General features: G+C 51.8%; 106 protein-coding genes and 2 other annotated features (2 of these 108 cut by a window edge). Of the genes, 93 read left to right on the forward strand and 13 right to left on the reverse strand.

Going from position 1 to position 115343, the window contains the following annotated elements; all coding sequences use genetic code 11:
• The 6 genes from hemA to hemB form a co-directional block, all read left to right on the forward strand.
• Positions 1 to 886, forward strand: the 3' portion of a protein-coding gene (gene hemA / locus ACZYR9_RS04120; RefSeq protein WP_488977397.1) for a glutamyl-tRNA reductase. The gene continues 515 nt to the left of window position 1, outside the view; only the last 886 of its 1401 coding nucleotides appear in the window; its start codon lies off the left edge, out of view; the stop codon is at positions 884 to 886.
• Positions 887 to 901: 15 nt separating this feature from the next.
• A complete protein-coding gene (gene ccsA / locus ACZYR9_RS04125; protein WP_488977197.1) occupies positions 902 to 1726 on the forward strand; it encodes a cytochrome c biogenesis protein CcsA in 825 nt (274 codons plus the stop codon).
• 15 nt (positions 1727 to 1741) lie between these two features.
• Complete coding sequence (locus tag ACZYR9_RS04130) at positions 1742 to 2506, forward strand: precorrin-2 dehydrogenase/sirohydrochlorin ferrochelatase family protein (RefSeq protein WP_488977198.1); 765 nt, start codon at positions 1742 to 1744, stop codon at positions 2504 to 2506.
• 136 nt (positions 2507 to 2642) lie between these two features.
• Positions 2643 to 3587, forward strand: coding sequence for a hydroxymethylbilane synthase (gene hemC, locus ACZYR9_RS04135; RefSeq protein ID WP_488977398.1), 945 nt, complete (start codon positions 2643 to 2645; stop codon positions 3585 to 3587).
• A gap of 13 nt (positions 3588 to 3600) precedes the next feature.
• Positions 3601 to 5142, forward strand: a complete 1542-nt coding sequence (gene cobA / locus ACZYR9_RS04140) for a uroporphyrinogen-III C-methyltransferase (RefSeq protein WP_488977199.1) — start codon at positions 3601 to 3603, stop codon at positions 5140 to 5142.
• A gap of 31 nt (positions 5143 to 5173) precedes the next feature.
• Positions 5174 to 6169: a porphobilinogen synthase gene (hemB, locus tag ACZYR9_RS04145; protein ID WP_488977200.1), complete on the forward strand. Its 996-nt coding sequence runs from the start codon at positions 5174 to 5176 to the stop codon at positions 6167 to 6169.
• Positions 6170 to 6240: 71 nt separating this feature from the next.
• Here hemB and ACZYR9_RS04150 read toward each other — a convergent pair whose 3' ends face one another.
• Positions 6241 to 7770, reverse strand: coding sequence for a glycine betaine uptake BCCT transporter (locus tag ACZYR9_RS04150; RefSeq protein ID WP_488977201.1), 1530 nt, complete (start codon positions 7768 to 7770; stop codon positions 6241 to 6243).
• Positions 7771 to 7953: 183 nt separating this feature from the next.
• Here ACZYR9_RS04150 and hemE point away from each other — a divergent pair, with 183 nt between their 5' ends.
• From hemE to hemL, 4 genes are all read left to right on the forward strand, one after another.
• Positions 7954 to 9027, forward strand: a complete 1074-nt coding sequence (hemE, locus tag ACZYR9_RS04155; RefSeq protein WP_488977202.1) for a uroporphyrinogen decarboxylase — start codon at positions 7954 to 7956, stop codon at positions 9025 to 9027.
• A 1-nt stretch (position 9028) separates the two neighbouring features.
• A complete protein-coding gene (gene hemH / locus ACZYR9_RS04160) occupies positions 9029 to 9973 on the forward strand; it encodes a ferrochelatase (protein WP_488977203.1) in 945 nt (314 codons plus the stop codon).
• 4 nt (positions 9974 to 9977) lie between these two features.
• The gene (hemG, locus tag ACZYR9_RS04165) at positions 9978 to 11396 is read left to right on the forward strand and encodes a protoporphyrinogen oxidase (RefSeq protein WP_488977204.1); all 1419 of its coding nucleotides are present in this window, start codon (positions 9978 to 9980) and stop codon (positions 11394 to 11396) included.
• Between the two features lie 154 nt (positions 11397 to 11550).
• Complete coding sequence (gene hemL / locus ACZYR9_RS04170) at positions 11551 to 12852, forward strand: glutamate-1-semialdehyde 2,1-aminomutase (RefSeq protein ID WP_488977205.1); 1302 nt, start codon at positions 11551 to 11553, stop codon at positions 12850 to 12852.
• A gap of 149 nt (positions 12853 to 13001) precedes the next feature.
• Here hemL and ACZYR9_RS04175 read toward each other — a convergent pair whose 3' ends face one another.
• Positions 13002 to 14513, reverse strand: coding sequence for a phosphodiester glycosidase family protein (locus ACZYR9_RS04175; RefSeq protein ID WP_488977206.1), 1512 nt, complete (start codon positions 14511 to 14513; stop codon positions 13002 to 13004).
• A 200-nt stretch (positions 14514 to 14713) separates the two neighbouring features.
• On the opposite strand from ACZYR9_RS04175, the gene ACZYR9_RS04180 reads away from it, so the two are divergent.
• From ACZYR9_RS04180 to ACZYR9_RS04210, 7 genes are all read left to right on the forward strand, one after another.
• Positions 14714 to 14875, forward strand: a complete 162-nt coding sequence (locus ACZYR9_RS04180; protein WP_488977207.1) for a hypothetical protein — start codon at positions 14714 to 14716, stop codon at positions 14873 to 14875.
• Position 14876: 1 nt separating this feature from the next.
• Positions 14877 to 15749, forward strand: coding sequence for an RluA family pseudouridine synthase (locus ACZYR9_RS04185; protein ID WP_488977208.1), 873 nt, complete (start codon positions 14877 to 14879; stop codon positions 15747 to 15749).
• A 103-nt stretch (positions 15750 to 15852) separates the two neighbouring features.
• Positions 15853 to 16950 (forward strand): LysM peptidoglycan-binding domain-containing protein, encoded by a 1098-nt coding sequence (locus tag ACZYR9_RS04190; protein ID WP_488977209.1) that lies wholly within the window; start codon positions 15853 to 15855, stop codon positions 16948 to 16950.
• A 162-nt stretch (positions 16951 to 17112) separates the two neighbouring features.
• Positions 17113 to 17367: a binding site (T-box leader), on the forward strand.
• A 103-nt stretch (positions 17368 to 17470) separates the two neighbouring features.
• The gene (locus tag ACZYR9_RS04195; protein ID WP_488977210.1) at positions 17471 to 20143 is read left to right on the forward strand and encodes a valine--tRNA ligase; all 2673 of its coding nucleotides are present in this window, start codon (positions 17471 to 17473) and stop codon (positions 20141 to 20143) included.
• Between the two features lie 7 nt (positions 20144 to 20150).
• The gene (locus ACZYR9_RS04200) at positions 20151 to 21530 is read left to right on the forward strand and encodes a bifunctional folylpolyglutamate synthase/dihydrofolate synthase (protein WP_488977211.1); all 1380 of its coding nucleotides are present in this window, start codon (positions 20151 to 20153) and stop codon (positions 21528 to 21530) included.
• An 8-nt stretch (positions 21531 to 21538) separates the two neighbouring features.
• A complete protein-coding gene (gene murC / locus ACZYR9_RS04205; protein ID WP_488977212.1) occupies positions 21539 to 22924 on the forward strand; it encodes a UDP-N-acetylmuramate--L-alanine ligase in 1386 nt (461 codons plus the stop codon).
• A 140-nt stretch (positions 22925 to 23064) separates the two neighbouring features.
• Positions 23065 to 24366, forward strand: coding sequence for an SPOR domain-containing protein (locus tag ACZYR9_RS04210; RefSeq protein ID WP_488977213.1), 1302 nt, complete (start codon positions 23065 to 23067; stop codon positions 24364 to 24366).
• Positions 24367 to 24454: 88 nt separating this feature from the next.
• Here ACZYR9_RS04210 and ACZYR9_RS04215 read toward each other — a convergent pair whose 3' ends face one another.
• Complete coding sequence (locus ACZYR9_RS04215) at positions 24455 to 25753, reverse strand: N-acetylmuramoyl-L-alanine amidase (protein ID WP_488977214.1); 1299 nt, start codon at positions 25751 to 25753, stop codon at positions 24455 to 24457.
• Positions 25754 to 25909: 156 nt separating this feature from the next.
• Here ACZYR9_RS04215 and ACZYR9_RS04220 point away from each other — a divergent pair, with 156 nt between their 5' ends.
• The 22 genes from ACZYR9_RS04220 (at position 25910) to ACZYR9_RS04325 (ending at position 46500) form a co-directional block, all read left to right on the forward strand.
• Positions 25910 to 26152, forward strand: coding sequence for a DUF4321 domain-containing protein (locus ACZYR9_RS04220; RefSeq protein WP_488977215.1), 243 nt, complete (start codon positions 25910 to 25912; stop codon positions 26150 to 26152).
• A 181-nt stretch (positions 26153 to 26333) separates the two neighbouring features.
• Positions 26334 to 26945 (forward strand): Maf family protein, encoded by a 612-nt coding sequence (locus ACZYR9_RS04225; RefSeq protein ID WP_488977216.1) that lies wholly within the window; start codon positions 26334 to 26336, stop codon positions 26943 to 26945.
• Between the two features lie 56 nt (positions 26946 to 27001).
• The gene (radC, locus tag ACZYR9_RS04230; protein ID WP_488977217.1) at positions 27002 to 27691 is read left to right on the forward strand and encodes a RadC family protein; all 690 of its coding nucleotides are present in this window, start codon (positions 27002 to 27004) and stop codon (positions 27689 to 27691) included.
• An 81-nt stretch (positions 27692 to 27772) separates the two neighbouring features.
• A complete protein-coding gene (locus tag ACZYR9_RS04235) occupies positions 27773 to 28807 on the forward strand; it encodes a rod shape-determining protein (protein WP_488977218.1) in 1035 nt (344 codons plus the stop codon).
• 33 nt (positions 28808 to 28840) lie between these two features.
• The gene (gene mreC, locus ACZYR9_RS04240; RefSeq protein WP_488977219.1) at positions 28841 to 29707 is read left to right on the forward strand and encodes a rod shape-determining protein MreC; all 867 of its coding nucleotides are present in this window, start codon (positions 28841 to 28843) and stop codon (positions 29705 to 29707) included.
• A complete protein-coding gene (gene mreD, locus ACZYR9_RS04245; protein WP_488977220.1) occupies positions 29704 to 30228 on the forward strand; it encodes a rod shape-determining protein MreD in 525 nt (174 codons plus the stop codon). Before mreC ends, mreD begins: the two co-directional genes overlap by 4 nt.
• Before the next feature lie 70 nt (positions 30229 to 30298).
• A complete protein-coding gene (gene minC, locus ACZYR9_RS04250) occupies positions 30299 to 30964 on the forward strand; it encodes a septum site-determining protein MinC (protein ID WP_488977221.1) in 666 nt (221 codons plus the stop codon).
• Positions 30965 to 30983: 19 nt separating this feature from the next.
• Positions 30984 to 31781, forward strand: a complete 798-nt coding sequence (minD, locus tag ACZYR9_RS04255) for a septum site-determining protein MinD (RefSeq protein WP_488977222.1) — start codon at positions 30984 to 30986, stop codon at positions 31779 to 31781.
• A 6-nt stretch (positions 31782 to 31787) separates the two neighbouring features.
• The gene (locus ACZYR9_RS04260) at positions 31788 to 32939 is read left to right on the forward strand and encodes an FtsW/RodA/SpoVE family cell cycle protein (RefSeq protein ID WP_488977223.1); all 1152 of its coding nucleotides are present in this window, start codon (positions 31788 to 31790) and stop codon (positions 32937 to 32939) included.
• Positions 32940 to 33139: 200 nt separating this feature from the next.
• Positions 33140 to 34450 (forward strand): sensor histidine kinase, encoded by a 1311-nt coding sequence (locus ACZYR9_RS04265; protein ID WP_488977224.1) that lies wholly within the window; start codon positions 33140 to 33142, stop codon positions 34448 to 34450.
• On the forward strand, positions 34425 to 35189 hold the full coding sequence (locus tag ACZYR9_RS04270; protein WP_488977225.1) for a response regulator transcription factor: 765 nt from the start codon (positions 34425 to 34427) through the stop codon (positions 35187 to 35189). Before ACZYR9_RS04265 ends, ACZYR9_RS04270 begins: the two co-directional genes overlap by 26 nt.
• A gap of 155 nt (positions 35190 to 35344) precedes the next feature.
• Entirely contained in the window at positions 35345 to 36232 is an 888-nt protein-coding gene (locus ACZYR9_RS04275) for a peptidoglycan DD-metalloendopeptidase family protein (RefSeq protein WP_488977226.1), read from the forward strand.
• Complete coding sequence (locus tag ACZYR9_RS04280; RefSeq protein WP_488977227.1) at positions 36225 to 37130, forward strand: M50 family metallopeptidase; 906 nt, start codon at positions 36225 to 36227, stop codon at positions 37128 to 37130. The genes ACZYR9_RS04275 and ACZYR9_RS04280 overlap by 8 nt, the downstream gene beginning before the upstream one ends.
• 36 nt (positions 37131 to 37166) lie before the next feature.
• Positions 37167 to 38405: an Rne/Rng family ribonuclease gene (locus tag ACZYR9_RS04285; RefSeq protein ID WP_488977228.1), complete on the forward strand. Its 1239-nt coding sequence runs from the start codon at positions 37167 to 37169 to the stop codon at positions 38403 to 38405.
• 51 nt (positions 38406 to 38456) lie between these two features.
• Positions 38457 to 38543: a sequence feature (ribosomal protein L21 leader region), on the forward strand.
• Between the two features lie 11 nt (positions 38544 to 38554).
• The gene (gene rplU / locus ACZYR9_RS04290; RefSeq protein ID WP_488977229.1) at positions 38555 to 38866 is read left to right on the forward strand and encodes a 50S ribosomal protein L21; all 312 of its coding nucleotides are present in this window, start codon (positions 38555 to 38557) and stop codon (positions 38864 to 38866) included.
• Positions 38867 to 38872: 6 nt separating this feature from the next.
• The gene (locus ACZYR9_RS04295; RefSeq protein ID WP_488977230.1) at positions 38873 to 39199 is read left to right on the forward strand and encodes a ribosomal-processing cysteine protease Prp; all 327 of its coding nucleotides are present in this window, start codon (positions 38873 to 38875) and stop codon (positions 39197 to 39199) included.
• A gap of 19 nt (positions 39200 to 39218) precedes the next feature.
• Positions 39219 to 39530, forward strand: coding sequence for a 50S ribosomal protein L27 (gene rpmA / locus ACZYR9_RS04300; RefSeq protein WP_210022186.1), 312 nt, complete (start codon positions 39219 to 39221; stop codon positions 39528 to 39530).
• Positions 39531 to 39726: 196 nt separating this feature from the next.
• Positions 39727 to 40368, forward strand: a complete 642-nt coding sequence (locus tag ACZYR9_RS04305) for a Spo0B domain-containing protein (RefSeq protein WP_488977231.1) — start codon at positions 39727 to 39729, stop codon at positions 40366 to 40368.
• Entirely contained in the window at positions 40358 to 41659 is a 1302-nt protein-coding gene (gene obgE / locus ACZYR9_RS04310; RefSeq protein ID WP_488977232.1) for a GTPase ObgE, read from the forward strand. The genes ACZYR9_RS04305 and obgE overlap by 11 nt, the downstream gene beginning before the upstream one ends.
• Before the next feature lie 311 nt (positions 41660 to 41970).
• The gene (locus tag ACZYR9_RS04315) at positions 41971 to 43203 is read left to right on the forward strand and encodes an MFS transporter (protein ID WP_488977233.1); all 1233 of its coding nucleotides are present in this window, start codon (positions 41971 to 41973) and stop codon (positions 43201 to 43203) included.
• A gap of 43 nt (positions 43204 to 43246) precedes the next feature.
• Entirely contained in the window at positions 43247 to 45376 is a 2130-nt protein-coding gene (gene nasC / locus ACZYR9_RS04320) for an assimilatory nitrate reductase catalytic subunit NasC (protein ID WP_488977234.1), read from the forward strand.
• A 68-nt stretch (positions 45377 to 45444) separates the two neighbouring features.
• On the forward strand, positions 45445 to 46500 hold the full coding sequence (locus tag ACZYR9_RS04325; protein ID WP_488977235.1) for an anthranilate phosphoribosyltransferase: 1056 nt from the start codon (positions 45445 to 45447) through the stop codon (positions 46498 to 46500).
• 75 nt (positions 46501 to 46575) lie between these two features.
• Here ACZYR9_RS04325 and ACZYR9_RS04330 read toward each other — a convergent pair whose 3' ends face one another.
• Together ACZYR9_RS04330 and ACZYR9_RS04335 are read right to left on the reverse strand one after the other, a co-directional pair.
• On the reverse strand, positions 46576 to 47364 hold the full coding sequence (locus ACZYR9_RS04330; RefSeq protein ID WP_488977236.1) for an ABC transporter ATP-binding protein: 789 nt from the start codon (positions 47362 to 47364) through the stop codon (positions 46576 to 46578).
• Positions 47365 to 47556: 192 nt separating this feature from the next.
• Positions 47557 to 48060 (reverse strand): NUDIX domain-containing protein, encoded by a 504-nt coding sequence (locus ACZYR9_RS04335; RefSeq protein WP_488977237.1) that lies wholly within the window; start codon positions 48058 to 48060, stop codon positions 47557 to 47559.
• 144 nt (positions 48061 to 48204) lie between these two features.
• Between ACZYR9_RS04335 and ACZYR9_RS04340 the strand changes: the two genes are divergently transcribed.
• The 6 genes from ACZYR9_RS04340 (at position 48205) to ACZYR9_RS04365 (ending at position 54903) form a co-directional block, all read left to right on the forward strand.
• Positions 48205 to 48678, forward strand: coding sequence for an ACT domain-containing protein (locus tag ACZYR9_RS04340; RefSeq protein ID WP_488977238.1), 474 nt, complete (start codon positions 48205 to 48207; stop codon positions 48676 to 48678).
• Positions 48679 to 48695: 17 nt separating this feature from the next.
• Positions 48696 to 49982, forward strand: coding sequence for a homoserine dehydrogenase (locus tag ACZYR9_RS04345; RefSeq protein WP_488977239.1), 1287 nt, complete (start codon positions 48696 to 48698; stop codon positions 49980 to 49982).
• A 124-nt stretch (positions 49983 to 50106) separates the two neighbouring features.
• Positions 50107 to 51087: a homoserine kinase gene (gene thrB / locus ACZYR9_RS04350; RefSeq protein WP_488977240.1), complete on the forward strand. Its 981-nt coding sequence runs from the start codon at positions 50107 to 50109 to the stop codon at positions 51085 to 51087.
• Positions 51084 to 51968, forward strand: a complete 885-nt coding sequence (gene pheA, locus ACZYR9_RS04355; RefSeq protein WP_488977241.1) for a prephenate dehydratase — start codon at positions 51084 to 51086, stop codon at positions 51966 to 51968. The genes thrB and pheA overlap by 4 nt, the downstream gene beginning before the upstream one ends.
• Before the next feature lie 6 nt (positions 51969 to 51974).
• Positions 51975 to 52853: a branched-chain-amino-acid transaminase gene (ilvE, locus tag ACZYR9_RS04360; protein ID WP_488977242.1), complete on the forward strand. Its 879-nt coding sequence runs from the start codon at positions 51975 to 51977 to the stop codon at positions 52851 to 52853.
• 208 nt (positions 52854 to 53061) lie between these two features.
• The gene (locus tag ACZYR9_RS04365; RefSeq protein ID WP_488977243.1) at positions 53062 to 54903 is read left to right on the forward strand and encodes a LysM peptidoglycan-binding domain-containing protein; all 1842 of its coding nucleotides are present in this window, start codon (positions 53062 to 53064) and stop codon (positions 54901 to 54903) included.
• Between the two features lie 91 nt (positions 54904 to 54994).
• Here ACZYR9_RS04365 and lepB read toward each other — a convergent pair whose 3' ends face one another.
• Complete coding sequence (lepB, locus tag ACZYR9_RS04370; protein ID WP_488977244.1) at positions 54995 to 55543, reverse strand: signal peptidase I; 549 nt, start codon at positions 55541 to 55543, stop codon at positions 54995 to 54997.
• An 81-nt stretch (positions 55544 to 55624) separates the two neighbouring features.
• Here lepB and ACZYR9_RS04375 point away from each other — a divergent pair, with 81 nt between their 5' ends.
• The 10 genes from ACZYR9_RS04375 to yajC all read left to right on the forward strand — a co-directional run bounded on the left by ACZYR9_RS04375 (position 55625) and on the right by yajC (position 65129).
• A complete protein-coding gene (locus tag ACZYR9_RS04375) occupies positions 55625 to 56380 on the forward strand; it encodes a BofC C-terminal domain-containing protein (protein WP_488977245.1) in 756 nt (251 codons plus the stop codon).
• A gap of 120 nt (positions 56381 to 56500) precedes the next feature.
• Entirely contained in the window at positions 56501 to 57169 is a 669-nt protein-coding gene (locus ACZYR9_RS04380) for a hypothetical protein (RefSeq protein WP_488977246.1), read from the forward strand.
• A 136-nt stretch (positions 57170 to 57305) separates the two neighbouring features.
• A complete protein-coding gene (locus tag ACZYR9_RS04385; protein WP_488977247.1) occupies positions 57306 to 57971 on the forward strand; it encodes an HNH endonuclease in 666 nt (221 codons plus the stop codon).
• Between the two features lie 178 nt (positions 57972 to 58149).
• On the forward strand, positions 58150 to 58653 hold the full coding sequence (gene ruvC, locus ACZYR9_RS04390; RefSeq protein WP_488977248.1) for a crossover junction endodeoxyribonuclease RuvC: 504 nt from the start codon (positions 58150 to 58152) through the stop codon (positions 58651 to 58653).
• Positions 58650 to 59288 carry a Holliday junction branch migration protein RuvA gene (ruvA, locus tag ACZYR9_RS04395; RefSeq protein ID WP_488977249.1) on the forward strand — a complete coding sequence of 213 codons (639 nt, stop codon included), beginning with the start codon at positions 58650 to 58652 and terminating at the stop codon, positions 59286 to 59288. Before ruvC ends, ruvA begins: the two co-directional genes overlap by 4 nt.
• 63 nt (positions 59289 to 59351) lie before the next feature.
• Positions 59352 to 60356 (forward strand): Holliday junction branch migration DNA helicase RuvB, encoded by a 1005-nt coding sequence (gene ruvB / locus ACZYR9_RS04400; protein ID WP_488977250.1) that lies wholly within the window; start codon positions 59352 to 59354, stop codon positions 60354 to 60356.
• A gap of 50 nt (positions 60357 to 60406) precedes the next feature.
• Complete coding sequence (locus ACZYR9_RS04405; RefSeq protein WP_488977251.1) at positions 60407 to 62551, forward strand: SpoIID/LytB domain-containing protein; 2145 nt, start codon at positions 60407 to 60409, stop codon at positions 62549 to 62551.
• A 9-nt stretch (positions 62552 to 62560) separates the two neighbouring features.
• Positions 62561 to 63610, forward strand: coding sequence for a tRNA preQ1(34) S-adenosylmethionine ribosyltransferase-isomerase QueA (gene queA, locus ACZYR9_RS04410; RefSeq protein ID WP_488977252.1), 1050 nt, complete (start codon positions 62561 to 62563; stop codon positions 63608 to 63610).
• Positions 63611 to 63635: 25 nt separating this feature from the next.
• On the forward strand, positions 63636 to 64775 hold the full coding sequence (tgt, locus tag ACZYR9_RS04415) for a tRNA guanosine(34) transglycosylase Tgt (protein WP_488977399.1): 1140 nt from the start codon (positions 63636 to 63638) through the stop codon (positions 64773 to 64775).
• 39 nt (positions 64776 to 64814) lie between these two features.
• Positions 64815 to 65129: a preprotein translocase subunit YajC gene (yajC, locus tag ACZYR9_RS04420; RefSeq protein WP_488977253.1), complete on the forward strand. Its 315-nt coding sequence runs from the start codon at positions 64815 to 64817 to the stop codon at positions 65127 to 65129.
• Positions 65130 to 65217: 88 nt separating this feature from the next.
• Here the strand turns inward: yajC and ACZYR9_RS04425 are convergent, their stop codons facing one another.
• Complete coding sequence (locus tag ACZYR9_RS04425; RefSeq protein WP_488977400.1) at positions 65218 to 65577, reverse strand: TIGR04086 family membrane protein; 360 nt, start codon at positions 65575 to 65577, stop codon at positions 65218 to 65220.
• A 239-nt stretch (positions 65578 to 65816) separates the two neighbouring features.
• On the opposite strand from ACZYR9_RS04425, the gene ACZYR9_RS04430 reads away from it, so the two are divergent.
• Positions 65817 to 66491 carry a DUF421 domain-containing protein gene (locus tag ACZYR9_RS04430; protein ID WP_488977254.1) on the forward strand — a complete coding sequence of 225 codons (675 nt, stop codon included), beginning with the start codon at positions 65817 to 65819 and terminating at the stop codon, positions 66489 to 66491.
• A gap of 9 nt (positions 66492 to 66500) precedes the next feature.
• On the opposite strand, the gene spoVB is transcribed toward ACZYR9_RS04430, so the two are convergent.
• Positions 66501 to 68066 carry a stage V sporulation protein B gene (spoVB, locus tag ACZYR9_RS04435; RefSeq protein WP_488977255.1) on the reverse strand — a complete coding sequence of 522 codons (1566 nt, stop codon included), beginning with the start codon at positions 68064 to 68066 and terminating at the stop codon, positions 66501 to 66503.
• Positions 68067 to 68247: 181 nt separating this feature from the next.
• Between spoVB and ACZYR9_RS04440 the strand changes: the two genes are divergently transcribed.
• The 19 genes from ACZYR9_RS04440 to ACZYR9_RS04530 all read left to right on the forward strand — a co-directional run bounded on the left by ACZYR9_RS04440 (position 68248) and on the right by ACZYR9_RS04530 (position 91082).
• A complete protein-coding gene (locus tag ACZYR9_RS04440; RefSeq protein ID WP_488977256.1) occupies positions 68248 to 68769 on the forward strand; it encodes a post-transcriptional regulator in 522 nt (173 codons plus the stop codon).
• Between the two features lie 112 nt (positions 68770 to 68881).
• The gene (gene secD, locus ACZYR9_RS04445) at positions 68882 to 70114 is read left to right on the forward strand and encodes a protein translocase subunit SecD (protein ID WP_488977257.1); all 1233 of its coding nucleotides are present in this window, start codon (positions 68882 to 68884) and stop codon (positions 70112 to 70114) included.
• Complete coding sequence (gene secF, locus ACZYR9_RS04450) at positions 70104 to 71018, forward strand: protein translocase subunit SecF (protein ID WP_488977258.1); 915 nt, start codon at positions 70104 to 70106, stop codon at positions 71016 to 71018. Before secD ends, secF begins: the two co-directional genes overlap by 11 nt.
• Positions 71019 to 71093: 75 nt before the next feature.
• Positions 71094 to 72038, forward strand: coding sequence for a cation diffusion facilitator family transporter (locus tag ACZYR9_RS04455; protein WP_488977259.1), 945 nt, complete (start codon positions 71094 to 71096; stop codon positions 72036 to 72038).
• Between the two features lie 17 nt (positions 72039 to 72055).
• Positions 72056 to 74488: a single-stranded-DNA-specific exonuclease RecJ gene (recJ, locus tag ACZYR9_RS04460; protein WP_488977260.1), complete on the forward strand. Its 2433-nt coding sequence runs from the start codon at positions 72056 to 72058 to the stop codon at positions 74486 to 74488.
• Positions 74485 to 74997 (forward strand): adenine phosphoribosyltransferase, encoded by a 513-nt coding sequence (locus ACZYR9_RS04465; protein ID WP_488977261.1) that lies wholly within the window; start codon positions 74485 to 74487, stop codon positions 74995 to 74997. Before recJ ends, ACZYR9_RS04465 begins: the two co-directional genes overlap by 4 nt.
• 255 nt (positions 74998 to 75252) lie before the next feature.
• Positions 75253 to 76317 carry a CotH kinase family protein gene (locus tag ACZYR9_RS04470; RefSeq protein ID WP_488977262.1) on the forward strand — a complete coding sequence of 355 codons (1065 nt, stop codon included), beginning with the start codon at positions 75253 to 75255 and terminating at the stop codon, positions 76315 to 76317.
• Between the two features lie 202 nt (positions 76318 to 76519).
• Positions 76520 to 78712, forward strand: a complete 2193-nt coding sequence (locus ACZYR9_RS04475) for a RelA/SpoT family protein (RefSeq protein ID WP_488977263.1) — start codon at positions 76520 to 76522, stop codon at positions 78710 to 78712.
• Positions 78713 to 78752: 40 nt separating this feature from the next.
• Positions 78753 to 79199 (forward strand): D-aminoacyl-tRNA deacylase, encoded by a 447-nt coding sequence (gene dtd / locus ACZYR9_RS04480; RefSeq protein ID WP_488977264.1) that lies wholly within the window; start codon positions 78753 to 78755, stop codon positions 79197 to 79199.
• 103 nt (positions 79200 to 79302) lie between these two features.
• Positions 79303 to 79485 (forward strand): hypothetical protein, encoded by a 183-nt coding sequence (locus ACZYR9_RS04485; RefSeq protein ID WP_488977265.1) that lies wholly within the window; start codon positions 79303 to 79305, stop codon positions 79483 to 79485.
• Positions 79486 to 79735: 250 nt separating this feature from the next.
• A complete protein-coding gene (locus ACZYR9_RS04490; protein WP_488977266.1) occupies positions 79736 to 81703 on the forward strand; it encodes an FAD-dependent oxidoreductase in 1968 nt (655 codons plus the stop codon).
• Positions 81704 to 82195: 492 nt separating this feature from the next.
• Positions 82196 to 83452 (forward strand): histidine--tRNA ligase, encoded by a 1257-nt coding sequence (gene hisS, locus ACZYR9_RS04495; RefSeq protein ID WP_488977267.1) that lies wholly within the window; start codon positions 82196 to 82198, stop codon positions 83450 to 83452.
• A 45-nt stretch (positions 83453 to 83497) separates the two neighbouring features.
• A complete protein-coding gene (gene aspS / locus ACZYR9_RS04500) occupies positions 83498 to 85282 on the forward strand; it encodes an aspartate--tRNA ligase (protein ID WP_488977268.1) in 1785 nt (594 codons plus the stop codon).
• A gap of 30 nt (positions 85283 to 85312) precedes the next feature.
• Positions 85313 to 86065, forward strand: coding sequence for a tRNA threonylcarbamoyladenosine dehydratase (locus tag ACZYR9_RS04505; protein WP_488977269.1), 753 nt, complete (start codon positions 85313 to 85315; stop codon positions 86063 to 86065).
• A 152-nt stretch (positions 86066 to 86217) separates the two neighbouring features.
• Positions 86218 to 87006, forward strand: a complete 789-nt coding sequence (locus ACZYR9_RS04510) for a hypothetical protein (RefSeq protein WP_488977270.1) — start codon at positions 86218 to 86220, stop codon at positions 87004 to 87006.
• A gap of 3 nt (positions 87007 to 87009) precedes the next feature.
• The gene (locus tag ACZYR9_RS04515; protein WP_488977271.1) at positions 87010 to 87471 is read left to right on the forward strand and encodes a hypothetical protein; all 462 of its coding nucleotides are present in this window, start codon (positions 87010 to 87012) and stop codon (positions 87469 to 87471) included.
• Positions 87472 to 87600: 129 nt separating this feature from the next.
• Complete coding sequence (locus ACZYR9_RS04520) at positions 87601 to 88920, forward strand: replication-associated recombination protein A (RefSeq protein ID WP_488977272.1); 1320 nt, start codon at positions 87601 to 87603, stop codon at positions 88918 to 88920.
• Positions 88921 to 89004: 84 nt separating this feature from the next.
• On the forward strand, positions 89005 to 89511 hold the full coding sequence (locus ACZYR9_RS04525; protein ID WP_488977273.1) for a PCYCGC motif-containing (lipo)protein: 507 nt from the start codon (positions 89005 to 89007) through the stop codon (positions 89509 to 89511).
• Positions 89512 to 89744: 233 nt separating this feature from the next.
• Positions 89745 to 91082 (forward strand): hemolysin family protein, encoded by a 1338-nt coding sequence (locus tag ACZYR9_RS04530; protein ID WP_488977274.1) that lies wholly within the window; start codon positions 89745 to 89747, stop codon positions 91080 to 91082.
• Positions 91083 to 91165: 83 nt separating this feature from the next.
• On the opposite strand, the gene mnmA is transcribed toward ACZYR9_RS04530, so the two are convergent.
• A complete protein-coding gene (gene mnmA / locus ACZYR9_RS04535) occupies positions 91166 to 92251 on the reverse strand; it encodes a tRNA 2-thiouridine(34) synthase MnmA (protein WP_488977275.1) in 1086 nt (361 codons plus the stop codon).
• A gap of 287 nt (positions 92252 to 92538) precedes the next feature.
• On the opposite strand from mnmA, the gene cymR reads away from it, so the two are divergent.
• The 17 genes from cymR to ACZYR9_RS04620 all read left to right on the forward strand — a co-directional run bounded on the left by cymR (position 92539) and on the right by ACZYR9_RS04620 (position 110464).
• On the forward strand, positions 92539 to 92961 hold the full coding sequence (cymR, locus tag ACZYR9_RS04540; protein ID WP_488977276.1) for a cysteine metabolism transcriptional regulator CymR: 423 nt from the start codon (positions 92539 to 92541) through the stop codon (positions 92959 to 92961).
• Between the two features lie 70 nt (positions 92962 to 93031).
• Positions 93032 to 94183, forward strand: coding sequence for a cysteine desulfurase family protein (locus tag ACZYR9_RS04545; protein ID WP_488977277.1), 1152 nt, complete (start codon positions 93032 to 93034; stop codon positions 94181 to 94183).
• A 34-nt stretch (positions 94184 to 94217) separates the two neighbouring features.
• Positions 94218 to 94739, forward strand: coding sequence for a PRC-barrel domain-containing protein (locus ACZYR9_RS04550; protein ID WP_488977278.1), 522 nt, complete (start codon positions 94218 to 94220; stop codon positions 94737 to 94739).
• Between the two features lie 10 nt (positions 94740 to 94749).
• Positions 94750 to 94947 (forward strand): hypothetical protein, encoded by a 198-nt coding sequence (locus tag ACZYR9_RS04555; protein WP_488977279.1) that lies wholly within the window; start codon positions 94750 to 94752, stop codon positions 94945 to 94947.
• Positions 94948 to 95193: 246 nt separating this feature from the next.
• Positions 95194 to 96264, forward strand: a complete 1071-nt coding sequence (locus ACZYR9_RS04560; protein ID WP_488977280.1) for an AI-2E family transporter — start codon at positions 95194 to 95196, stop codon at positions 96262 to 96264.
• A gap of 176 nt (positions 96265 to 96440) precedes the next feature.
• Positions 96441 to 97721 (forward strand): ArsB/NhaD family transporter, encoded by a 1281-nt coding sequence (locus ACZYR9_RS04565; RefSeq protein WP_488977281.1) that lies wholly within the window; start codon positions 96441 to 96443, stop codon positions 97719 to 97721.
• Positions 97722 to 97749: 28 nt separating this feature from the next.
• Positions 97750 to 98031, forward strand: a complete 282-nt coding sequence (locus tag ACZYR9_RS04570; RefSeq protein ID WP_488977282.1) for a hypothetical protein — start codon at positions 97750 to 97752, stop codon at positions 98029 to 98031.
• 425 nt (positions 98032 to 98456) lie between these two features.
• Positions 98457 to 101078, forward strand: a complete 2622-nt coding sequence (gene alaS, locus ACZYR9_RS04575; RefSeq protein ID WP_488977283.1) for an alanine--tRNA ligase — start codon at positions 98457 to 98459, stop codon at positions 101076 to 101078.
• Between the two features lie 86 nt (positions 101079 to 101164).
• On the forward strand, positions 101165 to 101428 hold the full coding sequence (locus tag ACZYR9_RS04580) for an IreB family regulatory phosphoprotein (protein WP_010497096.1): 264 nt from the start codon (positions 101165 to 101167) through the stop codon (positions 101426 to 101428).
• A 27-nt stretch (positions 101429 to 101455) separates the two neighbouring features.
• A complete protein-coding gene (gene ruvX / locus ACZYR9_RS04585) occupies positions 101456 to 101878 on the forward strand; it encodes a Holliday junction resolvase RuvX (protein WP_488977284.1) in 423 nt (140 codons plus the stop codon).
• A gap of 6 nt (positions 101879 to 101884) precedes the next feature.
• Positions 101885 to 102208 (forward strand): DUF1292 domain-containing protein, encoded by a 324-nt coding sequence (locus ACZYR9_RS04590; protein ID WP_488977285.1) that lies wholly within the window; start codon positions 101885 to 101887, stop codon positions 102206 to 102208.
• 30 nt (positions 102209 to 102238) lie between these two features.
• A complete protein-coding gene (locus ACZYR9_RS04595; protein WP_488977401.1) occupies positions 102239 to 102538 on the forward strand; it encodes a DUF1292 domain-containing protein in 300 nt (99 codons plus the stop codon).
• Between the two features lie 116 nt (positions 102539 to 102654).
• Positions 102655 to 103713 (forward strand): endolytic transglycosylase MltG, encoded by a 1059-nt coding sequence (gene mltG, locus ACZYR9_RS04600; RefSeq protein WP_488977286.1) that lies wholly within the window; start codon positions 102655 to 102657, stop codon positions 103711 to 103713.
• A 27-nt stretch (positions 103714 to 103740) separates the two neighbouring features.
• Positions 103741 to 104682 carry a peptidase U32 family protein gene (locus ACZYR9_RS04605; RefSeq protein ID WP_488977287.1) on the forward strand — a complete coding sequence of 314 codons (942 nt, stop codon included), beginning with the start codon at positions 103741 to 103743 and terminating at the stop codon, positions 104680 to 104682.
• Between the two features lie 33 nt (positions 104683 to 104715).
• On the forward strand, positions 104716 to 106002 hold the full coding sequence (locus ACZYR9_RS04610; RefSeq protein ID WP_488977402.1) for a peptidase U32 family protein: 1287 nt from the start codon (positions 104716 to 104718) through the stop codon (positions 106000 to 106002).
• Positions 106003 to 106353: 351 nt separating this feature from the next.
• Positions 106354 to 108528: a methyl-accepting chemotaxis protein gene (locus ACZYR9_RS04615; RefSeq protein ID WP_488977288.1), complete on the forward strand. Its 2175-nt coding sequence runs from the start codon at positions 106354 to 106356 to the stop codon at positions 108526 to 108528.
• 124 nt (positions 108529 to 108652) lie between these two features.
• Positions 108653 to 110464: a peptidoglycan D,D-transpeptidase FtsI family protein gene (locus ACZYR9_RS04620; protein WP_488977289.1), complete on the forward strand. Its 1812-nt coding sequence runs from the start codon at positions 108653 to 108655 to the stop codon at positions 110462 to 110464.
• A gap of 2 nt (positions 110465 to 110466) precedes the next feature.
• Here ACZYR9_RS04620 and ACZYR9_RS04625 read toward each other — a convergent pair whose 3' ends face one another.
• The 4 genes from ACZYR9_RS04625 to ACZYR9_RS04640 all read right to left on the reverse strand — a co-directional run bounded on the left by ACZYR9_RS04625 (position 110467) and on the right by ACZYR9_RS04640 (position 113992).
• Positions 110467 to 111471, reverse strand: a complete 1005-nt coding sequence (locus tag ACZYR9_RS04625; RefSeq protein ID WP_488977290.1) for an ATP-binding protein — start codon at positions 111469 to 111471, stop codon at positions 110467 to 110469.
• Positions 111468 to 111737: a hypothetical protein gene (locus ACZYR9_RS04630; RefSeq protein WP_488977291.1), complete on the reverse strand. Its 270-nt coding sequence runs from the start codon at positions 111735 to 111737 to the stop codon at positions 111468 to 111470. The genes ACZYR9_RS04625 and ACZYR9_RS04630 overlap by 4 nt, the downstream gene beginning before the upstream one ends.
• Positions 111738 to 111930: 193 nt before the next feature.
• Positions 111931 to 112863, reverse strand: a complete 933-nt coding sequence (locus ACZYR9_RS04635) for an NAD-dependent epimerase/dehydratase family protein (protein WP_488977292.1) — start codon at positions 112861 to 112863, stop codon at positions 111931 to 111933.
• A 67-nt stretch (positions 112864 to 112930) separates the two neighbouring features.
• The gene (locus tag ACZYR9_RS04640) at positions 112931 to 113992 is read right to left on the reverse strand and encodes a metallophosphoesterase family protein (protein ID WP_488977293.1); all 1062 of its coding nucleotides are present in this window, start codon (positions 113990 to 113992) and stop codon (positions 112931 to 112933) included.
• A gap of 239 nt (positions 113993 to 114231) precedes the next feature.
• Here ACZYR9_RS04640 and ACZYR9_RS04645 point away from each other — a divergent pair, with 239 nt between their 5' ends.
• Positions 114232 to 115343: the 5' portion of a DUF2157 domain-containing protein gene (locus tag ACZYR9_RS04645; protein ID WP_488977294.1), read on the forward strand. 115 nt of this gene lie beyond the right edge of the window; only the first 1112 of its 1227 coding nucleotides appear in the window; the start codon lies at positions 114232 to 114234; the stop codon falls past the right edge of the window.

The following is a 115343-nucleotide window of genomic DNA, read 5'->3' on the forward strand; positions in this document are numbered from 1 at the left end:
CGGCAAACGCATCTTCGGGAGCTACGAGCGCAAGAAAGTGCTTATTATCGGCGCCGGGAAGATGAGTGAGCTTACAGTCAAGCATCTGTACGCGAACGGGGCCGACAAAGTCATTGTCGTGAACCGGACGCTAAGCCGGGCGCGGGAGCTGGCAGATAAATTTAGCGGAATCGCAAGCACGATGGACCATTTGATGACTCATCTCGAAGAGGCCGATATTGTCATCAGTTCTACAGGGGCGTCCGGTTATGTATTAACTGCGGAACAGGTGTCTCCCATCTTACAGCGCCGCCGTTCGAGACCTTTGTTTATGATCGACATCGCCGTTCCGCGTGACCTGGATCCGCGTTTGGGCGAGATGCCGAATGTATTCCTGTATGATATTGACAATCTTCAATCTATCGTCAACTCCCATTTGGAAGAACGGCGTAAAGCGGCGGTACAGATTGAAGAGATGATTGGCGCGGAGATCGCAGCTTTTGGGCAGTGGACAAAGACGCTGGGTGTCAGCCCTGTCATTCAGGCGCTGCAAACCAAAGCGGCCTCCATTCATGAAGAAACGATGGACAGCTTGATGAAGAAGCTTCCCGAATTGGATGAACGCGAATTGAAGGTGATTCGCAAATTAACCAAAAGCATTGTCAATCAAATGCTGCGCGATCCCATTGTCCGCATTAAAGAAATGGCGGCCGAGCGTCATGGGGATGATGCGCTCGAAATGTTCACGAAAATTTTTGCCTTGGAAGAGCAATTGGCCGAGCAAAAGCGGATGGAGCAGGCGGCGCAGCAGCAGGAAGCGGATGCTGCGCAGGAGCGGATGAAAGAAGAGCTTCTTTCCAAGGTAAGGGCAACCGCGACGCCTGTTGACGCTTTGGCCAAAGCCTGACCGGAAAGGGAGGCCATGGTGACGCAAACTTGGTTGTATGATGCGATTATTTATATTTATGCCCTGAGCCTCCTGTTTTACTTCTCGGACTTTGTCGGTTCGAACCGAAGTGCGAAACGGATGGGAACAGGGTTGCTTTCTTTTGTATGGGTGTTACAAACCGCATACTTGATTTACAGTCTGATAGAACATAGAAATTTATCAACCTTTTCGATGTTCGAAACCTTGTTTATATTTTCTTGGCTGCTTGTTACCGTGTCTATCATCATCAACCGTTTTTTTCGGATCGAGCTGTTTGTTTTTTTAGTTAATGTATTAGGATTTGCCGTGCTGGCGGCCAACTTTTTCAGTAAGCCCGGGATTTCTCCTACACTTTCCCATTGGAATATTAATGACGAGCTTTTGTTCATTCATATTACTCTGGCGGTGGGAGGCTATGCGGCCTTTGTCGTCTCAGCGGTGTTTTCCGGCATGTATCTGTTTTTGCATCGCAAATTGAAGGAAAAGAAGTGGTCCCAACAGATGCTGCGGCTGCCGAGCTTGGAAAAGACGGATCACTATGCATTTGTTGCTGCGGTCATTGGCGCTCCGCTGCTGCTGCTGAGCATCTCCCTCGGGATTGTATGGATTGCGCTGGAGGGTGACCTCACACTCTTCTTTGACTCTAAAGTTGTGAACTCATGGTTTGTCCTATTGGCTTATATTTTTTATTTATTTCAACGGATGCTGTTGAGAGCACCGGGCAACCGTCTTGCGCTGTGGAATTTGGCGGCGTTCGGGATCACCCTGCTTAATTTTTTGCTGGCGAATTACTATTCCGGCTTTCACCAGTGGTCCTAAGGGGAGTCGTTGCGGATGACGGCAGATTCGGAAGGGCTTGTGACGGACTCGAAAAATGGCGTCAAAATATGGTATCCGGTGCTTCTTGATCTCGAAGGCAGGCCGTGTCTAATTGTCGGCGGCGGAGGGGTGGCCGAACGTAAAACACGTACCCTTTTGGATGCCGGCGCGATCGTAACTGTGATCAGCCCGCAGCTTACGCCGCAATTGAAAGCTTGGGCGGAGAAAGGGCTAATACGGACGCGCCGCGAGGCATATACGCCCGGTCTTCCCCTGTTGGCGGAAGCGCGGCTCGTGTTCGCAGCTACCGGTGATGCCGAGGTGAATGCGCAGGTATGCGCCGAAGCGGATGCGCTCGGCAAGCTTGCAAACTCGGCAGACGATGCGGAGGCCGGCGGGTTTATTGTTCCTGCGACATTGAGGCGCGGCCGATTGACGGTGGCGGTATCGACGGCCGGTGCTAGCCCTGCACTGGCTGCTGAGGTGCGGCGCCGGCTCGAGGATATGTTTGGCGAAGAGTACTCGCCGTATCTTGAATTGATGCATGAGCTTAGGATGACAGTCCAAGCTATCGTTTCGGATACGTCTGTACGACAAAAACTGTTTAGGGCCATGCTTGCATGGGAGCTCCTTCCCTTGTTCAAGTCAGGGCAGCTGCCTGACGAACGTATCAGGTCGGAACTTCTGGGGCGCTTGGCTGAAAATCCGACGGCCGATGGGATTCGCAGCATCGGAGACTGGCTGCGGCGTCTACAAGGCTCTTGGGATGGGCATGAATGAAAAGTGAACAAACATTGCGAATTGCATACAGCGAACCATGATTTAACGAAAAGGCTTCGATCAGAAGCTTTTCTTCATTTACATTAAGTCATCAGCTATAGAGGCTGACGGAATGGACAAGGGGTTGACCGAACGCATGCGAAAAATCGTTGTAGGTACCAGACAGAGTGCGCTTGCTTTGACGCAAACCGGACAAGTCATCGAGCAGCTTAAGCAATTATGTCAGAAGAACGGCATCGATGTGGAGTTCGAATTGAAAAAAATAGTGACCAAAGGTGATCGGATTCTCGATGTAACGTTATCCAAGGTTGGGGGTAAGGGGTTATTCGTTAAAGAAATCGAGCAGGCGCTGCTTGACGGTGAAATCGATCTGGCGGTACATAGTATGAAGGACATGCCTTTTGAGCTTCCGGAGGGATTGGTCATTGGCGCTATCCCTGAACGTGAAGATCCAAGAGACGGATTGATTACCCTCGGAGGACGGGGGTTGGACGACCTTCCCGAGGGCGCAAAGGTCGGAACAAGCAGCTTGCGGCGCGCAAGCCAACTGCAGAACTATCGGCCGGATCTCCAAATCGAACCGGTTAGAGGCAACATCGATTCAAGGCTGCGCAAGCTGGAGACGGAAGGCTTTGATGCCATCGTTCTGGCGGCCGCCGGCTTGCGCCGGGTTGGCTGGGAGGATCGCATCAGCGTTTACTTGCCTCCCGAGCTGTGTCTGCCGGCTGTAGGGCAAGGAGCGCTGTGTATCGAGTGCCGCAGCGACAACCAGTTCGTGCTGAATCTGCTGACCAAGTACCGCCATGAGCCTACGGCGATTGCCGTAGCTGCGGAACGAAGCTTTCTGGGACGTTTGAATGGCGGCTGCCAGGTTCCGATCGGCGCATACGCCCGGCTGGGCGGAGACCATGCCGAAGGAAAATCGGAAATCACGCTGACCGGTATGGTCGGATCGCCGGACGGCAAACAGATGTTAAAAGAAACGATGACCGGAACGGATCCGGAGAAGCTGGGGTTAGCTTTAGCCGAGGCATTAATCGCCAGAGGAGCCGCAGAGCTGCTGTCCATAGCCGGGGAATAGGGGAGAAACGCTTGTGAATAAGGGTGTCGTTTATCTTGTCGGTGCCGGACCAGGGGATCCGAAGCTGATAACGTTAAGAGGCTTAGAGGCCATACAGCGGGCCGATGTGGTTGTATACGACAGATTGGCCAGCCCGCGTCTCCTGAAGCATATGAAGGCCGGCGCGGAGAAAATATTTGTGGGGAAGCTGCCAGACAAGCATATGATGAAGCAGGAGGAGATCAACCAGCTGCTGGTTGATCTTGCGCTTCAAGGGAAGACGGTAACCCGGCTCAAGGGCGGAGATCCCAGCGTGTTCGGACGAGTGGGAGAGGAAGCGGAGCTGCTTGCGGAAAACGGGATCACGTTTGAAATTGTTCCCGGCATTACCTCCGCCATTGCCGTACCGGCTTACGCAGGAATTCCGGTAACGCATCGGGACTTTACCTCTTCCTTCTCCATTGTTACGGGGCATGAATATAAAAATAAAACCTACTCCAGCGTGAATTGGGAGAACTTATCGCAAGCCTCCGGCACACTGATTTTTTTGATGGGTGTGGCGAATTTGGAGCAAATCTGCAATCAGCTGATTCTGGGCGGCAAATCTCCGGAGACCCCGGTAGCACTCATTCGTTGGGGAACCTGGATGGAGCAGGAAACCCTAACGGGAACCTTGATGGATATCGTGGCAAAGGTGAAAGCCGCCAATTTTCAATCGCCTGCAGTGACCATCGTTGGCGAAGTCGTAAAGTTAAGAGACAAGCTCTGCTGGTTAGAGAAGAAGCCGCTTTTCGGGCGGCGGATCCTGGTTACACGTGCACGCAGTCAAGCCAGTGACTTGGTCAGCCAGATTGACGAGCTGGGTGGAGAAGCGGTAGAGTTTCCTGTGATTCGTACGCAGCAGACCGCTGATCCCGATGCGCAAGCGTTGAGAGATGACGCCATTAGCTCCCTGGAACAGTTTGACTGGATTATGTTTACAAGTGTAAACGGCGTGGAGTTTTTCTTTCAAAGAATGCGGGAGCTGCGTAAGGATATTCGCTCTCTTGCGAAGGCGCGTATTGCTGCCGTCGGCCCGAAAACAGCGGAGGCCTTGGAGGACCGGGGCCTTCTGATTGAAACCATCCCATCACGATATCAAGGGGATGCGCTTCCTGAGGTTTTGGCTGAAAGCCTGCAGGCGGGTCAGCGTGTGCTTCTCCCTACAGCGGATATTGCTCGCGATGCTTTGCCTGATAAGCTAAAAGAACTCGGACTGCACGTAACCAAAATCGATATGTATGAGACGGTGCTGGATACCGGCGGCGGAGAAGAAATTATCGAGCTGCTGAAGCAGAGTAAAATTCATATTGTCACGTTTACAAGCTCGTCTACCGTAACGAATTTGCTTCGCGCATTAAAGGAGCTTGGCGAGCAGGAGCCGCTTGAACTGCTTCGCGGGTGCGAGATTGCTTGTATCGGCCCGTTGACCGCCAATACCGCCAAGGAGGCGGGACTGAATGTAAACTATATAGCCGAAGAAGCGACGGTTTCATCACTTGTATCCAGCTTGTATCAACAAAATAACGATGAATAAAGCCGATTAACTGCAGCTAGGAGGAGATCTTATGAGTTTCCCGCTCGTTCGAAATCGCAGACTGCGTACGTCTCACGCCATGCGTAATCTGGTGAGAGAGCATGCTGTATCCACGTATGATTTGATTTATCCGATATTTGTAACACATGGCTCCGGAATTAAGGAAGAAATCGGTTCGATGCCGGGTGTGTACCATTTGTCGTTGGACCGGTTGGAAGAAGAAATTCGGGAATTGACGGCTCTAGGCATTCAAGCCATTCTTCTGTTTGGCGTTCCTGAGCATAAAGACGCTCACGGAAGCTCGGCTTATGACGTGAACGGTATCGTTCAGCAGGCCACCCGCCGGATTAAAGAATGGAACCCGCAGCTGTTGGTCATTGCGGATACCTGCCTGTGCCAATTTACCGACCATGGGCATTGCGGTATCGTTCATTTTGATGAAACCAAAGGGCGTGCCGAGGTATTGAACGACCCTACGCTGGAGCTGCTCGTCAAAACGGCCGTATCTCAAGCCGAAGCCGGTGCCGATATCATTGCACCGTCAAATATGATGGACGGTTTCGTTTATGCGATCCGTCAAGGACTGGATGAAGCCGGATTTGAGCACGTGCCTGTCATGTCTTATTCCGTCAAATACTCTTCTTCGTTCTACGGACCGTTCCGTGATGCGGCCCATTCGGCTCCGCAGTTTGGCGACCGGAAGACGTACCAGATGGATCCTGCGAATTCCCGCGAGGCGCTGCGTGAAGCGGATGCCGATGTTGCGGAGGGAGCCGATTTTCTCATGGTAAAGCCGGCGCTTGCCTATATGGATATGATCCGGATGCTGCGCGACCGCTATGAGCTTCCGATTGTCGCATACAACGTCAGTGCGGAGTATTCCATGGTAAAAGCCGCTTCCGCACAAGGCTGGATCGATGAGAAGGCCATCGTGATGGAAACGATGGTAGGCTTTAAGCGGGCCGGAGCGGATATGATCATTACTTATTTCGCGAAGGACATCGCCCGTTGGTTGAAAGAAGAATAAACCGAAACGGACTCCTACGTTTGTCCCCCGGCTTAGCTGAGGGGACAAACGTTTTTTCATCGTCTGGCCGTTTAGCGGTTATGCTCACGAAGCAATGTCTCAAGAGCTTTGCGCATTTCCTTTTCTTTTCTACGGGCGAGCCAGGCTTCTTTTTTTAAAGATTTTTGCAGCGAGAAGCACATCAGGATCATAATGACCGAAAAGGGCAAAGCACTGACAATGGAAGCGGTCTGCAAAGCATTGAGGCCTTGGCTGATCAGAAGAACAATCGCAATGGCAGCCTGCAGAAGCCCCCAGGACAATTTCATCCGGTTTGAGGGCGTAGGGCTTCCTTTGGAAGAAAGCATACCGAGCACAAAGGTAGCTGAGTCCGCCGAGGTGATGAAGAAGGTGACGATCAGCAGAGTAGCCAAACCGGCTAACAGGGTGCCGAAAGGCAGATGTTGGAGGGTAGCGAATAATGCGGAGGTCACATCGCGATCCACACTTTCGGCAATAGGAAATCCCTCAAATAACTGAAAATGGAGCGCGATACTGCCGAAGACTGAAAACCATAAGAAGCTGAAGAGACTGGGGATCAGCAAAACTCCAAATACGAATTCCTTGATGGTCCGCCCCCGGGACACTCTCGCAATAAAGGTACCTACGAACGGTGCCCAAGCGATCCACCATGCCCAATAGAACAAAGTCCAGTTGCTGATCCAGGTACCGCCGCTAAAGGGTGTCAGCCGCAGGCTCATTTGAATTAAATTTTGCAAATAATCTCCCAATGTGGTGGTAAAGGTATCGAGAATAAACGGTGTGGGGCCCGTCAGCCAAGTAAAGACCAAAAGACTTAAGGCAATGAGCAAATTCGTATTGCTGAGCCACTTGATTCCGCGATTCAAACCGGATAAGGAAGAAAGCAGATACAAAACGGTCAAGCAAGCGATAATAGCGATTTGAATACCGGGATCGTTCCGAACTCCCCACAGAAAGGCCAGTCCCCCATTAATCTGCAAAGCTCCGAGTCCTAATGAAGTGGCTACTCCGAAGGCGGTGGCGATAATCGAGAGAATATCGATGGCTTTGCCGATCGGTCCGTTGGCCTGATCTCCCAATAAGGGTGTGAAGGTCTGACTGATCAAGCCGCTTTGCTTTTTCCGAAATTGAAAATAGGCCAGCGTCACGCCAATGACGGTATAAATGGCCCACGGATGCAACCCCCAATGAAAAAAGGCGTAGCGCATGGCCAACCGAGCCGATTCCGGTGTATACCCCTGAGCGCCGAGCGGCGGCTTCATAAAGTGGGATACCGGTTCCGCTACCCCCCAGAACACCAGTCCGATCCCCATACCTGCGCTGAACAGCATGGCAAACCAGCTCAGGTCTGAAAAACTCGGCTCGTCCTCATCGTCTCCCAAACGGATTTTTCCGTATTTACTGAAGCCCAGGTAGACGACAAACAGCAAAAATCCGAAGGTGACCAGCAGATACAGCCATCCGAAGGTTTGCGTTGTAAACTCAAGCAGGCTTCCTGCCGAGGAAGAGAGCCCTTCGGGCGAAACGACGCCCCAAGCTACAAATGCCAAAATAATGATACAAGAAATAGCGAAAACCATAATCCAGCCTCCGTTTTTAGAATGTCCGGGATATTTTTCCCTGGAAACGGATCAAGCATGTACCGCTGTGTGCTCTGTCATACTTTTGTCGGAAAGCGGCGGATGACACACGTTGTTACATGCTTCCAAATAGGGCATAATGGAAAGTATATTATGGGAGTATGCGGAAAAGAGGAAACCTAGATGAGCTATAACGATTTGTTTATTCGGGCTTGCAAAAAACAGGCTGTAGACACGCTGCCGGTGTGGTATATGCGCCAGGCGGGAAGATATGACCCGGATTACCGCAAAATCAAGGAAAAATACAGCCTTCTCGAAATCTGTTTACAGCCGGAGCTGGCGGCGGAAGTGACGATGATGCCGGTGAAAAAGCTTGGCGTCGATGCGGCGATTTTGTATTCGGATATCATGAATCCCGTCGCTTCGATCGGCATCGATTTTGATATTATCAAAAATATCGGTCCGGTGATCCATAACCCGATTCGCACGGCTGCGGATGTGCAGAAGCTGAAGCCAATTGAAGTGGAGAAAGATTTATCTCATGTCCTCAAGACGATTGAAATTTTGGCCGGCGAGCTGCAGGTTCCGCTTATTACGTTTGCCGGCGCGCCATTTACCATTGCCAGCTATTTGATCGAAGGCAAGCCTTCCAAGAGCTACATCCGCACCAAAGGGCTGATGTACGGCGAACCGAAGGTTTGGTTCGAGCTGATGGACAAATTGGGAGATATGGTTATAGCCTATTTAAAGGCGCATATCGCATCCGGCGCCAAGGCGGTCCAATTATTCGACAGCTGGGTGGGTGCATTGTCCCCGGCCGATTTTCAGACGTATGTGCTTCCGACGATTCGTCGTATTTTTGCCGAGCTGGAGTCTTATGAGCAGCCGAAAATATATTTCCCGGGCGTCAGCTCCGGAGAGCTTCTGCCTTATTTACGCGACATTCAGGCTGACGTTATCGGACTTGATTGGCGCGTTCCGATTACAGAAGGCCGACAGCGGGTAGGCAGCCGGTTTGCGGTACAGGGCAATTTGGACCCTTACGTGCTCACGGCTCCCATGTCCGTCATTGAAGAGCAAGCCAAGGCCATTATTGACGAGGGGATTCAAGAGCCGGGATATGTATTTAATCTTGGACACGGTTTGTTCCCGGAGGCCTCTTTAGAGAAGCTGAAGGAGCTTACGGACTTTATCCATACGTATTCCCGCCAGGCGCTGAAAGCGCAGGGATCTTTTAAACAAGAAAGCGGTGTATAGCATGAGCGAGACGGAAATCAAACGGATTGGTGTTCTGGTCATGTCTTACGGAACACCCGAAAGCATCGATGACATTGAAGCCTATTACACGCATATCCGCAGAGGGCATCCTCCGACGCCGGAGCAGCTGCAGGATTTGAAGGACCGATATGAAGCGATTGTGGGAGGCGTTTTTCCGCTTAGGGAGAACACCGATAAGCAAGTGAAAGCTCTGGAGGACCGGCTGAACGAGAAATATCCCGGAACGACGTTTATATGCTATCAAGGCTTAAAGCATGCGGCTCCTTTTATTGAGGACGGCGTCGAGCAAATGGTTCAAGACGGACTTACGGAAGCGGTTGGCGTCGTGCTGGCTCCGCATTATTCCGCGATGAGTGTAGGCGGTTATATCAAACGGGCGAAGGCGAAGGCGGATGAGCTTGGTTTAAGCATCCGGTTCGTTCGCAGCTACCATCTGCATCCCAAGCTGATCGATGCATTGGCGGAGCGTGTGGAGGAAGGCTTGAACCGGTTTGAGGGTGTGGAGAAGGACCGGGTTAAGGTCATTTTTAGCGCTCACAGCCTGCCGGAAAAAATTCTCGAAATGAAGGATCCGTACCCGGAACAGCTGCTGGAAACCTCCAAGGCGATCGCTGCTCAAACGGGCTTGACGAATTGGCAGTTCGGATGGCAAAGCGCTGGACAGACCGGAGAGCCCTGGCTTGGTCCCGATGTTCTGGACGTGCTTCGAACCATCAAGCAGGAGAAGCAGGTGGAAAATGTGCTGATCTGTCCGATCGGTTTTGTATCCGATCATCTCGAAATTTTGTACGATCTCGATATCGAAGCGCAGCAAACCGCTCGCGAGCTCGGACTGCATCTGGAGCGCACCCGCTCCTTGAATACCGATCCGTTGTACATGGAAGCGTTAAGCGACGTCGTTTACGGGCAGTTGGAGAGGAACTGAGGGTATGGACGGCAGCGCCAGACACGTCGTTATTATAGGCGGGGGCATCACTGGGCTTACCGCCGCTTATTATTTGAAAAAAAGTACGAGCATTCCTTTGCGGATTACGGTGATGGAAAGAGGCGAGACGTTCGGGGGGAAAATTCGAACGTTAAAGCGGGACGGCTTCATTATTGAAAAGGGTCCGGATTCGTTCTTGGCGCGAAAGCAGCCCATCATCGATTTAACGCGGGAGCTTGGTCTGGAGGACCGGCTGACCGGCACGAATCCGAACGCGAAGAAAACATACATCCTATCGGGCGGGAAGCTTCACCGGATGCCTGCCGGTCTCATGCTGGGCATTCCTACCCAGCTGGTTCCGTTCATGAAGACAGGGCTTTTGTCGATGTCCGGCAAGGCACGTGCCGCGTTGGATTTGGCCTTGCCCAAACGGACTTCGGCGGAGGATGAGTCGCTTGGACACTTTTTGGAGCGGCGGTTGGGGACGGAGGTGCTTACGCAAATCGCCGAGCCCTTGCTGGCCGGCATCTATGCGGGCGATACGTACAACTTGAGCTTAAGAGCAACCTTCCCGCAATTTCACGCGATTGAACAGAAGCACCGGAGTCTGATCCTGGGCATGCTGCAAAATCGGAAAGCGGGCGGTGAAGAAAGCCGGACGCTGCCCGAAGCAGCGCGCAATACGACGTTTCTGACGTACAAGGATGGTTTGGAGACACTGGTCCATGCTCTGCTGGATGCGCTTGATGATGTGCGTTTTCTTAAGCAGTGCGGGGTTTCAAGGGTTGAGAAGACGGGGACAGGTTATCGCGTCATTCGGGAAAGCGGCGAGACGGAGGACGCGGATGGCGTCATTATGGCGCTTCCCGCATACGGCATTAGCGAAGTGCTCGGCTCCGAAGTTCCCGAGGTACGGGAGCTGGACCGGATCGAATATGTCTCCGTAGCTAATATCATCTTGGCGTTTGATTCCAAGGATATGGTGCGGGAGCTCGACGGTTCCGGATTTGTCGTGCCAAGACGGGAAGGGCGGTTTATTACGGCTTGTACCTGGACCTCCATGAAATGGCTGCATACCGCTCCAAGCGGCAAAGTACTGCTGCGCTGCTATGTCGGGCGTTCCGGGGACGAGCGCTGGCTTCATATGTCGGCGGATGAAGTTCTTCAGGCGGTTCGCAAGGACTTGAAGGAAACGATGGGAATTACAGCCGAGCCGCTATTTACGGAAATGACGAAGCTGATGCATTCTATGCCGCAATATCCTGTCGGACATCTTGAGCTTATCGGCGGCGTTCGAAAAGTGTTGTCCGAACGGATGCCCGGTGTGCTGATGACGGGAGCCGCGTTCCAAGGCGTAGGTTTGCCGGATTGTATCCGTCAGGGAAAGGAAGCCGCAAAGCAAATGGCCGCATATCTTCAGTAGGATAAAGATAAAGCCCGAGATGATCGGGCTTTACGTGTATCGGAATACAGGTATGTCGGTCTGGCTTGTTAATGGTATAATGACTGTGAGATCATGCGGCAATCGTAGTTTTGTAATTGGTTTCAAGCACAATTATAGTAAAGGTGGGGCCTAAATGAACGAAAAGCGCAAACGTTCCGACTTGCGTTCTGCAGAAGCTTTCGCGGAAGCCAAAAAATACATACCCGGTGGGGTGAACAGTCCGGTTCGCGCCTTCAAATCGGTTGGTCTTACACCGCTGTTTATGGTTAAGGGAGCCGGTTCGCGTGTGTATGACTTGGACGGAAACGAATTTATTGATTACATCGGCTCCTGGGGGCCGCTGATTATGGGTCACGCCCATCCGGAAGTGGTTGAGGCCGTCAAACGTACGGCGGAGCTTGGGACAAGCTTTGGAGCGCCGACAGAGCTGGAGACGGATATGGCCAAGCTGGTGGCGGAAAGGGTTCCATCGATCGAGGTTGTACGGATGGTGAATTCCGGTACGGAGGCGACGATGAGCGCGCTTCGGCTTGCGAGAGGCTATACAGGCCGCAGCAAAATCCTCAAGTTCGAAGGATGTTACCACGGGCATGCGGATTCGCTGCTGATTAAAGCGGGTTCGGGGGTGGCTACGCTCGGCCTTCCCGACAGCCCCGGTGTGCCGGAATCTGTAGCAGTCAATACCATTACGGTGCCTTATAATGATCTGGAGTCCGTAAAGCTTGCGTTTGAAAAGTTCGGTGAAGAAATTGCAGCGGTCATCGTCGAGCCCATCGCCGGGAACATGGGTGTGGTTCCGCCTCAGCCGGGCTTTCTTGAAGGTCTCCGTCAAACGACCTCTGCCTACGGAAGCTTGCTGATCTTCGATGAGGTCATGACCGGCTTTCGCGTCGGCTTGCACAGCGCTCAAGGGCTCTATGGCATTACGCCGGATCTCACGTGTCTGGGCAAGGTCATCGGTGGAGGACTTCCGGTAGGCGCCTATGGAGGAAAGCGGGAGATCATGGAGCATATGGCTCCGGCAGGACCGATTTACCAGGCGGGAACGCTGTCAGGAAATCCACTCGCGATGGCGGCCGGTTATACGACGTTGAAGCTGCTGGGAGCGCCGGGCGTTTATGAGGAGCTGGAACGGAAGTCCGCCAAGCTGGAGCAAGGCTTTCTTAAGAACGCCTCAGAGCTGGGAATCTCGTCTACCATCAACCGTGTTGGGTCCATGGTTTGCCCGTTCTTCACAGACACGAAAGTGATCAATTATGAGACGGCGAAGCAGTCCGATTTGGCTCGGTTTAACCGTTATTTCGCTGCGCTGCTCGACAACGGTGTCAGTATCGCTCCATCGCAGTTTGAAGGGATGTTTGTTTCCGCAGCTCACACCGACGCGGATATTGATGCCACGATTGAGGCGCATTATCAGGCGCTGAAGAGCTTGTGATCCTCAAGCCGTTCGGAGGATGACGGCAGATATCGCGTGTAAAACGATAAATACACTTATAAAGCCGCCCCGTCTTCTTCAATAGTAGAAGACGGGGCGGCTTTGATTATCAACAGCTTTGAAGCGAATATCGAGGCTGTCGGTTCAATTTACTTTGGCATCGGAACGGGCTCCGGCGCGGCTCCTGCGGAATCCGTTTCGGGTTTGGTTTCAGCGGGTTTATTGGATTGCCCTGTGGAGGTCTTATCGGAGCCTCCGTCAACAACAGGCGAAGGAGCCGGGTCGGCAGCCGTCAGTGGCGCGTTCTTGTCCGCAGGGACGCTGACGGCTGCCGATTTCCCAGTATCCTTCGATTCCTTCGCGGAAGGAGCTGTCGAAGAGGACGGTGAGCCTCCCGCACTGCTCTGCTTGCCCTCGGCAGTTCCGGCGGAGGAGCCGGTTTTGGCGTTGGTGCCATGATCTTTCGCGCCTGCAGCAGGCTGATTCTGGGCTGCTTGCGGCGCGCTTTTCGCTTTTTCACTGCCCGCGGGTTTGACCGGAGCAGGAGCTGGGCTTTGCTGCTGGCGTGCTTTCTTTTCCGCTTGCTCCCGCAAAAAGTCAGGATGGTCATAGGAGCCTCCCGGATCGATTTTGTCGATCCCGTCCCAGACACGGTTGGCGACAGCAGATGACGGATTGTCATACACAAGAAATGCGGACGGCAGTCTGCGCTCGCCGTAACGGCTGGACGGATGGGTAATCAGCTCTCCTTCGACCACCATTTCGGAGGAAGCGCCCCCGTCTAAATTTCCGGCGTTGACGGCCCCTTCCTTCAGCAGCAAATCTTGAACTTCCTTCAAGGTGGCTCCTACGCTGTTGGACTGTCGTCCGTCGATGACGATGAAAATGACGGTTCCGTCGGCTTTTTGTCCGACGGCGGTCCGCGGGGCACGGCCCCACCCGCCGTCCCCGCTGGTAATGAGCGGCTTGCCGTTGGCAATCAGCCTTGGATAGAACGAAACGGCTTCGGAAATTCCCATGTCCCTCAGCTCAAAAATGTTATATTTGCCTATGACGAGCTTCCCTTCCTTGGTAAAGCCGACAATATGCTGAGGAATGCTGCCGTCTTGATCGGTAAAGATGATATCGCCGCCCGATATAACGACACCGATGGCGGCAAAGCCGTTGCCCAGTCCCTCGGGATCATCGAAGCTCCCTCCATTGACGCCGGCAACGGCACCGGTACGGCTGACCATCGAGGTGATACGTTCACCTTCTCCCGATTTGGAGGGCGTCATGACGCGAATCGATTTGGGATCGTACACGTACATTTTTTTGCCTTTCCATAACGGTCCCGAGATATCTTCAATTTTAATCAGATCGGCTGCCGATCGGTTTTTTCCGATGCTCACCAACCCCAGATCCTGCTTTTCTCTGGCGGCGTCTTCAATCGCGTTCTGCATTTTCAGTACCAGTAAATCCCGTTCCTCGGCTCCGACAAAAATCCAGGCCCAGCTCCGGTGCTGCGTGGTAATGACCGTTTCAGCAAGCCATCCTCTGATTTCACTTCCCGGCTTGGACAAAAATAAAAAACTGGAGACCAAAAAGGCGAACAGAGCGCCCCAAAACAGCGTTCTCTTCAGCCGGCCCCAGCCACGGATAGTTTGCAAGACAGTAACCAATCGAATTCTCTCCTAATATCTGAAGTTATCGAAATGAACATTGGTTAAATGATAGTAATCTTTCACATTCTATCATATTCTATAAATGATGAACAGGGATTTGATAGAGTAAGATGGAGGATACCCTGGCAGTGCAACCGCTTTGAGAAAAAGCCGTGCTTTGGTAAAATGATGTTAAGTTTGCGGATGGGGGAAGTTATGTGTTCTTAAAAAAATACAGTTTTTTTGGCATAACGCTGGAAATGATCCTCGTCATGGGGCTGTTTATTGTCCTTCTTTTGGTCATCATGGCGGCGGCGAGAATCGAATGGAGCCGCCGGCGGACAAAACGTGCTGCGGATAGAGCCAAGGGGGATTCCTGAGATGAACACTTGGCGCCGAAAAGGGGAATGGCTTGAATGGACGACCAGGCAGGACGTACATTCAATAGAAGATATCCGCAATGCATTGGCTGAAACGATCGGGGACCGGTTTCTTCAGAGGCTGATCCGCTCAAGCCATGTTCAGTGGAAAGGCCGCAGGATTATGCTCCGCTTGTTTCCGGAGGAAGAGCTTCAATATGTGCCGGAATGGGCGGAAATCGAAGTGCTCTATGAGGACGATTTTAGCCTTGTAGCCAATAAGCCGGCAGGCATGAAGGTACATCCTACGCGCGATGGGGAGACCGGTACGCTGCTTCATGCATTGGGGTGGCATCTGGCATCCACAGGACAGCGCTGCCGCCCGCGTCATATTCACCGGTTGGATGAGGATACGACAGGACCGGTACTGGTGGCCAAGAACGAATGGGCGCAAGTCCGTTTGGATGAAGTGATGCGCCACAAGCGTATAGAGCGGATATATGTGGCTCTGGTCCAGGGGCAGCCTTCCGAAAGCGGCGGCATCATCGACGCGCCGATCGGACGGGACCGGCATCATGCGACAAGAAGGCGGGTATCCCGAACGGGGGATGCGGCAGTGACCCGATATGAGGTCTTGGAAATCTTAGAACATTCTTCACTCGTACGGTTAAGGCTGGAGACAGGCAGAACGCACCAAATCCGCGTTCATATGAGTCATATGGGACAGCCTCTGCTTGGAGACCTCCTTTACGGCGGACACGCGGCCGGAATGGCCAGACAAGCGCTGCACGGAGAGCAGCTGATGTTTCCGGATCCGCTCACGGGGGAAGTTGTGCAGGTGCGCGCGCCTTGGCCCGAAGACTTTGCCGCCCTTTACGGGCAATTGAAAAAATAGTAGTCATGCTCCTCCCGCGGCAGCCATATAAATTGTAAAGACCAATGCGCTGACGAACTTTCTTTTTTATGGAAAGGTGCAATATGGAAGGGAGGATATTACATTGACGAATCAGCATAACGGGGTTAGGTTTGATATTTATGAGCGTGTGCATTTAGCCGAGGGCGTGCTGGGCATCAAGGAGCTGGAAGGAGTAGAGCTCACTCCCCACATTCAGGTGCTTCATCAAGGAGAACAAGCCGTGCTTCGCGGTAATTTATTATTGACAGGGACATACGTTGATGAGCAGGATCGGCCGGACCAGACGCTGCAGCATCTTATTCCGGTCGAGATTACTCTGCCGATGAATCGTGTACAGCGTATGGAGGACATCGCTGTTGAAATCGAAAATTTCGACGTGGATCTGCTGTCTGCCCGCAGCATGAATGTGACGGGAGTACTATCGCTTGGAGGCATCGAGATTGTTTCGAGCTCCGAATCCGAGCTTTGGAGGGATTCTGAAGAAGAGGTCGTGTTTGTGCACGAGGTATCGGAGCAGCGTACCGAATTACAGGAAGCATCGCCGGCAGTCCTTGATGCCGAAACAGAGGCCATCCCTCAAAGAGAACAAGCTCCGGCTTCAGAGGTGCAGCGGGAGGGGGAAGAGCTGCCTATCCGGATCGAACCGAGATCCGAATACATTGAACCGGTGAAGGAAGAAAAGACGGAGGCGGTATCTAAAGTGCCGGAGGCCGTCAAGAAGGAAGAGAAGCCGGAAGCTCCGAACGTCGTGAAGCAGGCAGAACCGGCTGTTGAAGCAGAAACCGAAACCGATGAAAAAAAAGATATGAAAGTCGCTTTAGGCAGCAAAAAAGCGCCTGAAGCAGCCGAAGCCCCGGCAGAGCCGATATACAAGTCATTCGGACTGGCGTCACTCATGAATTTCGGTTCCAAAAAATCGGAATCGAGGCCGCAGGAGGACGGTCAGCCTTCGCAGCCGGAGCCGTCGTCATCTGAAAAGGTGCAGTGGAAAAACCTGCTGCTTCAAAGCAATCGGGAACAGCAGCAATTCAAGAAGCTCCGGATGTGCATCGTGCAAAAGGAAGAAACACTTGAAACGATTGCCAAGCGCTATAATTTGAATCCGAGGGAAATCGCGCTCTACAACCGGCTTGGAGAAAGCGAACTAACGGAAGGTCAAATTGTCTACATACCGAAATGATGTCGGAAGAGCGTAAAAAAATCCCCGAACAGGCTAAGCAGGCTTGATCGGGGATTTTTTTGGATATACTAGTCTTATAGCCGTCTCAAAATAGGCAGGGTAAAACGGGTTCTTGTATTGACTCTCACCTGATGATTGTTTATCATAGAACGCATAGATGCAGTAATAACGTTGAAAGGGAATAGTAGACAGTGAACCCTTCAGAGAGCGGAGCCGGCAAGACGCTGGAAGGTTCCGCAGGACGTACCTGTCGAAGTCGCCCCGGAGTTGCCGAATTGAAAGCGAACCCTAGATTCGGCCGGTTACAGCCGTTACCTGTTTGAGCGCCGTATTTTGACCGGAGGGAACTCCGTGAGAATTAAGCATAAGTACGGAATAAAGGTGGTACCACGGAAGCGAGAACCTTTCGTCCTTTGCGGCGAAAGGTTTTTTGATGTGTTGCGGTGATGCGTTCATGCGAGGGCGTCCCCGCGGCATATATCCCTACTGAATTCGAATGCAGATGGAGGTTTTGCTGGCTATGGAAGAAACGAAGCAATCAGCGGCGCCGGATACGTCGATGCCGACAACTTACGATCCGAAGGAAGCCGAGAAAAAATGGTATGAATATTGGCTGGAGGGCGGTTATTTTCAAGCGGGTCAGAACAAAGACGGGAAGCCTTATACGATCGTCATACCGCCGCCGAATGTAACGGGCATGCTGCACATCGGTCACGCGCTTGATTTTACGCTGCAGGACATTATGATTCGGACCAAGCGGATGCAGGGCTACGACGCGCTGTGGCTTCCGGGCTCCGACCACGCGGGCATTGCTACCCAAACGAAGGTGGAGCAGAAGCTTCGTGAGGAGGGCGTGACACGCTACGATCTCGGACGGGAGAAATTCCTGGAGAAAGTATGGGAATGGAAGGAGCACTACGCCGGTACGATCCGCGAGCAGTGGGCCAAGATGGGCTTTTCGCTGGATTACTCCAGAGAACGGTTTACGCTGGATGCCGGATTGTCCAAGGCTGTGCGCGAGGTATTCGTGCGTCTCTATGAAAAAGGATTGATCTATCGCGGCAAATATATCATCAACTGGGATCCGGCCGCCCGTACGGCGCTTTCCGATATTGAGGTAGAGTACAAAGAAGTACAGGGCGCGCTCTACCATTTGAAATATCCTGTCAAAGACAGCGAAGAGTTTATCGTTGTGGCGACGACCCGTCCGGAAACCATGCTGGGTGATACCGCGGTTGCGGTGCATCCGGAGGATGAACGGTACAAGCATCTGATCGGAAAAACGCTTGTCCTGCCGATCATCGGGCGAGAAATCCCGATTGTCGGGGACGAGTATGTGGAAAAAGAGTTCGGAAGCGGCGCCGTCAAGATTACGCCGGCGCATGACCCTAATGATTTTGAGGTGGGCAAGCGCCACGATTTGCCGCAGGTGCTCGTGATGGACGAATCCGGTACGATGAACGCAAATGCGGGCAAATACCAGGGGCTTGACCGCTTTGACTGCCGCAAGCAAATCGTTGCCGATATGAAAGAGCTGGGCGTACTGATCAAAATCGAAGAGCATGTGCATCAGGTTGGGCACAGTGAACGCAGCGGCGCCGTCGTGGAGCCGTATTTGTCTACGCAGTGGTTTGTGAAAATGAAGCCGCTGGCCGATCGTGCGGTAGAAGCCCAAAAATCCGCACAAGGCGTCAATTTTGTTCCGGACCGGTTTGAAAAAATTTACTTGCACTGGATCGAGAATGTGCGTGACTGGTGCATTTCGCGCCAGCTTTGGTGGGGCCACCGGATTCCGGCCTGGCACTGCGGCGATTGCGGCGAGGTGGTGGTTTCCCGCGAGGATGCAACCGTGTGTCCGCACTGCGGCGGCACACACTTAAAGCAGGATGAGGACGTGCTGGATACTTGGTTCAGCTCCGCGCTGTGGCCGTTCTCCACGCTTGGTTGGCCGGAACAAACCGAAGATATGAAGCGTTACTATCCAACGGACCTTTTGGTAACGGGCTACGATATCATTTATTTCTGGGTTGCCCGGATGATTTTCAGCGGACTCGAGTTTACAGACAGCATCCCGTTCAAGGATGTGCTGATTCATGGTCTGGTTCGCGATGCGGAAGGACGTAAAATGTCCAAATCGCTGGGCAACGGCGTTGACCCGCTGGAGGTCATCGAGAAATACGGCGCCGATGCGATGCGCTTTATGATTTCAACAAGCTCCACGCCGGGGCAGGACCTTCGCTTCCGTTGGGAAAAGGTAGAGCAGGCACGCAACTTTGCGAACAAAATTTGGAACGCATCGCGTTTTGCGCTGATGAATCTCGGTGATTTCAAAGCATCCGATATCGATTTGAGCGGAGAGCTGGGTACGGCGGACCGGTGGATCCTGCACCGTTTGAACGAAACCGTACGGGATGTGACCAGGCTGATCGACGCATATGAGTTCGGAGAAACGGGCCGTTTGCTGTACAACTTCATTTGGGACGATTTGTGCGACTGGTATATCGAGTTCAGCAAGCTGTCCTTATATGGCAACGATGAGGCGGCCAAGAAGACGACGAAATCCGTGCTCGCTTATGTGCTTGACCGGACTCAGCGCCTGATCCACCCGTTCATGCCGTTCATCAGCGAAGAGATCTGGCAGCATCTGCCGCATGAAGGCAAAACCATTACGCTTGCCGCCTGGCCGACATTCGAGGCGCGGTTCGAGGCACCGGAGGCCGTCCGCGAGATGGAGCTGCTGATGGATATTATCCGCACCGTCCGCAACATCCGTGCGGAAGTGAACGTGCCGATGAGCAAAAAAATCGATGTGCTCGTGAAGCCGGCCGGCAGCGAATCGCTTGCTATCCTGCGGCGCAATGAAGAATACGTTCGCCGCTTCTGCAATACGTCGACTCTGGAAATCAATTCGGAGCTCACGTCTCCGGACAAGGCGATGACAGGGATTGTAACCGGAGCGGAGCTGTACTTGCCGTTGGCGGGGCTGATTGACATCGCTCAGGAAATTGCGCGGCTGGAAAAAGAACTGGGGACGCTCCACAACGAGGTGGACCGCATTGAGAAGAAGCTTTCGAACCAAGGCTTTATTGCGAAGGCTCCGGCTAAAGTGATTGAGGAAGAAAAGGCGAAGCTTGCCGATTACGCCGATAAACGGGATAAAGTGATCGCGCGTCTGACTGAACTGAAGGGGTGAACTTGCAATGAGCGAAGACAGGCAATCTGCTCCGGCAGGATCGTTCCAGACGGTAAAAGAAGCGGTGGATTGGCTCGTAAGATACATTCCGCTGGCGGGCATCAAGCCGGGATTGGAACGGATGGAGAAGCTGATGGAGCTGCTCGACAATCCGCACCGCCGGTTAAAATTTATCCATGTGGCCGGAACCAACGGCAAAGGCTCGGTATGCGCCTATCTGACGGAAGTGATCCGCCAGTGCGGGTATGACGTGGGGACCTTCACGTCCCCCTATATCGAGAGCTACAACGAGCGCATCCGGATCAATGGACAGAACATATCCGATGAAGATCTGCTTCAGGTCATCAATAAAATCAAGCCTGTGGTGGACCAAGTGGCGTCAGAGTACGGGCAGCCTTCAATGTTCGAGATTTCCACGGTTGCGGCCATCGAATATTTTGCGCGCATGGCCTATCCCGACTTCGTCGTTTGGGAGACGGGCTTAGGCGGACGGTTGGATTCGACCAATATCGTTACGCCGCTGGTGTCGGTAATCACCAACATCGGTCATGATCACATGGACTTTTTGGGAGATACGCTGGAACAAATCGCAGCGGAAAAAGCCGGCATCATCAAGTCCGGTGTTCCGGTAGTCAGTGCCGTGAAGCAGCCGGAGGCGGTGGAGGTCATTGTGCGGAAGGCCGGCGAGAAGAACAGCAAGCTTTATCTGCTGGGGCAGGAATTCCGTTACGACATCGTTACGTCAAAAGAGAACGAACAGACGTTTTATTTTCACGGCTTGTTCCGAGACATACCGGACGTCAGGATTTCTTTGAACGGCCTGCATCAAATCGAGAACGCGGCCGTCGCTCTGATGACGCTTGAAGTTCTGCGGCAGTATTATGCTTTAATTATAGACGATGAGGATCTGCTTCTCGCGATGAAACAAACGCAGTGGGCCGGACGTCTCGAAATGGTGTCTACGGACCCCCGGATTTTGATCGACGGAGCGCACAATCCGGAAGGGGCTGAGTCGCTGGCCAATGCTCTGAAAGAGACGTATTCGTATAAAAACCTCCATTTTGTCATGGGAATGCTCGATAACAAGAATCATTCAGGCTATTTCAGGCATATACTTCCAATAGTGAATACTCTCATCGTTACCGAGCCGAATTGGCATAAGAAAGCCTCGGCGGAATCGCTCGCCGGACTGGCTGGGTCCATGCTTGCGGAATACGGCCGCAGCGATGTGGAAGTGATCGTAGAGCCTGACTGGAAGGCGGCGCTTGAGCGGGTCAAAGGCTTGATGGGAGAGGATGACCTCACCGTCGTCTCTGGCACGTTATATTTAATAGGGGATGTTCGTTCCTGGATCAAGCATCAATCCGATTCTGAAAAAGGCTGGTGAGAACATAAGTGAATACATCGGAGCACATCCATTTTATCGGTATCGGAGGCTATGGCATGAGTGCCATAGCCAAAGTGATGCTGGAAATGGGCTACCAAGTTTCGGGATCCGATTTGGCGCAGCAGGAGCTCACAGAGAAGCTGGCAGCCAAAGGGGCGCAGGTGTTCATTGGACACGAAGCGCAAAACGTGAAGGGAGCGGACATCGTCGTATACTCCACGGCGCTGTCCAAAGATAACGTAGAGATGGTCGCGGCTGAAGAGCTGAACATCCCGATTTTGCACCGCGCTCAAATGCTGGCGAGACTGATGAATGCGAAGAAGGGCATTGCCGTAGCGGGAGCGCATGGAAAGACAACGACGTCATCCATGATTGCGCTGGTGCTGGAGCGCTGCGGGCAGGACCCGACCTTTATCATCGGCGGGGAAATTATGAACGTCGGAAGCAACGCCAAAGCGGGTAAAGGCGAGTGGGTGGTTGCGGAGGCGGATGAAAGCGACGGTTCGTTCCTGCAGTATCAGCCCTCTATCGCTTTGGTCAACAATATTGAGGCGGACCATCTCGAAAACTATGACGGCAACTTTGAAAATCTGAAAAGTGCCTATGCCCGGTTCTTAAGCCAGGTGAAGAATGACGGCAAAGCGGTCGTTTGCAAGGATGATGTCTATTTGCGGGACATGATTCCGCAAATCAAGAGCGAGGTCATCACCTATGCGATCGAAACGGAAGCCGATGTGATGGCACGCAATATCTGTCTTGGCGACCGGAAGGTTACGTTTGAACTGCTGCGGGAGGGAACACTGCTTGGCACGGTTCGTTTATCCGTACCCGGCAAGCATAATGTTTACAACGCGATGGCTACGATTATCACCTGCATGGAAGCGGGCTTGACCTTTGAACAGGCAGCCGCAGCGATTACGGAATTCCGTGGAGCCAAGAGACGTTTTCAGGTGCTGGGTGAAGTGAATGACATTCTGGTCATCGATGACTATGCGCATCATCCCACGGAGATCGAAGCTACGATTCAAGCGGCCAAAGCAACGGGCAAACGCATTGTCGCTGTGTTTCAACCGCAAAGATTTACGCGTACGTATTTCCTGTTTGAGCAGTTCAGCCGGGCGTTCCCGGATGCGGACGAAGTGATTATCACAGACATCTACTCCCCGGCGGGGGAGAAGCAGATTGAAGGGATCAGCTCGGCCAATCTGGTAGAATTGATTCGCAAGAACAGCAACCCGAATGTGCGGTATATCCCGACAAAGGAACAGGTGCAAAGCTATTTGTATGATTCTGTGAATCCGGGAGATCTGGTGCTGACCATGGGAGCAGGAGATATTTGGAAAGCGGCCGACGGCTTGGCCAAATCTCTTGCGAAGCGTGCAAACCAAAACTAAATCGTTGAATGGAAGCCTCCGGCCTATTTCCGTACGTGCAAGACCGTATGGTTCCGGAGGCTTCTTTAGGTACGGTTCTATTTCTTCTTCAACTCTCATAGTCTAGTGATAAGATCATGGACAAGGGAGAGTTGACGCCAGTGAACAAAGCCAGGATGACGTTTCGTTTCAATGACCGGGAACCTCGTGAGCAAAGCGGGCATAATGATCCCCAAGGGCGGGAGGATCATATCAGGAGGGAGAACAAGGAACAGGCAAAGGTTATTCCGATGCGTACGGAGGAATACCATGTAATCAAAGAACAACCGGAGCAAGGGCCAGGAAATGAAAGTAAGGAGCAACGGTTCGAAGTAAAGCCTTTGAACGAATATACCACTGACTTTGGCGGCTGGCACAGCACATTGGATACGGATACCTATCGCTTGCAAGAGGACAGTTCGTCATCGGAAAGGATGACGGTTGATCCGGAAACGGGATACGTAGACCGGGAGTGGAAGCGGGGGCGCGGACAGACGCGGGAGCACAGGGCTTACAAGACAAAAGACTCCGTATACTTTCCGAATCCAGCCGAAGGCAGCTCATGGATGAAAATTACAGCATCGGTAGCGGGGGCTGTCGTGACCGGCATTGCTTTCGGTTTTTTGGTGCTTTCCATGTTCTCCGGGGGCGGCTCGGACTCCGCCGGCGTGCAGCCTGTGAATGGGACAACAGCACCTAAGCAGCAGGGAGAAGCTCGTGTACAGGATAATAGAAGCAGTGAGGCGGAAGCCTCGGGCGCCGCCGCTACTGCTACCGCTACCGCAACGGAGATGGCTGTCAACCTTCCGGCGAGAACATATACTTTCGTGCAGGGAGGCGTCTTCAGCAGCTCCCAGAGTGCAGATTCGGCTATAGCCGATTTTCGCGGGAAGGGACTGGCTGCGGCCAGTGACGCAGGGGATAAGTACCCTGTATACGTAGGCATGGCTCTGAGCCGGGATGAAGCGCTCGGCCTTACCCGGGAGTTTCAGCAAAGGCAGCTTGAGGTGATGATCAAGCCCTTTGAAATTCCGGCTGCAGCCAAAATCAAATGGAATCATGGCCAGAACAATGTGTTTCAGAGCTATATGAACCAGGGAGCTCAGCTCGTTCAGCAGATGGCATCACAGACCATCATTCATCTGGGAGAGGAAAATCCGGCCGCACTCGATCAAAAGGTGCTTCAGGCCCTCAAGTCGACGCATCAGAGCTGGTCCGGTACGGCTTCGGCCGTCAGCGACGGCTTGGGGGAAACCGGCCGCGCTGCGCTGCCGAAAATGAACAGTGCGCTCAATACCGCCGTAGTATCACTGGAGGAATATCATAAAAATCCGTCAAAGGCTCTCCTTTGGGAAGCCCAGACAGCCTTAATGCAGTATCTTGTGGCCGAAAAGGAGCTGTTGAAAAGCGTTTCGGTGCATTAAATGACTCAAGCTCACCTTTGATTCGCTCGCTGTAACGAATCAAAGGTGAGCTTGTTTTGTTCAATAAGATGATGACTCACGCCTGAGATTACTTTCGGTTCGCCATGTAACGGTCCACTAATGCGGCGGATTCCGCCCGTGTGATAGACCGTTCAGGCTCAAATGTCACCGCCGTTACTCCGTCAATCCAGCCGGCCTGCTTTAAGACGGCTATTGAACCCGCTGCCCAATAGCCTGCAGGCACATCCTTGAAGGCCTGCTGCGGGCCAGGCACAAGCTTGTTCAGCGGCAGCTGAGCAAGCCGCTGGAACAGCGCGGCCGCCTCCGCCCGGGTCACGGGCTGGTCAGGCCGCAGCGTGCCGTCGGGGTAGCCCTCCAGCACGCCGGCCTTCACCGCCCGATCGAGGGCGGCGAAGGCCCAATGCCCCGCGTTCACGTCCCGGAACGCGGCGGCTCCGAGCGAGGCGTCGCATCCGCCGTCGCGGTTGACGGCCCCGGCAACCGTGTCCTTGCCGCCGGTGCCGCAAGCTTTCCCTGCCGGATTGGCCGCCGGCAGTTCGAATACACGCCCGAGCAGCGTCATCCATTCCGCTCTCGTCAGCATGCGATTAGGCTCAAAGTTCTTGCCGACACCTTCTACCACCCCCTGCGTATTCAGCCGCAGAATGGCTTCACGTGCCCAGTGTCCCCTCGTGTCCGGAAACAAGACAACCGGAGGCAAGTAAGCTTCAATGCCGGCGGCAATTCCCTGCGCCATGCTTTGGCGGACCTGATCGGAAGCCAGGAGAGCCGCATCCTCGTTGTTGGACAAGAACGCCGTCTCCACGAGGATGCTCGGGATGGTCCCCATACGCACCACATAGACCGCACTCGGCACCAGGCCGCGGTTTTCCAGACCAACCGTTTGGACGAGGGAGTCCAGTACTTTTCCCGCCAGATCCCGGCTTTGGGGAGTGAGCTGCCTCATCTCGGGACTTGCAGGATAGCTCGATTGCGGGTATGCATCGTCATAGTAAAGCACCATGGCTCCGCGAATGCCGGGGCTGGGGTGCGAATTCGCGTGGATCGAGACGAACAGATCGGCATTTTGCGCGTTCGTGAATTCGACCCGCTCTTTCAGGGAGAGAAACACATCGGAATCCCTCGTCATGACCACCTCATAACCGCGTTGTACCAAGAGATCTCTCAGCCTGCTGGAGATATCCAGATTGACCGCTTTCTCCTGAAGCCCGTTTACGCCAATCGCGCCGGGATCTTGATTTCCGTGGCCGGCATCGACGACAATTTTCGCGGCCAGCGCCTGTCCGGGCAGCACCAGAAGACCCAACGCCAAAACAGCGGCGCGCATCCAGGGCCTTCGCAGCGGGGTCCATTTTTTTCTTACCATTGTACAAAATCACCTTTTCTTCTGTAAGCAGTTAACATGTCTCAATTCCTTTCCAGACAATAGTCATTCGTCGCCACGGGCAAGTATGATATAATAGCCAATGGCATACATAGAAAATCAGTTTAGTAATTTTTCCCGAAAGAGGTATCCTACATCTTGAAAAAGAATTCGCTGACGCTCATTCTCTTCCTGATTATCGGATTGGTGGCCGGAACACTGGTTGGCCAGTTTCTTGCTCCATATCCGGGGTTGTCGTTCCTGACCAACTCGGTGCCGCTGTCTTGGACGCCTAAAGCCGATCTGATTGTGATCCAATACGACTTGACCCTGCATATCCGTCTGAATCTGATCAGCATTGCAGGCTTGGCACTCGGATTCTGGGCGTATCGCAGGCTGTAGACAAGAATGGTTTGTCCGCTTTCCGTCAAGGGAGCGGACCCGCATGCGTCGTCGGGTGCATGAACAGACTCTACCTTATACTTTTTTGCTTAGCCGTTCGGTTTTCCTCCATTGTGTCCGGACAGCTTATGATCTTTGAGGACAAACCACGATATAAAAATTCGAAACGAGGGAACGTTTTATGTCGATTACCGCAACCAAAACGCTGATTCTGGCTTCTTCTTCACCGCGGCGGCAGGAGCTGATCCGTTCCTTGCAGCTGCCCTATCAAATCATCGTCAGCGATGTGGACGAAACGACGGAAGCGGGACTTGCGCCGGAACGCATTGTAGAGCAGTTATCCCGTCGTAAAGCATTGGCGGTATACGAACGTTGTAAAGCGGATCGGACGGAGCTCCGGGATGGCATTATCATCGGTTCGGATACGATCGTCGTTGTAGACGGTGAACCGCTGGGCAAGCCGAAGGACGAAGAGGATGCATTCCGCATGCTGAAGTCACTGCAGGGAAGAAGCCACCATGTGTACAGCGGTGTGGCCTGTATCGATTTGCAGACCGGAGAGAAGCGCGTGGACCATCAACGAACGTCCGTATGGATGAAATCACTTACGGATGAACGAATACGTCGCTATATCGCCACAGGAGAACCTATGGACAAGGCTGGATCCTATGCGATTCAAGGACTCGGCGCTACGATGGTGGAGAGAATCGAGGGCGATTATTTTAACGTCGTGGGTCTTCCGATGTCACTGCTTTCCGATATGCTGGAACGTTTCTCTGTAGCTGTTTTTTGAGATGGCGTCGTGTTATAATGAATGTTCGAACAAGACCATATGAAAGAGGGGAATGCATGGAATCGCTCAATTATACATTGCGCGATGTCCCAAACGAAGAACGACCTAGAGAACGCATGATGCAGTATGGGGCTCAAGCATTAAGCAACGCGGAGCTGCTAGCGATTTTGCTCAGAACGGGTACGTTTCAGGAATCGGCCGTCCTTGTCGCTCAGCGATTATTGAAGGAAAGCGGCGGATTGAGGAAGCTGACGGACATGAGTATCGAGCAATTCACCGAAATCAAGGGAATCGGCGCAGCCAAAGCGCTGCAGATTCAAGCCGGCATCGAGCTGGGACGCAGATTAGCTCGAAGCGCCATGAGCGAAACGGTAACGATTCGTTCACCGCAGGATGTAGCGTCTCTTTTGATGGAGGATATGCGTTATTTGCAAAAAGAGCATTTTGTTTGTCTGTTTTTGAATACCAAAAATCATGTGATCGGACAGGAAACCTTGTCGATGGGCAGTCTGAATGCGTCCATCGTGCATCCCCGCGAGGTGTTTCGCGCAGCCATTAAGCGCAGCAGCGCTTCTATCGTTTGCGTCCATAATCACCCGAGCGGTGATCCTGCTCCGAGTCCGGAGGATGTCCAAATTACGAAACGCCTTGTGCAGGCAGGCGATATCGTAGGGATCGACGTGCTGGATCACATCGTGATCGGCGATCAACGCTTCGTGAGTTTGAAGGAGCTTGGATTGATGTAATATAATAAGTAAGGTTTTAAGTCCATTTGAAAACTATTTCCGCGGAATGCGCGTCTTTTAATAGAGAAGGGAGCACCAACCATGTTCGGAGGATTCACAAAAGATCTGGGGATTGACCTGGGGACGGCAAACACATTAGTTTATGTCAAAGGCAAAGGTATCGTCGTTCGCGAGCCTAGCGTCGTTGCGCTTCGCACTGACACGAAAACCATTGAGGCGGTAGGAAACGACGCGAAGAAAATGATCGGGCGCACGCCGGGCAACATTCGCGCCATCCGCCCGATGAAAGACGGTGTGATTGCCGATTTTGACACCACGGCAACGATGATCAAATATTTTATACGCCAAGCGCAGAAGCAGCGCTTCTTGTTTCAGCGCCAACCCAGTGTAATGGTGTGTGTTCCTTCCGGAATTACCGCGGTGGAAAAGCGCGCGGTAGAAGACGCTACGCGGCAGGCGGGAGCTCGTGACGCGTACACGATCGAGGAACCGTTCGCTGCGGCCATCGGCGCCGATCTGCCGGTGTGGGAGCCGACAGGAAGCATGGTGGTCGATATTGGCGGGGGGACGACCGAGGTGGCTGTCATTTCTCTCGGAGGCATTGTCACAAGCCGTTCCATTCGTGTGGCCGGAGATGAGATGGACGATGCGATTATTCAATACATCAAACGTACGTACAATTTGATGATCGGCGAGCGGACGGCGGAGCAAATCAAGATGGAGATCGGCTCCGCGCTGCCGATGGACCCGCCGGCAAGATTTGAAATCCGCGGCCGGGATCTGGTCAGCGGCCTGCCCAAAACGATGTCGGTTACCTCGGATGAAATTACCGAAGCCCTTACAGATACGGTGAACAGTATTGTGGATGCCGTGAAGGTAACTCTTGAGAAATGCCCTCCGGAGCTTGCCGCCGATATTATGGATCGGGGAATTGTGCTCACGGGCGGAGGAGGCATGCTTCGCAATCTGGACAAGCTGCTCTCACGGGAGACGGGGATGCCTGTACTGGTGGCCGAGAACCCGCTCGATTGTGTTGCAATCGGCACGGGAAGGGCGCTGGACAACATTCATTTGTTCAAGACGAGATCCGGGCTTGCCGCCAAAGCCCGTCGTTAGAATTACAGCCTCTCGTATTGGAAGGTGTAAGCATTGAGATTATTGGGGAATAAGAGGCTGCTCTTGCTGATGTTCGGCCTGATTTGCTTTATTGCGCTGATGGGACTTACGTTCGGGCAGCGAAATTATGATACTTGGCCGGAAAAGTTTCTAAAGGATACCATTTCTTGGACCCAGGGACTGATATACAAGCCTGTCGGAGCCGTAGTCGGTTTTATTGAAGATGTCGGGCAGCTTCGCACCATCTACGAAGAAAATCAGGTGCTCCGTCAGACGTTGACCAAGTATGCCCGCGATACGACCCGATTGAACGACCTCGAGCTTCAAAACAAGCGGCTGCAGGATGCTCTAGGCTTTACCGAGCGGCAGAAGCAAATGAACAATTATAAATTCCGGATTGCCGAGGTCGTTTATTTCAATCAAGGCAATAAGATGATGACGGTCAATCTTGGCGAAAAGGACGGAATCAGGCCTAACATGGCCGTGATGTCGGTGGAAGGCCTGATCGGAAGGGTCGTCAGCGTATCTTCTTTTTATTCGGACGTTCAGCTGCTGACGGGGATTGACGATAAAGCGTCGTTGGAGTCCAAGGCGATCTCCGTTACGGTCAAGGGCAAGGAGAATGAATCGTTCGGCTTTATCGAGACGTTTGATTCAGATTCTCAAACACTGCTGATGACCAAGATCGATCCTAAGGATCCGATTCAGCCCGGCGATACGGTCATTACTTCCGGAAGAGGTCTGGTATTCCCTCGGGGCATTGAAATAGGGCAGGTTGTCGAGAAAAAGCAGGGCGAATTCGGGATCACCTACGTGGCCAGCATTCAGCCTTTCGCGTCGTTCAACCACCTTCGCGAGGTGTTCGTCGTAGAAGTGCCTGAGCTGGGTGAGTCGTCATGAATCATGCGAAGCTTTGGCTGACTTTGGGGGCTCTGTTTATGCTCGAAAGCACCCTGGTTCCCTGGTTGATTCCCACGGCATGGCAAACGAAGGTTTATGTCGTTCCGCACTTCATGCTTGTGATCGTTCTTTATATAGGACTGTATATTCATCGTCATACAGCACTTATGTTCGGACTTATTTTCGGTATGCTGCAGGATTTTATATATCATTCGCCCATGCTCGGCCCGGTTTCGTTCGGGCTTGGTTTAGCCGGTTATTTGGCCGGTCTGCTGCAGGGACGGGTTTATTCCAGCATCGTGATTAACATGCTTGTGATCGGTATGGGGAATTTGTTTTACGATTCGGTCCTGTTTGGCTTGTATCGTTTGTTTCGTGTCATTCATACGGAGTTCCAGTGGGTGTTCTTTTATCAAATGCTGCCGAGCATGCTGATCAACCTGCTGTTTGCGCTGGCTGTCTATGTTCCGATACGGAAGCTGTTTGAGGGACTCCCTTCAAAGCAGACGGAAGAGGAATAATTTTCTGTACCGGAGCAGGAGAACGCCGTCGCCAAGCCGAATTGTATAGGCTTAGGGGGTAAGAGCGGTTATGGCTGCAAAGAAGCATCATGTGACGATAAAAGGAGTTAAAGACGGGCTCGTATTTTTGCTGGACGATACCTGTGAATTCTCTGATGTCATAGCAGAACTGAAGCATAAGCTGGAAAAAACGCATCAACAAATTTTGACAGGTCCGATCATTCATGTGAATGTGAAGCTGGGAAGCCGTGCGGTAACGGAAGAGCAAAAAGAGCAGGTGCGCAGCATCATCAGCCGCAGAGGCAACCTGCTGGTTCAATCGGTAGAATCGCATGACCCTTCGCTGCAAAGGACGGGGCCGGATCCGGCTGAAGTTAAGATGGTAAAGGGCATGGTGCGATCGGGACAGACGCTTTCGCATGAGGGAAATATTATGTTCTTAGGAGACGTGAACCCCGGCGGAACTATTCTCAGCACGGGAAGCATATATATTATGGGCTCATTGCGCGGAATGGCGCATGCGGGCATGGATGGGGATGAGAAAGCGGTCATCGCTGCTTCCCATATGCGGCCTACACAGCTCCGAATTGCGGGGATTATCAGTCGTCCTCCGGATGAATGGAACCTTAACGACAGTTTTGACTCATATATGGAGTTCGCTTATGTGAAAGACGGCAAAATGGAGATCGACAAAATCCAACACCTGTACAAGTTCGGGTTATTTGGGCGCACTTGAAGGATAAGGAGAGGAACCAATGGGAGACGCAATCGTCATTACTTCAGGCAAGGGGGGCGTTGGCAAAACGACGACGTCCGCCAATATCGGTACGGCTTTGGCGCTGCAGGGGAAAAAGGTTGTGATGGTAGATACGGACATCGGTCTCCGCAACCTGGACGTCGTCATGGGTCTCGAAAACCGGATTATTTACGATTTGATCGACGTGGCCGAAGGCCGCTGCCGGTTGCCGCAAGCTTTGGTAAAAGACAAGCGGTTTGACGAGCTTTATATGCTTCCTGCGGCACAGACCAAGGATAAGCATGCCATATCGCCCGATGCGGTGAGACAAATTGTGCTTGATCTCAAACGTGATTTCGATTACGTCATTATCGATTGTCCGGCAGGTATTGAGCAGGGCTTCAAAAACGCGGTGGCCGGAGCCGACAAAGCGATTGTGGTGACTACCCCGGAGAACGCCGCTGTACGCGATGCAGACCGGATTATCGGGCTGCTTGAGCGAGAGCCGAATGTGGAGTCGCCTAAGCTTGTTATTAACCGGATCCGCCCGAACATGGTCAAAAAAGGAGAAATGCTCGATATCGATGAGATCTGCTCCGTATTGGCCATCGACCTTTTGGGCATCGTGCCTGACGACGAATATGTGATCAAAGCCGCTAATATCGGAGAGCCTACGGTCATGAACCCGAATTCGCGTGCAGCGATTGCCTATCGCAACATCGCACGCCGCATTCTGGGGGATTCCGTGCCGCTGATGCCTATGGAAGAGAAAACCGGTGTTTTCAATCGAATGAAAAAGTTTCTTGGGATAGGATGACGCAAGGTGCTGCACAAATTAAAAAAAATCGACTTTTCCATCGTGCTTATCCTTATTTCTTTCATGGTCATCAGTACGCTACTGCTTTACAGCGCAACGAGATATAATCACTCTGAAGTATTCGATCCTGCGAAGCTGACGTTGATCTATGTCGTCTCGCTCATTGCCTTTTTCGTTATGACCCTTCTGGATTATCGAGCGCTAGCGAAAATCTGGTATTATTTATATGGTGTTGGAATTATTCTGCTGATTGCCGTTTATTTCTTCGGCGCCAGAATTAACGGGGCAAGAGGATGGTTCAAGCTTCCGTTCGGGCTAGATTTTCAGCCGGTTGAGCTTGTGAAGATCATTTTGATCATCAGTTTAGCGGCTTTTATGGCTCGCAACCGAGGGGAGACGCTGGGACTGACCCGGGATCTCGTTCCGATTCTCCTGCTCGCCGTTTTGCCCATTGGCTTGGTTATCATTCAGCCGGACTTGGGTAATGCCATTATATTGGGCGTCATCCTGCTGGGTATGATTTGGATCGGCAACATCCGTTGGACTCATGGGATTATTGGCGCTGTTTCGATCATTGGATTCGCCTATGTGTTTTTATATTTTTTTAAAATATATCACGATCCCTTGAGAGATTTTCTGGTGGCCAAAGGGGTATCTACGCACTGGATGCCAAGAATTCTTACCTTGATTGACCCATCCGCCGCCACGAGCGATGCGAAGTATCATGTGGATAATGCGATTCGCGCCATTGGATCAGGATCCCTGGTAGGGGAAAGCTACTTGCAGGGAACCTCCATCCACAGCGGATTTATTCCTGTTGCTTATACGGATTCCATCTTTGTAGTGGTGGGAGAAGAATTCGGTTTTGTGGGATCGTCGATTCTGCTGCTCATGTATTTTGTCCTGATATATCGCATGATTTTAATTGCTATATATTGTGATAATTATACAGGCTCTTACATGATCATCGGTATTGTCTCCATGCTGGTCTATCAAGTGTTCCAGAACGTTGGTATGATGATCGGAATTATGCCGCTTACGGGGATTACACTGCCCTTCATCAGCTACGGCGGAACTTCGCTGCTCATCAATATGACGGCCATGGGACTGGTGATGAGCATCAGGCTGCATGACGATAAACTGCTGGATGAGGAATAAGTCATTTAGGTTTACATCGGCTATCAAAAGGATCTTGCGGAATAATGACCGCCGGATCCTTTTTTGTTGCCATGATTATCGGCTCATCTAAAAATATTACAAAAAATTCTAAAATGGATGGCATTCCCGACAACCCGTGTAAGCCTTTACAATTGGTTGTATTCAATATATACAACTTCATTCATAGGGGAGAGGGGAGCATGGGGCTTCTTAAAAAGATCGCCTTATTTATCGATACGTTCTTCGAGTGGTTTGCGTTGCTGGCGCTTTCATCGATGACGCTGATCGTTATTTTGCAGGTTGTTACGCGGAAGCTGTTTAATTTTGTTTTTTTCTGGGATTCCACCGGGCATTATGTTTACCATCCGGATGTAAGTTACCTGGGACAAAAAGCCGATTTGGAACCGCTCCAGCAGCTATTGCATTCCGAGAGCGGATCCTATGTACTCAACAACGAGGCCCGGGAGCTTCTGACCTTCAGCCGCTCCACTTTCCTTGGGTGGTCGCTGCTTACTTTAATCCCTTACAGCGAGCTGACACAAGGCAGCGGGTATATTGGTAGAACGATCGTTTGGACAACATCCATTGCATTGTTGATCGCCTATATCATAGGAATTACCTTCGCCGCAAGTATCATCCGGCCGATCCGGCATCTTCAGAAGTATATGAAAAGGATTGAGGTAGGAGATTTCGATGCAAAAATGAAGGTGGAATCCAAGGACGAGATCGGATTGCTCACGCACGGCTTCAACAAAATGGTGGAACATCTCAGCCGGCTGCTGGAGGAAATTTACTTTACAAGACTGAGAGAAATGGAAATGCATTTGCGGCAAAAGGAAACGGAGCTGAGGGTGCTTCAGGCACAGGTCAATCCCCATTTTCTTTATAATGCGCTGGAAACGATTCGCGGGATGGCGCTGGATAAGGATATGGACGACATTGCCGAGATGAGTGCTTCGCTGTCCCGTCTTTTTCAATACAATCTGCGGGAATCCTCACCGACGGTCGGATTAAGCAGTGAAATTGCGGTCTGCCAGCTTTATTTGCAAATTCAAAAATACCGATTTGAAGACCGGCTGGAGTTTGAGTTCCGTATCCCCGAATGGGCAGAGAAGCAAGCGGCTGCCGCCTTTACATTGCAGCCGATGGTGGAAAATTGTATCAAGCACGGCGCGGACCTCCTCAGCGGTGTAACCCGTATTTCCATCACCGCCTATCAGGAAAGCGATAAGGCCTATGTACTGTGTATAACCGACGACGGTCCGGGGATCAGCAGCGATATCCTGTCGGCACTGCGGCATGATCTGATGCATAAAGTCGTCATCCTTGGAGGACCTCAGATCGGTATGGTAAACGTGCATCGCCGCTGCGAGTACCTGTTCGGGGAAGGCTTCGGCGTGTCCATTGATAGCGAAGCCGGCAAAGGAACGTCTGTATCCATAAGGCTTCCGATGAATACATTGGAGATGAAAAGAGGAGAAGCAAATGCACACGGTATTGCTTGTGGATGACGAGCGCTGGGTAAGAACTTCGCTCAAGAAGATCATTGAGCGTACGGGGCTGCCCTTCAGTGTTGTTCAGGAAGCCTCCGACGGCTTGGCGGCGCTGGATTGGTTGAAGGAGCATTCCGTGGATCTTGTGGTCACTGATGTTTGCATGCCTGTGATGGACGGGCTTCAGCTGGCCCGTTCACTTAACGAGCAGGCCGCGCCGCCTGGGATTGTAATCGTAAGCGGCCACAACGAATTTGGTTACGCCCAGCAAGCTCTCCGGTCCGGAGTCGTCGATTATTTGCTAAAGCCTGTCATGGTAGAAGATATGGCAGCTTGTCTGAAACAAGTAGAGCATCAAATCCGCAGGAGCAAACACGAAAGAGGAATCGTGGAAAAGCCGCAAGACGAGCTGGAGCTCTCCACCGTGGAGCTGGTGATGGAATATATCAAGGGCAAGCTTCCGGGAGAAGTAACGCTCCAAGAGGCGGCAGCGTATGTTCACTTGAATCCGAGCTACCTGAGTCACCTATTTAGGCAGCAAACCAAGATGAATTTTATGGACTTTGTGCTGAAGCGGCGCATGGAGGAAGCAAAAAGGCTGCTCTCTTCGACCTCATTGCGAATATCGGAGATCGCTCTGCGATTGGGGTATACGGATATCTCTTATTTTAGCAACACGTTTAAACGGATTGTCGGTCGAACGCCTTCAGAATTTCGAAAAGACCAAAGAAATAGTCGTGGCGGGGAGTCGTATTGACGACGCCTCTTTTTTTTTTGTCATTGCAGCATACGTAAAGTGAATTTAAGGAAAACGGTACACCTCCGTATATGTGCCATTGGCACTCGTATATTTGAAGGTACAAGCTCATAGGATGGAATAGGCAAGCTTTAGCGGCAAGGGGGAGTATGGGGATGGAGACGAGGAAAAACGTTCGCGAGCGGCGGATGGAAAAAATCCGTAAGCTTCAGGAAGGCAGTCGGTCCCGCAGGCAAAGGGATCCGGAGCCTTCTCATATGGAATTTCCGGCTGGAAGCGGCTACTATGAGACGGATTTGGAAAGGGGAAGGCCGGTCGAACGGGCTTGGCGGCACGATCCCGAGGTGGAATGGAACCGCAAGCTGCAGCGGGATTGGGCGAGGTATGACCATGCCGACTTTGAAAATGAAGGCGGCTTTCCGTCGGACCCGCGGACAAGCCGTTTGGCCGCGCGAATCATGGTAAGCGGTATATTGTTTGCATTGGTGTGGGGAATGTTTCAAATCGAGCATCCGCTGGCTAATAAAGGGAAGGAGGTGGTCGCGGGTGCGCTTACGGAATCCTTTGATACCCGCGCGCTCGCCGCTTGGTATGAGGATAAATTTGGAGGCGTACCGTCATTCCTGCCCGCATGGGGTTCATCGAAGCATGCGGATGCAGAGAAAGTATCCGCCGTGTCCAAGCATTATTTCCCGCCTGTTCAAGGGAAGCTGATCGCTGCCTTTACACCTGTTCATGGGGGAGTGCTTATAGAGGCGGAGACAGGGGCTCCGGTATCCGCTCTGGACACGGGACTGGTTGCTTTTGCGGGGGTAAAGGAAGATACGGGGTTTACGATCGTTCTGCGGCACTCGTCGGGCATGGAATCGGTCTATGGGCACTTGGAGCAGGGAAAAGTGAGGGCAGGCGATTGGTTTAAAGGAGGAGAAACGGTCGGAACGGTAGGCAGACCGCCGCAGGGACAATCGGCCGGGACACTTTATTTTGCTGTTTCCAAGGACGGCAATCCTGTCGATCCGACGGACGTGGTACCTTTTGATTAGACGGGCAGGGTCGTCTTGGAATGTCTGGTACGGGGTCAAATACCGTTTTCATCCGCTCTTTTCCGTCATGCTTCTGATCTCCGTTTTGACGGGTTATTTTATCGAGACCGCTACCCTCTTCGGCATCGTGTTTATCCATGAATTGGGCCATGTCGTTGCCGCCAAAAGCCTGGGCTGGCGCGTGAAGGAGGTCCAGCTCCTTCCTTTCGGGGGGGTAGCGGTAGTGGAGGAGCCGGGGGGCGTTCCCATCATTCACGAACTGATGGTTGCCTTGGCCGGACCGCTGCAAAACCTTTGGATGATGCTGGTCGCGTATGGGCTTACGGCCTTGGGCTTGCTCCCGGCGGAATGGGGCGCCTATTTTGTAAAAGCGAACCTCCTTATCGCCCTTTTTAATCTGCTGCCGGTCATGCCTTTGGACGGAGGCAAGGTTATGCAGGTCCTGGTCGGATTATGGCTGCCCTACCAAAAGACGCTGCAGGTCGCTGCTTTGGTGAGTTTGCAGCTCAGTATACTGTTGATCGCCGCATCCGCCTTCCATTTGTTCACGGATCGGGGTGGCATTCAGCTCAATTGGCTGATGATAGGTTTATTTTTATGCTTCTCGAATTGGTACGATTTACGGGGGCTGCCTTATCGATTTATGCGCTTTTTGGTTCATAGGGAGGAGCGTTTCAAAAAAGCGTGGATTCAAGGGGCTCACGCAGGACCGATTGTCGTTCACGGTCAGCGGAAAGTAGCGGACGTAGTGCGGTTGTTTATGCGGGATCGCTATCATTTGATTTACGTACTTGACGATCACGGATATATCAGTCATGTATTGCCCGAACGGACGCTGCTTGAATCTTATTTTGACGAGACAAAAAGAGGAAGAGCGGTTTCCGAGCTTTTCGTCTGAGGAATATGGTACAATAAGGCCGAGGTGTTGCCGGACATGAAACGGATATGGGTAAATAGCGATGATGAGCATACCGAGGTCGCCGTTTTGGAGAACGGCAAGCTCGTGGAATATTATAAAGGAAAGCAAAATCAGGGCCAGCTGGCAGGCAACATTTATATCGGACGGGTTGTTCGGGTGCTGCAAGGCATGCAGTCGGCCTTTGTAGATGTAGGCCTTGAAAAGAACGGCTTTCTATACATCGACGATGTATTGCCGGCCCATCTGGAGAGGCAGCCTAAGGAAAAGCCGTCCATTCATGATTTGGTTAAGGAAGGACAGCAAATCATGGTGCAGGTCGTCAAGGAGCCGGTCGGGAATAAAGGCGCCAGGGTGACGACGCACTACTCCATTCCGGGCCGCTATGGTGTGTATATGCCGCATGCCGACTACATCGGCGTCTCGCGCAAGATTGAAAGCGCGGCGGACAGGGACCGGCTGAAACGGATGGCGGAGCGGTACTTGGAGCCGGGTGAAGGCTTTATCGTACGGACGGCAGCTCTTAATGAATCGGAAGAAGCGCTTGCCGCCGACCTGGCCGAGCTGCGCGGACGCTATCGTCAGCTGGAGGAAGCGGCCAGGCTGAATGCATCGGTACCGCGGTTGCTGTACAGCGATTTGGAGATGCTCCCCAGACTCGTTCGCGATTTGTTCCGGGATGATGTTCAGGAGCTCATCGTTAACTCCGGTCTGACGCTGCAGGAAATCCGCGGATTGCTTCCCGCCGCTGCCTCAGGGCTGGCGGGCAGAATAAAGCTGCAGCAGGATGGCTGCCCGTCCCTAGGAGAAACGGTCGCCAAGCAGCTGGAGAACGGGTTGAGACGCAAGGTATGGCTTGATAATGGCGGGTATTTGATCATTGACCGGACAGAGGCGTTAACCGTATTTGATGTGAATACAGGGAAGTATACCGGTACGATCGATTTGGAACGCACGGTGTTTGACACGAACATGGAGGCGGCGCGGGAAATCGCGAGGATGCTGCGCCTAAGAGATATCGGAGGACTCATCGTCATTGATTTTATTGATATGGAAACGGAGGTCCACCGGCAAATGGTGCTCGAGGAGCTTACTCGGGAGACCAAGAAGGACCGCACCAAGACTGTGGTTTTCGGTTGGACCAAGCTTGGCCTGGTGGAGCTGACCCGCAAAAAGGTTCGTGACAGCAAGGAAACGATAGCTCCGGATCCGTGTCCAGCTTGCGGAGGCAGCGGGTTTGCCGATTTCAAAAAATAGGCATTGCATTGAGAACTCGTTATGTGATAAGATGTTTTAGTGTGTTGCTATAGCATGCTGTAACCGCGCGAAGCGGGTTATGAAGTATAGGGCTTATGAGGTCCTGTCACCTGGCTTTAGGCGAGTCTGAGACATGAGGAGGTGCAACAATGTTCGCAATTATTGAAACAGGTGGAAAGCAGTACAAAGTTCAGGAAGGCGATGTAGTATACATCGAGAAGCTGGACGCAGGTGAAGGCGAAGCGGTAAAATTTGACCGTGTGCTGGCAGTATCCAAAGATAGCGGTTTGGTGGTCGGCGCTCCGTTAGTTTCCGGCGCTTCCGTTTCCGGTAAAGTGGAGAAGCACGGCAAAGGCGAGAAAATCATCGTTTACAAGTACAAAGCGAAGAAAAACTATCGCCGCAAGCAAGGTCATCGTCAACCTTACACGAAAGTTGTCATCGAGAAGATCGAGGCGTAAGAAACCGTGATTCGGATCGGGATTTATCGTGGACAGGACGGACGGATGGAGCGCTTCAGTGTGGAAGGTCATGCAGAGTACGACGAGCCGGGCAAGGATATTGTCTGTGCCGGTGTATCTGCCGTTACCGTCGGCACAGTGAATGCCGTTGAAGCGTTAACGGGTCATGTGCTGGGTACCGAGATGGAGCATGGATTGCTTCTGGTGACGATTCCTAAAGAGCTGGAAGCGGAAAGTAACGCAAAGATGCAGCTGCTGTTGGAAGGTATGGTAGTCATGCTGCAGACTATAGAACAATCGTATGGCGCATATATAGCAATAACATATCATTGAAGTAAGGAGGTAGACAGACATGTTGCAATTAAATCTTCAATTGTTCGCATCCAAGAAGGGTGTAGGTTCCACGAAGAACGGTCGTGACAGTATTGCGAAGCGTCTTGGCGTGAAACGCGCCGACGGGCAAAAGGTAACGGCAGGCAGCATCTTGGTGCGTCAACGCGGAACGAAAATTCACCCGGGCAACAATGTGGGCATCGGCTCCGACGACACGCTTTTTGCGAAGGTTGAAGGCGTTGTGAAATTTGAGCGTCTTGGCCGCGATCGCAAGAAAGTGAGCGTCTACCCTGTAACGGTTGCTCCGGTAGCCGCTGCGGTAGAAGTGTAATTTACCCATCAACGACCAAACCCTGGCGATCGATGTTCGCCGGGGTTTTTCTGCTTATGAAACGGATTGCTGCCACGAAGTTTAAAATTGGCTGCCTATGCCGGCTTGAACGGTTTTGGATAATAGGATGAGTTTTCAAAGCTGAAATGATATACTGTATGGATGAAGGATGAAGCGGAAACGGAGAGATTTAGGCATGACCATGGAACCGCAAGGCCGTACCTCTACAACCGATCCCTTGAATGACGATCCGGACCAGCGTATACTTCGATTGTTTAACCACTACCGTCACGATTGGATGAACGATATTCAAATTCTCATGGGATTCGTGCAGCTGAAAAAGTTTGATAAATTATCGCCGTTAATGGAGAAAATAAAAGCAAAAGTACAGCAGGAAAGCTATGTTTCCAAGCTCGGAATTCCCCGCTTGATCCTGCATCTGCTGACGTTTCAGGCTGAGGTGAAGGAGCTTGCGCTCGACATCCGGTTAGAAGAAGAAATTCACCTGTCGGAGCTGGAGTATCCGGAGGCATGCGCTGTAGATATTATTGCGGTGCTTGATGCCTTCAAGGAAGAGGCGGCAGAATCCATTGAAAATGAAAACGTACTAGCGCTTCATCTGGGCCGTGAGGGTCAGCGTCTGCTGCTGACGGCTGTGTATGAAGGAGCTTACGTTAACGAGCGAATAGCGCGCAAGGAAGCGGAGCTCAACGCCAAGCGGCTGGCTGAGGGCGGTTCAAAGCTTAAGGCTCACAAAGGAGAACGCAGGTTCATATGGAAGCTTGATTGGAACTATGCGGATGCGATACATAAAGAGGGTGACGGTAATGTTTGTTGATAAAGCCAAGATCTATGTGAAGGGCGGCGACGGAGGCGACGGCCTGGTTGCATTCCGGAGGGAAAAGTATGTTCCGGAAGGCGGTCCTGCAGGCGGCGACGGAGGGGATGGCGGCGACGTCATTTTTCGGGTCGATGAGGGATTGCGCACTCTGGTCGATTTTCGCTATCAAAAGCATTTTAAAGCGCAGCGCGGCGAAAAGGGGCGTAACAAAAGCCAGCATGGAGCCAATGCGGAGGATATGATTGTACGGGTGCCTCCGGGTACCGTTGTTGTTGACGATGATACGCAGGAAATCATCGCCGATTTGACGCAGCACGGCCAAGAGGTCGTCATTGCCAAAGGGGGCCGTGGAGGCCGCGGAAATACCCGCTTTGCAACGGCGAACAATACGGCTCCCGAAATCGCCGAGAACGGTGAGGAGGGCGAAGAACGTTGGGTCGTGCTCGAGCTTAAGGTGATGGCGGATGTCGGCTTGGTAGGCTTTCCGAGCGTAGGTAAATCGACCCTGCTGTCCGTTGTATCCGGGGCTAAGCCGAAAATCGGAGCGTACCATTTCACGACGCTTACGCCGAATCTGGGCGTTGTCGAGGTTGGTGACGGACGCAGCTTTGTGATGGCCGACCTTCCGGGTTTGATCGAGGGAGCTCATGAAGGCGTCGGTCTGGGGCACGAATTTTTGCGGCATATCGAGCGGACCCGCATCATCGTTCATGTAGTGGATATGGCGGCTACAGAGGGTCGTGATCCGTTCGAGGATTGGGAGAAAATTAACGACGAGCTTAAACTGTATAACGCCAAGCTGGAAGAACGTCCACAAATTATTGCCGCTAACAAAATGGACATGCCCGATGCGGAGGAGCATTTGACTGAATTTAAGCGACGGCTCCATGAATCCGGACGTGAATTGACGATTTATCCGATCTCGGCCATTGCCAAAAGCGGTGTGCAGGAATTGCTGTATAAGGTGGCAGACGAGCTCGAAATGATCCCGGAAATGCCTCTAGTGGAAGAGTTGGTTGACTTATCGGAGCGCAAGGTCTATCGTCTGGAAAAGGAAGAAGGAGAAGACTTTACGATTCGCCGGGATAACGAAGCCTTTGTTATTGAAAGTCCAAGTATAGAGAAGCTGATCAAACGGACCAACTTCAGCACACATGAATCGGTCATGCGCTTTGCCCGCATATTAAGAAAGAAAGGGATCGATGCGGCGCTTCGCCAACGCGGCGCCAAGGATGGCCAAACGATCCGTATCGGCGATTTTGAATTTGAATTTGTGGAGCAGGAATAGGATGATCGAAGGCGAGCGGCTTTCCGGTAACACCAACCTCTCATGTTAAATACATGTCAGGTTGGTGTTTTTTGTTCCTCTATAAACATGAACATTTATTTAATAAATCAAAAATAATGTTCGTTATTGAATAAAAATCATTCATAAAAGAAGAATTATTAAATTATTAATTAAGAAAAACATGAACTTTTTTTCGAAAAACCTATTGAACTTTCTGTTTTTCGATTGTATAGTATAAACATGTAATTAATCTTTACATAAACTAGACAAAAAGAGATTAAACAAGGTAAAATTATGGGAGGTAGAGTGGAGTGGATGTAAAAAGCTTTCGTAAGGCAGGACATTTCCCAAGTTTGTTGTCATCATTTCTCTATTTTGATGTTAGTTTTATGATTTGGGTTCTCTGCGGAGCGCTTTCTCTGTACATTACCAAGGACTTTAACCTGACGGATGCACAGAAAGCGACGATGGTTGCCATTCCAACACTCGGCGGCTCCCTGTTCCGGATTCCAATGGGCATCCTGGCCGATCGGATCGGCTCCCGGAAAGCAGGCATGATCGGGATGGTGCTGACGATCATTCCGCTGCTTTGGGGCTGGCTTGGCGGTACGAGTTTCAGCCAAGTGCAAGCATTGGGCTTTCTGCTGGGGATTGCAGGCGCAAGCTTTGCCGTATCCCTCTCTTTGGCCAGCCGCTGGTACCCGCCGCAGTATCAAGGGCTTGCGATGGGAATCGCGGGAGCGGGAAACAGCGGTACGGCATTGGCCACCTTTTTTGGACCGCAGCTGGCGGCTTCATACGGGTGGCATAACGTATTCGGTTTAGCGATCATTCCTCTGGTTCTCGTACTGATCGCTTTCGCCTTGATGGCAAAGGATAGTCCGAACCAGCCGGCGCCCAAGAAACTCAGGGATTATTTAGCGACCTTTAAATATGCCGATACCTGGTGGTTTTGTCTTTTCTATGCGGTCACGTTCGGTGGGTTCGTCGGATTTGCCAGCTATTTCAGCATTTTCTTCTACGATGTGTACGGGGATCAAACGGTACAGGGTGGAATTACCCGGGTGGAAGTCGGCTATCTTGTAACGACCACCGTTATTGCCGGCAGCTTCTTCAGGCCGGTCGGAGGGTATATTGCCGACCGAATCGGCGGTATGCGCTTCATGCTGGTATTGTTCTCGGCCATAGCGATATGTGCTTTTGCCATCTCGACCATGCCGAGCTCCTTTATGGTCATGCTATTAATTACCAGCATTATGATGGCATGCTTGGGCATGGGGAATGGTTCGCTGTTCCAAATCGTACCTCAACGCTTCCCTAAAGAAATTGGAGTGGTCACGGGGATCATCGGAGCGGCAGGCGGTTTTGGTGGATTCCTGCTCCCCAATAACATATTGGGCCCGTTGAAGCAGGCAACCGGAACACACGTGACGGGCTTTATCGTAGTGGCTTCTATTGTGCTCGTCGTTACGCTTGTGTTTTACGCGGTGACCCGGAGCTGGCGGAAAGCATGGGCTACGGCGGATTCCGGAGTCAACTTCTAATCGAATGATAATTTAGGTGAACGATAAGGTGTGTGAATAAACGATGAGCGAATTTCTGAAGCATTTTCAAAAGCAGCAGGCTGCTTTGGCATCCAGAGAAAAAACGATCAAAACCGAGTGCCCCTACTGCAGCGTGCAATGCACGATGAATCTGCATGAGGAAAAGTCGATCATGGTAAGCCGCTATTCCGTTACCCCGAACAAGGAGGATCCGGTAACGGATGGCAGGCTATGCGTCAAAGGGCTGAATGCGCATGTTCATGCCACTCACGACCGGAGGCTTCGCTACCCGATGATCCGGATGGGAGGAACGCTGAGTCCTGTAACGTGGGATCAGGCGCTAGCCAGGATTAAAGAGGAAATTGAAGGCATAAGACAGCGGTACGGCAATGATGCGATAGGAGTGTATGGCGGCGGCTCTTTATCCAATGAAGAAAGCTATTTGCTGGGGAAATTTGCGCGGGTCGCACTGCAGACCAAGTATATCGATTACAACGGCCGCTTCTGCATGTCGGCGGCGGCCGGGGCGTCGAATCTCACCTTCGGCATCGACCGCGGACTTACGAATCCGTTGTCCGAGGTGCCGCTGGCCAAATGCATTATTTTGGCAGGCACGAACATTGCCGAATGTCAACCGACCATCATGCAGCATTTTCGCAAGGCAAGGCAGGAGGGCTGCAAAATCATCGTCATCGATCCGCGGGAAACGGCAACATGCTCCCTTGCGGATCTTCATCTCAAGGTTAAACCAGGCTATGATGCGGCCCTTGTGAACGGGCTGCTCAAGGTCATTGTAGAGGAAGGGTATGTCGATCATGCTTTTGTGGAGGAGCGAACGAACGGGTTTGCAGAGCTCGCGGAGCATTTGAAGCAGGTATCCTTGGCCGAGGTTGCCGCGCTTACCGGGGTTGCTCCTCAATTGATTATCGAAGCGGCACGGATGTACGGGCAGGCGGAGACGGGGATGGTTTTCACAGCGCGGGGCGTGGAACAGCATGCCAGCGGAGTCGCCAACGTCAGGAACTTCCTCAATCTGGTGCTGCTGACGGGAAAAATCGGAAAGCCCGGCTGCGGGTATGGAGCGATTACCGGCCAAGCCAACGGTCAAGGAGGCCGTGAGCATGGTCAGAAGGCGGATCAGCTGCCAGGCTACCGGTTGATCGAAAATCCCGTGCACAGGTCCTACATTGCCAAGGTTTGGGGAGTGCCGGAAGAAGAACTGCCCCGTCAAGGGCTATCCGCCTATGAAATGATGGAGGCGATTGACCGGGGGGAGATCAAGGGCTTGATTGTTATGGCCTCCAATCCGATCGTATCGAATCCGAACAGTAATCTGGTCGAACGTGCGCTGAAAAAGCTCCGATTTCTGCTCGTCATCGATCTGTTCGAATCGGAAACGGCACGATTTGCGCATATGCTGCTGCCTGGTTCCTCCTACTTGGAGGATGAAGGCACTATTACACAGCTGGAAGGCAGGGTCATGGTTCGCAGGGCGATCAAGCCGCTGCCCGGTAAAGCGCGGTTGGATTGGAAAATTCTTTGTGACATCGCCGAAGTTCTCGGTAAAGGACAATATTTCCGATATACAAGCGCCGAGGATATTTTTAACGAGCTGAGATTGGCCTCCAAAGGGGGCAAAGCGGATTATTACGGGATGACCTACGATCGGATCGAGAAGGAGCGGGGGATGTTCTGGCCGTGTCCGGAGGAGGCGCATCCGGGGATGCCGAGGATGTTTGAACGGCGCTTCGCCCATGAAGACGGCCGGGCGAGGCTCGCACCTATCGAGCATCAGAACCCAAAGGAAGTGGCCAGCAGGAAATATCCGTTTCTGCTTACGACGGGGCGCGTGCTTCAGCACTATTTATCCGGTGTACAGACCCGCAATACATCGGAGCTGAACTCCATGTATCCCGAGCCGCTTCTGGAGATTCATCCTCAAACGGCGGGAGAGATCGGACTGATCAATGGAGGACATGCCAAGGTAGCCTCGAAGCGGGGGGCGATCCGGCTGAAAGTGAAATATTCGGCCAAAATCCGTCAGGACACCGTGTTTGTCGCTTTTCATTGGGGCGATGACCTGAGCATCAACCGTCTTACCAATCCGGCGCTTGATCCGACTTGCCGTATGCCGGAGTTCAAAGTATGTGCAGTGAACATTGTGCCGGGCTGATTTTAAGCGCGTATCCACGCGCTCTTTTTCCGTTTTTGTTTAGACTTTGCCGGGGAGGAGAAACCATCATGAAGCAATGGATTAAAACGGTAGGCACCGGAAAATTGGGATCAAGGCATTTGACCTATGACGAGGCGGTAGCCGCCGCACATGCCATCGCCCGAGGCGAGTCTACGGATGCACAAACGGCTGCCTTCCTGATGGCCATGCGGATGAAGGGTGAAGCGGATGAGGAAATGATGGGCTTCATCGATGTCTTTCGCAAATATTCGCTGCCCTACCGATCCTTTTCACATTCATTAAATTGTGCCGGACCTTACGATGGAAGGGTATATTTCCCTGTGACGATCCCTGTCAGTCTGCTGCTGGCCTCCGTCGGATTTCCTCAAGTGCTGCACGGCAGCGAATCACTTCCGCCAAAGCTGGGACAGTCGCTCAAAGAGCTTCTTGAAGGCATGGGGATTCAAGTCGATCTTCAGGCCAAAGAGTGGGAAATGATCTTTCTGAGCATCAATATCGGATTTATATGGACCGACTTGATCTGTCCGCCGTTTGGCCGCGTAAGGCACGTGAGGGAGGAGATGGGGCTTAGAACCTTCTTGAATACGGTGGAAAAAGTCATTAATCCGGTGCATTCCCTGAATATCATCATCGGGGTTAATCATAAGACGGCACTGGAGCATCTGATCCATCTGCTGCCGAAATCGGGTTTCGAGACCGCCTACATTGTGCAAGGTATGGAAGGTTCTGAGGATTTGCCCACATACAAAAACAGCTTCATCCGCAAAGTAACGCCGTGGGGGGATGAATCGAGCACGATCGATCCGGCCACTTTCGGATTTCATGGGGTTCCGCTTGAAAAATGCAGCAAAGAACGGCAGCTTCAGCTGTTGACGCGAATCATTCAAGGGGATGATTCTCCGGATATCGCCAATGAGCGTGACCATGTCATCTTTAATGCCGGTCTTCGTTTGTATTGGTTCGATAAGGTGGGATCGTATGAGGAAGGCTTTCAGCTCGCCAGATCATTGCTGCAGCGCAAGGAAGCGTATAAGCTGCTGAATAAATGGCGCGATCTAAGCAATCGAAGCGCGGTTGAGGGACGGCTCCAGGCAAATGGATGAAGAGGTTCAGTTCGAATGCAAGAAAGCTTGAGTTGCCGGGCACCAGGCCCGGCCTTTTCGTTGAAAGACGGATGCTTACACGACGGAAAGCCAGGCCCGGCCGTTTCGTGAACGCACCTCCACCGGCAGCTCGTAGAAGTCGGATAAGGTATTATCGGTCATCAGCTTACCGGTTTCGCCGGATGCGAACATCTCGCCGCGGCGCAGCAGCAGGGCATGGGTGAAGACGGGCAAAATTTCCTCCGTATGATGCGTGACGTAGAGCATGGTAGGAGCATCGGGCTGCTCCGCGAGCCCCGCAATGCCCGACAATAGCTGCTCCCGCGCAAAGAGATCGAGACCGTTGCAGGGTTCATCGAGAATAAGCAGCCGTGGTCTCGCCATCAGTGCACGGGCGATCAGCAGCTTTTGCTTTTCTCCCTGGGAGCAGGTTTGGTAGGTCCGGTCCCACAGATGGGAGCAGCCCAGCCGTTTCATCAGCTCCAAGGCTTGTTCATAGTCCTTCTCTTCCGGTTTATCGTATAAACCGATGGTGGCGAATTTGCCGCTAAGGACTACGACCTGCGCTTTATCGCTGGCATATAGCTTTTCCTGAAGCGAGGAGCTGACCCAGCCGATCGATTTGCGCATTTCCCGCAGATCGACGGAACCGTAGGTTTCCCCAAGAACGCTGATCACACCTGTCGTGGGCCACAGATAGCCCGTAATCATATTCAGCAGAGTGGTTTTGCCGGATCCGTTAAGACCGAGCAGGGCCCAATGCTCTCCTTTGTGCACCCTCCAATCTATGCCGCTCAGCAAGGTTTTGCCGTCCCTGCGGTAACTGAGATCCTTGACTTCAATCGTGTAAGACGCGCTCAACATGTTTTACTCCTCTCTCCTGTCTGTTTCTCTCCCTTTGACTTGCTTGGAACGTTTCCTCATGTATCAGCCGGAGCACCCGTAGCTCGTCCATATCCCCTTCGATGACGGGCTGCTGCAGTTCCAACGGTACATAACGGTTGCTTCTGCGATAACCATGCTATCCTAACCTCCCGCATAGGGTGGTGCCCCTGCTTACATCTGCTGCGGGTCCGCCAGCTCGGTCCAATGGACCGTAGGCTGTCCGTCCCCGTCATAGCCGGCCGTTCCGACCCATACGTGACGGCTCGGACCATATGCAAAATAATGCTCCAGCAAACGATGAAAAATAAAAGGGATTTCACGGTTAAGCACCTGCTCGCGGGGGATCCAGTGGAGCTCGCCCTCGTCCGTCAACGTCACGTCTCGCCGCAGCGCTCCGGCAGTATAAATGAACTGCTGCCGTACCTCCTTTTGGTTGAGCCGGATCAGGATGTACTGCAGCTTGAGGTCGGTTATTTCTTCGGGAAGCAATCCCGTTTCCTCGTGAATTTCTCTGAGAACGGCGGTTTGAGGATCGTTGATTTCCTCCGGCTCTAAATGTCCCCCGACTGCGGCCCATAAACCTGGTGAAAGGGTGCGTGTCGGGGATCTTTTCATCATCAGCAAATCGTTCTCGTGAAAAAGAAGCGCAGTGGCGATCATGCGTGCTCGAATCAATCCGGTCCTCTCCTTTGGGCGTATAAATGCTTCTTTACCAATTTATCATATTTTACGTGGGAAAGCCTATTGCCCGAATGCGGTATTTTGCGTTATAATGTCCTCTAGGTAAAAACAACCGTCTTTATAGAGAGGACTGTTACCGTGCCGGACAAACATGCCGCAGAGGAAAAGCCGAAAGGCGTCGAGCGTTATTTCTTGGTGCGCGAGGATATTTTGCCGGAGGCGCTGGTCAAGACGGTGCAAGCCAAGGAGCTTTTGGCCCGCGGAGAAGTGAAGACCGTTCACGAAGCGGTGGAGCAAGTTGAGCTGAGCCGAAGCGCCTTTTATAAATATAAGGATGGCATTCACCCGTTAAGCAAGCTCGACCGTGAGCGGATCGTTACGATCTCCATGGATTTGGAGCACCGTTCGGGCATCTTGTCCCGGGTCCTTGCTATGATTGCGGGACTCGAAGGCAATGTGCTGACGATTCACCAGACAATTCCGCTGCAAGGGGTGGCCAATGTGGTCATTTCCGTGGAAACGTCGATGATGGGCGAGAATGTCGCTTTTCTGCTTGACAAGCTGCGGAGCCAAGACGGCGTCAGCCGCGCCGCGGTTGTCGGGCAGGGCTAATGATAAGGAGGAACCGTATGAAACCGATCAAAGTAGGATTGCTTGGTCTCGGTACCGTAGGGACCGGGGTCGTCCGCATCGTAGAAAACCACCAGCACGATCTGCTAAGCCAGTCGGGGTCTCCGATTGAAATCACCAAAATTTTGGTACAGGATAAAAGCAAGGCCCGTAATATCAGCGTGTCTGCGGATGCGCTGACGGAAAATCCGTGGGATGTGATCGAAAACCCGGATATCGACGTCGTTGTTGAAGTGATGGGCGGCATTGAGCTTTCGAAGAAGCTCATTTTGAGCGCATTGGACCACGGCAAGCATATCGTGACCGCCAATAAGGATCTGATGGCGCTGCACGGGCCGGAAATTTTGGCAAAGGCGGCGGAAAAAGGTTGTGACGTGTTTTACGAGGCTAGCGTAGCCGGAGGTATTCCGATCATCCGGACGCTGGTTGAGGGCTTCACATCCGACCGGATCACGAAAATCATGGGTATTGTCAACGGCACGACCAACTATATTTTGACGAAAATGAGCCAGGAAGGCGCAGCCTATGCGGATGTGCTGAAGGAGGCGCAGCAGCTCGGATATGCCGAGGCTGACCCGACCTCCGACGTTGAAGGCTTTGATGCCGCAAGGAAAATGACCATCCTCAGCACGCTCGGCTTCCGGTCGAACGTCGCGCTTGCCGATGTTGAAGTGAAAGGCATTTCGAAGGTAAGCAAGGAAGATATCGCCTATGGCAAGCGTCTCGGCTATGAAGTGAAGCTGCTTGGCATTGCGGAGCGTCAGGATGACCATATCAGCATCAGCGTGCAGCCGACCATGGTTAAGCATACGCATCCGCTTGCGTCGGTAAACGGCGTATTTAACGCCGTTTACGTATACGGAGAAGCCGTGGGCGAAACGATGTTCTACGGACCGGGCGCAGGCGAAATGCCGACGGCGACCTCGGTGGTAGCCGACCTTGTGGCGGTAGTCCGGAATTTGAATCTCGGAATCAACGGCCGCCGCGGATTTGTTCCTTACAAGGAAAAAAAGCTCAAAACCGACGAGCAGATCGTTTCGAAAAACTTTATCCTGCTCCATGTAGAGGATAAGGCGGGCGTATTGGCTCAAATTACTCAGGTGTTTGCCGAATACGAAGTCAGCCTGGAGTCGGTGCTGCAGCATCCGAACAGCACGAATCCGCTGGCTGAAATTATTATCATTACGCACGATGCTAACAAAGCCGCTATGAATAAGGTGCTGAAGAGCTTTGAGTCGATGGACGTCGTTCAAGCGATCAAGAGCGTATACCGGGTTGAAGGCTAATTATATGTAAGATCGGCCGGAGCTGCGAAGGTATAAAGCGCAGAGCCGACGATCAGGGAAGGCTTCCGAAGAAACGGCGTGATGGAAGCGATTCGGAAGCTGAAAGGGTAGGAGCGATAAAGATATGGTGAACAGCAGCAGGAAAGTACGCGTAAAGGTACCGGCCAGCACCGCGAATCTGGGACCCGGCTTCGACACGCTGGGGATGGCGCTGGATTTGTATGCATGGATCGAGATGGGCTTTGCCGAACAAACGGTCATTGAGCTCTTCGGTGATCAAGTCAAGGGTGTGCCGACCGATAAGAGCAACCTGATCTATGAGGTGGCCCAGATGGTGTTCGAGCGGGCCGGAGTAAGCCACCCGGAGCTGTATATCGGCATGTACAGCGAAATTCCGTTGACACGCGGCCTTGGCAGCAGTGCGTCGGCCATTGTAGGGGCGCTGGCCGCGGCCAATGCGCTCATCGGCAGTCCGCTGTCCGATGACGAGCTGTTCCAAATGGCGACGGGGCTGGAGAAGCACCCTGACAACGTAGGTGCGTCGCTGTTCGGCGGACTTGTCGTCGCCTTCTGGGACGGCACGCGGGCGGAGTATATCCGCGTGGAGCCTCACGAGCAGTTGGAGGTGCTGGTAGCTATCCCGCACTTCCAGCTGTCGACGGAGAAGGCGCGAGGCGTACTACCGCGCGAGCAGAGCCTAGAGAATGCCGTTTTTAACGTCGGTCATTCGTCGCTGCTTGTCGCCGCCCTGTGCACCGGTCGGCTTGAGATGATCGCGCCCGCCATGAAGGACGCGCTGCATCAGCCTTACCGGGCCTCCCTCGTGCCCGGACTGGGTCAAATTCTCGCCGAAGCGACCGATCGCGGCGCCTTGGGCGTGGCTCTTAGCGGAGCGGGTCCGACGATCCTTGCGCTCGTTGACCGCAAAAGCTCACGCAAAGCGGAGCTGGAACGATTTATGGTGGATACGCTGAAGCAGGAGGGCATCGAAGCCACAACCATGTGGCTGAACCCGGACAAGCACGGCGTACAAGTTCAATCGTTGACACCTGGGGATGAAAGGTGTACATTACTGGAAAAGATAAAAGGAGAGGTTCGCGCATGAAGCGAGTATCGCTCCTGGGTCCAGGAACCTTTACCGAGGAATCCGCTTACTATTTTCTTGGCAAGGACAAGTTTGAATATGTAAACTGCAAGCTGATCGCCGATGTGTTCCGTGCGACGCTGGAGGGGGCAACCGATTTCAGCGTCATTCCCATCGAGAACACCTTTGAAGGCTCGGTCAGCCTGCATGTGGATTGGCTGGTCCATGATGTGGACCTGCCGATCCAAGCGGAATGGGTTTATCCGATTTCCATTAATCTGCTCCGTCTTCCTGTTGAGGAGAAGGAGCCTGAAGCATTGGAAATAGCCTGCAGCCGTATCCGCAAAATTTATTCGCACGGCGTGACCCTGGCCCAATGTCAAAAGTTTTTGCGTGAGCATTTGCCTCATGTGGAGCTGGAGCAGGTCGGCAGCAATGGCGAAGCCGCCAGACTGGTGAGGGAAATGAACGACCCGGCTGCAGCGGCGCTTGCGCCTCAAGCCGCGGGAGAGCTCTATCGTTTGCAGTCGCTTGCCGCGGGTGTACAGGACCATCAGAATAACTTTACCCGCTTCGTATTGATTGGCCGTGAGAAGCCGGTTTTGAAGGAAACGGACGGCTGCAAAACGACGATCCTCGTCACGCTCCCCGAAGATTATCCGGGCGCGCTGCATCAGGTGCTGTCGGCGTTTGCTTGGAGACGGATCAACTTATCCAAAATCGAATCGCGTCCGACCAAGAAAAAGCTGGGCAATTATTTTTTCTATATAGACATCGAGGCTTCCATGGATTCCGTCTTGCTCCCGGCAGCGCTCCAAGAAATTGAAGCGATAGGCTGTCAGGTCCGCATTTTGGGTTGTTACCCGACCTACTCCTATGAGCCCGAAACTTCGGAGGTGTAATCAGGCGTGGCACAAGTCATCTACTTAAACGGGGAATACGTAAGCAAAGAAGACGCGAAGGTATCGGTTTACGATCATGGTTTTCTGTATGGCGACGGCATTTTTGAAGGGATTCGGATTTACAACGGCAACATTTTCAAATGCAAGGAGCATTTGGACCGTCTGTATGATTCGGCAAAATCGATTATGCTGGACATTCCTTTGAAGCAAGATGAGATGCAGGCCGTCCTGGCAGAAACGATTCGCCGCAACGAGCTTCGCGACGGTTATATCCGTCTGGTGGTTTCCCGGGGGCCTGGGGATCTGGGGCTTGACCCGAGGCGTTCGCCAAAAGCGAATGTGATCATCATCGTGGAGCAGCTGTCGATTTATCCCGAAGAAGCATATGTCAACGGTCTTAAAACAGTATCCGTCTCCACCCGGCGCAATGTTCCGGATGCACTCAACCCGAAGATCAAATCGCTGAACTACCTGAATAATATTTTGGTTAAAATTCAGGCCAACCTGGCCGGTGTAGGCGAAGCGATTATGCTTAACTCCCAAGGATATGTGGCAGAAGGGTCATCGGATAATATTTTCATTGTGAAGCGCGGCGTCGTATTTACCCCGCCATGCTACTGCGGTGCGCTGGAAGGGATCACGCGTGCGGCCATTATCGAGATTTGCGGCAAGCTGGGTTATACGGTAAAGGAAGAGCCGTTCACGCTGCATGACGTTTATGTGGCGGATGAGGTATTCTTCACCGGTACGGCGGCTGAGGTCATCGCGGTGCGCGAAGTCGATGCCCGCATCATCGGTCAAGGCAAAGCCGGTCCAATCACTACGCATCTGCTGAAGGAATTCCGCAAGCTGGTCGAGATCGACGGCTTGAAGGTATATGAATAATCAATAGTACCGAGGGGGCCCGTCTAAGGACGGGTTCTTTTTGTTTTATGGAAAGAAGTGTGAATTTTTCCCTATTTCGATGGTCAAATGCCCACTTTGCTGCATAAACTGTAATGTCATTTTGTTCCGCATCGTTTGCTTACGGCGGAATACAGCGGACGTTACCCGAATGATCATACTTCCGCAAAAAGTAAAGGAGGTTAATGCAGTGAAGATTCATATCGTAAAAAAAGGAGACACCCTCTATGAGCTCGCCCAAAAGTACCACATCGAGCTCGACAAGCTGATTGCGGCCAACCCGCAAATCTCTGACCCGAACGTGCTTGACATTGGCATGAAGGTGAAAATCCCTCACTCGCCAAAGCCGGTGATGCCGCCGACGGATTATTTGTATAAACACGTCGTGGTGCAAGGGGATTCGCTCTGGAAACTGGGGAAGGCGTGGGGTGTACCTCTGGCCGATATGATCGCGGCCAACCCGCAGCTCAAAAATCCGAATGTTTTGATGACCGGGGAGGTTATTTATATCCCGAAGCTGAATACGGAGCCGTCCAAGAAGCCAGTTGGGGGGGCCAATGTGAAAGCGGACACGTCCCAAATTGTTCCTGAAGCTCCGCTTCCGATGGAAGCGCCGCCGGTCTCCGAGCAGGCGGTAGAGCAGCCGAACATCATGATGCAGGAGGTGCCGGCCAAGGAAAATCCGAATGTGCCGCAGGCTCAAGCGCTGCCTGAGCAGCCGAACATCATGATGCAGGAGGCGCCGGCCAAGGAAAAGCCGAATGTGCCGCAGGCCCAAGCGCTGCCTGAGCAGCCGAATATCATGATGCAGGAGGCGCCGGCCAAGGAAAAGCCGAATGTGCCGCAGGCTCAAGCGCTGCCTGAGCAGCCGAATATCATGATGCAGGAGGCGCCGGCCAAGGAAAATCCATATGTGCCTCAAATGCAGGCATTCCCGCAGATGCAGGCTCTAGAGCAGCCGAATATTCCGCAAATCCATGCGATTCCGCAAATGCCTAACATAGGGATGATGCAGGCGCCAGGTAAAGAACAGCCTAATATTTCTCCATTCCAGACCATCCCGCCAATGCCTTACATGGGCATACAGCAAGCGCCAGCCGTGGAAATTCCCTATGCTTCTCCATCCTTCGGAGTTCCGCATTTGCCCAATACGATGCCCGCACAGACGGCTATGGAGAGCAATGAGCCGTTCGGAATGCATGAGGCCGTCCTTCCCTATTACATGACGCCGCATCCGAATTGGCAAACGGGCGTTCATCCGATGGAAGGAGTGAATGTGCCGCCTTCCGAGGAATTATTCCAGCAGTATAACGTTCCGGCAACCGAAGTTATGGCCTACGATATGGAGCTGTCCAAAGGGAAGGAAAAAGAAAACGAATGGAAACAGCCGGAGCACCTGTCGATGCCGTCCATGCAGACCATGGCGGCGACCGACGCGATTCCTATGCTTCCAAACCTGCCAACAAGTGCAGAGATGCCGTATTTTGCTCCCCATGCGGCTTATCCTCCGCTTCCTGAAATGGAACTATCTCATATGGGAGGAGGCTGCGGCTGCGGTCAGCTTAATCTTCCTTATGCACTGCCGATGGCGGCTGGTTATCCAGGTGTTCCCGCTCCGGAGGAGACGTTCATGCCGTATCCGTTCCATCCTCATGGCACGCCAATGATGCCTTACGCCGCCGGAGGGTATCCTTCATATGAGGCGATGGCGGCAGTTAACGCTTATCCGGGAATTTCGCCGTACGCGGGAATGACTGGACCGGGGGCCCCGTTCAGTGTACCCTATCCATGGGCAGCACCGGTAGATCACGGTCCTCATGATTTGGATCAGTCTAAAGGCGGCAAGGGAAAATCCCGGGAAGAGAAGGCGGAGGTTGCGCAAACCGAGCCCCAACCGGCTCCTAAAAGGTCCGCAGCCTCCAAGAAAAAGAAATCGGCGCGCGCTACGATCAGCAGTCTGTTAAAACGTCACGCGCAGAGAACGCAAAAAACGGAAAAAGTAAGAAAAGCGTCTCCTTGGATGAATCATTAAAATGGCAACAGCCGGAAGCAGATGTGCTTCCGGCTGTTTTTTGCGGAGCCCGCTATAATGATCTGAAACGGCTTCAACCGTTGGCATGGTTTCAGATTTTAATGCCCAAAATATGACTGAACGGAATAAAGCCGATTTCTCGGCTGTCCTTGCTATGATTGCGGTTGTCTCCCATCACGAAAATCGTTCCTTCCGGCACAGTCCACTTCTGCGCGGCGGCAGGCTGCATGGTTTCGTTCAAATAGGGCTCATCCACCGGCTCGCCGTTTCGGTACAGCTTGCTGTTTTTAAGCTCCAGCACATCGCCGGGCTTGCCGATTACGCGCTTTACATACATGTTCGGATCGTTATCTCCGCGAATCAAACGAAGCAGCGGATGCTCCAGCACATCGTCCTTAAAGGAGCGCTCGCGGTCGACGCGGCTATCTATGATAACAATGTCGCCGTAATCGGGCTGGTAACCGAACGTGTGCGACAGCTTGGACACATAAATGCGCTGCTCATTATGCAGGGTGGGATCCATCGAATGGCCCAGCACCTTTGTCGGTTGAAATACAAACATACCGATCAGAAGTGTCAGCACGAATGCGGCGACAAGAGAGCGAGTCCAGGACCAAATTTCTTTGATGATCGGGTACATCGTAACGGATCCTTCCTTTCAGTTCATCAGTTGCTTGATTTGTTCTAAGTATACATCCAAAAAGTATAAGAGTCGATCTTTATGGGAAAAATAGTAAAAACAATCCAGCAATTTATGACAGAAGGGGATCGAATGAATCTGCTCAGCTTCTGGAACCACTTAAAAAAACAATTGAAAAAAAAGCTGCGCGTCAAGCGTCGTTGGTTGAATTTGGCGGGATTTTTGCTTATTGCAGGCGCTCTTGCCGCCGGTATATGGCTTTATAGCGATCGATTGGCCGGCCCTGCAGCTTGGAATGGACAGGAGCAAGCGGTATTCAGCCGGAATATGGAGGAACGGAAGCAGCCGGAGGATGAAGTGCGTCAGATGGTGGCGGGAATGGACGGTCAAAGGGAAGCTTACGTGAAAAAAGCCTATGTTTGCGGCGAGGAATTTCAACGGCTCGGTATGATGAGCTCAACGGATATTTTGGACTATTATCGGGCACACCCTGCCTATAAGGTCAGTATGGATGAGGGAAACAAAGTATACTTCACCGAATGGGTAGACGACCTGTCTCCGCAATGCAAAGACAATGCCTACTTCGGATTGGATACGAAAGGTAACCTGTCATTGTTCGAGGGCGTGCCCGGATCCGGCGGGGAGAGTGTGATCCGCACATTTTTCCAGCTGAATATTGAGCACTTGGAAAGCAGTCTTCCCCGTGAAACGGTAAAACAGCTTTATCGCGGTATCCGTGTGAAAGATCTGGATGATTACAATAGTGTGCTGTCGACTTTGAGCGATTACGCGATGGAAGAGACGGAGAACGTGCTGCAGCCTTCGCCCAACCGCTGACGAACGCGGAAGGATATAAAAAATAAGTCCTTAAAGCAACCTTTTCACAGGGATTCGCGTCTAATTAGGAAAGGATGGATGGGCTTTGTCCGAAAAGCAGAAGGGGAAGGGGAGGGCACAATGCAACGAACCATCAGGTTTGGCGTGCTTGCGGCTTGCCTGCTTGTTTTGTCGGCCTGCACCATAGATAAACCCGGCGGTATCTCTCCTTCCCCGGAAAAGCAGGCGGCTGAGCCGAATCCTCAAAGGGAAGATACGGATGCTCCGAACAATGACCCGGCAGCGACGGATGTGGAAAAACAAGCCCGAGCAGCCGTTCAGGCGCTGAAGGAAAAGGATCTGGAGCGGTTGGCTGGTTTGGCATTCCCGGACAAGGGCATCCGGTTCTCGCCTTATGGTTTTATCGAGACCCGGAGCGATCTTGTGTTTAAGCCTGAACGCATCAAGGCGCTGGTAAATGACAGAACAGTTTATGAATGGGGCGTTTACGACGGATCGGGCGAACCGATTAGACTGACCTTCGCGGATTACTATGCCAAATTTGTGTATGACGCCGATTTTGCAAAAGCGGACCAAACGGCTGTCAACCGGGAAATAGGCCATGGCACGACGCGTTCCAATCTGATGGAAGTGTATCCGCCGGAGGGGTACGCGTTTGTCGAATTTCATTTTGAAGGTTTGGACGCGCGGTTTGAGGGGCTTGATTGGAGAAGTCTTCGTCTTGTTTTTGAAAAAAGCAAAAACGTTTGGTATTTGGTCGGGATCGTACATGACCAGTGGACCATTTAACCGGGGCGGCCGCGGGCTGACCCCTTTTTGCCGTGCCGGGCTTCCGATGAAAGCCCGAAGCAATTCTGATATAATTGACATTTGGATAAGCATAAGATTCGGAAAAACAGCGATTCAGAGAGGAGGAGGGCAGCGAATGCAAACTGGCGCGCATTGTCTGCTGTACAAGCCTTGCAGCCGATGCGGACAAACCAAATATTACCTGCAGTTTCCCGCTAAAGGCTCCAAACGGTCCAGGAACGGGGCGCGTAAAAATATTTGCCGCAAATGTTCGAGAAAGAGAGCAAAGCTCAATCTCCCTAAGATGGAAGCGCGGAGTGTGAAAGAGTCGCTATATGAGGGAGCTGCGAAAATGTTGGAGAAGCCTAGATCGGTCTCCTTCCCTGAACCGCCTCCTCCGAGCGAGAAAAGCGCGGCAAGACTGCTCAGGCCGAACCGGCAGGGCATGATTCGGATGAAAGGAAAAAGCAATAACGGCAGGCGGTGGATCCAGGATATCGATTGGAGCCTCGCGGTGCTGCTTGTGGAGCAGGGTGCAGCGGTTGTCATGAACCCTTACATGATTCGGAGGCTGTACAGCAATGATGATTTTCGTAAAATGATCCTGCAGCGGGACGGCTATACCTGCTGCTACTGCGGCGGGTATGGCGACACCATCGATCATATCGTGCCGAAATCCAAGGGAGGTCATACCACGCCGGTCAACTGTGTTTGTTCCTGTTATCCCTGCAATCAAAGCAAAGCGGACCAGGATGCGGACCGTTTTATCGGCGGCCGTTCCTTAGAAGGAAGAGAAGTGTAGAATTCGATTGGTCCGTCCATCGGCTGGTTTCATGAGCCACCGGGACTTTCTAGGATGACGGAACGTTTTGCCGCACGGCGTATTCATCCCTCTTAATATCTGATATAATGGCATGTGAATACATATGTTCGCTTCTCGAAAAGCGGCCAAGAGAGCACAATAAGGGAGTTGCGCAAAGGTGCGGATTTTAGGCATTGATCCCGGAATCGCCATTGTCGGTTTCGGATTTATAGATAAACAAGGACATAAGCTGGTGCCGGTCCAATACGGTTCGATCCAAACGGAAGCCCACACGGCTGACGCCCTGCGCCTGAAGCAAATCTATGAAGCTGCGGTTCAGCTGATAGAAAAGTATAAGCCTGATGCGGTGGCGATTGAAAAGCTGTTTTTCAACCGTAATGTGACGACGGCTTTGACCGTGGGTCAGGCGCGCGGCGTACTGATGCTGGCGGCGGAGCAGAAAGGCCTGCCCATTGGAGAGTACACTCCGCTTCAAGTGAAGCAGGCGATTGTAGGTTACGGGAAGGCGGAGAAGAAGCAGGTACAGGAAATGGTACGTATGTTCCTGCATTTAAGTGCTGTTCCTAAGCCCGATGACGTGGCCGATGCTTTAGCGGTAGCGATCTGTCATGCTCATTCCTCGGCTTTACAACAAAAATTGAACGGAGCTTACAAACGATGATTGACTTTTTGAGAGGTACGGTAGCCCATCGGGAAACGGATTATGTCGTGCTGGATGTGCAGGGCGTGGGGTACCGTGTTTTTTGCGCCAATCCATTTGCCGTAGCTGCTGGAAAGGACGGCGGCGAAGTTACGATGTACATCCATTATCATGTAAGAGAGGATGCCCATCTGCTTTTCGGATTTACGTCCCGGGAGGAGCAATCGCTCTTTCGGCTTCTGCTGGATGTCAACGGTATCGGGCCAAAGGTGGCGATCGGCGTGCTCGCCGGAGGGCGTCCGGAAGTGATTGCCGCAGCCATTCGTCAGGAAAACCTGACGTTCCTTACGAAGCTTCCGGGAATCGGGAAGAAAACGGCGCAGCGTATGGTGCTCGATCTTAAGGACAAGCTGGGGGCTATATCCTCGGTTGATGAGAGCTTAGGCGTTCACAGCGCAGAGATTGCCGTATCTGCAATGATAGGGGACGGGGCTTGGGCGGAGGCTAAAGCGGCGCTGCTTGCTCTAGGCTATACCGAGGCGGAAGCGGACCGGGCCGGCCAGACGGTCAAGCCTAAGCTCAACGGCGGCGAGACGGCGGATGCCGTAACGAAGCTGGCCCTGCAGGCGCTGTTTCAGCAATCCCTGATGAAATGAGGAAGCCCGGATGAGGGCTTGCACGCCAGGCAAGCCTGAGGCTGGTGGAGAGGAGCTGCAAGGATGGAAGACCGGATCATTTCGGCAAACCTGATGATGGAGGACCAAGGGATGGAGTTTAGTCTCCGACCCAGGTACTTGGCGGAATATATCGGCCAATCGCAAGCAAAGGAAAATTTAAAGGTATATATAGAAGCGGCCAAAATGCGTAAAGAGGCACTGGATCATGTACTGTTGTACGGCCCGCCGGGGCTTGGCAAGACGACGTTGTCGAACATCATCGCCAATGAGCTCGGAGTCAATTTGCGTACGACATCGGGACCCGCGATCGAGCGCCCCGGAGATTTGGCCGCCATTCTGACGAATTTGCAGGAAGGCGACGTCCTGTTTATTGACGAGATCCACCGGCTGCATCGGACGGTGGAAGAGGTGCTCTATCCCGCAATGGAGGATTATGCGCTCGATATTATCATCGGAAAAGGTCCCAGCGCCCGTTCGGTCAGGCTTGATTTGCCTCCGTTCACTCTGGTGGGAGCCACGACCCGCGTCGGGCTGCTGTCGGCTCCTTTAAGAGACCGCTTCGGCGTCGTAAGCCGATTGGAATACTATACCGTAGATGAGCTGTCTTACATTGTCAGCCGGACCGCTGACATTCTGCAGGTGGAGATCGTCGGTGAAGCATCCCGCGAAATTGGCATGCGGTCCCGCGGAACGCCCCGGATTGCCAACCGGCTGCTGAAGCGCGTTCGCGATTTCGCACAAGTCAAGGGGGACGGCATTATCACGCTCGACATTACCCGGGCGGCCCTGACGAGCATTCAGGTCGACCCTCTCGGTTTGGATGAAATCGACCATAAGATGCTGCGTGCCATCATACTCAGTTTTCAGGGCGGGCCGGTCGGATTGGATACGATTGCCGCTTCGATCGGTGAAGAAAGCCAAACCATTGAAGATGTGTACGAGCCGTATTTGCTGCAAATCGGATTTTTGCAGCGCACGCCGCGCGGCCGTATGGTAACGGCCAGCGCATGCAAGCATTTGGGGCTGCCTATGCCCAGCCGTTCCTGACTTGTTGGAGAGGGGACGAGAAACCGTATGGTTGGAAAGGGGAACATGTAATGATGAAAGGCATCAAACGGCCGTTCTTGTCGAAAGGAGTATCTTCAGGCGCATTTCATCAGACCGTGCGACCGGTTTACGGCATCGTGTTGAAAATCACTGCAGCGGCTGCGCTGCTGGTGTCCGGAAGCATCGGAGCACCGGGAGCCGCGCAGCCTGTTTCTGCAGCACAAGCGGCCATTCCGAAGCTGGATACGATCCGTGTCGCGCTGTTTATTGACACAGGCAAATACGTCAGTAAAGCGTCGGCCGTGACCTTATCCGCCGAAGCCGGGCTGACGCTCCGTCTGCGTGGAGCCGCGGGAGCCGCGCCCGCCTATCAGGCGTCGGCAACAGAGCAGGTCCGCGTGTACGCGGACGGCTATTATGTTCAGCTGCCGGAGACGGCTGACGCCGCTGAAGCCAGGATGCAAGCGCAGCAGATGACGGCCGGCGGTGCCGATGTGGGCATCATGCAGAGCACCGCTCAGGGCAAGACGGTTTACCGCGTTTATTTGGGTCCGTTCGCGACCCGAGAGGAGGCGGCCGCAGCGGCGGCTTCCCGGCCTGGAACGGCGCTTGCAGGCCCGCTTCGCTGGAACGCAGGCACGTATGCCGATGCGGCGCAAGCCCAGGCGCAGGCGGCCGCCATCGCCCAGGCCGGCTTTGACGCCAATGCGGCGCAGCTGGGCTCCGGAAGCTATGCCGTGCTCGTAGGCGGCGCTGCGGACAGCGCAGGACTCGAGGCGCTGAGGGCCCAAATCACAGCGGTGCTGCCAACGGTTGTGCTGACGCCGATGGATGCGGCTCAAAGCTATGTGCTTTTGCGCAAGGAGCTTGCCGTTGATGCAGACAGCGCAGCGGTACCGCTGCGCGCAATGGTCTTTGGCACAAGCGCCAAGCTGTGGGCTGCTTCCATCAATGCCCAAGGCGCGGTCCTTGTCAAAGAACGCTATGGACGGATGTATCGCGGCGGTATTGAAATGTCACTTTACAATAACCGGCTTGCCGTCATCAATGAGCTGCCTTTCCAGCAGTATTTGTATGCTGTTCTCGGCTCCGAGCTCAGCTCGGCTTGGCCAATGGAAGCGCTGAAGGCGCAGGCGGTCGCCGCCCGAACCTATGCTTTGAAGCAGGGCGTAAAATATCAGATCGCCCATGTTTCGGATACCACGCTGGATCAATCTTATAAGGGCACTGCCGTGGAATTTCCGGCTGCGCTTCAGGCCGTCGATGCAACGGCCGGAGAGGTGCTTACCTATAACAATGCTTTGATCGATCCGCTATACTACTCCAATGCAGGAGGGCAAACGGCGGAGTCTACCGAGGTGTGGGGCAACGCAGTGGCTTACCTGCAAAGCGTCCCTTCCCAGGATAAAGGTGCCGAAGCGGGTAAAAAGAAATGGTATCGCATTGTGCTTCCCAACGGCAGCACCGGCTACATCCATTCCGATTATGCCCGGGACACGGGACTCAAAAACCCTGCAGGTCTGCCTTATTACGAATCCGTGCAGGACGGAGTGAATGTCCGTCCGGCTCCGTATGTGGATAATGCCGGCAATGCTGCGGCGTTTAAGGTCGATATCCGTGATCGTTTCGTGGTGATCGGAGAGGAAACGGAGTCCAATGCCTACGCGTGGATTCGTGGGCCCTATGACGCATCGGAGCTGAAGAAGCGATTCGGTTCTGCGATGACGGCGGGCGGTGAGCTTGAGCGGCTGGAAGTAACGAAACGGGGCGTTTCCGGCCGGGCTCTTGAGGTTGCGGCGAACGGAGAGACGCTCAAAGCCGCATATCCCGATGCGCTGCGGACGCTTTTGGGAGGATTGCCCAGCACGAAGTTTGAAATTGAAGAAACAGGACGGTATACTATATTGGGAGCAGGGGGAACGGTTCGCAGCCAAACCTCCGCCGCACAGCCGATTTATACCACGGGAGGCAGCCGAACGGTGCAGGAGCATAGCGATGAGGAGCTGTTTGTGCTTAACGCGGACGGAACGGTACGGTTGGCCACCCGGAGCCCGCAGTTTGTATTTAAGGGAACCGGCTTTGGCCATGGCTTGGGTATGTCCCAATGGGGTGCCAAAGGCTATGCGGAGCTCGGCTATGATTACCACAAAATATTGCAGACTTACTATATAGGGGTCTCGATTTCTAAGGGATGAAGAGATAAGATGCAAGTAGAATTGTTCGATTACGATCTCCCCGAGTCGCTTATTGCGCAGACGCCGCTTGCCGATCGCACGGCATCGCGGCTTCTGACGCTCGATAAACGCACCGGACAGATCGGTCACCACAGCTTTGAAGAACTGGAGCAATATTTGCAAGCCGGGGATGTACTCGTGTTAAATGACACAAGAGTCATTCCAGCCCGGCTTTTTGGCGTGAAGGCGGATACGGGTGCAAAGGCGGAAGTACTTTTGCTCAAGCAGCTGGAAGGGGATCGTTGGGAAGCTCTGGTTCGTCCGGGCAAACGCCTGAAAGCGGGCGCGCGACTTCATTTTGGCGGCGAATCCGGCGAGCCGGATTCTGCACCTTTGCTGACCGCCACGATCGAGTCTGAAGGAGACATGGGCAGCCGTGTGCTTCAATTCAGCTATAAAGGCATCTTTAATGAGATTCTGGAACAGCTTGGTCACATGCCGCTGCCTCCTTACATTAAAGAGCAGCTTCCCGAGAAGGAACGCTACCAGACGGTATACGCGAAGAACCGGGGTTCAGCTGCAGCGCCAACGGCAGGGCTTCATTTTACAGAGGAGTATTTGCATAGGCTGGAACAAAAAGGTATACAATTAGCCTATGTTACGCTTCATGTCGGGTTAGGCACCTTTCGCCCGGTCGCGGCGGAAACCGTAGAAGAGCACGAAATGCATGAAGAGTATTATGAGGTATCCGCACGGACGGCCGATTTGGTCAATGCGGCTAAGCAAAAGGGAGGACGGGTTGTCGCGGTAGGCACAACGTCAACCCGGACGCTGGAATCGGCTGCGCGTGAAGACGGTACTTTGGCGCCAGGAAGCGGTTGGACAAGCATTTTTATATATCCCGGCTACCGGTTTCGTTTAGTCGACGCACTGCTTACCAACTTTCACTTGCCCAAATCCACGCTGATGATGCTGATCAGCGCCCTTGCAGGAAGAGAACATGTCCTGGCCGCTTATAAAGAAGCCGTGGAGCGGGAATACCGCTTTTTCAGCTTCGGCGACGCCATGTTCATATACTAGATCACGGCAATGCCCGGAAAGAGTGATTTTAATGGCTATCACCTATGAACATATCAAAACGTGCAAGCAGTCCGGAGCCCGGCTCGGCCGGGTTCATACTCCGCACGGAATCGTGGAGACTCCGTCATTCATGCCGGTAGGCACACAAGCTACCGTCAAAACGATGAGCCCCGAAGAGCTCAAGGCAATGGATGCGCACATCATTCTCAGCAATACGTATCACTTGTTCCTTCGCCCCGGACACGAAATCGTGAAGGCGGCGGGGGGGCTGCACCGGTTTATGAATTGGGACAGGCCGATTTTGACTGACAGCGGCGGATTTCAAGTATTCAGTCTTAGCGAAATGCGTAAGATCACGGAAGAAGGCGTGCAGTTCCGCTCGCATCTGAACGGGGACAAGCTGTTTATTTCCCCGGAGAAATCAATTGAAATTCAGAATGCTCTTGGAGCGGATATCATTATGGCCTTCGACGAATGCCCGCCGTATCCGGCAGAGCACAGCTATGCCAAACAATCGCTGGAACGGACGACCCGTTGGGCGGAACGCTGTTTGAAGGCGCACAGCCGGCCGGAGGAGCAAGGGCTTTTTGCCATTGTTCAAGGCGGCATGTACGAAGATTTGCGCAAACAAAGCGCTGCCGAGTTGACTTCCATGGATTTCCCGGGGTATGCTATTGGGGGGTTGAGTGTGGGTGAACCGAAGCATCTCATGTTTGAGGTGCTGGATTACACTGTTCCGCTGCTGCCTGCCAACAAGCCCCGTTATTTGATGGGCGTAGGTTCCCCGGATGCTCTTGTAGAAGGAGCCATTCGCGGAATCGATATGTTCGATTGCGTGCTGCCTACGCGGATTGCCCGTAACGGCACCGTAATGACGAGCTCCGGAAGACTTGTTATCCGGAATGCCAAATTCGCAGAGGATTTCGGCCCGCTTGATCCGGAATGCTCTTGTTATACCTGCCGCAACTACTCTCGCGCCTACATTCGTCACTTAATTAAGGCAGATGAGACGTTCGGCATCCGGCTTACAACGTATCACAACCTCCATTTTTTGTTAGAGTTGATGCGCGGGGTGCGTCAGGCGATTCGAGAGGACCGGCTGCTCGATTTTCGCGACGAGTTCTTCTCCCGATACGGTATCGACGAGAACAGCAAAGGGTTTTAACCAATATTACATAGATATTTTAAGAAAGGGGGAAAGCAGATGTGGTTAGCAAGTGATGCTGCAGCGGCGCCGGGAGTCGAAGGAATCTTGGTTACATATGGTCCGCTTGTTTTGATGTTTGTTGTCCTGTACTTTTTACTTATTCGTCCTCAGCAAAAACGGCAGAAGACACGCAACATGATGCTGGGCAATTTGAAAAAAGGGGACAAGGTGGTTACCATCGGCGGCTTGCATGGTACGATCGTCGAGCTGACGGACGATACGGTCATCCTGCGCGTCAATGACGTGACGAAGCTGACGTTCGAACGTTCCGCGGTGAACACTGTTCAGAGCTCACCTGATACAACGGAGTAAAAGCTTGACATCGGCATAGGCCGTAAATAAAAGCCCGTTTTATCGCTTGATGCGAAGGACGGGCTTTTATACTTTTTTTTGCACCTGATTATTTCTTTAAATTCACCCCGATCATGCCGCCGAAAGCACCGGCACCCAATGCCAATCCCGACAACATCAAAATATCTTTTGTAAAACCTGAGTCATAAGCCAAAAATCCGACCATCCAAACGACGGCGATGTACATGGCTCCAAGCAGTAAGCCTTGGTACCAGCCTTTGCTGCCGCTTCGTTTTCCGGATACCATCCCCCCGATCAGCATGGCCAAACCGTGAATGATCAGAGTTGTTCCCCGCCAAGAATCTTCCGGAATGTCGGTTGCGAGCAAGACGAGCGAGGCGATCAACGTACCGATCATCATCAGACCGACAGCATACGTTAAGCCGGAAAACAAAGGTGAATTTTTCATAGTCACCCCATTCCTCCTTATCCGATCCATGATCCCCGAAGAATGTTCAGGGCTGCAAGCTCGCTTCTGCCCGCCGGGACCAAAGCGCTGCACCGCAAGCTCGCATCTTTATTCCCATTGTATGGGCATGTACCAGGAAATAGTACAGGTTCCTTGAATGATTACCAACAATTCTCCCGGATGACAATCAGCAGCCAAGGTCAAAATATTCCCTGAAGAGTACCCGGGAGGAAGAGCCAATGGAGATATGGATCTTATTAATTCGAACGCTCTTGGTCTATCTGATCGTGTTCTTGATGATGCGCATTATGGGGAAAAGGGAAATCGGCAAGCTATCCGTCTTCGACCTTGTGATATCCATTATGATTGCGGAGATTGCCGTGTTCGTACTGGAGGACTTGAACAAGCCGATGCTGGAGGGAATCCTTCCCATGGTGACGCTTGTGGCGATCCAATTGGTCATTGCGTATATTTCACTGAAAAGCGAAAAATTGCGCCGGATGTTTGAGGGCAAGCCCTCGGCGATCATTGACGGCGGCAAGCTGAACCGTGAAGAGATGCGCAAGCAGCGCTACAATCTGGACGATCTGCTGCTGCAGCTGCGGGAGAATAAAGTGCTGAACGTAGCCGATGTGGAGTTCGCCGTTCTTGAGCCTTCAGGCAAGCTGACGATTGCTGAAAAAAAAGATCAAACGAAGGGGTCTTCGGCAGGACAGGCGTCATTTCGTTACGAGGGCCTGCCGCTGCCGCTGATCATGGATGGAAAGGTACAAGACGAGAGTCTTCAGAAGCTGGGGAAAACGCGGTTTTGGCTGAAGCATGAGCTGAAGTCTCAAGGGGTAAAGGATTTTAAAGAAGTGTTTTTTTGCTCGATTGATCATCGGGGCAAATGGTTTATCGATAAAAAAAGATAAAGGCCGGTTTTACTTTACGATTTTTTTACCAAGCCACAGGATACGGAAAAAATCGTTTCGATTGATTAGCTTCAGCATGACCGCCAAAAGTAAATAGATGATCATTCCGATGGAGCATGCGGCTAAAAAACGGGCAAAGTCGTCTCCGATCCAATGGGATTGCATCACGGTGTGACTTGCGAATCCCGTGCCCGCCATGCAGAAGGCGGCCTTTACAAAGTCGGAGTGCCGCATCCGGAAATTCAGAAGCCGCATGATGCTGTGCCAGTGGAGGATCGTAACTAACATAATATTGACGGTAATGGCAATGACGGCACCTAATATACCGTATTCAGGACGGCTGGCCAGAAAGTAAATCAGCGACAGCTTGACTGTAGACCCGATGAGCGTATTGACCAGTGCGCTTCCGGGTCTTTCGAGCGCCTGCAAAGCGGCCTGAAGCGGGGCCTGAAAGTAAATGAACAAGGCTGCCGGAGCCATCATTTTCAGCATGGGCCCGACTCCAGGCTGACCGTACATATACAAACATATAGGCTCGGCAAGCACGTACATAAGTACCGCAAAGGGGGCGCCTGTGACCAAGGCCAGCTTCAGCGACTGATGCAGCCGCATGTGAATGGTGGCCAAATCATTCTTGGCTGCGGCCTCCGACAACGACGGCACCAGTGATACGGCAAGCGAGAACGTAAGGGCGCTCGGCAGCATAAGTACGGGTATCACCATCCCCTGCAGCGCTCCGTACTGCGCTGTCGCGAGCCCTGTAGCGATACCGGCCATGGCAAGGCTTTGAACGATCAGAACCGATTCCAAAAAATAGGATCCCGAGCCGACCAGCTTGCTGCCGGTGACGGGGACGGCGAGCTTTAAGATCTGCTTCAGATTGGCCATTCGGGATAACGAGCGTTTGGAACCGATTTGTCCGTGAGGCATGCGGCGCATGCGTCCGCGGTTCTGGCGGTAATACAGGATCAGTACGAGCAGCGCGCACACTTCCCCGGCCACCACGCCAACCATCGCGCCGGCAGCGGCATATTCGATTCCGTAAGGAAGCATCCAATAAGCAAATGCCAGCACGGTGACGATGCGAACGATGGTTTCCATCACTTGAGAGAGCGCTGTCGGAATCATATTTTGCCTTCCTTGAAAATATCCGCGAAAAACAGAGGATACAGCGACAAGGAGAACGATCGGCGTCATGCACAAAAACGTGTAGTAAACGCGCGGATCGGTAAATAAATGATCGGTGATCCAACGCGCCCCGAAAAAGATCACCGCCGTAAGCAGAAGACCAAGCCCAATAGCCACCGCAAGCGATAGTCGAAATATGCTTTTGGCGCGCGCTTCGTTTCCTTCCGCCTCGGCGGCGGCGACCAGCTTGGCCACTGCAATCGGAATCCCGCCCGTTACGAGCGTAAGAATGACTACAAGGAACGGCCAGCCCATTTGATAAAGACCGATGCCTTCAGGACCTATGACCCTGGGAAGGGTAATTCTCGGAATAAATCCAAGGATACGGTTGACGATGCCCGCGGCAAGCAAGATGAGCGTACCTTTGATAAACGACTGTTTTGTCAAGGGAATAACCTTCTTTCCCATGGGCTTGGACCCTGTAATACTAAATGAATATGCATAACCTGTCCTTGTACATGCAATAATTTTTCTAAATGCTCAATTACAGGGTCTCAGCAGGAAAACGGGCAAAGGCAGCGAATTAGGTAGTTAAGCTAAGGCTTCGCTTGCGGGGAGGGATGCTGAAATGGACAAAGACGACGAATGGCAGCCGGGTCATGGCGGTACTGACGCGGAACCGGAAGAACAAAGGCCGGAGGAAGCTGCCGATACGGCTTCCGAAGAAAAGACCGAAAGCATGGTGCCTTATATGGAGCTGCATTATATGGAAGAGACGGCCGTGACGGCCGCCGGCGAGCCGAAAATGACGGAACACGATGATGCGCAGCCGACGGCCCAAGAGGAGACAGAAAAAACGGCAGACTCCGGGACGGGGATCTCCGGGGCCTCAGAGGAAACCATCTTGGATGATGAGGAGCTGAACCGGATTATTGAAGAGCTGTGCCATAGTAAAGCGCAGGAATTCCGTATGCTTGGTTATGAGCATGTGACGGGTCAGGAAGTTTGGGAATGCATCAGCGAAAAATATAACAAGACCGGCGTCCCGCCGCTGCACCGGATCGTAAATGATATTTTGTCGCTCAAAGTAACGCAGTTTATGAATTGGATGACGATGAGCATTTATAAGGACAACGCCCATTTTCGATAAATGGGCTTCTTTTTTTTTGCGCTGATCTCCCACTCAATCCCAACCGTCGTCAAATTGACTCGATTTTCACAGGTAGGTATAATAGGAATATTGAGTTTGGAAGGAGATAGCTATGGACATCAAAAGAATCGTGGCGTTTTTCGTGAGTGTAGCGATCGTCTTCGCTGCAGTCATTTGGACGAGTCCTCATCTTGTAAGCAATATAAAGCTGGGTCTTGACCTTAAAGGCGGATTTGAAATTTTGTACGTTGCCGAACCGATTGAGCCGGGACAGCAGGTGACCAAGGAGTCGCTGCTTGAAACAGCCCGGAGCATCGAACAACGGGCGAATGCCCAGAAGGTAAGCGAGCCTGAAGTGACGACGGAGGGAAGCGACCGGATCCGTGTTCGATTGGCCGGTATTGAGAACGAAACTGAGGTTCGTGAAATATTGAAGAAGCCCGCGGAGCTGTCTTTTCGGGGACCGGACGGCACCAAGGAAATGGTCGGAAGCGACTTTGAAGTCGGTGCTGCCAAACTTGGCTTCGATGAAGCCAACAGACCGCTCGTTAATATTAAAGTAAAAGATCCCGAGAAATTCCGTCAGGTGACTCAGAAGCTGATCGGGCAGCCGCTTGCGATCTATTTAGATGAGGTGGAGTTATCGGCTCCAATCGTACGTCAGGTACTGACGGACGGCACAGCCACGATCAGCGGTAACTACACGTACGACGAAGCGAAGCAAATTGCCGACACGATCAACCTTGGTGCGCTTCCGCTAAAGCTTACGGAGAAGTATACCCAATCCGTCGGCGCATCGCTGGGCCAGCTGTCGCTGCAGCAAACCGTTAAAGCGAGCATTATCGCGTCCATATTGATCGTCCTGTTCATGATACTGTTTTACCGTGTGCCCGGTTTGGTTGCCTCCATCACCATTGTGACTTTTATATGGTTAATGCTGCTTGTGACCTACTTGATGAACGCTACCTTGACGCTCCCGGGAATTGCTGCATTTGTTCTTGGGGTCGGTATGGCGGTCGACGCCAATATTATCACCTACGAACGGATCAGAGAAGAAATGCGTAACGGCAAGAGCGTTATGTCTTCTTTGAGAGCGGGCTCCCGCAACTCGTTCCGTACGATACTCGATGCGAATATCACGACGATCCTGGCCGGCGTCGTGCTTTATTTCCTTGGAACAGGCGCTATTCAAGGGTTTGCCTTGACACTGATATTCACCATTTTGGTAAGTGTATTGACCAACGTCTTCTTCTCAAGATGGCTGCTGACCTTGCTCGTTCGCAGTAATATTTTGAAAAAGCCGGCTTATTTTGGGGTAAAGGAGTCTGAAATCAATGCTCTCTAACGCCAAATATGATTTGATGAAGCACCGCAGGAAATTTTTTGGTTTCTCCATAGGCATCACGATCATCGGAATCGTTATGATGCTGATGTTCGGTTTGAACCTCGGGGTGGATTTCAAAGCGGGTACGACGCTTGATATTTCAACGGGAGGCAAGGCGATTCAGCAATCTCAAGCTGCCGAGCTCGTCAGAAGCGCCGGTTTGGAAACCGCGACTCCGCCGATTATTGGGGGGGCGGCGCAGGATCGGGTAACGCTTCGTTTCGATAAGGTGCTCAGCTCGCAGGAAGTCGCTCAGATTGAGTCTGGGTTTAAAACGGCATTCGGGGATCAGATTTCCAAAGAGGAAAACACGGTGGATACCGATTTGGCCAAAGAACTGGCGTTAAAAGCGATCTATGCAGTGTTGATTGCGAGCCTTGGCATCGTGATTTATGTCAGCATTCGTTTTGAATGGCGCTTTGCCGTTGGAGCGATTGCCTCGCTTCTCCATGATGCGTTTATGGTTATCGCTGTATTCTCCATCTTCAGGTTGGAGGTCAATTTGCCGTTTGTTGCCGCTGTACTTACGATCATCGGCTACTCAATTAACGATACCATCGTTATTTTCGATCGAATTCGGGAAAACATGCGTTTTGCCAAGGTGAAAACATTTGACGATTTGTCTCAGGTTGTCAACCGGAGTATTTGGCAAACCATGACTCGCTCCATCAATACGGTATTGACCGTGCTGATTGCGGCGGTCCTACTGTTTGCTATGGGAAGCGAAGCAATTCGACTTTTCTCGCTCGCTATGATCATTGGATTGGTAAGCGGAATGTATTCTTCCATCATTATCGCAAGTCCGATTTGGCTGGTATTGAAAGCCAAGACGTTAGGTGCTTCTAAAAAGAAAGCCGCAGCTTAAGCGGTTTGGTAAGCTCGGCCGCGCGAAACGGCATGTTTCGGCGGCCTTTCTATCAATTCATGGAGGAGTGACCCCATGACGGAGGAACGAAGCAAGCAAGCGGCCGCCTATGTGCGGAGCGGTATAGCAGGCAATCTCGCTTTGGCGGTTCTGAAAGGCGTGACCGGATATTTGTCGCAAAGCAAGGCATTAATTGCTGATGCGCTCCATTCTGCATCGGAGGCGTTCCATTCCATTGCGGGATTGCCGTCAGCCGCCAAAAGATTTTCCGATGAAGACCCTGCGTACGGTCAGGGAAAAGCAAAGTCCAAAGCATCCATTATCATCTCGGTACTGCTGCTTATTGTAGGTCTGGAAACGGCTATTTCTTCCTTGAAATCGATTTATCATGGTGCCGATAAGGCGCCTGAAACATATGCGCTTGTCATTATCCTTATCTCTATTGCCGTTAAGGAAGTACTGTTTCAGTATAAACACCGGTTGGGAAAAAAGCTTTCCGGTCAAGCGTTAACCTCCAGTCAAAAGGAGCACCGGGCCGATTTGGTTTCTTCGATTGCGGCATTTATCGGTATTGCAGGAGCGCTGCTGGGCTATTACCTGGGAAATACTACGCTCTATTATCTTGATCCTCTCGCCGGACTGTTCATTGGGGGCCTTGTTGTTCGCATGGGAATTCAGCTTTTGACGGAATCGATGCATGGAAAGTCAAGCCTTGCTCTGCATCAAGAGGATTCTGCGGAGATGCTCAATACCGTTCAGCGCGTGAAAGGGGTCATCTCTATTGATGATTTACGCGCAAGAGAACATGGGCATTATGTAATCGTTGACGTCAAAATCAGCGTGAACCCCCGAATCACCATTCAGGAAGGCCATGATATCGCAAAAATTGTAAAATTTACGCTGATGAAGCGTTTTATTCATGTATCCGATGTCTTTGTTCATGTGAGTCCGTACGATCCTGGATATCCATACAAAAATCATGATTTGCAGGCCGACGATTTGCCTACATTGCTTCACTAAATGACGGGAGGGAAGGCATGCTACCAACAAAAGCCAGATGGAATATCGGCAGTGCAGATCCCGAAGCGGCCGATGCACTTTCCGAGGCGTTGAATGTTTCGCCGCTGATAGCCCGCCTGCTTGCGGTCCGCGGATTGACGGACATCGGCCATGCCGCCCAATTTTTACATGGAGGAACGGATCAGACGCATGATCCGTTCCTTTTAGATGGGATGGCCGATGCTGTAAAACGAATTCGTATGGCCATAGAGCGGGGCGAGAAAATCCGTATTTACGGTGATTACGACGCTGACGGTGTAAGCAGTACGACACTGATGGTTCATCTGCTGAGACAAATGAACTGCAGCTTTGACTATTACATACCCCATCGCGTCCATGAAGGATATGGGTTGAACATCGCTGCATTGGATGCAGCAAAAGAGCAGGGCGTCAAGCTGATCGTGACCGTGGATACCGGGATCAGCGCCGTGGAGCAAATTGCATATGCCCATTCGATTGGCCTTGATGTGGTGGTGACCGACCACCACGAACCCCCGGAGATTCTTCCGCAGGCGTATGCTATAATCAACCCCAAGAAACCCGGCTGCCCTTATCCGTTTAAGCAGCTTGCAGGAGTGGGCGTGGCGCTGAAGCTGGCGCAAGCGCTCTTGGGCCGATGGCCGGAGGAGCTGCTGGAATTTGCGGCGATTGGGACGGTGGCTGATTTGATGCCGTTGACTGACGAAAACCGCATCATCGTCAAGCAGGGATTGGAGCGGATGCGGCAGACGTCCAATGTTGGCATTAAGGCGCTTTTCGGCGTGGCCGGAACTCCGTTGAAGGACGTTAACTCTACTCATATCGGTTTTGCACTTGCTCCGCGCATTAATGCAAGCGGTCGTCTGCTTAGCGCGGATACGTCCGTCAGGCTGCTTACGACGACGAGTGAGCAGGAGGCGGAAAATCTTGCCTTTGAATTGGATCAGTTAAACAAAGAACGGCAGCGCATTGTTGATGAGATTGCGACGCAGGCCACTGCAATGGTCGAAGAACAGCGCAGCGGGGAGGACGAGCCTCCCAAAGCGATTGTGCTTGCTCACGAGGATTGGAATGTCGGGGTCATCGGAATCGTTGCGTCGAAAATGGTCGACAAATATTACCTTCCGACAATCATCCTGGGGATTGACAAAGAAACGGGGATGGCTAAGGGCTCAGCGCGCTCGATCGCCGGGTTCGATATGTATCGGGCGCTGACTCACTGCCAAGATGTGATGGAGCATTATGGCGGACATCAAATGGCTGCCGGAATGACGCTGGCGCAGGAGCATCTGCCCGAGCTTGCGAGCCGAATGTCGCGATTGGCAACGGAGTGGCTCTCACCAGATGACTTTATACCCGTCATGCAGGCGGATATGCTGTGTGAATTCAGCGAAGTGGATCTGGAAACCATCCGCCAATTGGAGCTGCTTGGCCCGTTCGGTATGGGCAATCCCTCGCCCCGGTTCGTTTTCAAGGAACTGGCGCTTAAAGATATGCGTACAATCGGGAAAGAACAACAGCATTTGAAGCTATCATTGCAATGCGCAAGAAGCGAGACGGCCGCTGCTGTGGATGCAGTCGGTTTCGGCAAAGGGCGGCTGGCCGAATGGATTTCTCCTTCCGCGTCCATCGACGTCCTGGGCGAGCTTTCCGTCAACGAATGGAACGGGGTGCGAAGACCTCAAATCATGATTCAAGACATGGGAGTTCATCGCATCCAATTGTTTGACTGGCGGGGGACGCCAAGACCCGACCGGAAGCTGTCGGAGCTTTGCGGGCGGCTTGAACGGCACCCTCAGGGTAAGGGGCGGCTGCCGGCCGTGGTCGTATTCGGTACGGAGCCGCCCCCTATTTTGACGAAGTCCGAGGATTGCTTCTCCCTTTGGTGTGCAGATCTTCACGGACGTTTCCGTGCGTGCAACGAGGCCGCCCGAAATAACGCATTATCCGAAGCTTTGGATGTGCTGCTGTATTCGCTGCCGGATCGGATGGAGCAGCTCGACGCTCTTGCCGCAGAGGCAGTATCGGTACAGCGGTATTACGCCGCTTTCGGCGGCACCGATGCGGATAAGCATGCGGCGATCCTGCCGGGCCGGGACATGTTTAAATCGGTATACGGTGCGGTCATGGCGGTGCAGCAGAAGCCGGCGAGCGCAGAATGGATTGCCAAGCGCTCCGGCGTGCAGCTTCCGCTGACCCGTTTCATATTGGACGTATTCACAGAACTGGATTTAATGGAACATCTTAGTGACGGCTATAGGATCGTCACATCAACGGAGAAGAAGGATTTGACCGCTTCTTTACTTTACCAAATCCGGATGAAGCGGCCGGAAGTGGAGCAGGAGCTGATGTACTCGTCAGCCAAGGAGCTGCTGTCCAGGCTCTTTGCTCAGCATAAATTTAGCCAAACCAAGTTGGAGGGAATCGTATGAATTTCAAAGAACATATTCGGGTTATTGAGGACTTTCCTCAGCCGGGAATCAGCTTTAAAGATATTACCACCTTGCTGAAGGACGGTAAGGTTTACCGGGAAGTGATCGCTGAAATGGCAAGACGCCTGGAAGGCGTTCAGATTGATTGTATTGCCGGTCCGGAGGCCCGCGGTTTTGTCATTGGAGCTCCGTTGGCTGTAGCGCTGGGCGTAGGGTTTATCCCGATACGCAAAAGCGGTAAGCTTCCGGGCGAAACGATTGAGGCGGATTATGCACTTGAATACGGCAAAGACAAATTGGCCATGCATAAAGATGCGATTACACCGGGACAAAAAGTGCTGATTGCAGATGATCTTCTTGCTACCGGCGGCACGATTGCGACTTCGATCAATCTGGTCAAGCAGCTTGGCGGCGATGTGGTCGGCGCAGCGTTTCTGATTGAACTTCTGGAACTGAACGGAAGAGAGAAGCTGAACGGCGTTGAGGTTTTCTCACTAGTGCAGTATTGATGGTAATGGGTTTTGCTTCAATATAAGAACACCTGAGGGGCTGTCTCCTTCGTCTATTGAATGACAAAGGAGACGGCCCCTCCTGCCTTATAAAGTGATACTAAGCCGGTACAAAATGCGATCCTCTGGAATCGTACCGGTCGTGACAGCCGCCGTGTCTGAAGCGCTTTAGGGCGAATACCCTATAGCAGTACAAAAAGCCTATTCCTATTGAACAGGTTTTTTGCTTTTCCTAAGGAAAGGCGGAAATGAAGGATGGCTGCAGAACTGACGGCAAAGCATATTATGATCGGAGGTCAACAGCTGAGGCGGCTGCAAAAGGATGTATGGAGCGATAAGTACGTTCAAGCGATCATGACGGCCGATGGGTATAAATCGGACATACAAATCCGTTATCGGGGCGGACACACGCGGGAATACCCGAAGCGTTCGTACGAGGTGGTTCGTGAAGGTAAAACCTATCATTACAATGCGGAATATGATGATCCCTCCCTGATTCGCAATGCGCTTTCTTTCCGTTTTTTCGACGCGATCGGTGTTCCGAGTCCGGCAGCTAAGCACTGTCTGCTGTATGTTAACGGGCACTACTCCGGCATTTATCTGGAAATTGAAGGGGTAGACCGGTCCTTTTTTCGCAAACGGGGAATTTCCGTTCAATCGCTCTTTTATGCGGTAAATGATGATGCGAACTTTGATGTGCTAAAAGCAGATGCGAAACGGAGGAAGACGGAGCTCTTTTCGGGCTACCAGCATATCAAGGGCACCCTGACGGACCGGCAAAAGCTAAGAATGTTTATCCGAAGGCTGAATACAACAAAAGATACGAAGGTGCTGGAGACTTATCTGTATCGAAGAGTGGATATCGATAATTACCTCCTTTGGCTCGCTGGAGCTGTGCTAACGGGCAATTATGACGGCTTCGAGCAAAACTATGCGATATACCGTCATAGGACTTCGCAAAAATACCGGATGATTCCGTGGGATTATGAAGGAACCTGGGGACGCAACTGCTACGGCAGGCCATGCGGCAGCGATTTGGTACGGGTTACAGGCTACAATCAGTTGACCCGCAAGCTGCTGCAGTTTGCTGCGGTGCGCAGGAAATACCAGCGGCTTTTGAGCCGTCTGCTGCAAACCGAGTTTACGGTGTCCCGGATCCTTCCTGTTGCCGAATCCATGCATAATCTAATCAAGCCTTATATGCATTGGGAACCGGTGAGGAAATGGCCTGTTCATGTATTTGACGGGGAGCTTCAGTTTATTCGCAGGTACATGGAAGAACGGCGTTTGCTGGTGAACGAAGCGATAAAAGATTTATAACAAAGTGCAGGCGGGGCACAGTCTGAGGATTGCGGGCTTTTTTGTCCGCTTGTCTTTCCTGAAATCGCTTGCGTTTGATATGAAAACAGCCAAGCAGGTTCCATTGACGCGCAAAATGTCGGTTTGTCCCGCATTTTCTTGACGGAGAGCCTATTCCAAGGGCATAATGGATTAAAATCAATTTAAGGGAATGGATGGACGGATGGGGATAGAGCAGCTTCTTGAGAAGGCATCCACATATTTAAAAGAGAATGATTTGAACCGGATTCGGGAGGCTTACGAATTTGCCGATCAAGCCCACTACGGGCAAATGCGCAAATCCGGGGAGCCCTATATTTTGCATCCGCTCGCGGTGGCTGACATTCTCGTCAATATGCAGATGGATACGACTTCGGTGATTGCCGCGCTGCTTCATGACGTGGTGGAGGATACGACGGTTTCTTTGGACGTTGTGCATGAGAAGTTCGGTGCAACGTGTGCAATGATCGTTGACGGGCTGACCAAGCTGGAGAAAATCAAGTTCAAGAGCAAGGAAGAGCACCAGAACGAAAACTACCGCAAAATGTTCGTAGCCATGGCGCAGGATATTCGCGTCATCTTGATCAAGCTTGCGGATAGGCTGCATAATATGCGTACTCTGAAGCACCAGTCTGAGGAAGCGCAGCGGCGGATTGCTGACGAAACGCTCGAGATTTTTTGCCCGATCGCGCACCGGCTCGGTATATCGGCAATCAAATGGGAGATGGAAGATATCGCTCTGCGCTATTTGAATCCGCAGCAGTATTATCGGATCGTCAACCTGATGCAGAAGAAGAGAGCCGAACGGGAGCAGTATATCAATGACGTTATTTTCTCGGTAAGCGATAAACTGCATGAGATGGGGATCGATGGAGATATCTCCGGCCGGCCGAAGCATATTTACAGCATCTACAAAAAAATGACTGTAAGAAACAAGCAATTTAACGAAATATACGATCTGCTTGCTCTTCGGATCATCGTGGACAATATAAAGGACTGCTATGCAACGCTGGGCATCATTCACACGCTCTGGAAGCCGATGCCCGGCAGGTTTAAGGACTATATTGCGATGCCGAAGCCGAACATGTACCAATCGCTGCATACTACGGTCATCGGTCCCAAGGGAGAACCTCTCGAGGTGCAGATCCGGACGTTCGAAATGCACCGTACGTCCGAGTACGGGGTGGCGGCTCACTGGGCATATAAAGAAGGCACGAATGTACCTTCGGGCAGCTATGAAGATAAGATGCATTTTATTCGTGAAATTATTGAGCTGCAAAATGAGGCAGAAGATGCCCAGGAATTCGTAGAATCGCTCAAAATGGACTTTTTCGCTGATTTGGTATTCGTTTTTACGCCAAAAGGGGAAGTCATCGAGCTGCCGGCGGGATCCGTGCCGCTGGATTTCGCTTACCGGATCCATACGGAGGTCGGCAACCGGACGATCGGTGCTAAGGTGAATGGAAGGATCGTACCTCTGGATCATAAGCTCAAAACAGGCGATATTGTAGAGATTCTCACCTCCAAGCATTCGTATGGCCCGAGTCAGGATTGGGTGAAGCTGGCCAAGTCGTCGCATGCGCGCACGAAAATCCGTCAATGGTTTAAAAAGGAGCGGCGTGAGGAAAATGTCGTAAAGGGCCGGGAGCTGATTGAACGCGAGCTGAAACGGCTTGGTTTGGAGCCGCCTTCGCTGATGAAAGATGACGAGATGCTGGAGGTTGCCCGCAAATTCAACTTTCAAGAAGTAGAAGATATGCTTTCGGCTGTCGGCTTCGGCGGGATTACGGCGGCGCAAATTGTTACGCGCTTAACGGAGAAGATCCGCAAAGAGGCCCAGGAAGCGCAGCAGCAAGCGCTGCTTACCTCCGAGGTCAAGGAAATGAAAGCTCCGGCGGAGAAGGAGCGCAAAGGGCGCCCGACGAACGGAGTTCGAGTCAAAGGCGTAGATAATTTGCTTGTCCGTTTTGCCCGGTGCTGCAACCCGGTTCCCGGAGATCGAATTATCGGTTATATTACCCGCGGCCGCGGGGTCTCGGTCCATAGGGATGACTGTACGAATCTTCCTTCGCCCGAATTCAGCGATGAAGGCAACCGCGTGATTGAGGTCGAGTGGGTGGATGATGTCGAAGCCAATTACAACGTGGAGATTGAAATTACCGGCCATGACCGGCGCGGCCTGCTTAACGAAGTGCTGCAGGTCGTATCCGAAAGCAAAACGACGATATCTGCCGTATCGGGGCGCTCGGATAAGAACAAGATGGTCGTGATCCATATGACGATCCTGATCAAGAACATTGATCATTTACATTCGATTGTCGAGAAAATAAAGCGGATCAAGGATGTGTATTCCGTACAGCGCATTATGCAGGCTTGACCCAAGCTGTAATCTGACAGGAAACGGAGATTGTTTATAGATGAGAGTCGTGTTGCAGCGCAGTAAGAACGCTGCGGTGGCCGTAGACGGCCAAACCGTGGGGGCCATTTCCCGCGGGCTGGTGCTGCTCGTAGGTATCGCAGACAGCGATACCGAACAGGATGCCGCTTATATCGCGGATAAAGTGGCGGGATTGCGGATTTTTGAGGATGAGGCGGGCAAAATGAACCTCTCCGTGCTGGAAACGGACGGGCAGGTGCTGTCGATTTCACAGTTCACCCTTTACGGGGACTGCCGCAAAGGACGCCGCCCCAATTTCATGGGAGCTGCGCGTCCTGAGCACGCCGAGCCCTTGTACGACAGGTTTAACGATATGTTGCGGGAGCGTGGGCTTCATGTGGAAACGGGTCGCTTCGGGGCGATGATGGACGTGTCGCTCGTTAACGATGGACCGGTGACATTGATTGTGGAAAGCAAGCAAGCTTAACGGCTCTTTGCGGTTCAAGAGGGATAAGGGCGGAAGGTTTTGGGGAAAATGGGGACAGGGCTTTGATGCTGCCGAATGAAAACTAAGGGGCTGTCTTTATACCATGTACCGATCTCCAAAAGAACAACGGATGCTGCTGCCTGAGCTCCAGCTGGGAACGGGTTCCGGACGTACGGAAGAAGCGGCGGCACTGCTGCCTTCCGGGCTTGCTGATAGTGAAGTGAGCTCAGCCTTTTCTTCTGCGAGCGAGCAGCTTAAGCGGACCATGCGCAAACCTTCCCGCTAGCCTTCTAAAGCCGGCAGGTGTGCTCCGAAGAACTAAAGCAAATGAAACGGGCTCCGGAAGGGGCTTTTGTTTTGCCGATAGGTTGATCACCATCACAGGGGGATGACGGATGAAGAGGGATAATGTAATTTTTTGAAACCATTTGTCGTCCGTTTACGTATAAAAGCTTGACTGTCCCACTATGACTGCCATCCAAAGCAATCGGCGGGGAGAACTTATCTTTCTTTATTACATGAATCAGAGGTGTTGTATGGCAGCAAAAGCAAGAGGTTCCAATGGCGGCAGCGCCAAAGGATATGTTCTGTTACTGGCGTTGGTGGTGTTGATCGCGGCGGGAGCCAGCGGTTTGTACTGGTGGAAATCGGGAAGCACAAAGGCGCAAGGAGGCCATACAGGCCATTTAAGCGCTCCTCAAGAGCTTACTGAAGTGAAGACAATGGATGCCCCTAAAGATAGCTATGACGTTATTGTAGCCGGTACCGATCCCGAAGGTGTTGCGGCAGCTGTTTCCGCATCCCGCAACGGGTTAAAAACGCTGCTGGTCGACGGGCACAACCGCGAAATTCTTGGCGGATTGATGTCTCTTGGCTGGTTAAACAGTCTGGATATGAACTATGAGCCCGATAAAGGGGTGCTTCACAAAAGAGAAATTTTGAATAAAGGCATTTTCACAGAGTGGTACTCCAAAATTGAAGGCGATTCCTTCGATGTGATCACGGCGGCTAACGCCTTCAATGAGCTCGTGGCCAAAGAGAAGAACGTGGATGTACTGCTTCAAGTGAAGGGGATGGAACCCGTCATCAGCGAGTCGGGATCCGCATCTGTGATTACGGGATTGAAGATTACATTGGCTGACGGCACCGTCAAAACGGTTCAGACCAAAGCGCTGATCGATGCGACCCAAGATGCCGATATTGCCGCGGCGGCCGGAGTGCCTTACACGACAGGCCGCGAGGATTTGGGCGATAAAAAATCACGCATGGCCGTCACGCTGGTGTTCCGTTTGAAGAACATCACGCCTGAGGTTTGGCAGAAGATGACCGAACGGCTGCAAAACGACAATGATCCCGGAACGGGCATCAATGAAATGAGCGCTTGGGGTTACAAGGATATGAAGGATTACCCGCCGATGAACAAGGAGCGGGTAGCGATGCGCGGACTCAATATCGGCAGGCAGAACAACGATACGATGCTGATTAACGCATTGCAAATTTTTGGCATAGACGGAACGGACCCGAAGTCGAAGGAAGAGGCGTTTGAGCTTGGGAAGGAAGAGCTCCCGCATATCGTCGATTATATGAAAAAGCAGTATCCCGAGTTTGCCGGCATTGAGCTGGACGCGACAGCGCCTGAGCTGTATGTTCGCGAAACGAGGCATATTCAGGGTGAATACAGGCTGAGCATCATTGATGTGCTGGAAAACCGCGATCAATGGGACCGGATCGCCTTCGGTTCTTATCCGGTGGATATCCAGCGGATGTCGCCTGCGGATACCGGGGCAGTGGTAAGCGTACCGCAGAAGTATGCCGTTCCGTTCCGCAGCATCGTTCCGCTCAAGGTGGACGGGCTGCTCGTTGTCGGACGTGCGGCAAGCTTTGATTCGCTACCACACGGCACGGCCCGTGTCATTCCTGTAGGTATGGCGGCCGCCGAAGCGGCGGGCGCTGCAGTGAAGATTGCCGAGGATGGGGGACTAACGTTCCGCCAAATGGCAGCGAACAAAGAAGCGGTGGCGAAGCTGCAGGATACGTTGAATAAGCAGGGAATGGCGCTTCAGCCTTTCAGCATTAATCCGCAGCCATTTATGGAGCACAAGGCGTATGAAGGACTGAGGGTTGCAGCGACCCTGGGGCTTGCGACCGGAGGGTATGACAACAATTTTGCTCTGGACGCCAAAAGCAACCAGCAGAGAGTTGCCAATGTGCTGGAGGGCATGCGCAAATTCAAGCCGGAGAAGCTGTCAGGCAGTCCGTCGGCTGCTTTAGTCCAAGGCACGGATCCGAAGAATCTTCCGGTTTCCGTCGAGCAAGCGGCCTATATGTTTGCTTTGATGCTCAAGGTGGAAGCTACACGGGATAACGCTGCCGAGGTTTTGCAAAGCAGGGGCTTCCTGAAGCCGGAAACGCTTGAGGCCATTGCGAATAAACAGGAGCTTACGAACGGTGATACGTACTTGATGATCAAGGATGTATACAATGTCGTAAAGGATTCAAAATAACTTGTCGAATTCATTCGATATAGGGATTGTTTTGCTTGACTTTGGAAATATTCAAGATTAGAATATATCATAGTCAATTGAGTTATATTTCATGATCCGTTGATGGGACAAAGTACTTCGAACCTTGCATAATTCAGAGAGGGAAGTCTAGGCTGTAAGCTTCCTTATGCGAATCGGACGAACAGACCTCCCGGAGGACAAGCGGGGAACACCGGAATAAGAGCAGCTGATGAAGGTCATTTGCAGCATGATTTTATTCGGACAGTAGCCGTTCTTGCGCTGGCGGGCGTTATCCGTGACTTGAAGTGTGAATGGAGCTTGTGGGCGGGCTGCCGTATGGCAGGAAGCTGCGGGATGCATTCAAATCGTGGGTGGTACCGCGGGAGACTAAACGGTTAGCAATCTCTCGTCCCTGAAGTGGATTCAGGGGCGGGAGTTTTTTATTTTAGGAAGGAATTACCTGTTGCCAATAAAGAAAGGAGCGGCCAATAGATGAGTATTCAAAAGCCGAAAGGAACGCAGGATTTACTCCCCGGTGAAATTGAGAAATGGCAGTATATCGAGTCCAAGGCGAGAGATTTGTGTCTGCGTTTTAATTACCGCGAAATCCGTACCCCGATTTTTGAGCACACCGAGCTGTTTAAGCGCGGTGTAGGGGAAACGACGGATATCGTCGAAAAAGAAATGTATACGTTTTTGGATAAGGGCGACCGCAGCATATCGCTTCGTCCTGAAGGAACAGCCGGTGTCGTTCGCTCTTACGTCGAGAATAAGCTTTACGGCGAGCCGGATGTCAGCAAGCTGTATTATATCGGGCCGATGTTCCGATATGAACAACCGCAGGCTGGCCGCTACCGCCAGTTCCACCAGTTCGGAATCGAGGCTTTCGGCTCTGTGGATCCTGGGCTGGATGCAGAGGTCATTGCACTTGGGTTTACGTTTTACAAGGAGCTGGGCCTCAAAGACGTGACGGTGGAGGTCAATTCCGTCGGCAATCCTGCGGTACGCGAGGCTTACCGTGAACACGTACAGAAATTCTTCGCCCCGGTGAAGGATCAGCTGTGTAAGGATTGTCAATCCCGTTACGACCGCAACCCGATGCGTATTCTCGATTGTAAAATCGATCAAAAGTACTGTGAAGGAGCGCCGACTATTCTCGAGCATCTGGATGAAGAGTGTTCGGTGCATTTTCAGGCGGTACAGGATCATCTTCAGGCGATGGATATCCCGTTTCGGGTAAATCCGCGGCTTGTCAGAGGCTTGGACTATTATACGCACACGGCCTTTGAGTATAAAGCGGCGGGGATCGGCGCGATTGATACGATCGGAGGAGGGGGCCGTTACAACGGTCTCGTGGGACAGATCGGCGGAAACGATCAGCCCGGCGTCGGGTTGGGTCTTGGGATGGAGCGTATTCTGCTCGTGCTGCAGGCCCAGGGTGTCGACATTCCGTCGGCCAAACCGTTGGACATCTATGTGATAGGGTTAGGCGAAGCGGCGGAGAAAGAATGCGTCAAGCTACTGCAAAGCCTGCGTGCTGCCGGTCTGACGGCGGAGAAGGATTACCTGGGCCGCAAGATCAAGGCGAAGATGAAATCGGCCGACAGGTACCAAGCGGCCTATGTAGCTATTCTGGGAGACGACGAGCTTGCCCGCGGTGAAATCACCGTAAAGACGATGGCGACAGGAGAGCAGGAAACGCTGCCGCTTTCCAGCTTGGTTCAAACGCTGAAAAGCCGGATTTCGTAAAAGTGATATAAGTCTATTTTTATAAACCTGGAGGTAGAAATCAACATGACTATGATGTTAAAAACGCATCATTGCGGAGCATTGAGCAAGGCAAACGTTGGAGAAACAGTAACTTTGAACGGCTGGGTGCAGCGCCGCCGCGATTTGGGCGGCGTGCTCTTCATCGATCTGCGCGACCGCAGCGGTATTGTGCAAATCGTGTTCAATCCGGCTTTTTCCGGAGATGCGCTGGCTGTGGCCGACCGTGCGCGCAATGAGTACGTACTCGCTGTTCGGGGGAAAGTGGTTGAACGGGATGCGGAAACGGTGAATCCGAACATCTCGACAGGCGAGATCGAAGTGCAAATCACGGAGATTGAGATTATGAATGCGGCCAAAAATCCGCCGTTCTTCATCGAGGACGGCATCGAAATCGACGAATCGCTGCGGCTCAAATACCGTTATCTGGATCTGCGCCGTCCGGAAATGCAGCGCACGTTAATGCTTCGTTCCAAGGCCGCCAAGGTGTTCCGCGACTTCCTGGACGAGAACGGGTTTATTGATGTCGAAACGCCGATTCTGACGAAAAGCACGCCGGAAGGAGCACGCGATTATCTTGTGCCAAGCCGCGTTCATCCGGGCGAGTTTTTCGCGCTGCCGCAATCGCCGCAAATCTTCAAGCAGCTTCTGATGGTCAGCGGGTTGGAGCGTTATTATCAGATTGCACGCTGCTTCCGCGACGAAGACCTGCGCGCCGACCGCCAGCCGGAATTTACGCAGGTGGACATTGAGACTTCGTTCTTGTCGCAGGATCAGCTTCTTGAACTGATGGAGCAGTTGATCGTAAGGTTGTTCCGGGAAACGGCCGGCGTTGAAATTCCTGCTCCATTCCAGCGTATCAGCTACGCGGACGCCATGGGCAAGTACGGCTCGGACAAGCCGGATCTCCGTTTCGGACTCGAACTGAAGGACGTGTCCGACATTGTTTCCGATTCGGGCGTTCAGGTATTCGCAAACGTGATCAAGAAGGGCGGCCAAGTGAAGGCGCTGAACGCTAAGGGATGCGCAGCATGGAGCCGTAAGGAGATCGACGATCTGGGCGTGTTTGCGGCCCGTTACGGTGCCAAGGGTCTTGCCTGGATGACTTACAAGGAAGGCGAGCTGAAAGGGCCGATCGTGAAGTTTTTCAGCGAGCAGGAGCTTGAAGCCTTGAAGCAGCGGCTTGAGGCCGAAGAGGGAGACCTGCTGCTGTTCTCCGCGGATACGAAGAAGGTGGTTGCAGATGTGCTGGGCAACCTCCGCCTGAAAATCGGACGCCAGCTTGGGCTGATTGATGACAGCCAGTTTAAATTTGCTTGGGTCGTTGACTTCCCGCTGCTTAGCTATGACGAGGAAGAGAAGCGTTATGTGGCGGAGCACCATCCGTTCACCCGTCCGAAGGAAGAGGATGTTCACTACTTCGATACGGATCCGGGTCAAATTCGCGCTCAAGCTTACGACCTCGTGCTCAATGGCTACGAAGTGGGCGGGGGCTCCATGCGGATTTACCAAAGAGAAGTGCAGGAGAAAATGTTCGGCGCTCTGGGCTTCTCCAAAGAAGACGCACAAGAAAAATTCGGTTTCCTGCTGGAAGCTTTCGAATACGGCACACCGCCGCACGGGGGGATTGCCTTCGGTTTCGACCGTCTGGTCATGCTGATTACCGGGCGCACGAACCTGCGTGAGACGATTGCGTTCCCGAAAACTGCCAGCGCGACGGACCTCTTGACCGATGCCCCTGGTGTGGTGGATGACAAGCAGCTCGAGCAGCTTTCGATACGATTGGCGTTAAAGCAGCCATCGTCTAAATAACGATTTGGAAAAGGAGTGTGAGCTTGCCTAATGCTGCACCAATTTTCCCGAACGGAGCTCGCTATCGGTCCGGAAGGGCTTGAGGTGCTGAAGAACAGCACCGTAGCGGTGCTTGGTATCGGAGGCGTCGGTTCGATCGCCGCCGAAGCGTTGGTTCGTACCGGCATTGGCCGGGTTGTGATGATCGACAAGGATGTCGTAGACATTACGAACATCAACCGTCAAATTCACGCGCTGATGTCGACCGTTGGCCAACCGAAGGCCGAGCTGATGAGAGACCGCGTCCTCCAGATTAATCCGGAGTGCGACGCCGTCGCATTGCGCATGTTTTACACGGAAGAAACCTATGAGAAGCTGTTTGAGTATCCGTTGGATTATGTCCTTGATGCATCGGATACGATCAGCTACAAGATTCATTTGATCAAACAGTGCTTGCAGCGCAAAATTCCGCTCATTTCCAGTATGGGCGCAGCCAACAAGATGGACCCGACCCGTTTTCAGGTGGCGGACATCTCCAAGACCTCCGTCGATCCGCTGGCTCGTGTCATCCGGCACAAGCTGCGCAAGGAAGGCATCAAAAAAGGAGTAAAGGTAGTCTTCTCTACGGAGGAGCCAATGAAGCCGCGTGTGGATGTTACCCAGAAAATCGTGCCGGAGAATGCGCCGGAAATCCGTAAAGCGCAGCAGCCTCCGGCCAGCAATTCCTTTGTACCGCCGGTTGTCGGATTGATCATGGTGAGTGTTGTGGTGAAGGATTTACTGGCGAGAGCCGGAATCAAGTAAGCTGTATTTGAAATTAAAAAAACACCCTTGAGTATGAAATGAACCAAGCTCAAGGGTGTTTTTTATTTCCAATAAATTCACAGAAAAAGTTAAAAAAAGGGTATACTAATAGAGCTTGACCGCAATTCACATTCCCAGTGGAGTTTACAGCAATGAAAAACAATCGAATGCTCTATCGAAACCGACGTTACTTATCTTCTTTGGGTACGCTAAACTTCAATTTGCTTCATCCTCGCAAGCCTTGGGTCGTCGCTTGGTGGTCAGCGGCCTTCCCCGGTTTCGGTCATTTACAGTTAGGTATTTATGTAAAAGGTTTTATTCTTGTCATATGGGAATTAGTGGTGAACATGCAATCCCGAATCAATGAATCCATGATGTATGCCTTTACCGGGCAATTCGACCTGTCGAAAGCCGTCCTGAATAAACGCTGGCTGCTGATGTATATGGCGGTTTATGTTTATGCGATTTGGGATAGCTACCGGACTACAGTGGAGCTTAATAAGGAGTATGTGCTTGCCGAAAGAGAGGGAGCTCCAATCAATCCTTTTCAAATGAGCACGATCTCACTGAACTTTTTGGATAAACGTTCGCCTTGGCTCAGTTTCGTGTGGTCATTATTAATGCCGGGCTTGGGACAGCTGTATGTTCACCGAATCCCTATCGGTTTTTTCGTGTTGGGGGCCTGGATGGTTATCACGTATTATTCGCATCTCATGGAAGCGATTCTATTGCTGTTCATTGGAGACATTGGCAGCTCGCGCGGATTACTTGACCCGCAATGGGTATTGTTTTTGCCATCCATTTACTGTTTTTCTGCCTATGATGCTTATATGCAAACCGTTGAAAACAACCAAATGTATAATAAATGCCAAAGACAGTGGCTGGAAGAGCATCATTCCGGCTTGCAGTTAAAATTGAGCCGGACCAAGGGAGAGCATTAGGATATGTATGTCTTCGGAACGTTCCAATATTCGGATGAGCTGGAGCTTGCTGTGAGTGATCTGGAGGCTCAAGGGATTTCGGGCGATTGCATCTCGGCGGTCCATATGAATGACAGCCCAATTCCCTCGGGCCATGTAATAGATACGATGCATCAATCGGATGGCATTAGTATGATGGACGGCGCTGCTGTTTTAGGTACTGTTGGATCCGTCATCGGAGCTTCGATCGGATTTAAACTGGTCTGGGGACCCATCATCTGGGGACTGCTTGGTCTCTTGGCAGGTGGGCTTGGCGGATTTGCGCTGGATGCGTGGAATAACCGGAGATCGCGCCGTCAGCAAAAGCGCAGCAGAGACAGCAGCGACGTGATTGTGATTGTGGAATGCTCTCCGGATCAGGTGTATCAGGTGCGGCAAACGATGCAGAAGCGGTTTGCGCTGCGGATCGGGGAATTGGGCAGATAAGGAATCTCGGGCTTAAACGCGTACAGAAGTGCCGACCGGAGGGAATTTTGTTATAATAAAACAGTAAACGGTAAAGCTGTGAGCTTATCGATGCGATTAGGCAAATGAAGCTAAGAGGTTGTGAAGCACATGGATTTATTTACGATGGCGGCCGAACAAAGCCTGTCCGGCAAGCTGCTTGCCGACCGGATGCGTCCGGTAACGTTAGAGGAGTATATCGGACAGGACCATATTGTAGGACAGGGCAAGCTGCTCCGCCGCGCGATTGAGGCCGATCAGGTCACCTCCATCCTGCTCTATGGTCCTCCCGGGACGGGAAAAACGACACTGGCACATATTATTTCACAACGTACCTCAGGTATTTTCGTCAAGCTGAATGCTGTGGATGCCAGCGTTAAGGATGTCCGCGAAGTCATTGACCAGGCTAAGCATAATCGGTCATTATACGGCAAAAAAACGATTCTGTTTTTGGACGAGGTGCACCGTTTTAATACATCGCGCCAGGATGCTCTGCTGCCTGCGGTAGAACAAGGAATCATCATTTTCATCGGAGCAACGACGGAAAATCCTTTCCATCATGTCAACGGTGCGCTGCTGTCCCGTTCCACGCTGTTTCAATTGCAGCCGCTCACGCATGAGCATTCCCTTATAGCGATGAGAAGGGCGCTGTCCGACAAGGAGCGCGGGCTCGGTTATATGTCTATCGAAGCCGAGGAAGGGGCGCTCGAGCACCTGTCGAAGATGGCTGGAGGAGATATCCGGCGGGCGCTCAATGCCCTGGAGCTGGCTGCGCTGACGACTCCGCCTGATCAGGAGGGTACGGTACGGATAACAATGGCGGTGGCGGAGGAATCGATTCGCCGGCCTACCATTAAAGCGGACGAGTCTACACAGTATGACGTGCTGTCAGCGTTTCACAAGAGCTTGCGCGGATCCAGCGATGCGGCGCTGTTTTGGTTTATGTACGCAGTGGAAAAGCTCGGGATGGACCCAATGACGTTTTTGCGCCGTCTCATCGTCATGTGCAGCGAGGATATCGGTCTTGCGAATCCGCAGGCCATGGTTCAAGCCGTGACGGCGATGGACGCTTATCATAAAATCGGCTGGCCGGAATCACAATATATCATTGCCCAAGCTATCCTGTTTGCGGTAGAAAGTCCGAAATCCAACGCCATTCCTATAGCGTTGTCCAAGGTAACGCAGGCTATGGAAAAACTGAGATCTGCGGAGGTGCCTATGCATTTGAGAGATACCCATTATCAAGGGGCGGCACAGCTGGGGCATAAAGGATATTTGTACCCGCATGATTATCCGGGCCATTATGTGGAACAGCAATATTTGCCCGGTCCGATCAAGCATGAGCGTTTTTATGAAGCCACGGGTCAGGGGACGGAAGATAAAATCCGGCAAAATCAGGAGAAGCGCCGTTCCTCTAAACCCAAACTCTAAGGAGAAGTTTGAGCGTCAAGGATCGATTATAGTATAATCATTCCATCATAGCTTAATTTTATGGTAAAGAAACGAGTGAAGAATATGAAACACAAACGGCTTATGGCCATGATTTTGATATTATCCACTGTGACAACCCTCGTTTCCGCATGCGGCAGCAGGACGGAGCAAGCCCAGACACCTTCCGAGCACCAAGGTCATGAGCACACGGCAGTTGGCGACATCCAGGAAAAAACGGCTTCGGCCGATATTTTGCCCTCTTTTTTGGATCATCAGCCGGCAGAGATGCGTCTCGTGTACCAGGCGGCTGGAAAAGCGACGCATATTCTTCAGTGGATGCCATGCTACTGCGGCTGCGGCGAGAGTGCGGGGCATGTCAGCAATATGAATTGCTTCATTCAAAAAGTAAATGATGACGGCTCCGTCGTATGGGATGATCACGGAACAAGATGCGGAGTCTGCTTGCAGATCGCCGTGGAGTCCATCAAGATGACTCAGGAGGGAAAGTCGCTGCAGGAAATCCGTAAAGCCATCGATCAAGCTTACATGAAAGGCTTTGCGGAGCCGACCCCAACGCCAATGCCTCTCTAACCGCATAAAATATGAAACGTCCGGCTCCTTTGCCGGGCGTTTTTTGTATCGGCGCCCTGCCCGTCCGCTGGAATAGCTGTGACGATTTTTCGTTCTAGTCTGACGGTGGACTGTATAGTGTATTAATGTATCTGTGAAACGGGTTTCTGCCGGAAGACGTCGGTGGCATGAAGAATTTGTACATCCAAGGGAGGTGTGCCTGTTCGCCTGTTGGAGGCGGGTAGGTAAAACCATTGAGTAGCGATCCGTTGACGTTGATCCTGAACGTTAGTATTGTGTTGCTGCTGGTGTTTCTTAACGGTTTTTTCGTTTCTGCGGAATTTGCGATGGTAAAGGCGTCCCGGAGCCGGATCGAAGCACTGGCGGAGAAGGGCTCGAGAAGGGCTCGATTCTCGAAGTCCGTCATGGAAAACCTCGATGCCTATTTATCCGCTTGTCAAATGGGGATTACTTTAACCTCCCTCGGACTCGGATGGGTTGGAGGACTTATGGTCGCAGCATGGCTGGAGCTGGCTCTAGGGCCTTTGCGGCTGCCGGAAGCCTTTATAAAGACGATGGCTTTCATCCTTGCTTTCCTGCTTATCACTGTACTGCATATCATCGCAGGAGAACAGCTGCCCAAATCGTACGGGATTCGTAAATCCGATCAGGTGATCCTTTTTACCATCATACCTTTGGCGGGCTTTTACAAGCTGATGTATCCGTTCATCCGGCTGGTAAATGCGATCTCCCATGCATTGCTGCGTTTGGCTGGAGTCGAACCTCATGCGGAGCGCCCGTCGGCTCATACGGAAGAAGAGATTCGCGTCATGATGAAGGAGAGCAACCGAAGCGGCTTTATTGACAGCACGGAATTGACGCTTGTGGATAATATTTTTGATTTCTCGGAAACGTATGCCAGGGAAATCATGATCCCACGGACAGAGATGATTTGTCTATATGCGAATAGAACGTATGAAGAAAATAAAATGATCGCGATCAGCGAAATGCATACGCGTTATCCGGTATGTGATCCGGATAAAGACAATATCATCGGATTTATACATATTAAAGACTTGTTGAAATGGCCCGAAGCCGAAGGAGATATGCAGGCGATCATCAGGGCGATTACGAAAGTGCCCGAATCGATGCAAATCAGCGCTTTGCTTAAATTAATGCAGAAGAAAAAGACTCAGATGGTTTTATTGATTGATGAGTACGGAGGAACGTCCGGTCTAGTCACATTTGAGGATATTATCGAAGAAATCGTCGGGGAAATACAAGATGAATTCGATGAGGAACGGCCGAAGATCGAGAGGAGGGATGCTGCGTCTTATTCCATTGACGGACGAATGCTCATTGAGGAGGTGAACAGCTACTTCGGAATAAGCATCGAAACGGATGACTATGATACGATCGGCGGATGGATTTACTCCCAGGTGGAAATGCCTCCGCAGAAGCATCAGCAGCTGTATTGGAATGAGGATTATGACTTTATCATTGAAGAAATCGATCATTTGCGGATATCGAGAATAGTGGTAAGACGAAAGGCCGCGGGTATCGGCCCGGATGTGTCTATCCATGAAGGATGAACCGGAGGTCAAACAAATAAAAAAAAGAAGAAGTTATGTTCATCATGCGAGCATAACTTCTTTGTTATTGGGAAAATCACTTGTTACTTTATGATTTTATCGATGGTTGCTCCACCCAGACACTCATCTCCGTCGTAGAAAACGACCGATTGGCCCGGAGTGATGGCTTTTTGCGGCTGGTCGAACACGATCTCGCAAGCGCCGCCTTCACCGAAATGAACGGTAACGCCTTGATCCGGCTGCCGGTAACGGAATTTCGCTGTACAGTGGAGCGGCTCCTTTGGAGCTTCTCCCTTAATCCAGTTCAATTCGGAGGCTTTAAGACCTGTTGAGTAGAGTGCGGGATGCTTTTCCCCTTGGACAACGTACAGGATATTGTTCTCAAGATCCTTGTCGGCGACAAACCACGGTTCTCCGCTGCCCGATCCTCCGATGCCAAGACCTTGACGCTGGCCCATGGTATAGTACATGAGTCCGTCATGACGGCCCTTTACCTCACCATCGAGCGTTCTCATATCGCCGGGCTTGGCAGGAAGGTAGCCGCTGAGAAACTCCTTGAAGTTGCGCTCGCCGATAAAGCAGACGCCGGTGCTGTCCTTTTTCTTGGCTGTAGCCAATCCGGCCTTCTCTGCGATGGCGCGAACCTCAGGCTTCGGAAGATGCCCGATCGGGAACATCGCCTTGGAAAGCTGGTATTGATCCAAGGCATTCAGAAAATAGGTCTGATCCTTGTTCGAATCGACTCCGCGAAGCAGCCGGTAGGCTCCGTCCCGATGCTCCACACGGGCATAGTGGCCGGTCGCGATATAATCTGCGCCGAGCTCCAGCGCTTTGTTCAGGAATTCCCCGAATTTGATTTCCCGGTTGCACATCACATCCGGATTCGGAGTCCGGCCTTTGCGGTATTCGTCCAAAAAGTAATTGAATACCTTGTCCATGTATTGTTTTTCAAAATTTACCGTATAATAGGGAATGCCGATTTGGTCGCAAACGCGCCTTACATCTTCCGCATCTTCCTCTGCGGTACAATGGCCGAATTCGTCCGTATCGTCCCAATTTTTCATAAAAACGCCGATAACCTCATAGCCTTGCTCCTTAAGAATAAGCGCCGAAACCGAAGAATCGACGCCGCCGGACATGCCGAGGACGACGCGTGCTTTTTTCGTCATATGTCCAATACCTCACTTTGCTTAACTGGCATTTTTATATTATACATGCATTTGCAAAAAGAATAAAATTTTTCATTAATATGTCACGGTTTTGCTCCCACAATACGTGGTTTTATGTTACGATAGATTCGATACAAAAATGTATGATATGCAATAAAAGCTTCTTATCAAAGCCTTGCGAAGGATAAAGGCGCATTCATGTTTATATGGAAGCTTAGACTTGAAGCAACAGAAAGCTGATCCATTAGGTCAAATCTATACTTTCTGATGTAAACGAGGTGCTCGACTTGAAGATATCCACTAAAGGCCGCTACGGACTCACCATCATGATGGAGCTGGCGACAAGGTTCGGAGAAGGCCCCACCTCATTAAAAAGCATCGCGGAAAAGCACCAGCTTTCCGAGCATTATTTGGAGCAATTGGTCGCACCGCTTAGGAATGCGGGGCTAGTCAAAAGCATTCGCGGAGCGTATGGAGGATATATATTGTCTAAATCCCCGGAGGAAATCTCCTCTGGAGATATTATCCGGGTGCTGGAAGGGCCGATCAGTCCTGTCGATTTCACAGAAGAGGACGATCCTGCCAAGCGGAACCTATGGATTCGAATCCGCGACGGTATAGCGCAGGTGCTTGATTCAACCACGCTCGCTGATCTCATCTCCTACAAGGAAGAAGGCAGTCAAAACGACAGCTACATGTTCTATATTTAGCCTCTGCAGATGCTTTTTCCTCCGATTCCGGGTCTTTTCCAAATCCTATTAAACAGATGTGGTGAATGCTTTGAAGTTAATTTACTTGGATCATGCCGCTACGACACCCGTACATCCGGAAGTCGTGGAAGCCATGATCCCCTATCTTTCTGAAATGTACGGCAACGCCTCCAGCACACACGCGGCAGGACGGGAGGCGCGTACGGCACTGAATGCGGCCAGGGATCGAATTGCCGCATTTATCGGATGCTCTCCATCCGAACTGGTGTTCACCGGAAGCGGGACAGAGAGCGACAATACGGCATTGTTCGGTGCCGCGGAAGCGTACCGCTCCCGCGGCAAGCATATCATTACGACAAGCATTGAGCATCATGCGGTTCTTCATGCCTGTGAGCGGTTAGAGCAGCTTGGGTATGAAGTTACGTACCTCCCGGTTGACCGTTTTGGCCAGGTTTCCGTAACCGATGTAGAAGCGGCCATTCGTCAAGATACAATCTTGATCAGCGTCATGTATGGAAACAACGAAACCGGGACGCTGCAGCCCATTGAAGCCATTGGACGACTGGCAAGAGAACGGGGGATATGCTTTCATGTCGACGCGGTTCAAGCGTTGGCGCATATCCCGATGGATCTTGGACGGCTTCCGGTCGATCTCATGAGCTTTTCCGCGCACAAGCTGAACGGTCCTAAGGGAATCGGTGCTTTATATATAGCAAGAACGACCAAGATCTCACCGCTGTTATACGGCGGCTCGCAGGAACGCAAACGCCGGCCGGGTACAGAGAATACGGCAGGAATCGCCGGCTTCGCGAAAGCTGTGGAAATCATGCAAAAAAACAGGTATGAATTGAAACAAAAGATGGAAAAACTACGTCAAGGAATGGTGAAGGAATTAGCAGAGCGTTTGGAAGCTGATGCTTTTGTGATCAATGGCCATCCGACGGAGGTGCTACCCCATATTTTGAACGTCAGCTTCCCCGGCATTTCGACGGAAACGATGCTGATGAATCTCGATTTGGCGGGAGTGGCTGCGGCAAGCGGCTCGGCCTGCACTTCGGGTTCCTTGGAAGTATCCCACGTGCTTAAGGCGATGAAGCTTCCGGAGGCGGTAACCGAGTCGGCCATACGTTTCAGCTTTGGGGCTAACAACGATGAAGAGCAAATTTCTGAAGCTGTGGGTATCCTTGAAACCATCATTCACCGTTTGCGTAGTAACCATTAAGCAAATGTTTAAAATTTTCAAGGAGGCAAACCTTGTGAAGAAAGCGCGGGATGTCATCGGTTTGCCGATCATTTGTGTAGAAACAGGCAAGCTGGTAGGCCATACCAAGGATCTCCTGATGGATGAAGGATGGCAGGTAAAGGCGCTGCTGCTGGAGGCCAAGCATTGGTTTTCCGACATGACCTGCATCGCTTCAGCGGATATCGTTGCGCTTGGCGATGATGCCGTTACGATTAAGAAGGAAGAAGCCGTGCGTTCCATGGCGTCAGACCAGGATTTTTGCACCTTGCTATGCGGAGATTCCAAGCTGAGAGGAATGCCGGTGATTACCATAAACGGGCAGCAGCTTGGAAGGGTAGAAGATGTTTATTTGGATCTGATTAAGGGTATAAAGGTAATAGGTTATGAATTGACCGAGGGTTTCATTTCTGATTTAAAAGAAGGGCGCAAATGGTTGCCGATGCCGGACTCGGTTAAGATCGGCGAGGACGCTTTAATTGTTCCCGTACAGGCTAGTCATACATTGGAGGAAATCTTCGTACCAAAAGAAGAATAGGGTGATTGAGATGCTGCGTTGTCCAAACTGCAATTCCAAGGATATCGGCAAGATCGGCTCGCACCAGTTTTACTGCTGGGGCTGCTTTATCGAATTAACCGTAAATGGAGATAAAATGTCTGTCTTTCAAGTGGAAGAGGACGGAACGTTGAGCTCCTTGGACGATTTGTTTTTTGAAGAAGAAATAGTGCAAGTCCATGCGAATTAAAAATGGCTTGCGGTCGCTTGACTCAAGCGAAGAACACCGTTTTCCTGGAGGCGTAAGGTCTCTTTAGGGAAACGGTGTTTTTGTCTTGTCTGCAAAAGATTCTTTCTCTATGTATTGTATTCGCCCAAAACGTGGATATGCTATTTTTCAAAGAATGGAAGATCAGGGTTAAGACGATCGGCTTGTACATATACTGTAAAGGGTAATGGTTTAAGCATATGGAGTCAAGATGGGGGAGAGGAGTCTATGGAACAGTTTCCGAAGCATCGGTTATTCATCGGGATGATCTATACGCTGCTCGGGCTTGCCATATTGTTCATGCTGCTGCAGCTTCGTCCGATCATCGTTGGTATATATCAATTTTTAAGCGAAATTCTGACGCCGTTTATTATTGCGTTGATTATTTCTTATGTATTGAATCCGGTGGTTTCTCTGCTTGGGGCCCGCAAGGTACCGCGTACGGTCGCCGTGCTTACCATATATGCGGTGTTTATCACTTCCGCGACGGTAGTGCTGATGAATGTGATCCCTATGCTGATCAAACAGCTTGCCGAGCTGAACCAGCATATGCCGGATGTGGCGTTTAAAGCGCAAAGCGTTGTGGATGATTTCAACGGGTTGAAATTTTTACCCGACAGCGTGCGGGAGGGCATCAATCAGTCGCTTTCCAAGCTGGAGGAAGGGATTTCTCTAGCGATTGCGGGTTACCTGGGCGGGATCGGGAACACAATCAATGCCATGTTTCTTGCTTTCATCATTCCGTTTGTGGCCTTCTACATTTTAAAAGACTTACAGCTGATTGAAAAAACGACCTTGGCGATCGTCCCCAAGGCCCACCGTAAAGAAATTGTTTCTATGCTGGTGGACATTGATACGGCGCTTGGGAATTACATCCGCGGACAGTTTACCGTCTGTATGATCGTCGGGCTTCTGGCTTACGTCGGCTATTGGCTGATAGGACTTCCTTATGCCCTTCTCCTGGCGTGCGTGGTTGCGGTGTTTAATATCATCCCTTATTTGGGGCCGTTTCTTGGCGCAGCCCCGGCGTTAATCGTTGCGTCTACGATATCATGGAAAATGATGCTGCTGGTCATCCTGGTAAACACCATTTGCCAAATTCTTGAGGGGAATGTCATTTCTCCTCAAGTGGTTGGGCGTTCTTTGAATATGCATCCGCTGTTCATTATTTTTGCGCTGCTTGTGGGTGGTGAAGTAGGAGGGATTGCGGGGCTGATCCTGGCTGTTCCTTTCTTTGCCGTGATGAAAGTGATTCTTCAGCATGTGTTTTTGTATTTCATTCATCGGAGAACCGTCTAGATCGGTTTTAACGCTTGTCAGATGATGGCATTTAGGCGTATAATGTTCCATGTTTACGGTTTAACGTCAATTCATTGGGAGGTTGGCGTGCCGTGTAAGAGCTCATCCTATGGAGCTTTTTTCATTTTATTTCAAAAGTAATATATATCATACAATATTTTGGAAGGGGTTACTTCATGAGTCAGCAAGCGATTACAGCACTCGGGCTATTTCTTATTTCTTACGCATTCATTATTTCCGAGAAAATTCACCGCACCATCGTTGCCATGATCGGAGCCATTTTCGTTGTGGCACTCGGCATTCTAGATCAGGAAACGGCATTTCATCATATTGATTTGAATACGCTCGGCCTTTTGATTGGAATGATGATTATTGTAGGGGTTACGGCGAAGACAGGGGCGTTCAAATATGTTGCGGTATGGTCGGCCAAAAAAGCAGGCGGCTATCCCATCCGTATTCTGGTCGTTCTCGGTGTGGTTACGGCGGTATGCTCGGCCTTTTTGGATAATGTCACTACGGTGCTTCTGATTGTTCCCGTTACGCTTAGCATTACGCGTAGGCTGCAGGTTGACCCCATTCCTTTCTTTATCTCGCAAATTATGGCCAGCAACATCGGCGGTACGGCAACCTTGATCGGAGATCCTCCGAATATTATGATCGGCAGTGCCGTGAAGGAGCTGACCTTCAACGCCTTTATTGCGAATTTGACGCCAATCGTGATTATCATCATGGTCGTTATCCTGCCTATATTCGTACTGCTGTACCGGAAGCGGATCCAAACGACGGACGAGCTTCGTTTAAGCATCATGGAGCTTGATGAGAAGGCGGAGATTCAGGATCCCGTGCTGTTGAAAAAATGTCTAACGGTTCTGGCTCTTACGATTTTGGGTTTCTTTCTGCATCAGATTGTACATATCGAGTCTGCAACCGTAGCGCTTGCCGGCGCTTTTCTGCTTCTCCTGCTGACGGGTGAACGTTACATGGAGGATGCTTTTCATAACGTGGAGTGGACAACCATTTTCTTCTTTATCGGTCTCTTCGTGCTCGTTGGAGGATTGGTCGAAACGCAAATCATCGCAGCGCTTGCGGAATATGCTGTGGGCATTACCGGAGGCGACCCGACTCGTTCGGCTATTCTGATTTTGTGGCTGAGCGCCCTCGCTTCGTCTTTTATGGATAATATCCCTTTTGTGGCCACCATGATTCCAATGATTCAGGAGATGGGCGCCATGGGAGTGAGCAACGTCGAACCATTATGGTGGAGTCTTGCGCTCGGCGCCTGCCTTGGAGGCAACGGTACGATCATCGGGGCCAGCGCCAACCTGATTGTGGCGGGTATTTCAGCCAGGGAAGGACATCCGATGTCGTTTATAAGCTACCTGAAAGTGGCATTCCCGCTCATGCTGTTGACCATTGTGATTGCCAATGTGTATATCTATGTGAGATATTTAATGTAAACAGTTCCCCAGGAAGGCTGGATGAGGTATGCTGCAATACGAGTACGATAAAGAGCTGCTTACAATAGAAGAACACGTTAACGGTCCGGATGTGGAATTCCGGATGAAGCTGCACCGCCCGGACGTCGGGGTGGAGATGGCTGTCAAACAAATAAGGGCTTTTTTCGACGAAAATGATCTTTATACCGATGTACTGTTTTATGCGCGCCATAATGAAGAGTACCAGTGGATTGTCAGGCAGGACTACTATGTGGATTTTGTCATCCATATGTTCAAGCATCGGCTGGTCACATGGGTCGCTTGGGCATAGTCAAGGAACCAGGCTCGGGGCTTGGATATCAAGTTGACAGTGCGATGGGGGATCGGTATAATTTTGGTTTGAATAGGTCTATTTGTTTATACATGAGAAAGCGTTGACGAAATTCAGTAGGTCATAGGCCCATTAGCCAGAGAGAAGGCTTTGGAGCGGCGCGTTTTTGCGTAAAAGGGCACGGTCCTAAAGCGAAGCGATCGTTCCAGCTGCGAAAGCCTTTCTGATGAAGGATGACCGAACGCTCATTTCAGAGTGCGGATAAACTCCGCCGGTCGGACCCGTTAACATCCGTTCAGAGGAGATTGTGCAGACGCCTGACTGCAAGCCGCACAATAACCAGGGTGGTACCGCGAGCAAATCGTCCCTGTTCATCAGGGGCGTTTTTTATATTTATATTATGGTTGCAGGAGGAACGAGATCCAATGAAAGCAAGTGAAATTCGCTCCAAGTGGTTGGAGTTTTTTGAAAGCAAAGGGCATAAAATCGAGCCCAGCGCGCCGCTCGTACCGCATAACGACCCGTCGCTGTTGTGGATTAACGCCGGAATGGCGCCGCTGAAGCCTTACTTTGACGGCCGCGTCGTACCGGACAATCCCCGGATCGCTAACTCGCAAAAATGCATTCGCACCAACGATATTGAAAACGTGGGCAAAACGCGCCGTCACCATACGTTTTTCGAGATGCTGGGAAATTTTTCGATCGGAGATTACTTCAAAGAGGAAGTCATCACCTGGGCATGGGAATTTCTCACGAGTCCCGAGTGGATTGGCTTCGACCCGAACCGGCTGTCCGTTACCGTCTACCCCGAGGATACGGAAGCGTTTGATTTCTGGAACAAAAAGATCGGCCTCCCGGAGGAACGAATCTACAAGCTGGAAGAAAACTTCTGGGATATCGGCGAAGGCCCTTGCGGACCTTGTACGGAAATCTTCTATGACCGCGGCGATGCTTACGGCGATTTGAACGATCCGGAGTGCTGGCCCGGCGGCGAGAACGAACGCTTCCTTGAAGTGTGGAACCTTGTATTTTCCCAGTTCAACCATAATAAAGACGGCAGCTATACACCGCTTCCGAACAAGAACATCGATACGGGGGCGGGCTTGGAGCGTTTTGCGTCGATTTTGCAGGACGTCGATTCGAACTTTGATACAGACTTGTTCCAGCCGATCATTCAACAAACGTGCAAGCTCGCAGGCGTAACCTATAAGCAGAATGAGGAAACCGATGTTGCGCTGAAGGTCATTGCCGATCATATCCGCACAGTGGCGTTTTCCGTGGGCGACGGCGTGCTGCCGTCCAACGAAGGCCGCGGTTATGTCATCCGCCGTTTGCTTCGCCGCGCGGTTCGCTACGGCAAGGTGCTTGGCATGGACAAGCCATTCCTGCATTCCCTCACACCGGTTGTCGGAGAGATTATGGGGGTTTACTATCCGGAGGTTGTGGAAAAACGCGAGTTCATTGAAAAGGTCATCCGTACGGAAGAGGAACGCTTCCATGAGACGCTGTCCGACGGGCTTGCCATCCTTGCTGAAATGGTAGACAAATCGCGCCATGCAGGAAGCACCGAAATCAGCGGCCCCGATGCATTCAAGCTGTACGATACCTATGGATTCCCGTTTGATCTGACGGAGGATTTCGCTGCAGAAAAAGGCATGACCGTGGATCGCGCCGGCTTTGACCAAGCGATGCAGGAGCAGCGCGACCGTGCCCGGGCGGCCCGTCAGGATGCGGACAGTATGAAGGTGCAGGGAGGTCCTCTGGCCGACTATACGGTTAAAAGCGAGTTTGTTGGTTATACTGATTTGGTAACTACTGCTAAAGTGCTGGAGATCGTACATGAGAATCAGTTTGTTGATTTAGTAGGCACGGGTGAGACGTGTCAGGTCATCCTCGATGTGACGCCGTTCTACGCGGAAAGCGGAGGGCAGGTCAGCGACCACGGCTATATGACCGCCGGAGACACGGTGCTCAAGGTGGAGGATGTCGGTAAAGCTCCGCACGGACAGCACGTTCATACGGTCGTTGTTGAAGCAGGTGTTCTGCGCAAAGGCGATCAGGTACAGGCTACCGTTACCCAGGAAGTGCGTGAAGATATTATCAAAAATCATACGGCGACGCATCTTCTGCATAAGGCGCTGAAAGAAGTGCTCGGCGAGCACGTTAATCAGGCTGGCTCTCTTGTGGCGCCGGAGCGGCTGCGCTTTGACTTCTCCCATTTTGGCAGCATTACGGGCGAGGAGCTGCAGGACATCGAACAGCGCGTCAATGCACAAATCTGGAGAAGCATTGCTGTCGATATATCTTTGAAGCCGATCGCGGAAGCCAAAGCGATGGGCGCCATGGCTTTATTCGGCGAGAAATACGGAGAAGTCGTCCGTGTGGTCCGCGTGGGCGGCTACAGCCTAGAGCTGTGCGGAGGATGCCATGTTCAAAATACGAGCCAAATCGGTCTGTTCAAAATTATCAGCGAGTCCGGTATCGGATCGGGCGTACGCCGGATCGAAGCGGTGACGGGACGAGCCGCATATGAGTATTTGGAGGACCAGCTGCAGCTGCTCAAAGACGCTGCGGGGCTGCTGAAGTCCAATATTGCGGACGTGCCGAAGCGGATTGACGGATTGTTTGCACAGCTTAAAGAAATGTCCCGTGAGAACGAATCGCTCAAAGCGAAGCTGAGCGGTATTGAAGCGGGATCGTTAACAGATCAGGTGAAGCAGGTTAACGGGGTGGCTGTTCTTGCTGCGGAAGTCTCGGCAAGCGATATGGAGACGCTCAGGAACATTGTGGATCAAATGAAAAGTAAATTGGGTTCGGCGGTTATCGTACTCGGAGCTTCCGCTGAAGGCAAGGTGAACCTTGTTGCCGCCGTTACGCCGGATTTGGTATCCCAAGGCTATCATGCCGGGAAGCTGATTAAGGAAGTGGCTGCGCTCTGCGGCGGAAGCGGCGGAGGAAGACCGGATATGGCCCAGGCGGGCGGTAAAGATCCGTCGAAGCTGAAGGAAGCGATCCAAAGCGTTGAAACATTGCTGGAAAGAAAATAATTTTATTTGTCAAGAGGAATTTTTAGGCAAACGGCGAATATGTGGAATATGTAGGTTATTATGATGGCAGGGGGGTGCTTCTCCAAATGAGTTCAATGGATAAAACGATGAAGTTTAACGTCAAAGCGGAAGAGATCGAGACATCACCCAAAGAAGTCATTTTAGCGGTGTATGACGCGCTGCAGGAAAAAGGTTACAACCCGATCAACCAAATCGTCGGTTATTTGCTTTCCGGCGATCCGGCCTATATTCCGCGACACAACAATGCAAGGAGCATCATCCGCAAAAGGGAGAGAGATGAACTGATTGAGGAGCTCGTCCGTTCCTATCTCCAACAGTATAAATCTTAAGGTGCAGACAGGCCGATTGGAGCAGCTATGCGTTACATGGGATTGGATTACGGTGACAAGACGATCGGCGTCGCTGTCAGTGATGAACTCGGCTGGACGGCACAAGGACTTGAGGTGATTCGCCGATCGACGGTACAGCGCGATATGGACCGTATCAAAGCGTTGGTAGAGCAGTACGGGGTAACGGAAATCGTAGTTGGGCTGCCGAAAAATATGAACAACACGATCGGTCCCCGTGGAGAAATTTGCATCGCATTTTCTGAACAACTGCATGAAACCCTACAAATGCCGGTGCATTTGTGGGACGAACGACTGACGACGGCCGCGGCTCAGCGAACGCTGCTGGAGGCGGACGTCAGCCGCAAGAAACGAAAGCAGGTTGTTGATAAGATGGCGGCTGCGCTCATTTTACAAGGATTTATGGATTCCCAATCTCAATCGAAGAGGTGATGGACTGTGTCCCAGAAGGATCAAAGTTCCAATCAGGAGCAACTGCTTGAAGAGCCGGAAATTATTTACATTCCCGATGATGAAGGCAACGAAGAAGAGTTTGAAGTGATCATGAAATTTGAAGTGGACGGCTCGGACAAAAAGTACATGATGGTTGTTCCTGTCGATGCCGATGAGGAATCCGACGAAGTGTATGCGTTCCGCTATGAAGAAGACGGTGACGACCTGCAGCTGTATACGATTGAAGACGAAGAAGAATGGAATATTGTGGAGGAAACCTTCAATACGCTGATGGATGAATTCGAGGAAGATGACGAAGAATCCAAATAAGCTGCGAAAGGAGGCCTTCATTTGAAGAGAATGACGGAAGCTGAACCTACACGTCAGTTGCGAGAAGCCTACGGAAATGATATTATTTTGTATGATGAGCATCAGGAATCCGTAGTTTACCGCATCGTTTCCGAGCTGATCCTTAACGGTCAGAGCTATGCGATGCTGGAAAAAGTGAAGCCCGGCAAGGAAGACGAGCCTGAGGTTTATCGCGTTTCGCGCAAGCACGACGGGGAACTGGAGCTCGAAACGATCGAAGATGATGAGGAGTGGGAGAATGTCTCCGAGGTCTTCGACGAATGGACTTTTCCAGCTGACGAACCGTTGTAAGGATTCAACTTTTAACCTTAACGTTGTCTGGAGCGGAGATAATCCGCTCTTTTTCGTTTGTTAAGCAAGGCGTGCAGAGGGGCGGGGATAACATCATTGTGGAGAGACGAAGGTCGATGAAACGGGTTGTCTTATGGGGATTGATCCTATTTGTTTTCCTGGCTGCCGGAGCTGGGGGAGGGCTCGCTTTATATGTGAGTAAAGCGCTGCAGCCTATGCCGCCGCTGGACGAGGCGCAGCGGATTTCTTTCCCGCCGGGGACCGGTGTGGCGCAGCTGGCTTTAGAGCTTGAACAGAAGGGGATTATACACAATGCTGATATTTTTACATGGTATCTGAAATATAAGCAGGAGGGCGGCCGCTTTAAGGCCGGGGAATATGACATGAAACCGGGGCTTTCGCCTGATGAAATTATCGGGCAGCTGAACCGGGGAGAGACGGTCAAGGAAGCGGGGCTGCGCCTTACGGTTCCCGAAGGGTTTACGGTGCGGCAGATCGCCGAGAAGCTTCAAGCGGAGCAAGGGTTCGACAGCTCGGTCTTTCTTCAGGCGGCGCAAAGCTATAAAGGGCTGCCGGGAACCGTGGGGGCGGATATTCCGGATGATCCCTCCCTTCGTTACCGCCTTGAGGGATATCTGTTTCCCGAAACTTATGAATGGAATAAGGACGCCGACGCCAATGAGATCATCGCTTCGATGACGCAAGAGCTTGACAAACGGCTTGCCCAGCTGCCGCCGGACTGGAGAGAAGCAATGGCGAAGCAGAACTTGACGTTCCATCAGATGATGACCATTGCTTCGCTGATTGAAAGGGAAGTGGTGGTTGAGGAAGAACGGCCCATTGTCAGCGGTGTAATTTATAACCGTCTGAAGCTGGGTATGCCGCTGCAAATCGACGCTACGGTCCAATATTTATTCGATAAGCAAAAGGAACGGCTGCTTTTTCAGGATCTGCGCATCGAAAGCCCGTATAATACGTATTTGAATAAGGGGCTTCCGCCCGGACCGATTGCAAGCCCGAGTCTGGCTTCCATACGGGCGGCCATCTATCCGGCAGAGACCAAATATTTGTTTTATGTGACCAAAAAGGATGGGACCAGAGGGCATTTGTTCGCCGAAACGTTCGAGCAGCATAATAAAAATATTGCCGAAAGCAATAAGACGGGCAATCCGTGATTTTAGATAAAGCAGGTGAGGTAGAAGATGAATAAACCCGAGCTTCTGATCTCCGCAGGCTCAGCGGAAGAGGTACGGCGCTACATTAAGGCCGGAGCGGATGCAGTAGTTGTAGGCGAGCACAGGTTTGGCTCGCGGCTCCCGGGAGAAGTGACGACGGAGGAGCTGCGTACGCTTGTTCCTTGGGCTCATGAGCATGGGGCTAAAGTATATGTCGCGGTAAATAATATAATGGATAACGGAGTGCTTCCCGATTTGGAGGCCTATGTAAGCAAGCTGCAAGAGATCAGGCCTGATGCCCTTGTCTTCGGGGATCCGGCTGTAGTCATTGCTGTCCGCAGCGCCGCGCCCGGCATGCCGCTGCATTGGAACGCGGAAATGACTTCCACCAATCATGCCACTGCCCGTTACTGGGGACGGAAAGGCGCCGTAAGGATGGTGCTGGCCCGCGAACTGAATTTGGAAGAGACGATCGATATCAAGCGGCAGCTGGCCGATGAAATGGAAGTACAGGTACAGGTGCACGGCATTACGAATATTTATCATTCCAAGCGGAGCTTGCTTACGAATTATAAAGAGCATCAGGGAAGGCCGGAGGCGCTGCAAAATCGCTCTCTCGGAATGGAAGAAGGATTGTTTCTGATCGAGCAGGAACGCCAGGACGAACGTTATCCAGTTTACGAGGATGAGAACGGTACGCACATTATGAGCTCGGATGATATCTGTATGCTGGATAGTCTTCATGAGCTGATGGAGGGCCACATTGACAGCTTCAAGCTGGAGGGGCTGCTTAAAACCGTCGAGTACAATGAAACCGTGATCCGAAGCTACCGTCAAGCGATCGACGCTTATGTGTCGGACCCGGAAAACTACGAATTCAAAGAAGAGTGGCTGGAGGCGATCCGTGCGCTGCAGGATCCGCGGCGTGAGCTCTCTTACGGTTTTTTCTTTAAAGAACAGGTATATTAATCGTACGAAAGAAATAAAAGCGAGGTGGAAATGATGACCTTATTGAAGCAGGATCTGCTGGGCAAGCGCGTGCGGCTGGAAAAGCCGGAGCTGCTGGCGCCGGCTGGCAGCTTGGAGAAGCTGAAATTTGCCGTTCATTATGGTGCGGATGCCGTATATATCGGCGGGCAGCAATACGGCCTTCGTTCAAATGCGGACAACTTTACGTTCGAAGAGATGAGAGAAGGGGTTGAGTTTGCCGAAAAGTATGGGGCCAAAGTGTTTGTGGCTACCAATATTTTTGCGCATAACGAGGATTTGCCCGGTCTCGAGGAGTACTTGAGGGGAATTCAAGATGCCGGGGTTCACGCCATCATCGTGGCGGATCCGGTCATTATTGAAACATGCAGACGCGTGGCGCCGCGGCTTGAGATTCATTTGAGCACGCAGCAGTCCACGATGAATCGTCAGGCCGTACAGTTCTGGAAGGAAGATGGAGTTGACCGCGTCGTCTTGGCCAGAGAAGCTACGATGGAAGAGATTCTGGAAATTAAAAAACATGTAGATATCGAAATCGAGGCATTCGTGCATGGCGCCATGTGCAGCTCTTATTCGGGCCGCTGTGTGCTTTCGAACCATTTTACCGATCGCGATTCCAACCGCGGCGGGTGCTGTCAGTCCTGCCGTTGGAAATATGATTTGTTCACGTCGCAAGAGGATATGGAGCAGCAGACAGGGATCAAAGAGATTCCGTTGTTCCAAGAAGGCGATAACCCGTTTTCTATGAGCTCCAAGGACTTGGCTATGATCGAGCATGTGCCGGAGCTGATTCGTGCGGGTGTAGACAGCTTCAAAATCGAAGGACGGATGAAGAGCGTACACTATGTGGCAACGGTAGTGAACGCTTATCGCCAGGCGATTGATGCGTATTTTGCCGATCCGGAGCATTACCAAATGAAACCGGAATGGCTGTATGAGATCCAAAAAGCGGCTAACCGGCCGTTAAATACAGGCTTCTTCTATGGCGAGCCAAGTCATGAAGACCACATCTTTGAACCGGAAGACAAGGCTGCGCCGTATGATTTTGTCGGCGTAGTTATGGATTACGATGCAAAGACCCAAATGGCGCTTATTCAACAGCGCAACCATTTCAAACCGGGTCAAGAGGTGGAATTTTTCGGCCCTAAGGGAACCTTTTTTAAACAGACCGTGCCTGAACTGAGTACGGAGGACGGACAACCGCTTGATGCGGCACGTCATCCGCTGCAGTTGATCCGCATGAAGGTGGATCGGCCGGTTCAACCGTTGGATCTGATGAGGAAGAAGATAGGCAAGCAATAAGGTTGGAAGAATAGATGAAAAAAGCCGCAGCCGTAGAAAGCTGCGGCTTTTTTGTGCTGCCGCTTAGCATAAGCGGTTAGTAGTCTGCTTCAGCAGTGAAATAGTTGATTTTAGTTATAAAAGACTATAATTTTTTCGTTGATTTGTCCCGATATATAAAAAGGAAGTTGTGATTATAGTCATGATTCTCGGCAGACTTGTTACTGTCATCATTATTTATTTAGGGCGGTGGAACTATATTTTTTTATAATCCGAGAGATATGGAAAAGGATTATGACAAACCATGTCGAATAGGTATAAGCTATGTTTTACACTTTCAGTAAACTATACCAACTTTAGGTGGTGTTCTCTGTGAAGAATTCTTGGTCTTCACTCAAAGCCAGCCTGCAAACAGCCGGCAAAGCACTCGCAGCTCAGTTTCGTACAATATTGTCTAACAGGCGTAACCATCAAGGAGCTTCCGTCTCTTCACTTGCAGCAGCAATAAAAGAGATTAGAATGGATAACCTGTTCAAGTCAGTTGGAGCAAAGCTTTTTGTCATTTTTCTTTTGTGTATCTGGTTTTTCGTCTTGAGCGTTGGCTTCATTTCCTATTTTATATCCAAAGACGTGATTCAGAGCAAGGTGGCCCAAGCCTCTGAACAGACGATTGTTCAAGCGGGACAAAAACTGGATATTCTGTACACTACATACGAAGATTTATCCATGCAAGTTTTGCTCGACGAAGATTTGAAGAATGTGTTAAACGAGTTGAATCGGTTAGAAAAATCCAGCTATGAATATCTCGTGCTTCGTCAACGGCTGGGAGAAATGCTAAACGTATATTCTTATTCGAATAAAGCGATCGGCTCCATTCAACTGATAGCATCCGACGGCCAACCGTTGGCTGGATCGGGCGGTACCCTTAAATACGATGGCATAGCGCAAGAAAACTGGTTCAAATCGATTTTGGCAAATGACGGAGCCGTGTCATGGCTGGAGACCAAACTGGGAGGCTTCTCGGAAAACGTTGGAGTTCCGAATGCGGCCAGCTTCGGTTTAGGGCGTGTGTTAAAGGTAACCAGCGATTATCAGGTGGTTCTGCTGATTGAAATCAAGCTGGATGTTATCGACAAAGAATTAAGCGCTATCAATATGGGTCAAGGCGGAAGGACGATTATTGCCGGTCCCGATATGAAACTGATTTATAACACGGATCGGGCAATTATCGGAAATGACAGCCGTCTGGGCGTTCAAAAGGAAGCGTTTCAAAATGATATGGGCAGTCTGTTAAGCGACAATAAAGCCATGCAGCTGGTATACTATAATTCTCAAAAGAACGATTGGCTGCTGGTGGGCGAAATGCCGGTAGACGAGCTGGTAAGGGACGCCAAAACGATATCGAATATGACTTGGTTGATGACAGCTGTCGCCACAGTAATTGCCATCATTATCGGTTATTTCATCGCCAGGATGATCGGGAGACCGATCATTATGCTTCGCAACTTGATGAAACAAGGCGAGCAGGGTGATTTAAGAGTCCGGATGACCGTCAAACGGAAGGATGAAATCGGCCAGCTGGGTGAAAGCTTCAATCAAATGATGGAGAAAATCACCGGACTCGTACAGCAAACCAATCAGTCTGCGCAGGATGTGCTGAATACCGCCAGCGATTTGTCCGAGGTTTCGAAGAAGACGGCAACCTCTGCCAAGGAGATCGCTGTCGCTACGGAGGAAATCGCGAATGGGGCATCCAGCCTGGCTGTTGAATCGGAGCGCGGGAATGAATTAACCCACAATATCGGGATGCAGATGAAAAATGTGGTGGATTCGAATATCGTTATGGGCACTTCCGCATCAGAGGTTCAGAAGTCGAGTAAACAGGGGATTGAATACATGTCCGAGTTGATCGGCAAGACGAATTCAACCGAAGCGATGACGCGGGAAATGGTGGAAAAAGTAGATAACTTAAAGGAAAGCACCGGCTCCATCCGCAAAATTCTCGAAATGCTGAACAGTATTACGAAGAAAACGAACATTTTATCCTTAAATGCGACCATTGAGGCGGCCAGAGCCGGTGCGGCAGGCAAAGGGTTTATGGTGGTGGCCGATGAAATCCGTAAGCTTGCCGACCAGTCCCGCGAATCGATTGCAATCGTGGGTGAAATCACTGAGAAAATTCAAAGTGAGATTGACGAAACGGTAAACGTCCTTTCTCAGGCTTATCCGCTCTTTCAGGAGCAGATTCAATCCGTTAAAGAAGCGGATTCCATCTTTAAACAGGTCGATTCGCAGATGGGCGATTTGATCACAAGGCTTTCGGAGGTGACCGAATCCATCAGCGAATTGGAAACCTCGCAAGTGGTATTGAATGAGGCGATGACCAATGTGAGTGCCGTAGCTCAGCAATCGTCAGCCACCTCTCAGGAGGTCGCTTCCTTAAGCTCGGAACAGATGAATATCAGTGATGGTCTTGTGAAGCTGTCGGACAAGCTGGAGGAGCTGTCCAACTCTTTGAAAGAATCTCTTTCCAAATTCCAAGTATAGTATTGAAGCCTTTTCCTATAAGCGGGAAAAGGCTTTTTGCCGTCATTCCAACGATAGCAGCGTTTGGAGCAAAGCACATCTGAACATACTATTACTAGATAATAGGCATGAAAGGAGATTGGGCATGAATGACGAAACCGGGCTGAAAAAGCATCGACTGTTCTTTGTTTTACTGCTGATTGTCGTTCTTTTGATCATTTGGAACATAAGACTGTTCTGGATACAAGTCGTCGCAACCCGAAGCTTCGCTGGAAGGGGCATCGATTTGCTGGAGAACTCCGTGATTCAGAGGGAAAACGGTCTGATACTGGACAGCGGCAGAGGAGATTTTGTTGATCGGAAAGGTACTCCTCTTACCGGTAAAGAGATCAAGGTGTTGACGGTGTTTCCTATCCGCGAGGAGAACCCGACGGGAAGGGGAAGCAGGCGGGAAGAGTCGTTGAATCGGATTGCCCGATGGCTGGGGATATCCGTGAAGGAATGGCATGCTTTCGTGAGCGGATTGAAATCGCCGGCCATATGGTCCGAATCGGGCCGACCCGTCGCGCTTACGGATTCCCAGGCGGAGCATATTGAAGCGCTCGGCTTGCCGGATATTCGGGTGATGCGCTACAAGCAGCGATATGAAGAGCAGCAAACGGCAGGTCAAGTCATTGGTTTTATTGGACAAAATCCGGACCGGATCATGCGGCAGTTCACAGACCAGGTGCATAAAGGCGAGCTTCAGCTCACAAGTAAAATCGGCAATGCCGGACTGGAGAAAACATTCGAGCCTTGGCTTCAGGGCATAGGGCCTACCTCGGTTTCTTTATTTACCGACGGGATGAAAAGGCCACTGCCCGGCTTGGATATGAGAACGGTATCGCCGGACAATCCTTACTATCCGCTAAAAATGGTTACAACGCTGGACAAAGATATTCAAAGCCGGATTGAACATCAAATGGAGCGGTTGGGGATCGCGGAAGGAGCGGTCGTTGTGCTGGATATTCAGAACGCGGATACGGTAGCCATGGCCAGCCGTCCTTCGTTTCATCCCGAACACGTCGACCCTGCTGAAGGAAACTGGAGCAATCGGGCTTTAAAAGCGACCTCGCCTGGCTCGATATTCAAGGCGGTAACGGCCGCTGCAGCGTTGGAAGAAAAAGCGGTGGATCTGGATGAAACCTTTGAATGTACCGGGGAGCTTGGAATGTACGGTTTCACCTGCTGGAAGAAGGGGGGGCATGGACGCTTGACGCTGGAGGAAGGCTTTGCGCATTCCTGCAACATCGTATTTGCAGAAGCTGCCAAACGTATCGGGGCAGAGAAATTGGAGCAGTATGCAAAAAAGCTGGGTTTGGGAACGCGCGTAGGCTGGTCGGGACCGGTACCCGGACGGGAAGAATTCAAGCAGTGGGACGGTGAGGAGCAGGGACAGGTGTATCACGCTTCGACAAATAAAGGGGATGAGGGGGCTTTGCTGCAAACGGCGATCGGACAGAGGGACGTTCAGGTGACCCCGCTGCAGGCAGCCAATCTCGTTGTCAGCTTGTATGCTCAAGGAAAGGTATTCTCGCCTCGCATCGTACATGAAATCCGGTTCCAAACCGATCGGCTTCACACCTCTTTTCCTCCAAGAGAGCTTACGCGGGAAGATTCCGCTCCGATCCGGCCTGCTACAGCACAACGGCTGCTCTCCTGGATGAAAGAGGTGGTCGGGCAGGGGACCGCAACGGCGCTGCAGGCGGCCAAATGGCCGCTCGCAGGTAAATCCGGCACGGCACAAGTTACCAAGCACAACGGCCAGCCTGGAGAAAATCATTGGTTCATCGGATATGGTCCTGCGGATCAGCCGCGTTATGCTGTCGCCGTTCTCGTACAGAACGTGCCGGAAGGACACGGCAATAAATCCATTCCTTTGTTTAAGGAAGTGATGGATATTTTGGCGGCACCTTAACTTTAATGATAAGCCGATGTCTGCAAGGAAGGAATCAAAATGGTAAAACAGGTGCCCTTTCCTACTTCGCTGGTTACGTCAATACGGCCTTGGAGGTTCTGGATGGTCCGATAGGTCACCATCATGCCAAGCCCAGTTCCCTTGCCGCGTGTAGAATAATACGGCGTTCCCAACCGACGGATCTCGTCTTCTGTCATCCCGACGCCGTGATCGATAATGTCGATACAAACGGTTTGATTCTGTACAACGCCGACCAGCTGTAATTTGCCGCCGCCCGGCATCGATTCGATTCCGTTCTTGCACAAGTGAACGATACACTGCATGAATTTATCCGTATTCGCAAGAATCATAAGCCGCTCTTGCAAATGCATTTCGATGGTCACTTCTTTCAAATCGGCATACGCTTGCAGCGATCCCACTGCAGCAGTGATCACCGGCTTGGCATCGAACAGCTGTGCTGCATCGAATTGCGGTTTGGCAAAGGCTAAGTAATCGTTGATGATAGACTGGGCCTTGTCCATTTCTTCTAATACCAGTTGATTGTATAGCTGGCGCTTGTCTTCGGACAAATGCTTTTGACCCATCATCTGTACAAAGCCGCGGACAACGGTCAACGGATTGCGGATTTCATGGGCGAACGATGCCGCGAGCTCGCTCAACATGTTCATTTTATCGTTATGCTGCATTCGTTTGCGCAGATCCAGGTTTTGCTTCATTTGACGTATGGTATACACGACAAGTACCGAAGTGATTGTAAAGATCAGGCAGTACAAAGAAAAAAAGGTGAAAAAATGTATAGTGACGGGAATTCCGTCCAGCCAATGGGTTAACAGGGCGACAAATGCCGAAATCAGGGAGATCATGAGCCCCAATACGGCCCCTTTAAGAGGGTGAAGCAGTTTGGACGGTTCGGTTCCGGCGCTGGCCGTCTCTGCTGTCATTATGGGGTACCGCTGGCACTTAAGCAGCTCCGGTCTGCATACGCTGCCGATTTTATTAAGCTTCATCCTGATTTTGCTGTGGTACTGCCAAAAAAGGCGTAAAAAAAACAAACTGCCAGCGGAATCATGCGGAAATCGTAACGGTATCCCGGATACCATTCGAACGGGTACGACATACTGAATACGGCGACTACAGCACAAATGGAGGCGGCAATCCAGCGTTTGCTTCGTTCGTCCGCCCGCTGCAGGCGGTCGATCCAAAAAAGCTGGTAAAGCAAAACGGGAGTTATAACAATAAGCATATGAAGTAAAAGCTGGCTGATAAGATTCAACAAACATCACCTTTTAAGGATATAATCGGATAAGCGTATAGCTATTCTTATTCGACAAAATCCTTCCATTTCCTACATCATGCCAAAAAACCTTTTTCAAACCGAAGTGAAACCGGTCAGAAAAAGGCAGGGCGGATTCCGGAAAAGGAAGAGTCTATTCAATGCCCGTTCATAAGACAAATCCTTATGCCGGTTAATTTTTGTTGAATCCGTAGAGGCGGCTGTAGTATTCAATCGTCTCTCCGAGCCCGCTGCGCAGCGTGTACCGGGGCTCCCAGCCAAGCTGCTCTTTAGCCGCCGTATTATCTAGCCGGCTGTGGATGATGTCGCCGGCGCGCTGAGGCTTGTATTGCGCTGCGAACGGCTTGCCGCAAATCTCGCTCATCAGCTTTAACAGCTCATTTACCGAGGTCTGCTGATTCCAGCCAATGTTGTATACTCCTTTACTTCCGCATTCGATGGCTGCCAGATTAGCGCTGACGATATCTTTGACATAAATAAAATCACGGGTCTGTTCACCGTCTCCGAAGATCATCGCCTGTTGTCCTTTCAGCAGCCGATCCACGAAGACGGACACGACGCCGCCTTCCCCCCTGGGATCCTGACGAATCCCGTAAACGTTCGCATAGCGCAAAATAGTGAAATCGATTCCGGATAAATGAGAGAAGACTTCAATATAATGCTCTGGCGTAAGCTTGGAGATTCCATAAAATGAAATCGGGTGGAGAGGATGCCGTTCATTCACTCCAAGATACTCCGGAGATCCGTACACGGCGGCAGAAGAGGCGTAGATCAGTTTGCGGACCTTATGCTCGCGGCATTGCTCCAATAGGGCTAGCGTGCCCAATATATTGACTTTGGCATCGAACAGCGGTTGTTGTATGGAAGTTTGGACGTCGATTTGCGCCGCGTGATGAATGACGATATCCGGTTTGGCCTGCTCAAATACGGCCCCGAGTTGATCTCCCATAATGTCGATATGATGAAATTGGGCCTTAGGATTTACATTTTCCTGATTTCCTGTCGTTAAATTGTCAATGACATGCACCTGATGTCCCGATTCGATAAGCGCATCCACAATGTGTGAGCCGATAAAGCCCGCGCCCCCGGTGACCACAAAATTCATTTTTTATTCCTCCAAACGTGTAGAAATACAATGTTCGTTAATGGAGGCCAACCGCGAGGTACGTTATTCAGGACGGTTTGACCGGAAGCACTGGAACCTTCCATTGCGCTCCTTCGATCCAAGTCCGGTTACTGAATTCCCTGCCGCGAACCACGACTTCATGAGGATACACCTGCACGTACATTCCCTGTACCGGCGTTCCCGATTGACCGGGTCTGGCCCTTGTTTTGCCTACGGAGGCATTGTTGAACCAGTGAAAGGTGTTCTGCCGGTTGTAATGGTCTTCTCCAACGAAGTTGCGGTGACTATGTCCGGATAGTACGAACACGTTGCTGTAAGGCTCCAGAATGGCACGGAATCGCTTGGCGCGAATTAACCTATGCGTACCGCCGTCCGTTCCAGGCTCGGGAAGCGGTTGATGAATAAAGACAAAGGCGGGCCGCCCGTCCTTATGCGCTCTCATCGCTTCTTCGAACCAAGCCAGCTGTTCGTCGGAGTACCATGCCCCTTCTCCGACCTCAGGTTTTTCCTGAACATAGGTTTCTTGGGACAGCATGATGAGATGAACTCCATTGATCCATACCTCATGATACGGCTTGCTCTGATATCCGATAAACCTCATAAACCTTTCGCGGGACATGGCGTCTGTTTTGCCGTTGGGCATCGTCTCCGTAGAGAAGGCTCCTTTGGCGTTCAACCATATATCGTAATAATCATGGTTGCCCATATTTCCGTAAAGCGGAGGGAGCTTGTAATCATCTAGTATCGAGCGCAAACGCTTATATTCCGATTCTTTGCCGAAGTCAGTTAAATCGCCTCCCAGCACGATCGTATCCACAGCCGATTCGAACCTGCTGATATCTTTTAGCGCCAAATGCAATCTGCCGTCGAATACAGAGTCTGCTGCGGAGATGTGCAAATCGCTGAGCAGAAAAAAGGAAAGAAGCGGTGTGGAAAGATCGGCGGCCGCGTTCTGAGCCTCTGGCAGCTGGGGCTGGTTTTCCGCGGCTGCAGATTTAGTGTCTGTGCTCGGGCTACGGTTCCAGATTTGAGATGCTGTAAGGGCACCGCCTGACATCAGCGTGAGGATGGCAAGCATCTGTTTGACAAAGAGCCTTCTGGACATCATATTCGGCTGTTCCCTCCGGGTATAGTGCTGATTAGCTTCATTATAATAGAGCAGGCATTAAAATAGAATATGCGTTTTGCAGATGAAGAGTCCAAAATTTCAGGAATACGGCCGATTTAACAGACGATCGGACAGGTACTACAAGAAGTTAGTACTTCCGTAATTCAACGGCTCGGATATACTGAAACTAACAGGACCTGCCGATAGGTAGGGTCAGGCACAAAAAGGTGGTGTGGCCGATGAGCCGGAAATGGGTGGAAAAGGAAGCGCCTCTCTGGATCGAGCGGGGGATTGTAACCCGCGAGCAGGTAAATCAGATTCTGCATTTATATGAAGATAAAAAGCATGCTGTCGGTCTGCTTCCGATTCTGGGAAGCATTTTACTGGGGCTTGGGATTCTGAGCTTTATCGCGGCCAATTGGCAGGACATTCCTCAGCTTCTTCGGCTGGGCATGGTGATTGCGGTAATGGCAGGCTTCTACGTCGCGGGGGAGAAGTTGGTGCGCAGGGGCAGCGATAAGCTGGGCATCTCGCTAGTCGCTCTTGGCGTTGTCACCTTCGGCGCAGGGATGATTCTTATCGGTCAAATGTTTCATTTGATGGCTTACAATGCCGGGACGTTTATTATGTGGTCGGCCGCGGGTGCGTTGGCGGCTTATCTGTACAACAGCCGGTACTTGTATTTGCTTAGCTTGCTGCTTGTCAACGTTGCCGGTTGGTACAGTGTGAACGAGTTTGATACTTTCAGCTATACGGCTTTCGGGCTGCTGGTGCCGGTACTCGGGGCTTATGTCTGGAAGCGGCGCAGCAATCTTCTGATCTGGCTATTCAGCTTCAGCGTAACACTGCACTTGCTGATGTGGACAACGTCGGGACATATTCCGTTCCTATGGATGTTTGTTCCGGCGATGGCGCTTTATGTGCTCGGCGACTGGCTTGTGCAGCAACGCGGCGGGTACGCATTGCAGGTCGCGCCGCTTACAGCGGCATTCCTGTTCAGTGTATTTATGGTCCTATTCCCTGGCGAATGGAATGGCAGGATGATGGAGGAGCTTCGGCCGGAGCCGCTGTATTATATCGGAGCAATGATGATTCTGTTCGCCGTTTCGATTACAGGCAAAATGAAAAACGGGAGAGCCTCAAGCGCATTCGAATGGATTTTGCTGGTGCCTTTCATCTACATGCCTTCGGGGATTGACGTGCTATACTTAGTCTCATTGTTCATTTTCTCCCTGTACGTTTTATGGAGCGGATATGCCGAAGAGTGGCGGTTCAAAATTAATTTCGGCACAATGCTCTTCATCTGCAGCACCTTGGTGGCCTACGGTAAATTGACCTGGGATTTCATGGA

The sequence above is a fragment of the Paenibacillus sp. F024 genome (assembly GCF_057814255.1).

Excerpts from the sequence above, each read along its gene's own strand:
- ACZYR9_RS04380 (WP_488977246.1), top strand. The coding sequence starts at position 56,501 with ATGCAACGAACCATCAGGTTTGGCGTGCTTGCGGCTTGCCTGCTTGTT.
- ACZYR9_RS04555 (WP_488977279.1), top strand. The coding sequence starts at position 94,750 with ATGCTGCGTTGTCCAAACTGCAATTCCAAGGATATCGGCAAGATCGGC.
- ACZYR9_RS04595 (WP_488977401.1), top strand. The coding sequence starts at position 102,239 with ATGACGGAAGCTGAACCTACACGTCAGTTGCGAGAAGCCTACGGAAAT.
- ruvB (WP_488977250.1), top strand. The coding sequence starts at position 59,352 with ATGGAAGACCGGATCATTTCGGCAAACCTGATGATGGAGGACCAAGGG.
- ACZYR9_RS04430 (WP_488977254.1), top strand. The coding sequence starts at position 65,817 with ATGGAGATATGGATCTTATTAATTCGAACGCTCTTGGTCTATCTGATC.
- ACZYR9_RS04195 (WP_488977210.1), top strand. The coding sequence starts at position 17,471 with ATGGAAGAAACGAAGCAATCAGCGGCGCCGGATACGTCGATGCCGACA.
- ACZYR9_RS04490 (WP_488977266.1), top strand. The coding sequence starts at position 79,736 with ATGGCAGCAAAAGCAAGAGGTTCCAATGGCGGCAGCGCCAAAGGATAT.
- hisS (WP_488977267.1), top strand. The coding sequence starts at position 82,196 with ATGAGTATTCAAAAGCCGAAAGGAACGCAGGATTTACTCCCCGGTGAA.
- ACZYR9_RS04520 (WP_488977272.1), top strand. The coding sequence starts at position 87,601 with ATGGATTTATTTACGATGGCGGCCGAACAAAGCCTGTCCGGCAAGCTG.
- mreD (WP_488977220.1), top strand. The coding sequence starts at position 29,704 with ATGAATCATGCGAAGCTTTGGCTGACTTTGGGGGCTCTGTTTATGCTC.
- ACZYR9_RS04325 (WP_488977235.1), top strand. The coding sequence starts at position 45,445 with ATGAAGCAATGGATTAAAACGGTAGGCACCGGAAAATTGGGATCAAGG.
- ACZYR9_RS04485 (WP_488977265.1), top strand. The coding sequence starts at position 79,303 with ATGTACCGATCTCCAAAAGAACAACGGATGCTGCTGCCTGAGCTCCAG.
- ACZYR9_RS04510 (WP_488977270.1), top strand. The coding sequence starts at position 86,218 with ATGAAAAACAATCGAATGCTCTATCGAAACCGACGTTACTTATCTTCT.
- thrB (WP_488977240.1), top strand. The coding sequence starts at position 50,107 with ATGGTGAACAGCAGCAGGAAAGTACGCGTAAAGGTACCGGCCAGCACC.
- ACZYR9_RS04130 (WP_488977198.1), top strand. The coding sequence starts at position 1,742 with ATGACGGCAGATTCGGAAGGGCTTGTGACGGACTCGAAAAATGGCGTC.
- ACZYR9_RS04225 (WP_488977216.1), top strand. The coding sequence starts at position 26,334 with ATGTCGATTACCGCAACCAAAACGCTGATTCTGGCTTCTTCTTCACCG.
- ACZYR9_RS04470 (WP_488977262.1), top strand. The coding sequence starts at position 75,253 with ATGGCTGCAGAACTGACGGCAAAGCATATTATGATCGGAGGTCAACAG.
- ACZYR9_RS04635 (WP_488977292.1), bottom strand. The coding sequence starts at position 112,863 with ATGAATTTTGTGGTCACCGGGGGCGCGGGCTTTATCGGCTCACACATT.
- rpmA (WP_210022186.1), top strand. The coding sequence starts at position 39,219 with ATGTTGCAATTAAATCTTCAATTGTTCGCATCCAAGAAGGGTGTAGGT.
- ACZYR9_RS04345 (WP_488977239.1), top strand. The coding sequence starts at position 48,696 with ATGAAACCGATCAAAGTAGGATTGCTTGGTCTCGGTACCGTAGGGACC.
- ACZYR9_RS04200 (WP_488977211.1), top strand. The coding sequence starts at position 20,151 with ATGAGCGAAGACAGGCAATCTGCTCCGGCAGGATCGTTCCAGACGGTA.
- ACZYR9_RS04465 (WP_488977261.1), top strand. The coding sequence starts at position 74,485 with ATGAATTTCAAAGAACATATTCGGGTTATTGAGGACTTTCCTCAGCCG.
- ACZYR9_RS04640 (WP_488977293.1), bottom strand. The coding sequence starts at position 113,992 with ATGATGTCCAGAAGGCTCTTTGTCAAACAGATGCTTGCCATCCTCACG.
- dtd (WP_488977264.1), top strand. The coding sequence starts at position 78,753 with ATGAGAGTCGTGTTGCAGCGCAGTAAGAACGCTGCGGTGGCCGTAGAC.
- ACZYR9_RS04235 (WP_488977218.1), top strand. The coding sequence starts at position 27,773 with ATGTTCGGAGGATTCACAAAAGATCTGGGGATTGACCTGGGGACGGCA.
- ACZYR9_RS04285 (WP_488977228.1), top strand. The coding sequence starts at position 37,167 with ATGAAACGGATATGGGTAAATAGCGATGATGAGCATACCGAGGTCGCC.
- hemC (WP_488977398.1), top strand. The coding sequence starts at position 2,643 with ATGCGAAAAATCGTTGTAGGTACCAGACAGAGTGCGCTTGCTTTGACG.
- ACZYR9_RS04440 (WP_488977256.1), top strand. The coding sequence starts at position 68,248 with ATGGACAAAGACGACGAATGGCAGCCGGGTCATGGCGGTACTGACGCG.
- hemL (WP_488977205.1), top strand. The coding sequence starts at position 11,551 with ATGAACGAAAAGCGCAAACGTTCCGACTTGCGTTCTGCAGAAGCTTTC.
- ACZYR9_RS04270 (WP_488977225.1), top strand. The coding sequence starts at position 34,425 with ATGCACACGGTATTGCTTGTGGATGACGAGCGCTGGGTAAGAACTTCG.
- mltG (WP_488977286.1), top strand. The coding sequence starts at position 102,655 with ATGAAACGGGTTGTCTTATGGGGATTGATCCTATTTGTTTTCCTGGCT.
- hemE (WP_488977202.1), top strand. The coding sequence starts at position 7,954 with ATGAGCTATAACGATTTGTTTATTCGGGCTTGCAAAAAACAGGCTGTA.
- aspS (WP_488977268.1), top strand. The coding sequence starts at position 83,498 with ATGACTATGATGTTAAAAACGCATCATTGCGGAGCATTGAGCAAGGCA.
- mnmA (WP_488977275.1), bottom strand. The coding sequence starts at position 92,251 with ATGACGAAAAAAGCACGCGTCGTCCTCGGCATGTCCGGCGGCGTCGAT.
- pheA (WP_488977241.1), top strand. The coding sequence starts at position 51,084 with ATGAAGCGAGTATCGCTCCTGGGTCCAGGAACCTTTACCGAGGAATCC.
- ACZYR9_RS04375 (WP_488977245.1), top strand. The coding sequence starts at position 55,625 with ATGGGAAAAATAGTAAAAACAATCCAGCAATTTATGACAGAAGGGGAT.
- nasC (WP_488977234.1), top strand. The coding sequence starts at position 43,247 with ATGAGCGAATTTCTGAAGCATTTTCAAAAGCAGCAGGCTGCTTTGGCA.
- ACZYR9_RS04560 (WP_488977280.1), top strand. The coding sequence starts at position 95,194 with ATGGAACAGTTTCCGAAGCATCGGTTATTCATCGGGATGATCTATACG.
- ACZYR9_RS04385 (WP_488977247.1), top strand. The coding sequence starts at position 57,306 with ATGCAAACTGGCGCGCATTGTCTGCTGTACAAGCCTTGCAGCCGATGC.
- hemB (WP_488977200.1), top strand. The coding sequence starts at position 5,174 with ATGAGTTTCCCGCTCGTTCGAAATCGCAGACTGCGTACGTCTCACGCC.
- hemG (WP_488977204.1), top strand. The coding sequence starts at position 9,978 with ATGGACGGCAGCGCCAGACACGTCGTTATTATAGGCGGGGGCATCACT.
- ACZYR9_RS04625 (WP_488977290.1), bottom strand. The coding sequence starts at position 111,471 with ATGAAGCTTAATAAAATCGGCAGCGTATGCAGACCGGAGCTGCTTAAG.
- ACZYR9_RS04565 (WP_488977281.1), top strand. The coding sequence starts at position 96,441 with ATGAGTCAGCAAGCGATTACAGCACTCGGGCTATTTCTTATTTCTTAC.
- ACZYR9_RS04275 (WP_488977226.1), top strand. The coding sequence starts at position 35,345 with ATGGAGACGAGGAAAAACGTTCGCGAGCGGCGGATGGAAAAAATCCGT.
- ACZYR9_RS04475 (WP_488977263.1), top strand. The coding sequence starts at position 76,520 with ATGGGGATAGAGCAGCTTCTTGAGAAGGCATCCACATATTTAAAAGAG.
- recJ (WP_488977260.1), top strand. The coding sequence starts at position 72,056 with ATGCTACCAACAAAAGCCAGATGGAATATCGGCAGTGCAGATCCCGAA.
- ACZYR9_RS04455 (WP_488977259.1), top strand. The coding sequence starts at position 71,094 with ATGACGGAGGAACGAAGCAAGCAAGCGGCCGCCTATGTGCGGAGCGGT.
- ruvA (WP_488977249.1), top strand. The coding sequence starts at position 58,650 with ATGATTGACTTTTTGAGAGGTACGGTAGCCCATCGGGAAACGGATTAT.
- queA (WP_488977252.1), top strand. The coding sequence starts at position 62,561 with ATGCAAGTAGAATTGTTCGATTACGATCTCCCCGAGTCGCTTATTGCG.
- rplU (WP_488977229.1), top strand. The coding sequence starts at position 38,555 with ATGTTCGCAATTATTGAAACAGGTGGAAAGCAGTACAAAGTTCAGGAA.
- lepB (WP_488977244.1), bottom strand. The coding sequence starts at position 55,543 with ATGTACCCGATCATCAAAGAAATTTGGTCCTGGACTCGCTCTCTTGTC.
- ACZYR9_RS04215 (WP_488977214.1), bottom strand. The coding sequence starts at position 25,753 with ATGGTAAGAAAAAAATGGACCCCGCTGCGAAGGCCCTGGATGCGCGCC.
- ACZYR9_RS04580 (WP_010497096.1), top strand. The coding sequence starts at position 101,165 with ATGAGTTCAATGGATAAAACGATGAAGTTTAACGTCAAAGCGGAAGAG.
- ACZYR9_RS04330 (WP_488977236.1), bottom strand. The coding sequence starts at position 47,364 with ATGTTGAGCGCGTCTTACACGATTGAAGTCAAGGATCTCAGTTACCGC.
- ACZYR9_RS04620 (WP_488977289.1), top strand. The coding sequence starts at position 108,653 with ATGAATGACGAAACCGGGCTGAAAAAGCATCGACTGTTCTTTGTTTTA.
- alaS (WP_488977283.1), top strand. The coding sequence starts at position 98,457 with ATGAAAGCAAGTGAAATTCGCTCCAAGTGGTTGGAGTTTTTTGAAAGC.
- ACZYR9_RS04610 (WP_488977402.1), top strand. The coding sequence starts at position 104,716 with ATGACCTTATTGAAGCAGGATCTGCTGGGCAAGCGCGTGCGGCTGGAA.
- ACZYR9_RS04425 (WP_488977400.1), bottom strand. The coding sequence starts at position 65,577 with ATGAAAAATTCACCTTTGTTTTCCGGCTTAACGTATGCTGTCGGTCTG.
- minC (WP_488977221.1), top strand. The coding sequence starts at position 30,299 with ATGGCTGCAAAGAAGCATCATGTGACGATAAAAGGAGTTAAAGACGGG.
- ACZYR9_RS04505 (WP_488977269.1), top strand. The coding sequence starts at position 85,313 with ATGCTGCACCAATTTTCCCGAACGGAGCTCGCTATCGGTCCGGAAGGG.
- minD (WP_488977222.1), top strand. The coding sequence starts at position 30,984 with ATGGGAGACGCAATCGTCATTACTTCAGGCAAGGGGGGCGTTGGCAAA.
- secF (WP_488977258.1), top strand. The coding sequence starts at position 70,104 with ATGCTCTCTAACGCCAAATATGATTTGATGAAGCACCGCAGGAAATTT.
- ACZYR9_RS04150 (WP_488977201.1), bottom strand. The coding sequence starts at position 7,770 with ATGGTTTTCGCTATTTCTTGTATCATTATTTTGGCATTTGTAGCTTGG.
- ACZYR9_RS04525 (WP_488977273.1), top strand. The coding sequence starts at position 89,005 with ATGAAACACAAACGGCTTATGGCCATGATTTTGATATTATCCACTGTG.
- ACZYR9_RS04265 (WP_488977224.1), top strand. The coding sequence starts at position 33,140 with ATGGGGCTTCTTAAAAAGATCGCCTTATTTATCGATACGTTCTTCGAG.
- hemH (WP_488977203.1), top strand. The coding sequence starts at position 9,029 with ATGAGCGAGACGGAAATCAAACGGATTGGTGTTCTGGTCATGTCTTAC.
- secD (WP_488977257.1), top strand. The coding sequence starts at position 68,882 with ATGGACATCAAAAGAATCGTGGCGTTTTTCGTGAGTGTAGCGATCGTC.
- ACZYR9_RS04570 (WP_488977282.1), top strand. The coding sequence starts at position 97,750 with ATGCTGCAATACGAGTACGATAAAGAGCTGCTTACAATAGAAGAACAC.
- ACZYR9_RS04305 (WP_488977231.1), top strand. The coding sequence starts at position 39,727 with ATGACCATGGAACCGCAAGGCCGTACCTCTACAACCGATCCCTTGAAT.
- ACZYR9_RS04405 (WP_488977251.1), top strand. The coding sequence starts at position 60,407 with ATGATGAAAGGCATCAAACGGCCGTTCTTGTCGAAAGGAGTATCTTCA.
- ACZYR9_RS04515 (WP_488977271.1), top strand. The coding sequence starts at position 87,010 with ATGTATGTCTTCGGAACGTTCCAATATTCGGATGAGCTGGAGCTTGCT.
- ACZYR9_RS04605 (WP_488977287.1), top strand. The coding sequence starts at position 103,741 with ATGAATAAACCCGAGCTTCTGATCTCCGCAGGCTCAGCGGAAGAGGTA.
- ruvX (WP_488977284.1), top strand. The coding sequence starts at position 101,456 with ATGCGTTACATGGGATTGGATTACGGTGACAAGACGATCGGCGTCGCT.
- obgE (WP_488977232.1), top strand. The coding sequence starts at position 40,358 with ATGTTTGTTGATAAAGCCAAGATCTATGTGAAGGGCGGCGACGGAGGC.
- ccsA (WP_488977197.1), top strand. The coding sequence starts at position 902 with ATGGTGACGCAAACTTGGTTGTATGATGCGATTATTTATATTTATGCC.
- ACZYR9_RS04185 (WP_488977208.1), top strand. The coding sequence starts at position 14,877 with ATGAACACTTGGCGCCGAAAAGGGGAATGGCTTGAATGGACGACCAGG.
- yajC (WP_488977253.1), top strand. The coding sequence starts at position 64,815 with ATGTGGTTAGCAAGTGATGCTGCAGCGGCGCCGGGAGTCGAAGGAATC.
- radC (WP_488977217.1), top strand. The coding sequence starts at position 27,002 with ATGGAATCGCTCAATTATACATTGCGCGATGTCCCAAACGAAGAACGA.